Here is a 114,560-nt window from a genome sequence, read left to right as displayed (position 1 = left end):
GACTGCGAGAGCGGCGGGCGGTGGGCGGTCAACACGGGCAACGGCTTCTACGGCGGGCTGCAGTTCTGGCAGCCGACCTGGGAGGAGTACGGCGGCCTGGCCTTCGCGCCGCGCGCCGACCTGGCGGACCGCGTCCAACAGATCCGGGTGGCACAGGAGGTCCTCGCCGCGCAGGGGTGGAACGCGTGGCCGGTCTGCTCGAAGCGGTACGGGCTCGCGGGGCGGATGCACACCGTGCGGAGCGGGGACACGCTCACCACGATCGCCCGCGAGCGACGGGTGAAGGGCGGCTGGCAGGCGCTGTACGAGGCCAACCGGGAGACGGTCGGACCGAAGCCGGAGTCGATCGCCGTGGGCATGCTGCTGCACCTGCCGGATCCGAAGCCGGACCAGAAGCCGGACCAGAAGCCGGACCAGAGGCCGGATCCGAAGCCGGAGCCGGCAGTTCCGTCCTCGGCCGACGGCATCCCCGCTCCAGTGGGGCCGAGGCCTTCACCCACTCACGGCTGAGCGCCGCGGCACCCACTGGCAGACTCGGGGCATGCTCGAGACCTCCGCACGGCTGCTGCGTCTGCTCTCCCTGCTCCAGGCCCACCGCGCATGGACCGGCGCCGACCTCGCCGACCGCCTCGGCGTCACCGCCCGGACGGTCCGGCGCGACGTGGACCGGCTCAGGGAGCTCGGGTATCCGGTGAACGCGACTCCCGGGACCGGCGGCGGCTACCAGCTGGGGGCCGGCGCCGAACTGCCGCCGCTGCTGCTGGACGACGACGAAGCCGTGGCCGTCGCGGTCGGCCTGCGGACCGCTGCGGGCAACGGAGTCGAAGGCATCGGGGAGTCCTCGGTGCGAGCCCTGGCGAAGCTGGAGCAGGTCCTGCCGTCGCGGCTGCGCCGCAGGGTGTCCGCGCTCAACGAGTTCACCGTGCCGATGCTGCGCGGGGCCCAGCACTCGACCGTGGACGCCTCGGTGCTGACCGAACTGGCCTCGGTCTGCCGGGACGCCGAGCGCCTCCGCTTCGGCTACCGGGACCATGAGGGGAGCGTCAGCCGCCGCACCGTCGAACCGCACCGGCTCGTCTGCACCGAGCGTCGCTGGTACCTGGTCGCCTGGGACCTCGACCGCGAAGCGTGGCGGACCTTCCGCGCGGACCGGATCGAGCCCAGACCGCCCCACGGGCCGCGGTTCACCCCGCGCCCGCCACCGGCCGAGGACCTCGCCGCGTATGTCTCCCACGGCGTCTCGCAGCGGGTCTACCCGGCCCGCGCGGTGGTGCGGCTGAACGTATCGCAGCAGGAGGCGGCGCGGATCGTCACGCCGAGCGACGGCGTCCTGGAACCGATCGACGCGCATGCCTGTCTGCTGCGCACGGGGGCCGTGAACCTGGACGTTCTGGTGATTCACATCATGCTGCTCGGTTGTGAGTTCGAAGTGGTCGAGCCGCCCGCCCTCACGGACCGGATGAGGGAGCTCAGAGATCTCCTGGGCAGGGCCGTGGCGGCCGGAGAAGTGACGGGAATGCAGCGGAGCTGAGGGGGATTCAGTAGCTTCGGACCAAGGGGTGCGTGGAAATGTGGTAAGGGAATTCCGTGGTTCTCGGGGGGAATTCGAATACGTCTGCGGCCCGGGCGTGTCGCGGTGCGGTAAACAATGGGCGACTGTAGATATTCTGTGACACAAGCGTGACCCGGGATGGACGAACGTCCGGGCGCGGCGCTGACGAACGCCGAAGGCGGGCCGGGTCGATGACCCGGCCCGCCTTCGCGCCGTGGGGGCGGCCGGTGCGTACCATCCCCGTCCGGGGCGGTCAGCCGCCGGCCACCGGACGGGCCGCGGTGCCCCGCGATCCGGTCCGCTCGGTGTGTGCGGGATGCGCGGGGCGGCGGCTGCCGGCCGGGGTGGCCGGGGTCCGCTCGGAACGGATCAGGTGCGGTCGGTTGACCGGGTGTACGGCAGGACGGTGCGCCGGGGAGTGTCCCGCGGTCCCGGCCCCGCCGGACGCGGTGGTCGCCGCCGGCTCGACGACGGCCCCGGTGGCGGGCTTGAGCTGCCACTTGCCGCCCGCGGAGAGCAGCGGGGTGAGCGCGGAAACCACGGGTGCGGGCATCCGCCCGGTCTCGGCCCGGCGGCGCAGGAGCTCGCGCAGGTCGAAGACGTAGGCCTCGGTCCGCGCGATGAGCGGCTCGAACCAGGGCAGGGCCAGCAGGATCAGCAGACCTGCGGACCAGCCCAGCAGGACGTCGCTGACCCAGTGCGTGCCGAGGTACACGGTGGTGGCTCCCACGCTGAGCGAGACGACCGCGGACACCACGGACAGCACCCGCCGGGTGACCACGGTGGACGCCAGATAGGCCAGGATTCCCCAGGTCACGACGGCGTTGGCGGTGTGGCCGGAAGGGAATATATCGCCGCCCGCGAAGAGTTCGGCCGAGCCGATCTCCGTGGCGTAGTGCGGGCCGAGCCGCCCGAGGCCCAGCTTCACGGACCCGACGGTGACGTTGAGCAGCAGCAGCGCGACGCCGAGGGTGATCAGCGGGCGCAGGGTGTGCTGCCGCCAGGAGCGCCAGCCGAGCCAGGCGGCGACCATGACCGCGGTGGGTCCGCGCTGGCCCAGTACGACCAGGTAGTCGAGGAAGGCGTGCAGCTGCGGCCACTGCTCGTAGGGCCGGAAGAACATGATCTGCCAGTCCAGGCGGACCAGCCAGGACGTGGTCAGCACGGCCACGACGATGGCGAGGTAGAACGCGAGGGTCGATCCCAGGAGCACGACGCGGTGCCGGCTCATCTGCGGAGTCTGCAGATGAGCCGGTCGCTCTGGTTCCCGGTCCAGCCGGGCGAAGACCCGCTCCAGACGGGTCAGGATTTGATCGGTACGCACTCAATCGACGTTACCGCGCGGGGATGGTCGGCCCGGGCGAATCTCGGGCTTTGTGATGACCATGTGATGTGGAGTTGGTCTCACGCGGGCTCTAATTCCCGTTATTCCGCCAGGGGTTGGATGCATCTCGATCCGGCGTCGGGTAATTGTTTGGGCCGCTTATTCGGGCTTTATTGCCGCAGGTCGATTACCGTGCCCGCGGACCGCCGGAAGCGTCCGCTCCGGCGGTCGGCCGGGGGCCTACGGGGGGCCCGAGCCGTTCAGCCAGAACGCTCCGTACACCGCCGAGCCGAGGGCGGCCGCGCCGAGCACCAGCACGGCCCGCCGGGTCCGCCACCGGGCGAGTGCCACCGCAGGCACCAGCATCAGCGGGAAGGCCGGCAGCAGCAGCCGCGGCTTCGAACCGAAGTACCCCGACGCGCACAACGCCAGCGCCACGACGATCCCGCAGTACACCAGCAGCGGCACCGGCTGCCGCTGCCGCACGCACGCCGCGTACAGCCACAGCACCAGCACGACCCCGGCGATCAGCCCCAGCCCGGCCGGGAAGGCGGCGGAGGCCAGCTTCGCACCGACGAAGCGGGCGAACGCCCAGCCGCCGTCGAAGCCGTTGCCCCAGCCGGCCTGCACGTCCAGGTACCCGAGCGGGCCGTCCCCGGTGCGCGCGCCCACCCACAGGACGTACCCGGCCGCGCCGGCCGGAGCCGTCAGCGCCCCGAGTGCCATCCGCCACGACCGCTCCCCCCGCCGCCGGGCCAGTGCGACGGCCACCCAGATCGCCGCCACGACCGCCGCGCCGACCGGGCGGGTGAGACCGGCCCCGGCGGCGAGCAGGCCCGCCGTCAGCCACCGGCCGCGCAGGGACCCGTACAGCGCCCATGCGGCGAGCGCGGTGAACAGCGACTCGCTGTAGGCCATCGACTGCACGATGCCGACGGGCAGCGCCGCCCAGGCGGCGACCGCGAACACCCCGGTGCGGCGGCCGTGGAGCAGGTCGGCCACCGCAAAGATCCCCCACGCCGCGGCGAACCCCGCGACCACCGACACCACCAGGCCCGCCGAGCCGTGGGAGAGCCCCGTCGCCGCCGACACCGCCCGCTCCAGCCATGGCAGCAGCGGGAAGAACGCGAGGTTGGAGTGGACATCGCCGTTGGGCAGGGCGATCTCGTAGCCGTACCCCTCGGCGGCGATGCGGGCGTACCAGAGCGAGTCCCACCGGGCGGACAGCAGCGTGTGCGGGCTGCTGCCCGCCACCGCGCTCCACACCGTGAGCACGGCCAGTCCGAGCAGCCGGACCGCCGCGAAGACGGCGAGCGCGGGCGCGGCCCGGCGAAATCCAAGATCTTCCACGGGCATGATTATCGGTGGCGTCCGACCTGGGTCGACGCCGAGAACCACGGACCGTGAGCGGGCGTGTACGCGGGGGAGGGCTTCGGGTGGGGGAGTGGCGCACGCCACACGGGGGGCGCTGCCGCTATGAGAGCTTGGCCACGTATCGGGCACACGAACTCGCGTACGCTGACCGTTCACTCGCGTGTCGATGCCGGACCCCGTTGGATGCCGCACAGCGCACCGCCCCCCGCGGCTCCGCCAGACGCTGGTCCACCGAGCGCGGGGGATCACCTGGGAGGTACATGCATGGCGGGGACGAACGCGGCCACGGCCGGGACCCCTTCGCCCTGGCAGCGGCTGGGAGCGGCCTCCGGCGGTGCCAACCGCTGGGTCGTCCTGGCCGTTCTCTGCGTCAGCCTGGTCCTCGTCGCGCTCGACGCGACGATCCTGCACGTCGCGGTTCCGTCCGTCACGGAGGACCTGAGGCCCGGCCCGATCGAGCTGCTCTGGATCGTCGACGCCTACCCGCTGGTCTGCGCCTCGCTGCTGATCCTCTTCGGCACCCTCGGGGACCGGGTGGGCCGCCGCCGCATCCTCCTGCTCGGCTACGGGCTCTTCGGTGCGGCCTCCGCGACGGCGGCTCTATCCGACAACGCCCCGGTCCTCATCGCCGCGCGCGCCCTGCTCGGCATCGGCGGCGCGATGATCATGCCGGCCACCCTGTCGATCCTGCGCCAGGTCTTCCCCGACCGGCGTGAGCGGGCTCTGGCCATCGGCATCTGGACCGCTGTCGCCGCGGTCGGCGCGGCCAGTGGGCCGGTCCTGGGCGGCTTCCTCGTCGAGCACTTCTGGTGGGGCTCGGTCTTCCTCATCAACATCCCGCTGATGGCTCTGATCCTGCCCCTCGGCCGCTGGCTGCTGCCGGAATCGCGCGGCGGCGCGGACGGACCGTGGGACGTGCTCGGCGCGCTGATGGCCGCCGCCGGAGTGCTCGGCGCGGTGCTCGGGATCAAACGGCTCGGCGCGGAGCGGCACCTGCTCGACGCGGAGGCGCTGGTCCCGCTGCTGCTCGGCGCGGTGCTGCTCGTGCTGTTCGTACGGCGCCAGAAGCGGCGCGAGCACCCGCTGATCGACATGCGGATGTTCTCCCGGGCCGCCTTCTCCACCTCGGTGGCCTGCATCGTGCTCGCCATGCTCGCGCTGGTGGGCCTTGAGCTGATCGCCGTCCAGTACCTCCAGCTGGTGCTGCACCTCAGCCCGCTGGAGACCGGCCTGCGTCTGCTACCGCTGACCTTCGCGGCCATGGCCGCCGGCGCCACCGGCTCCTACACCCTGGCTCGGGTCGGGCCGCGCACCATGGTGTCGCTCGGCTTCGTGCTGACGGGCTGCGCCGTGCTGCTGCTGACGCTGATGGGCCAGCAGGACCGGCCGGTGCTGTTGACCGCCGGCTTCGTCCTGCTGGGCTTCGGACTGCAGACCACGCTCTTCGCCGCCTACGAATCGATGCTGAGCGAGGCCCCGGCCGAGACCGCGGGCGGGGCGGCCTCGATCGGCGAGACCTCCTACCAGTTGGGCGCGGGCATCGGCATCGCGCTGCTGGGCAGCGTGATGAACGCGGCGTACCGGCCCGGGCTGGCCTCGGTGCCGGGGGTCTCGGCCGCGGACTCGGCGGGCGCCGCGAACTCGCTGGGCGAGGCCTACCAGATCGCCTCGGGCCTCGGCGGTCCGGCGGGAGCCGCCCTGTACGCGGCGGCGCGGCACTCCTTCGTACACGGGCTGCACGTCACGCTGCTGGTGAGTGCGGCGCTGCTGTTCGCGGGGGCCGTGATGGCGCTGAAGCTGCCGAGGGCGATGGAGTGCGGAGCGGCCGAGGAGACCGGGGAGGGCGAGCCGGTGCGGCTGCCCGCCCAGGCGAAGGGCGAGGCGCAGGCGCGGCCGGCCCCGGTCGAGCAGGCGGGCTGACGGGACCGCCCCGCCCACCGGTGCGGCGCGGCCGCCGGGGTGTCGGCCCCGGGCGGCCCCCCCGCCCGAACTCCGACGGGGCTGCGAGGACGCGGGCCGGCCGGCGCCGGAAAGCGGGGCTGGATTTGCCCGCCGCAGCCCCATAGCGTCAGGTGGGCGCACACCCGTGCGCCGCTGGTTCCGCTCAGGCCGCCGGGAGGCCCCGTGTCCTTCGTACCCACCGATCCGCTCGGGCTCGACGAGCTCCTCGGGCCCGAGGACCTCGCCGTCCGGGACACCGTCCGCAGCTGGGCGGCCGACCGCGTGCTGCCGTACGTCGCCCAGTGGTACGAGAGCGGGGAGCTGCCCGCGATCCGCGAGCTGGCCCGCGAGCTCGGCGCCATCGGGGCGCTCGGGATGTCCCTGGAGGGGTACGGGTGCGCCGGTGCCAGCGCCGTGCAGTACGGCCTGGCCTGCCTGGAGCTGGAGGCGGCCGACTCCGGCATCCGCTCGCTGGTCTCCGTGCAGGGGTCGCTGGCCATGTACGCGATCTGGAAGTACGGCTCCGAGGAGCAGAAGCAGCGCTGGCTGCCCGGCATGGCGGCCGGCGAGCTGATCGGCTGCTTCGGGCTGACCGAGCCCGACGTGGGGTCGGACCCGGCCGCGATGCGCACCTACGCCAAGCGCGACGGAACGGACTGGGTGCTGAACGGCCGCAAGATGTGGATCACCAACGGCTCCGTCGCGGCGGTGGCCGTGGTGTGGGCGCAGACCGACGACGGGATCCGCGGCTTCGCGGTGCCCACCGACACTCCCGGCTTCTCCGCGCCGGAGATCAAGCACAAGTGGTCGCTGCGGGCCAGCGTCACCAGCGAGCTGGTCATGGACGACGTACGGCTGCCCGCCGACGCCGTGCTGCCGCTCGTCACCGGGCTCAAGGGGCCGCTGGGCTGTCTCAGCCACGCGCGGTACGGGATCGTCTGGGGGTCCATGGGTGCGGCGCGGGCCAGTTTCGAGGCCGCGCTCGACTACGCCAGGACGAGGGAGCAGTTCGGCAGGCCGATCGGCGGCTTCCAACTCACCCAGGCCAAGCTGGCGGACATGGCGCTCGAACTCCACAAGGGCATCCTGCTCGCCCACCACCTGGGTCGGCGGATGGACGCGGGCACCCTGCGGCCGGAGCAGATCAGCTTCGGCAAGCTCAACAACGTCCGCGAGGCCATCGAGATCTGCCGCACCGCGCGGACCATCCTCGGCGCCAACGGGATCTCGCTCGAATACCCCGTCATGCGGCACGCCACCAACCTCGAATCGGTCCTCACCTACGAGGGCACCGTCGAGATGCACCAGCTGGTGCTGGGCAAGGCGCTCACCGGTCTGGACGCCTTCCGGTGAGAGCCCCGCTCAGCTCTGGTTGAAGAAGTCGCGCGAGCGGCCGCCGGGCTCGCCGCTCACGATCTGGGTGTCGGCCGGGGTCAGCAGGAAGACCCTGGTCGCCACCCGCTCGATGGAACCGCGCAGACCGAAGGTCAGTCCGGCCGCGAAGTCGACGACGCGCTTCGCGTCGGTCGGGTCCATCGACGACAGGTTGACGATGACCGGGACCCCGTCGCGGAACAGCTCGCCGATGCCGCGCGCGTCCCGGAACCCGTCCGGGGTGACGGTCGCGATCCGGCGGCCGTGCTCCACGGCCGACTCGGAGGCCACCTTGACGCGGGGGTCGGTCACCCACTGGTCACCGGGGCCCGCGACGGAACCGTGGGCGGCCTCCGCGTAGTCGTCGTCGTAGTAGCGCTCGTCGTCGCTGTCCTCCACGAGACCCAGCCAGGCACTCGCCTTGCGCACCGAACCCATGGACTGCCTCCTTTCACCGCGGTCAGTCTGTCTTTCTCTCCGCTGCCCCTATGCTCGTCCATGATGCTGACAACGCGCCAAGTGGATAGTCGCCGCGCAGGGGTTTCGTGACGGTACTGGTGCAGAACACCCGTTGCACGGTCAAGGATCCTGGTGGCTACCGCTGCTGACTGAGTGAAAATAAGACCGCCGCCGCCGTACGGGTGGGCCGCGGGGGCGTACGGGTGAAACGCGGGTCGATACGATGCCCGCCAGGCACGCGTACGACACACGGGGGAAACAGCTTGTTCGGCATAGTCAGACCGTGCACGCACCGGCTGGGAGAGCGGTTCAGAGCGGAGTGGATGGCCCATCTGTGCGGGCTGTGCCTGGCACTTCGGGGAGATCACGGGCAGTTCGCCCGGATCGTCACGAACTATGACGGGTTGCTCATCTCTGTTTTGACGGAGGCTCAGTCCGGTCCGGCACCCGGCAACCGGCGCACCGCGGGCCCCTGCCCGCTGCGCGGGATGCGCACCGCCGCGGTGGCCAACGGCGAGGGCGCCCGGCTCGCGGCCGCCGTCTCGCTGGTCCTGGCCTCCGCCAAGGTGCGCGACCACGTGACCGACCGGGACGGGCTGTTGGCCCGCGCCCCGATCGCCGCCGCCGCGCGCAAGGTGGCCCGCGGCTGGGACCGGGCCGGTGCGCGCACCGGTGCCTCGCTCGGCTTCGACACCGCGGTGCTCGTGGACGCCGTCGACCGGCAGGCGGGCATCGAGACCCTGGCCGGCCCCGGCACTCCGGTGCTCGTCGTGACCGAGCCGACGGAGACCGCGACGGCCGCCGCCTTCGCGTACACCGCGCAGCTGGCCGGCCGGCCGGGCAACGCCCCGGCGCTGGCGGAAGCGGGCCGGTACTTCGGGCGGCTCGCCCACCTGCTGGACGCGGTGGAGGACCGGGTCTCCGACGCGCAGGCGGGCGCGTGGAACCCGCTGACCGCCACGGGGACCCCGCTCGCCGAGGCCCGCCGGCTCTGCGACGACGCCCTGCACGGCATCAGGCTGGCACTGGGCGAGGTCGAGTTCGCCGACGCGGGGCTCGCCCACCAGCTGCTGGTGCACGAGCTGCGCACCTCGGTGGACCGGGCCTTCGGAACCATGAGCTGCGGCCACACCGCCACCGCCTCGGCCGGGCAGGGCCCGAACCCGTACGGCGCGAACCCGTACGACGGCGGGAACGGCGGCAACCCCTACGGCGCGGGCTCCCGCGGGGTGAACACCCCACAGGCGCCGGGCGGCCCGCCGCCCGCGAGGTCCGGCGGCGAGTCGGGCGGCGGGTTCGGCGGCGACGGGTTCGGCGGCGGGGGTGACGGGTTCGGCGGTCTCGGCGGCGGGAGCCGGCAGCCGCAGCGCCCGCGCCGCGGCCTGCTGGCCGGCTGTGCGGTGGCCATCGGGCTCTTCTGCACCTGTCAGATCTGCTGCACCGAGCACGAGGGCCCCTGGTCGCGCAAGAAGCGGGACCCGTGGTGCGACTTCTGCGAGTGCTGTGACTGCTGCGGGCCGAACTCCTCGGGGGCCGGAGGTTCCGGAGGAGGCTCCGGTGGTGGCGACGGCGGCTGCTGCGACTGCAACTGCGGCTGCTGTTGCGACTGAGTCCGCCGAGTCCCTGAATTCGCGTCAGCTGCACGCGCCCGGACGGCGTATGCCGGGATTCCCGTCCGGGCGGGCGTGGAAGGGCTGAGCGGGATGAGCGGGATGAGCGATGACGCAGACGATCCGCACGCGGCCGGGCGGATGCGGCGCGGGCGCGGTGCCGTGACGGAGGGCACCGCACCCGTCCGGCGCGACCTCCTCGCGCCGGGCGGCCTCCGCCCCGCCAACGGATACCCGGAAGGTCGAATTCCGGCCGTTCCGGCCCCACGAGACCCCTCCTCGGGCCGCCGCCCGGGCCCCGGCCCCCGCGGCACCGGGCACCGTGCCCCGCCGTGTCTCCCGGCGTACCGCGTGGGCCCGGCGGGCGGGCGGCCCACCGCCTCGCCGACCCGGGGAGGCCGCACGACGTCCGACGCCGCGGGGCCCGCGCCCGGGATGGCCGGCGGCGCCGGGCGCAGGGGTTCCCGCAGTGTCCGCGCCGGCGCCGCGCCCCGGACCGCCAACCCCGCCGCGGACCGCGCGCCGCGCGGCGGTGCGCCCGCCGCGGACGGGTCCGTCCCGGCCGCCGGGTCCGTTCCGCCGGCACGGTTCCGGCTTCCGTCCGCGCCCCTCCGGGCGGCCGCCGGCCGGCACGAAAAGCGTTGGGCGGCGGGTGCCTTCGTCCTCGTCACCGGCGGTGCCGAGCCCTTCCGGAACGTACCCGCGACCCCGCGGCCGGGACGTTCCCCGTCGTCCGCGAGCGACCGCACCGTCCCGGCGGCGTACTCCGGGGGGTGCTCGCGCGGTTCCCGCGGAGAGCCGCTCGGCCGCCCGGCGGGCGCCGGGGTGGTGCTGCGGGCCGCCAGCGGCGTCCCGTGCCGGTGCGGCCGACACCCCGCGGGCCGCCCGCGGGCCGGCATACCCGGGGCGCGGGGCGCCGGTGCGGAGGCGGCCGGACCGGATCCCGCCGCGCCACCCGACCGCGCCGTCGCGCACTCTTTCCCCCGGCCCCTCGCACCGCCCACCGGAACACGCAGCCCCGCACGGTGAGAGGCGGCGCGGGGAGGCCGAAACCCGCTCTTGCGACCGGTATCCGACGACAGGACACTCCCGACAGCGCTTGTCAGGGGCACGGCCAGAGTCCATGCGCCCGCCGTGCCCCCGGCTGCGCCTCACGGGCTCCGGCACCCCCACGACCGTCGGGCCCCCGACCCTCTCCAGGAGGACGAAAAGTGAGGATCAAGCGCACCACCCGCAACAGGCTGCTCGCGGTGGCCACCGGCCTGGCCGCCGCCGCAGCGCTCGCCGCTCCCAACGCGGCGAACGCGGCCCCGCAAGACGGAGGATTCAGCGCCGACCGGCTCGCCACGGCCGGCGCCTCCGTCCTGCGGGCCGACGTAGCGGGCACCGCCTGGCACGCCGACCCCGCCACCGGCACCCTCGTGGTCTCCGCCGACTCCACCGTCTCCGCCGCCGCCCTCGCGAGAATCAAGCGTGAGGCCGGAACCGAGGCCGGAGCCCTGCGCATCGAGCGCATCCCGGGCAAACTCACCAAGCTCGCCTCGGGCGGGGACGCCATCTACGCCAACAGCTGGCGCTGCTCGCTCGGCTTCAACGTCCGCAGGGGAAGCACCTACTACGCCCTGACCGCCGGGCACTGCACCGACGGCGCGGGCACCTGGTGGACCAACTCCGCCCGCACGAACGTCCTCGGCTCCACGACCGGGTCGAGCTTCCCGAACAACGACTACGGCCTCATCAAGTACGCCAGCAACACGCCCACACCGCCCGGGACCGTCGGCAGCCAGGACATCACCAGCGCGGTCAACGCCACGGTCAACATGTCCGTGACCCGGCGCGGCTCCACCACCGGCATCCACAGCGGCCGGGTGACCGGCCTCAACGCCACCGTCAACTACGGCGGCGGCGACATCGTGTACGGCATGATCCGCACCAACGTGTGCGCCGAGCCCGGCGACAGCGGCGGCCCGCTCTACTCGGGCACCCGCGCCGTCGGCCTCACCTCCGGCGGCAGCGGCAACTGCTCCTCCGGCGGTACGACCTTCTTCCAGCCCGTGGTCGAAGCGCTCAACGCCTACGGGGTCAGCGTCTACTGACCGATGCCCCGCGCGCCCCTGTCGGCACCCTGGACGTCCTCCCGCCTTCTGAGAGGATGTCCAGGGCGGCCGTGTTCCCGGGGGAAGCAGGTTCCTGCATGAAACGCATTGGCGTGACCGGGCACCGGTCCATCCCGGACGCGGTGCTCGGCCATGTGGAGAGCGGCCTGCGGACCGTACTGGGCGGCCACGAAGGGCCGCTGGAGGCCCTCTCCAGCCTCGCCGACGGAGCGGACCAGCTCTTCGCGGCCATCGCGCTCGAATGCGGCGCCGACCTCACCGTGGTGATCCCCAGCGAGGACTACGAGGAGGGCTTCGACGGCGCCGAAGCGCTCGACCGCTACCGGCGGCTCAGGCTCCGGGCCACCCAGGAGATCCGGATGGACTTCGCCCGCTCCACGGACGAGGCCTACTACGCCGCGGGCACCTACATCGCCGACTCCTGCGACCGGCTCGTCGCCGTCTGGGACGGCCGGCCCGCCCGCGGCCACGGCGGCACCGCCGAGATCGTGGCCTACGCCCGGGCCCTCGGCAAGCCGGTCACCGTCCTGTGGTGCGAGGGCGTGACCCGGGACTGAGCCACCCCCTCCCACCACCGGTACCTCAACTGCTGTGCCGGGCGAGCCAGTCCGTGTGCTGCGGCGAGACGTACCGCTCGGTCTCGTACACCGACGAGGGCCACTGGGACTCGGTGATGGTCGTCTGCATCACCACCATCATCGCCGCGAGGTCCTGCTCGATCAGCGTGTGCGCCTCGATCAGCGGGTGGTGGCGGCGCACCTCGTTCCAGGCGATGCCGGCTGCCGCCGCCGTGCTCAGCAGCCCCGTCAGACCCGCCCCCGGACCCGAGCCGAACGCCCTCATCAGGGCGAACAGCAGCGCCAGACAGGTCAGGAGGACGATCGTCCACGACCACAAGGCCGTCGCCCGCCGGGACACCTCCGTGCGCCGCCGATACCAGTTGCGCTGCTCGATCAGCCGGTCCCGGACGTACGTCTCCCGCCGCACGTGGTAGTCCCTGCCGCGCAGCCGGTGCATCGCGCCGGTGATCTCCGCGCCCTCCGGCACCGCGCCGGCCGTGCGCGGATCCTCCCAGCCCATCTTCCGCAGCTCGGCCAGCCCGGCCTCCAGACGGGTCCGGTAGGTCTCGCCCGGATCGTCCACGTCACTGCCGAACGGCGCACCGTGGACCGCGTACCGCCAGGCGAGCGACTTGATGAACTCCGCCGCGCTGCGGTTGAGCTGCCACTGCGGGCGGGCCCGGCGCCTGGTCGCCCGCATGCCGACGACCAGCACCCCCGCGTAACAGAGCACGCTCAGCAGCGCGAACAGGTGCAGCGAGCCGAGCTCCGGCCCCGGCGGCAGCGCGGCGGCACCCGCAGCCGCGACGAGCAGCAGCAGTTGGCTCCTCGTGGCCTGCGTGGACTCCCGCTGCCGGGAGATCGCCGCCTGGTCCGTGTGGTGGAAGAGGGCCGGCAGGTCCTCGTTCCGAAAGGTCATGCTGTCGGTCACAACGCCCCCCTCGAATCGGGTGGCCGGCGACAGGGCCCCCGGCCCCGCCGCCCGCCGTCGGATCACACGGCGAGGGGCTCCAGGTCCCGGTGGACCCGCCGCTCGTCCCGTGCGTACCGGGTCAGGCTGTGGTCCTCGCCGAGCATCCTGGCCAGTTCGACCACCGCCTCGGTCCGCACCCGGGCCGCTTCCTCCGTGCGGCCCATCGAGTCCAGGCTCACCGCCATGTTGGAACTGCTCGCCAGGGTCTCCGGGTGGAGCGCACCGAGCGCCTCGCGCAGCCGCGGCACCGCGAGGCGCTCCAGCTCCAGGGCCCCCTCCGGGTCGCCCTGGTCGGCCCGGGCGTTGGCCAGGTTGATCGTGGCGAAGGCGGTGTGCGGGTGATCCGCGCCCAGCACCTCCCGCATCAGCCGGATCGTCTGCCGCAGCATCACCTCCGCCTGCTCCGCCGCCCCCGTGCCCCAGAGGAAGACCGCCAGGTTGTTCACGGCCGCGAGCGTGTACGGGTGCCGCTCGCCCGGGACCTTCATGTACTCGTCCACCGCCTCCTGCGCCAGGTCCCGCGCCCCGCCCGGGTCGCCGGTCGCGAACAGGTCCGAGGCCAGGTTCAGTTCGCAGGAGAGCAGGTCCGGGTTGACCGAGGTGTACTTGGCCCGGTAGCGGGCCCGGGTGGCCGTGGTGAGCCGCAGGGCGTCCTCCAGCTGGCCGGCCCGGCGCAGCGACACCGCCAGGTTCTTCGCCGCCGACAGGGTGCCGGGGAAGCCCCGCCCCAGCGTCCGCTTGTAGATCTCGTACGTCCGGCTGAGCAGCTGCACCGAGTCCTCGTACCGGCCCACCTCGCGCAGGTCGCGGGCGAGGTTCTGCGCGGACGACAGGGTGTAGGGGTGCTCCGGGCCCAGCACCTCCGTGCGCAGGTCGTACACCTCCTGGTCGATCTCGCGGGCCCTGCTGTACTGGCCCACCAGCCGCAGGTTCAGCGCCAGGTTGTTCGCGGCGGCCAGGGTGCGCGGATGCGCCTCGTGGAAGATCTGGCTGAACCCCTCGTGGGCCTCGGTCGCCAGCTCCATGGCCTGCGCGTACTGGCCCAGCGCGCCCAGCGTGTTGGCCAGACCGCTCGTCGTCATGTAGGTGTGCGGGTGCGAGGGGCCCAGGACCGCCTTCTGCCGCTCCAGGGTGATCTCGTCCAGCTCCTTCGCCTCCACGAACCGGCCCTGCGAGCGCAGGATGTTCGACAGGTGAAAACGCAGGTACAGGTACTGAAGGTCGTCGTTGCCCAGCATCTCCTTCCAGGCTTCGCGCAGCTCCTCGCCGAGCTGGTAGGCGGCCTTGAAGTCGCCGCGCTTCCAGAGGTAGCGGACCCGGTCGATCAGCAGCCTGCGCGTCTCCGGTTCCTTGCAGTACCGGGCCTCGGACGGGGTGAGGTGCGACCAGATGGTGTTGAACCGCGGCCACGTCTCCGGGTTGTCGATCGGCTCGTCGTCGTCCGGCCGGGCACCGGCCAGGATCCGGTGGACGGCGTGCCGGGCCTCCCGCTGCTCCTCCTCCGGCATCTGCGACCGGATCACGGCCTGCACCAGCCGGTGCACCTGGATGCTGTTGCTGACCTGGTCGACCTTGGCCAGCGCGAACCGGCCGATCTCCCGGATCACCCGGCCCAGCACCAGCTTCTCCTGGAGCGAGGCGTCGTACGGCTTGAGGGCGTCGATCATCTCCTTGCTGTAGAGCAGGTTCGCCGAGATCGGCTCGGGCGCCAGGAAGGCACACAGCTGCAGCAGCCGCACAGCGGCCGGCGAACGGGACTGGAGCCGCTCTATGGAGATGTTCCAGGTGGCGGCCACCGGCTCCGGGTAACCGGGCGGCTGGTTGAGGGCCAGCACGCTCGCCGCCTGCTGGGCCAGCTGCTCCAGGTACGCGGCCACCGGGGTTGCGGTCTCCGCGATCCAGGCACCCGCCTGCTCGACCGCCAGCGGCAGGTCGCCCACCGCGATCGCCACCTGCTCGGCGTCGTCCGTGGTGAGCCCGGGGGCCCGGCGCTGGAGGTGCTCGACGGACTCCTCGCGCAGGAACACGTCCACCGGGAGCGCGTCGCCGTACTGCGACCAGGACTGGTTGCGGGAGGTCACCAGCACGTGCCCCGGACCGCCCGTCGGGAAGAACCGCTTCAGGGACTCCGGATCGTCCGCGTTGTCGAAGACCAGCAGCCACCGGGAGGAGGGCACCCCGCGCCGCAGCAGGTCGATCGCCTCCTGTGAGGCGGCCGCCATGTCCTCGCCCGTCTGCACCCCCAGCCGTACGGCCAACTCCGCGAGCGCGGCGACCACGTCGTCGGTCTGCTCCGAGGAGATCCACCACACCAGGTCGTAGTCGGCCATGAACCGGTGCACGTACTCCAGGGCCACCTGGGTCTTGCCGACGCCGCCGAGGCCGAACAGGGTCTGCGGCTGCGGGAGCACCACGGCCATGCCGCCGCCGAGCTGGTCGCGCATCCGCTCCAGCACCATGCTGCGCCCGGTGAACCCGGGATTGCGGGGCGGAGCGTTCCAGATCTTCGGAACCGTCCCCGGGAAGCGGGGCCCGGCGTGCGAGGAGCCTGCCACGCTGTCCGGCAGGGCCATGGGCCGCTCCACCGCGCGCAGCAGGGCGGCGGTGGCGTGCACCTCGTCGAGCCGGAAGAGGTCCACCGGGTTGCGGTCGATGTACGGCGTGGACAGCCGCACGTCGCCCACCCTCAAGGGCACCAGCTGGCGCCGGCCCCCGGTCGGGTCCTCGGCGGCCGCCCGCTCCCACACGTCCACGGCCCGGGCGGACTTCAGGTAGGCCGTGGAGAGCAGCACCACCGTGCGCGCGGCGGTGTCGACGCTGATGCCCGTGCCGCCGCCCAGGGTGTCCCCCGCGGAGCCTGTGCCGCCCGACGGCGGCGGCCGCTCGGCCGAGACGTCCTTGGGCACCACCCGGAAGCCCGCCCGGGTGAGCACCGACTCGATCCAGTCGGCCCACATCCGGTTCTCGGCGACATAGGACAGGAACAGGTCGGCCGGCAGCGCCGGGCGGCGCCGGGTGAAGGCGTCCCTGATGCGCAGGCGGACCTCCTCGCCGATGGCGGGCATGGAGGTGATCTCGCCGTCGGTGACCACGGCGGTCAGCCGCTCGAACGCCGAGAGCAGGGAGTTGGTCAGCCCGGCCTCGTCGCCGAAGGTGGCCAGCGTCTCCTCGTAGGCGTAGTAAGGCCGGTAGGGGATTTCCACCGCGCCCCAGTAGGACGTCAGCTCGTCCCCGAGCAGGCCGCCCGGGAACCGGTCGAACTTGAGCCGGGCGAGCGCCCGGCCGGCGTCCGCCTTCTCCTTCTCGCCCTCGTCGATCCGCATCGGGACCGGGTAGATCTTGATGCCGCGGTCGTTGAAACGCTCGTCGATCTGGCGGGCCACGGCCGCGGCGCCGTCGATGGACTGGTCGGACAGGGTGAAGCAGTCGACCAGGACGTCCGGGAGGTGAACGGTGCAGATGTCCGCGATGTCGGACAGACCGGTACGGCTGTCGATCAGGACGTAGTCGTAGTTCCGCTTCATGTCGGCGCGTAAGGCGTCGAAGAACAGGCCGCCGCCGAGCCGGTCATAGAAGTTGTCCCAGTCGAAGGTGGACACCGTCGCCGAGTACTCGCGGTTCTGCCGTCCCGCCGAGACGAAGTCCAGGGTGCCGCCGTCCGGGAACTCCCAGCCCAGGATCTCCGGCGTGAGCGAGACCGCGTGCGGCTGGATACGCGCGTAGTCCTTGTGCCAGTCGTCGGCACGCGCCACCGGACTGGTCGCGGCCCACGCGTACTCGCTGATCAGGTCGATCACCCCGGTGGTGGCCCCGAGCGTGGAGGGGTCGAGGAAGGGGTGGAAGAAGCGGTGCAGGCCCGGGGCCTCCAGGTCCCAGTCCACGGCCAGCACCCGCTTGCCGTTGGCCGCCAGGATCCAGGCGGTGTTGGCCAGCGCCATGGTGCGGCCCGTGCCGCCCTTGTACGAGTAGAAGGTGACGATGCGCCCGTCACGGCCTTCGCTGCTGTCACGACTCGCTGTCATCCGCGTCCCCCCGGTCGGTGTCGTTGCTGTCGTTGCCGTCGTTGTGGCCGCCGAACGCGTCGGGCGGAAAGGGCGCCCTGGGCGGGGAGGACGCAGGTCCGTCCATCCCCATCGGCCCCAGTAGCCGCGGTCGTTCGATGCGGGTGTTCCCGGCCGGCAGGTAGACCTGGGCGTGTCTGAGGAACTGCTGCGCCGCGGCCTCGACCACCTGGGGCAGGATCTGTCCGAGGGTCTCCATGTTGGCCACCCCGTTGGCGGCGGCCCGGCAGGCGGCGCGGCCCTGTCCCATCTTGACGGGCAGGGTCTCCTCCAGCCGCCGTGCCAGTTCGAGCTCCTTCGCGCGGCTCTGGCGGTCGTAGCGGTTCCACGGCACGACCACGTTGACCCAGGGGCGGGACTCCTGGTCGAAGGCGGCCAGGCGCTGGCGGCGGTGCTCGTCCTCCACCACCCAGCGGTCGACGATCAGGATCTCCGGCCGGGTCGGCGGCTGCTTGCTGTCGTAGTGCCCCGCCTCGTCGTCGAAGGAGCCGATGCTGGTCTGGTAGTTGAGGTTCTTGACCAGGTCCTCCGCGACGTACGCGATGGGCCGCTGGGCCACCGGATGGTACGGATTCCACTCCAGTGCGCTGTCCCCGTAGTACTCGGGGCTGCGCCCGTCCGGCAGGTCGTGCCGGGAGGCCGCGGCCACGGTCACGTGGAGGGTGCGGGCGGGGCTGCTGCCGGTGGGGCCGAAGGCGCTCGGCACCCCGCGGTAGTCCAGCGGGCGGACGGGTTCGAGCCGGACCGTCTCGGCGACCCGGACGATGCGTTTGGCGAGCTCGTACACCGCCCGCTCGTACTGCTCGGCGTACCCGCGCAGTTTGATCAGCCCGTACAGCCCGTCGGTGACATAGCGCTCGCCGAAGGTGTTGTGGTTGAACTGCAACCGCTCAGCCGGGCCCGGCAGTTGCGAGGGGGGGACCGGCACCCACAGCGCGGGCACGATGGCCTCGGCCGGCTGGTTGCTCAGCGCCCCCTGGTGGATCGCCCGCTGCGCGAAGGCGTACCACTCCTTGCCGCACATCTCACTGGCGAAGTACCGCGGCGAGAACAGCGGGACGAAGACCCGGCAGGTGGCGAGCGCCGCCCCGAGCCGCTCCGACCAGCCCTCGCCGCTGCGTATCTCCCGGTCCATGAAGCCGGCCTCGGCCCCGGCGGGCAGGTCCGTCAGCGCCATGACATGGCTGCAGAGATCACGGAACAGGCGCTCCACCCACATGTCGGGGTCGGGCCCCCCGGCCCCGAACCTCGGTGTATGCGCGTAACTGAGAAAAAAATACGGCTGCACTGATGCGGGCACACGCCCCCCGTCCCGAAGATGCGAGCGAAGAAACATCATTCCGGAGCTGCTTCGCCACATCCCCTCATCGTTCAGTCAATCAGCATCGGTTTTCGGTCATCCAGTCAAGGGCGTGGTCAACGGCTTCCGGGACGGAGAAGAGCATGGCCGACGCCCCGCCGACCCGCCCCCTGCGCACCCGCGAATCCGGGAACGCCCTGCCGATCTCGGCGAAATCGCCGTCATCCAGTGCGACGTCCTCGTATGCGGTCCACTCCCCCTCCTGGCGGGACCCCTGATACCCCTCCGAAAGATTCACCTTCACCACACACTCGTACATGCGCAAGGGGGGCTTCGGAATTCGATACTCCGCGAGATGGAAAGCGGTGCAGACGGAAAACCCCACATTGATCATCAGTACCTGTCCGCCCTCCCAGCACAGCTTTCCCAGGGGTGACTCCTCACCCAGGTGGCTTTCCAGGCGGTGCCCGTCGCAGAGCCGCTCCGCGTCCGCGCCGAGCGCGGCGAAAGAGGTCTGCGGGTGGGAGCTGCGTGCGGCGCCCGGTGCGGTGCGGACGGCCTCGGCGAGCGAGCCCATGCCCTGGCTGGGGGTGCTCGCCGGGTCGAAGGCGGGCATCCGCTCGACGAAGGCCCGCACCTCGGCCTCGTCCATCCCGGCGATCCGCTCCAGGTGGGCGTCGGAGGTCCGGGAATTCTGCGGGGTGAACGCGGGCACGACCAGGGTCCCGCGCGGGCCCAGGACGCCCGTCAGGGCGTCGCGCAGCTGCTCCGCGCGCAGCCCGGTCCCGCGCAGCGAGGCGTGGACCAGGAGCTGCATCCCCGGCCGTACGCCGAGCAGCCGCAGCTGCACCGCGAGCTGGAGGGTGCCCGCGGCCCGGCGGCCCCGCCCCGGTCCGGACGGGGCGGGGGAGTGGCCGCTCATGCGTCGACCGCCTTCAGCTCGTAGCGCAGCTCGGCCACCAGCTGTTTGCCGGTGACCGTCAGCTCGGCCGCGGCCGAGAGCCGGTCCAGGGCCTCGTGGATGAGGTCCGAGCCGCCCGGCTCGGGCCCCGCGGTGGCCCGCCGGTACGCCTCCACCGCCACCCGCTCGTGCACGTCCGCCAGCAGCCGTGACACGGGTACCGGGCGCGACCGCCACGGCGACGGGTGCTGCCACTCCCCGTCCAGCGCGTACAGATCGGTCACCTCGGTCAGGGCGCGCAGCCGGGTCCGCCGCCGTCCGGTCAGCAGCGCGAGCGCGGTCTCCCGTACGCCCGCCGCGTACGGCACCCCGAGCGCCCCCGGCCCGTGCCGGCCGGCCTCGCCCCAGCCGCCGGCCCGCGGGCCGCCCGCGAGCGGGGTGAGCGTGGTCAGCCCGACCGCCGCCGCCCGGGCGAAACCGGGCACCGCCTTGTGCAGCAGCGCCCAGGCGCGGTCGAGCCGACCGCGCCACTCCTCGGTCTCGCCCGCGCCGAGCCGGAGCCGGGGCGGGCGGGGGAAGCAGTTGCGGTAGGGGTCGAGGTCCTCCAGCGCCACCGGCGCCGTGCCCGGGCCGGGAGACCAGGTGCGTACGGGCTGCCAGCGGGCGTCGCCCGCCGCCGGTCCGAAGCGGTGCTCGGAGCGGCCGTCCCGGGCGGCGTAGCCGTCGTCGGTGACGCGCAGGGAGGCCCGGCCCTCGGTGCCCGGCTCCCCGAGCCGCAGCAGGCCGAGCGTTGGCAGGTACACCTCGCCGTCCCGGTAGGCCACCTCGGCCGGCAGGTCCAGCCCGCCGCGCAGCACGGCTGCGGCGGCCAGCGCGGTGAGCCTGCGGGCCGCCTCCGCACCGCCGGGCCGGCCGTCGCGCGCGGCGTCCAGCGACGCTAGCACCCAGGTCCGGGTGTACGGGTGGTCCAGTACGGCGTCCAGCGCGTCGGCGCCCGTCTCTCCGGCCCGCTCCACGGCGCCCACGAGCTCCCAGGCGTGCGCCCATGCGGGGTCGCGGGCCAGGTCCGTGTTCAGCCGGGCCAGCAGGATCCGGGTCAGCTCCTCCTGGGAGCGGGTCAGTTCGGCCGGGTCGGACAGCTGCGGGGCGGTCTCCCGGTGCGCCGTGCGGCCCTCGACCCCGTCGACCAGTTCGCGCAGGTCGGTGCAGTACACGGAGGGGTTGTCGAAGCCGTTGGGGTCGCGGTAGCGGTGGGTGTAGAGGCCGCCGCCGCACGAACGTACGACGGGGCAGCCGCGGCACGACTCGCTGACGCCCGCCAGGCCCAGCTGCCGGGCGCGGACCCCGGGATGGGCCGCGACCTGGTCGAGAGCGTGGTCGAAGACGTTGAACCCGGTGGCCGCGGCCCCCTCGAAGGCGCTCTTGAGGGAGTCCACCTGTTCCAGGGTGCCGTCGGTCTCGACGACGACGAGGTCGGTGGGGGCGAGGCCGAGCGACTCGGTGAGGCTGGGCCCGCCGCGCAGCGTGGACAGGAGGGACTCGAAGAGGCGGACGGGGACCGGGCGGCCCAGCCGCTCCCAGTGGTCGAAGACCCGCAGGAGCCAGCGGGCGTAGGCGTCCGGGGCGTCGTCGGGCCGGGCGGGCGGCGTTTCCCAGGTGGCGTGCGGGAGGAGGAAGTCCACGCGTGGGGGTTCGAGTTCGACCAGCGCGTCGAGCACGGCGACGGGGTCGTTGGCCACGTCCACGGTGCAGAGCAGGCCTTGGTAGAGGTGGCGGTAGGGCGCGGAGCGCAGCAGACCCACGGCCGCGAGGACCAGCGGATGGCTCGTCCGGCCGTCCGCGAAGCGGCGGTGGCGGTCGTTGGCGGCGCGGTCGCCGTCGAGGGAGACTCCGACCCGGACGCCGTACTCGGCGAAGAGGTCGAGGTATCGGGTGCTGAGCTGGAGCCCGTTGGTGTGGATGCGCAGGTCGAGTGCGGCGATCCCGGTGAGCGCCCGGCTGAACTCCTCGCAGACGAGTCGGAGCCGGGCCGTGCCCGCCAACAGGGGTTCCCCTCCGTGGAGAATCACCGTGACGGAGGGGAGAGCATGGTCACGGGCATGTTCGGCGAGCCTCGACGCGGTCTGTGAAACAACCTCCGGCGAGATCACTTTCGGCCGGGCTCGCCAGCTCTGATCTGCGTGTTCGTAGACATAGCAATGATCACAAGCAAGATCGCATCTGCTGTGAACTTTCAGGACGATCTCGCGAAATGCGATCAGGCCGGTCATTTGGCCAGTCTAGAGCTCTCGCTCCGCCTCAGAGTGCGGAGTTGAAGATCGGTGCCTGAACCGGACGGCCGGATTCTGCCGGGAGCACGCGATCGAGCGTCGCGACCGCGGACGCGGTTCCGATGTCGATCTTGGCGAGCGGGACCCGGCGGGCCTTGACCGTGCTGGTCGGGGGGGTTGCGGAAGTGTTCACGACACCGTCCTCGGGGAAGCCATAGGGAATGGGCATGTGAATGACAAACAGCGGCATGCTGCCGTCAAGCGTGGACTTTACTAGGCCACACCCCATTGGCAACCGAGACATGACGCCTGGTCAACCGTTCTATAGCGAGTGAGGCGTATTTCCCGAGGTGGCTTGTTCGGCCGTTCGCCGGACGGCAAGATCCAATTCTTCCGGCGGTGGAACCGGCAGGGGTTCGCGCCGGGCCGGACAGGGCTTCCGGGCGGGCCCGGCGCCGGGCGGGAACCACCCGTGACCTGGGCATTTCAGGGGGCGGTCGAAGTCCTGGCCGGCCCGGAGGCCGTGGTCACCGGCCCCGACGCGGGGTCAGGAGCCGCCGCGATGCCCGTCGAGGCCGCGGAGACCGCCCGGCCCGAGGGCCGGGGTTCGGCTGCGGCCGGCTGCCTGCCGTCGCCGCCGAACAGCAGCATGAGGACCGTGACGACCGCGGTGCCCGCGCCGATCGCGCCCACGAGGTCGCCCTTGGGTGCGGTGCCGGACCGCGCGTGCTTGTGGACGGCGTACCCGACGAGGAGTCCGGCGCCGAGTACCGCCATGCCGATGTCGTCGATGTGCAGGATCATGGGAGTGGCCTTCCAGGCTGGTGAAGTTCGGCCATGTCGAGCCGCATGCCGGCTCGGGGTAGGCGGACTTTAGAGGCCTCACGCCACTTGCAACCTGATACATGGCGGCTGATCAACCGTTCGACGGCGAGCGCGGCCACGTGCCCCTCGGAGGGGCCTGTGAGGGTGAACTGCCCTCAGGCGGGCTGCTGTTCGCTCAGCTCCGGTGCGGGGAGGTCGCGCAGCAGCCAGTTGAGCACGTCGGGCAGTGCGCGCAGGGCCGCGAAGTGGGCGGCGGTCGGCTCGATCGTGGCGGTGGCCCCGGGGATCCGGCGCGCCAGCCAGCGGGAGTGACCCACGGGGGAGAACACGTCGAGCTCCCCGTGCCAGATCAGCACCGGACAGCGGATGTCGGCCGGGTCGAAGCCCCAGGAGCGGCTGGAGGCGAGGACGTCGTCGATCCAGCCGTACGCCGAACGGCGCAGCCCCTCACGGTAGTTCCGCAGCAGCATCGACCGCAGCCCGGCGTCCGAGACGATCATGCGATCGTTGGCGGTCAGTTCCCGGCGCAGTTCGTCCAGCAGCCGCCCCGGGTCCTTGCGGATGCCGGCGGCGCGCGGGATCAGCCGGGCGGCCAGTTCCTCGGGGTCGGCGAAGGCGGTGGTGTACTCCTTGACGTTCGACGCCGCCATCCCGGCGAACCAGTCCAGGTCCTCCGCGTCCCGGGGAGCCAGCCCGACCATGGCCGCGGTGCGGGTGACCCGCTCCGGCAGCAGGGCGGCGCAGGCGAGGGCGCCGGCGGCGCCCCCGGAGCGGCCCGCCACGGCGAACCTGTCCAGACCGAAGGCGTCGGCCACGGCGGCCACGTCGTGGGCCACGTCGGCGACGGTGCGGCCCGGATGACGGTCGGAGCCGCCGTAGCCGGGTCTGTCATAGGCGATGAGCTGCATCCGGCGCTGGTAGAGGACCATGCCCCGGGGGGCCGGTCCCAGGCGGCTGCCGGGCATGCCGTGGAGCAGGAAGACGGGTCTGCCGTCCGGATCGCCCCAGCGCTCCACGGTCAGAGCGCGCCCGTCCGCTGTGCGCACCTGATCGCGCACGCGCTCCCTCCCTCACGATCGGTGTGGGTCGTCATGCCGATTGTGCTCGCTGGGGGAGGAGTGCGGTAGGGCGCACTTCGGGGGTGGTTCTTGTGGAGGTTCCCGGGTGCGTGCGCCGTCGTCCGGTGGGGTTCGCGCTGCGGGAGCGCTCCGGCCGGAGGCGGCCGGAGGGGCGGGGTCGGCCCGGAGGGGCGGAGGCGGCCGGGGCGGCGGCCCGTGCCCGCGGGGCGGTTCGGTGCGGTCGGGGGCGTGGTGGAGGGGCGGTGCCCGGTCGGACGATCGATCCCCGCCCGGTGGCACCGCGCACCGGCTCGCCGGCGCCGGCGGCCTCACTGTCGGTCGAGGCCCACCGGGGAGCCCGGACGGCCTCGGCGGAGGGCCGCGCAGGCCAGGGTGACCGCCGAGCCGACCGCCGCCCAGGCGGCCAGCACCAGCATCGGCCCGCCGGCGCCGTTGCCGCGGAAGTACGTGATGGAGCGGGCGGCATACGTACCGGCGCCCGGTGGCAGGGCCGGCCCGATGGTGCTCCAGAACGGCGGCAGCAGCGGGTAGGGGTAGGCGCCGCCCGCGCTCGGGTTGCCGAGCACCACGACCAGCAGGATGGCCAGGCCGATGCCGACCACCCCCGCCAGCCCCTGGAGGGCGAGGGTGATCGCGCCGACCGCGAAGACGACCAGGGTGCCGAGCCCCCACAGGCCCCAGATGCTGCCGGGCAGTGCGTCCAGGACCGGGCCGGCGATGACCGTGCCGAGCAGTCCGGCGGCGATCGCGTACGCGAGCAGCGCGCCGAGCCGGATCACGGCGCGGTGCGTGTTGGCGGGCCGCGCACCGGCGCTGATCGCGAGGATCGCGGCGCACAGGTAGCCGCCCACGCACCAGCCGATGACGAGGTAGAAGGAGCTCAGGCCGCGACTGTCGCCCTTGGCGGCCGGGGCCACGTCGGTGACTCGCACGGTCCGCCCCTGGGCCCGTTCGGCGGCGCCCACGACCTCTTCCAGGGCCTGGGACAGCGAGGCTCCGGCGCCCGAGGCGACCAGCAGCCGGTCGGTCCGGCCGGCCGGGTCGATGATCAGCGCGCCGTCGACGTCCCGGTCCCGTACCCCGGCGAGCGCTGCTGCCTCGTCCTCGACGACCCGGGGGGCGAGCGGGTCTCCGGGCAGGGCGCCGAGCTGCTGCGCGGACCGCTCGGCCACCGGCGCGGCAGGCGCGGTCACCGCGATGGGGATCTCGCTGGGCCTGGGATGGTGGAAGGCCCCGATGTACGAGGTGATGAAGGCGAGCTGGAGCACCAGCACACCCAGGACGAGCAGCGCCGCCCGGGTGGTCACGGCGTCCTTGATCTCGGCGAGGAAACCTTGGGACGGGGTCATGTCTCACACGCTCGGCGTGCGGGGGACGGGCCGCAGCAGGGGCGGGCCGAACGGATGACACACCCCCACCCAGGTGCTCGAACAAGTGTTTCGCACGGATATTCGATTTGCTCTATGGTGGAGAGCGGGGGTGGTGTTCGACGAGCGAAGCAGGAGGCCGCGGGTGCCTGGTTTTACGCATCTGCACACCGTTTCGGGGTTCTCCGTGCGCTACGGAGGCTCGCACCCGGAAAGGCTGGCGGAGCGTGCCGCCGGGCGGGGTATGGACGCCCTCGCCCTGACCGACCGCGACACCCTCGCGGGCGCGGTCCGGTTCGCGAAGGCGTGTGCCGGCGTGGGCATCCGGCCGCTGTTCGGCGCGGACCTGGGGGTGGCCCCCGCCGCCCCCTCCGCGGCGGGCCCGGCCGGGCCGGGGGGCTCGACCGTGTCCGCCGCGGGCGGCGGTCCGGGTGAGGCCTCGTATCGGCGGCGCACCCCCGTCAAAGGTGGGGCCTTCCTGGGCGAGTCCGCAGCCCGGGCCGTCTTCCTGGCCCGGGACGGGGCCGCCGGCTGGGCCGAGCTGTGCCGGATGGTCACCGCCGCCCACGCCGGGGCCGCCGAGGTGCCGCTCGTCCCCTGGGACGCCCTGCGCGGGGAGGGCGTCTTCGTCCTGCTCGGGCCCGGCTCCGACGTGGGGAGGGCACTCGCGGCGGGCCGCCCCGACCGCGCCGCCCGGCTGCTCGCACCCTGGCGGGAGGTCTACGGCGACTCCCTGCGCCTGGAGGCCGTGCACCACGGCCGTACCGGCACCGGCCCCGGCTCGCTGCGGCTGGCCGCCCGTACCGTCGGCTTCGCCGCCGAGCAGGGCGTCCCGGCCGTGCTCACGAACGCCGTCCGCTACGCCGACCCCGGCCAGGGGCCGGTCGCCGACATCCTCGACGCGGCCCGCCGCCTGGTGCCCGTCGACCCCCGTGGCCCCCTCGACACCGGCGAGCGCTGGCTCAAGGCCCCCGCCGCCATGGCGGAGGCCGCGGACCTGATCGCCCGGGCCGCCGGTCTCGGCCCCGCCGACGCCCGACGCCTGCTCGCGCAGACCCGGCACACCGCGGAGGCCTGCTCCGTGGACCCCGAGGACGACCTCGGCATCGGCTCCGTGCACTTCCCCGAGGCCCGCCTCGTCGGCGCCGCCCACCGCAGCGCCCAGCGGGTCCTCACCTCCAGGGCCTCCGCCGGCATGGTGCTGCGCGGCTACGCGGGCGACCCCGCCTACTGGGAGCGGATGCACCACGAGCTCGACATCATCGCCCACCACGGCTTCGCCTCCTACTTCCTGACGGTCGCCCAGGTGGTGGACGACGTGCGGGAGATGGGCATCCGGGTGGCGGCCCGCGGCTCCGGCGCCGGCTCACTCGTCAACCACCTGCTCGGGATCGCGCACGCCGACCCCGTCGAGCACGGCCTGCTGATGGAGCGCTTCCTGTCCAAGCGGCGGCGCGTCCTGCCCGACATCGACATCGACGTGGAGTCCGCCCGCAGGCTGGAGGTCTACCGGCGGATCATCGACCGGTTCGGTGCCGAGCGCGTCGCCACCGTCTCCATGCCCGAGACCTACCGGGTCCGTCACGCCGTCCGCGACGTCGGCGCCGCCCTGTCCATGGACCCGGCCGTCGTCGACCGGCTCGCCAAGGCCTTCCCGCACATCCGGGCCCGCGACGCCCGCGCCGCGCTGGAGGAACTGCCCGAACTGCGCGACGTGCGCGGGCAGTCGTACGGGCGGCTGTGGGAGCTCGTCGAATCGCTGGACGCGCTGCCGCGCGGGATCGCCATGCACCCGTGCGGGGTGCTGCTCTCCGACGCCTCGCTGCTCGCCCGCACGCCGGTGGTCCCCACCAGCGGGGAGGGCTTTCCGATGTCCCAGTTCGACAAGGACGACGTGGAGGAGCTCGGGCTGCTCAAGCTGGACGTGCTGGGGGTGCGGATGCAGTCCGCGATGGCGCACGCGGTCGCGGAGATCCGGCGCGGCACGGGGGAGGAACTCGACCTGGACGACCCGGTGCAGGTGCCGCCGGGCGACCGGGCCGCGTACGAGCTGATCCGCTCGGCCGAGACGCTGGGCTGCTTCCAGATCGAATCACCGGGCCAGCGGGACCTGGTGGGGCGGCTCCAGCCGTCGACCTTCCACGACCTGGTCGTCGACATCTCCCTCTTCCGCCCGGGACCGGTGGCCGCCGACATGGTGCGGCCCTTCATCGAGGCCCGGCACGGACGGGCCCCGGTGCGCTTCCCGCACCCGGACCTGGCCGACGCGCTGCGCGAGACGTACGGGGTGGTGGTCTTCCACGAGCAGATCATCGAGATCGTGGACGTCATGACCGGCTGCGGCAGGGACGAGGCCGACCGGGTGCGGCGCGGTCTGTCCGACCCGCCGTCACAGGCGCGGATCAAGGTCTGGTTCGCGGCGAAGGCGACCGAACGCGGCTATCCGGTGGAGGTGATCGCCCGTACCTGGGAGATCGTGGAGGCCTTCGGGTCGTACGGCTTCTGCAAGGCGCACGCGGTGGCCTTCGCCGTGCCCACCTACCAGTCGGCGTGGTTGAAGGCGCACCACCCGGCCGCCTTCTACGCCGGGCTGCTGACGCACGATCCGGGGATGTACCCGAAGCGGCTGCTGCTGGCGGACGCGCGGCGGCGGGGCGTGCCGGTGCTGCCGCTGGACGTGAACCGGTCGGCGGCCGCCCACCGCATCGAACTGGTGTCCGAGGAGGGTGGTGTGTGGGGGCTGCGGCTCGGGCTCGCCGACGTCCACGGCATCAGCGGGGCCGAAGCGGCCCGGATCGAGTCCGGGCAGCCGTACGCCTCCCTGCGCGACTTCTGGGACCGGGCCCGTCCGGGGCGCCCGGTCGCCGAACGGCTGGCCCAGGTGGGCGCCCTGGACTCGTTCGGCGCCAACCGGCGCGATCTGCTGCTCCACGTGACGGAACTGCACGGCGCGCAGCGGGCCGCCGGCGCACGCGGCTCCCAGCTCCCGCTGGAGGGCGGCCGGTCCACGGCCTCCGTCGGGCTGCCCGACCTGACCGATGCGGAACGGCTCAGCGCCGAGCTCGGCGTCCTCGGCATGGACACCTCACGGCACCTGATGGGCGACCACCATGCCTTCCTGGCCGAGCTGGGAGTGATCCCGGCCCGCCGGCTGCGGGAGACCGAGCACGGGCGGACCGTACTGGTCGCGGGCGCCAAGGCGGCCACCCAGACCCCGCCGATTCGGTCCGGGAAGCGGGTCATCTTCACGACCCTCGACGACGGCACGGGCCTGGTCGACCTGGCCTTCTTCGACGACAGCCACGAACGGTGCGCGCACACCGTCTTCCACTCCTTCCTGCTACTGGTGCGAGGTGTCGTGCAGCGCAGGGGCCCGCACAGCCTGAGTGTGGTCGGGGCGGCCGCGTGGAACCTGGCGGAGCTGGTGGAACTGCGGTCGGCGGGCGGCCTGGACGCGGTCGCCGCCCGTCTCGCCGAGCCGGCCGGCGGTCCCTCTGGCGGCCCCACCGGCGAACCGGCCGCCGCGGGCCGGAATGCCGCCGACGGGGAGCCGGCCGCGAAGGAGCCCGGGCGCACGATCCGCATGTCCACGGGATACGAGATGAACCCCTGGGCCGATCTCCGGCCGCCGGGCACCGGCCCCGCGACCGGCCGCAGGCTGTGGCACTCCAGCCCGGGGAGCGCGGGATGAGCGCCACCGGGAAGACCGTGATGTGCCTGCGGCTGCGCCCCGCCGGCGGAGGACCGCTCGGGGCCGGGGAGTACGCCGGGGTGCTCGCGCTGCTCGGCGGGATCACCCCGGCCGTGCAGGCCCTGCCGCCCGACACCGCCCTCGCCGACGTTCGGGGCGCGCTGCGCTACTTCGGCTGCGACGCCCGCCGGTTGGCCGCCCTGATCCGGGTCCGGGCCCTCGCCCTGCACGGGGTAGACGCCGCCGTCGGCGTGGCCGGCAACCCCATGCTGGCCCGTGCGGCGGCCCGCGAGGCCCGGCCCGGCGGGACCCTGGTGCTCCCCGAAGACCCGGCCGCCGTGCGGGACTTCCTGGCGGACAAGCCCGTCACGGCACTCGACGGGGTCGGCGCCGGGGCTGCCCGCACCCTGTGTTCCTACGGCCTCGACTCCGTCGGCCGGGTCGCCGCGGCCCCGCCCGCAGCCCTGCGGCGGATCCTCGGCGCTCGGCTCGGCCGCGAGGTGCACGAGCGCGCCCTCGGGATCGACCGGACCCCCGTCCGGCCGGGCTCGGCCGCCCGGACCCTCGCCGCCGAGCGGCTCTTCGACCGGGACGAGCTGGATCCCGCACGGCATCGGCGGGCCCTCCTCTCGCTGACGGAGGAGCTCGGCGCGAAGCTTCGTACACAAGAGGGCGGGCGGGTGTGCCGCGTCCTGACGCTCGGCGTCCGCTGCGCCGACCGCACCACGCTCACCCGGACCCGCACCCTGGCCGAGCCCACCGCGCACTCGGCCGCCCTGACCGCCGCGGCCTACGCCCTCTACGGCGGCCTCGGCCTGCAACGGGCCCGGGTCCGCGCGCTGTCCCTGCGGGTCGAGGGCCTGATCCCGGCCGAACGGGCCGTGCGGCAGCTCAGTCTCGACCCCGAGGACGAGAAGGCCCGCCGCCTGGAGGCCGTCACGGACCGGGTCCGTACGCGGTTCGGACCACACGCCATTGCCCGCGGCACGCTGGCCGCCTGACGGATGGTCGGACGACACACCAGTTTTTACCGACGCGTAACTTCCCTGTTTTGCTACTGGCCCGTAATTTAGCGGCAGCAGCCCCCCTTGTGATCCGGATCACGGGACGAATCCCCACGCTCATCCCCTTGAGTCGACCGCAAGGAGATCACACGATGCTGCCCTGGAGACGCCTGCTCCGCCCGCTGGCCGTCCTCGTCCTCACCGCCGCCGCGCTCGTCGCCCCCACCGGCGCGGCGCAGGCCGCGTCCGCCCCCAGCAGTGGCTGGAACAACTGGTCCTGCAAGCCGTCCGCAGCCCACCCGCGCCCCGTCGTCCTCGTCCACGGAACCTTCGGCAACTCCTGGGACAACTGGCTCGGGCTCGCCCCCTACCTCGTGCACCGCGGGTACTGCGTCTACTCGCTCGACTACGGCCAGCTGCCCGGCGTGCCCCTCTTCAACGGGCTCGGCCCCATCGACAAGTCCGCCGAACAGCTCGACGTCTTCGTGGACAAGGTGCTCGCCGCGACCGGCGCCCCCAAGACCGACATCATCGGGCACTCGCAGGGCGGCATGATGCCGCGCTACTACCTGAAGTTCCTCGGGGGCGCGCAGAAGGTCAATGCCCTGGTCGGGCTCGCCCCCGACAACCACGGCACCACGCTGCTCGGTTTCACCAAGCTCCTCCCGTACTTCCCCGGGGCCGGCGACCTGATCAGCAGCGCGACCCCCGGCCTCGCCGACCAGATCGCCGGCTCCGCCTTCCTGCAGAAGCTCAACGAGGGCGGGGACACCGTGCCCGGGGTCAAGTACACGGTGATCGCCACCAAGTACGACGAGGTGGTGACGCCGTACCGGAGCGGCTTCTTGGAGGGGCCGAACGTACGCAACGTCGTGCTCCAGGACCTGTGCTTCCTGGACCTCTCGGAGCACGTCACCATCGGGCTCACCGACCGGATCGCCTGGCACGAGGCGCTCAACGCCCTCGACCCGGCCAACGCCGAACGGACCACCTGCGCCTCGGTGTTCGACTGACACCGGGTGCGGGCGGTCCGCTCCGGGGACCGGTCCGGTTCGGCTAGCGCCCGTGGCGGCCCGCCGTCGTCGCACGGCGGCGGGCCACCGCGAACAGCACGGCCGCACCGGCGACCAGGGCGCCGGCCCCGGCGATCGCGATGGACGGGGTGGCACTGTTGCCGCCGGTCTCGGCCAGGTTGCCACCCGCCGAGGAGCCCGAGCCCGCCGGGTCCACGGAGCTCGCGGAGGCGGGCGAGGACGTGGACGGGAGGAGCGCGCCGGCCGCGCCGTTCGTCTTCGGGCCGTTGTTGCCGTGGCCGTTGTGCTCCACCGAGGACTTGCCGGCGCCGTCGGAGATCTGCTGGTCGGTCGGGGCGGAGGGCTTGTCGGACGGCTTCGACCCGTTGCCGTTCCCGTTGCCGTTCCCGTCGCCGGACCCGTTGCCGGTGCTGGGCCGGGTGCTCGGCGCGGCCCCCGTACCGCCGTTGTCCTTGCCGAAGACCACGTCGGAGCAGGTGTAGAAGGCCTCCGGGCTGTCGGAGCGCTGCCAGATGCTGTAGATCAGGTGGCGGCCGGACTTGTTCGGGACGGTCCCGGAGAACACGTAGTCGCCGCTCTGCATGCCCGGGTCGGTGGCCTTCGCGAACGGCGCGGGCTCCAGGTCGGACCACTTCAGCGGCTTCGACGGGTCGTAGCCGTCCTTCGTCACGTACAGCTCGAAGGAGCCCTTGTGCGGAGCCGTGCCCTTGTAGCGGAAGGTGTGCGGACCGGCGGACATCGGGCTGGCCGGCCAGTCGCCGCGGGCGAGGTCCAGGCCCCGGTACTTGTCGTTGCCGGCCGAGCACAGCCGGCCGTTCGGGATCAGCGTCCGGTGGTTCCCGGCCGCGTTGGCGATGTTGACGGCGTTCCAGTCGTAGAACGCCTGGGTCCCGCTCGCGGCGACGGCCGCCTTGCACGCCGCCGACTTCGGTGACTCCGGTCCCTCCGCGTAGCATGCCGCGACCCGGCTGACCGGGTCGGTCATCGAGCCGTGGGCGGCCGCGGGAACGGCGGCGTACGCGGCCAGCGCGAGCGGGGCGAGACCGGCGGCGGCGATGCGGATCGGCGTCACGGTACGGCGGCGTGCGGGCATGAGCGGGTCTCCTTCGGGCAAGGCGGGGGCGCGCCTGCGGAAGCGGGCTCGGCGGCGCCGCCCCCCGGCGGCGCCACGACCGGCCCTTCCTGTCCTGGCCCCGCCAAGCTAGCCCCCGGACCACGCCTTTTCGCCGCACGGACCCCCCAGAGGAGGATCCTTAGGCTCCGCTTAAGGCAGGGACAAGCACCGCCTCAGGAACCGCCCCCGACCCGCGCGGGAAGGCCGCCGCAGCTAGGGAAGGAGCGCGGCCAGGCCGGGCTCCGAGCGGGCCAGTTCCTCCAGGGCGTCCAGGGCGCGGACGGCCTGGCTCGCCGCCTCCGGGTCGCTCGTCGCGAGCCCGCTCTCGGCGAACTCGTCCTCGTCCAGCCGCAGGACGGTTGTCCCGTCCGCCGAGACCCACAGGTCGAGGTCCAGGTCCTCCACGAGGATCTCCCCGCTCTGGATGTGGACCGGGCGCGTCACGTCGCAGTACCAGCCCTTCAGGACGCCGTCGCCCGTGCGCACCTCCTTGACCGCGTACCAGCGGGTCCGCCAGAAGTGCTCGGTGAACACGTCGCCCGGCTCGAAGCGGACGAAGCCGAAGTCCCGCACGCCCTCCGCAGCCCACGGGGCCCGCACGGAGATGCGGTCGCCGTCGTCGGCGACCCGCGTCGCCGGATAGCGGATCTTGGTCCGGCCCGCCTTGGTCAGGACGACGGTCAGCTGTTCGGTCACGGTGTCCCCGGCCTCCTCGTGCAGTGCGTCTCGGTCGCGTAGATCTCGTACCCGAACCACCGGCTCGGCGCCCGGAGACTGTCCGGACGGAGATCGCGGATCGACCCGGTCATGCGGCAGACGCTACGGGCGGCACCCTGGCCGGCGCCTCCCAATTGACCGGCGATGGTGGACAATCACCCCCGTGAGCTCGACGAACCTGAAGATCACCATCGACGGCTCGGCCGGGTCGGCCGCCCCGTACGAACAGCTGCGCGCGCAGATCGCCGCCCGGGCCCGGTCCGGGAAGCTGCCGGCCGGCTTCAAACTGCCGACGGTACGGGGGCTGGCGGAGGACCTGGGGCTGGCCGCCAACACCGTCGCCAAGGCCTACCGGGCACTGGAGGCCGACGGGGTGATCGAGACGCGGGGCCGCAACGGGACCTTCGTCGCGGCGGCGGGGGAGGGGGCGGCGCGCGAGGCCGCCTCCGCTGCGCAGGCGTTCGCGGAGCGGGTGCACCGGCTGGGGCTGACGGAGGCCGAGGCGGTCTCCGCCGCCACCGAAGCGCTCCGGGCCCGGTACGCCGCGAAGTAGGCCCGGCCGCGGCCCGGCCCGTGACCAGGCCCGCGGGGCTCCGCCCCGGACCCCCGCGCCTCTAACACCGGCGGGGCCGGATTCGGGCCGCCGGAGGCTTACAGGTACAGCCCCGCCTCCGAGTGGGGCTGCGGGGGCAGCACCGCGGCCGGGCCCGCGCCACGGCGCAGGGCGAACAGTTCGGCCAGGGTGGCGCCCTCGCGGGAGACTCCCTCGTCGGTGCCCAGCCAGTCCACCGCCTCACGGTGGGTCAGCCGCCCGACCTCGATGCGGGCCAGGCAGCGCCCGGGGCGGACCACCGCCGGGTGGAGACGTTCCAGGTCCTCGTTGGTCGTCACGCCGACGAGGACGTTGCGGCCCTGCCCGAGCAGTCCGTCCGTCAGGTTCAGCAGCCGCGACAGGGCCTGGCCTGCCGTGTGCCGGGCCTCGCCGCGGATCAGTTCGTCGCAGTCCTCCAGCAGCAGGAGCCGCCAGCGGCCCTTCGCCGTGCCCTCGTCCTCGCCGATCGCGATGTCCATCAGGTAGCCGACGTCGTTGAACAGCCGCTCCGGGTCCAGGACGCAGTCCACCTGGCACCAGTCCCGCCAGGACCGGGCCAGCGTGCGCAGGGCCGAGGTCTTGCCCGTGCCCGGCGGCCCGTGCAGCAGGAGCAGCCGCCCGGCGATGTCGTCCGGGGTCACCTTCATCAGCCGGTCCATGGCTCCGGCGACCGGCGCGGTGTAGTTGGGCCGCACCTCCGCCCAGGTCCCTGCGGCGATCTGGCGGGTCGTCCGGTACGGGCCGCGGCGCGGCGAGACGTACCAGAAGCCCATCGTGACGTTCTCCGGCTGGGGTTCCGGCTCGTCCTGTACGTTCTCGGTGGCCTCGCCGAGCACGCTGGAGGCGAGTTCGTCGCTGACCGCCGTCACGGTCACGTCCGCGCCCCGGCTCCACCGGGAGACGAGCATGGTCCAGCCCTTGCCCTCGGCGAGGGTGGCGCTGCGGTCGCTGTCGCGCGCCGAGCGCAGCACGGTGGCCTCCGGCGGCAGGAGGGTCGCCTCCGCCTTGACCCGTTCGATCGAGACGCTGTGCGAGTAGGGCTGCTCGCCCGAGGCGAACCGGCCGAGGAACAGCGCGTCGACGACGTCCGACGGTGAATCGCTGTCGTCGACGTTGAGCCGGATCGGCAGCGCGTCATGCGGGTTGGCTGGCATGGCGCCCATGATCCGGCACGAGGTGCCCGCGTGCACGCGTGTTTCGCCGGATCGGGTGCCAAGTTCCCTCTTCAAACGCGGGGCGGGTGAAGATTCCGGCCGCAACTCCACTCCGAACATTCTTGGCATGGACACTTCCGGCGACTCCCGGCTGCTTGTACCAACGACTCAGGAGCAACCCCCACAAGGAGCCGCACACATGAGCATGAGAATGTCGCGCTTCGCTGCCCTGACCTCCTCCCTCTTACTCGCCGCGGGCGCCGTGCTGTTCGGCGCCGGCCAGGCGGCCGCCGCCCAGGCCGACTTCGGCTACGTCGCCCTCGGCGACTCGTACTCCTCCGGACTCGGTGCCGGCAACTACGACGGTGCGAGCGGCAACTGCAAGCGCACCAACCGCGCCTACCCCGCCCTCTGGGCTGCGGCCCACTCCCCGCAGACCTTCGCCTTCACCGCCTGCTCGGGCGCCCGTACCGGTGATGTGCTCTCGGGTCAGCTCGGCCCGCTGAACTCCGGGACCGACCTGGTCAGCATCACCATCGGCGGCAATGACGCCGGATTCTCCGACGTCATGACGACCTGTGTGCTCCAGTCCGAATCCACGTGCGTCAACCGGGTGAACCAGGCCAAGGCCTACGTGGACTCCACCCTTCCCGGACTGCTCGACCGCGTCTACGACGCCATCGACAGCCGGGCTCCCTCCGCCCGCGTCGTCGTCCTCGGCTATCCCCGCTTCTACAAGCTGAACGGCACCTGCATCGCCGGTCTGACCGAGGGCGAGCGCACCGCCATCAACGGCGCGGCCGACCACCTCAACGCCGCCATCGCCAAGCGCGCCGCGAGCCACGGCTTCACCTTCGCCTCGGTCGTCGGCTCCTTCACGGGCCACGAGATCTGCTCCGGCAGCCCGTGGCTGCACAGCGTCAACTGGCTGAACATCCCCGAGTCCTACCACCCGACCGCCGCCGGACAGTCCGGCGGCTACCTGCCCGTCCTCACCAACGCCGCCTGATCCGGCAGACCGGCCTCCGGTGTCGCCGCGGCGCTCGGCGTCGGCGACACCGGAGACGGGCTCCCGCCGGGCGAGGAGGCCCCGCCCGACGGCGTCGCCTTCTCGCACGTCACGGAGGTCGCCACCCAGGAGGTGGCGACCTCCGCCGGGCCCCGCACCTCCAGCCGCACCGCGTCCTCGAAGACCCCGTCGGGCAGGTGGGTGAACTCGGTGTGCTCCAGCCGCCGGCTCTTCGGCCCGGCGGCCTCGTACGTGACGGACTGCCAGCCGGGCCCGGAGCTCCGCCCGCTCCGCGTGGCCCAGCGGTACTCCAGCACCACCGGGACCCGCTCCACCTCGACGGTCGCGCTGAAGGCGGGCGCCTGCCCCGGGGGCGGCGGGCAGTTCCCGGCGTACGCGGTGCGCACCGCGTCGACGTACACCGACACGTGCCCGTCCGCGCTCGGCGAAGCCGGAGCCGGAGCCGGGGACGATGCGGGCGCGGAGGCCGGCGCCGTCCCCGTGGAAGCCGTGGCGGGAGCCCCGGCGGTGGTGGCCGGGCCCGTCGGGGCACCCCCGTTCCCACCGCCGCCGCCCGTGTCCCCGAGGTCCTTCAGCAGGACCCAGCCCAGCGCGGCCAGGGCGAGCAGCAGCAGGGCGATCCCGGCGACGAGCACCGGTCCGGCCGCGCCCCCGCCTCCGCCCGCACCCCCGGCCGCGTCTCCGCCCGCACCCCCGGCCGCCGGAGTCCGGCCGGGTGCGGGGGGCGGTGCGGGCCGGGGCCCGTACGGCCCGCCGCCCTGTGGTTCGTGCCCGAGGCGGGCCGTCGGCATCGCCGGGGTGGGCCCCGACACCGGTCCGCCGGAGGCCCGTACGGTTCCGCCCGCGCCCACCACCCGCAGCATCCGGGCCGCCTCCGCCGCGTCCAGTCGCTGCGCCGGATCCTTGCGCAGCAGCCCCGCCAGTACGGGCTCCAGCGGACCGGCCCGGCGTGCCGGGGGCGGATCCCCGTCCACCACGGCCCGCAGCGTGTCCAGTGCGGTTGCCTGTCGGAACGGCGAGACCCCCTCGACGCAGGTGTAGAGCATGACGCCGAGCGACCACAGGTCCGACCCCGGGCCGGGTTCGCGTCCCAACGCCCTTTCCGGGGCGAGGAACTCGGGGGAGCCGACCACCTCGCCCGTCATGGTGATGGCGGAGGAGCCCTCCAGGCTCGCGATCCCGAAGTCGCCGAGCACCACCCGGCCGTCGTTGGCGACCAGTACGTTGGCCGGCTTCACGTCCCGGTGCAGCACCCCCGCGTCGTGCGCCGACCGCAGGGCGGCGAGGACCTGCTCGCCGATGTGGGCGGCGCGCTGCGGGGGCATCGGCCCCTCCGCCTCCAATACGTCGGCCAGCGAGAGCCCGCGCACCAGCTCCATCACGATCCAGGGGCGGCCGTCCTCGGAGGCGACGTCGTAGACCGTGACCACTCCGCGGTGCGAGACCCTGGCGGCGGCCCAGGCCTCCCGCTCCAGGCGCCGGTACATACGGGCGAGTTCGGCGGGGTCCAGCCCGGCCGGTGCGCGGACCTCCTTGACGGCCACGTCTCGGGCGAGCACCTCGTCCCGGGCCCGCCACACCACGCCCATGCCGCCGTGGCCGATCTGCTCCAGCAGTCGGTAGCGGCCCGCGACGACATGATCGGAGTTGGATTCCTCACTCACGCGAGCCCCCCGAATGCTTCCGTGCGCCCATGCGTCATCGTCCGGTCACTCCAAGTTAGCGCAGTGTGCATGAAGTGGCCCCTGTCGTGACGAGACTCGCGCCGGGCTCTTCCGGAGCGTGATGTCCGTACCGGATCCTGTGCGGAGAGTAACGGACAACTCCGCTGAGTAATCGTCAACTCCCCCTCGTGGCAGGGGTAATTCACACCACCGGGATACCCGGGGGCAATGCGGGGACGATAGGGTTAACCTGCCCGGGCCGGGTGCCCTCGTACGGGTGGGGAGAGATCATGGAACAGATAGCAATGCGCAGCAGGCCGCCACGCGTGCCTGCCATCACCTGCGGCAGCAGTGCGACCAGCTCGCGCCTCGACCGCCATCTCGCCGTGCTGGGCGGACCCGCCGTCCCGCACCGGGAGGCCGCGGAGGCGACCCTGCTGATGCGCGAACTCACCTCCCGCGACCATACGCACCGTCTGCGGAGCCGGAGCGCGCGCGTCTCGCTCTTCGCGCCGCTGCGCCGCCTGCGTCGCACGCTCTTCGGCAGCCGCCGCTCGTAACAGCCCTCGCACCCGCGGTCGTTCGCCCTTCCGGGCTCCGGCCGCCCCGGCCCTAAGCGATCACACCGTCCCGGCGCAGTTCCGAGATCCGTGCGCCCGCCATCCCCAGGGCGCGCAACAGGTCGTCGGTGTGCTCACCCAGCGCGGGCACCGCACCCATGTGCGGTGCCGCGCCGCCCGGCAGCCCGATCGGCGGCAGTAGCGCACGCAGCGGACCGACCGGCGATCCCACCTCCCGCCACCGGCCCCGGGCCGCGAGCTGCGGATGCCCGGCCAGCTGTGCCACCGAGTTCAGCCGCGCACAGGCGATTCCCGCCGCCTCCAGCCGGTCGATCGCCTCGTCCGCGCCCAGTCGGCCCAGTGCCTGCGCCACCACCGCGTCGGTCCTCTCCCGGTTCGCGGTGCGCGCCGTATTCGTCGCGTACGCCGGATCCTCGGCCAACTCGGCCCGGTCCAGCACCTGCCGCGCCAGACGCCGCCACTCGCGGTCGTTCTGCACGGACAGCAGCACCCGGTCCCCGTCCGCCGTCGGGTAGGCGTCGTACGGGGCGATCACCGCGTGTGCGAGCCCCGTGCGCACGGGCTGCTCCCCGCCGTGCATCGTGTGGTGCAACGGGTGCCCCATCCATTCGGCGAGCGCGTCCAGCATCGACACCTCCACCCGGCCGCCACGCCCGGTGGCGCCGCGGCGCAGCAGCGCGGCCAGCACCCCCGAGAAGGCGTACATGGCGGCCGCGATGTCGGCCGCCGGGATGCCCGCCTTGACCGGCTGCTCCGGAGTGCCGGTCACCGACACCAGCCCCGCCTCGCACTGCACGAGCATGTCGTAGGCGCGCTTGTGGGCGTACGGGCCTTCTGCGCCGTAGCCGGACACGTCCACGGCGACCAGCCGCGGATAGCGGTCGCACAGCGCGGCCGAGTCGAGTCCGAGGCGGGCGGCGGCCCCCTGGGCGAGGTTCTGCACGAAGACGTCCGCGTCGGCCAGCAGCCCGTGCAGCACCTCGCGGCCACGCGGGTCCTTCAGGTCGAGCGCGATCGACTCCTTGCCGCGGTTCGCCCACACGAAGTGCGAGGCGAGGCCGTGTGCGGTGGTGTCGTAGCCGCGGGCGAAGTCGCCGCCGTCGGGACGCTCGACCTTGATCACCCTGGCGCCGAGGTCGGCGAGTTGGCGGGTGGCGAAGGGGGCCGAGACGGCCTGCTCGACGGCGACGACGGTGATGCCGTCCAGGGGCAGCGGTTCGGTGCTCATGAAGCCCTGCCTACCTGGTCGGACGGGGGGCTGTCACCACCCGGCGGGCGATGTGTGCCGCTGAACGTCCGGGGTGGTCCTTCGTGAGGCCCGTGTCAGGCTCCGCCGCGGGCGAACCGGCGGGTGGCCGCGGGTACGGACACGGCGAGGAGCAGCGCCGACCACAGCAGTGCCGCGGCCACCGGATGCGCGGCCGGCCAGGCGGCGTCCGCCCCGGCCCGCCCCCCGGTGTTCCCGCACAGCTCGCGCACGGCGGTGGCGACGGCGCTGATGGGGTTCCATTCGGCGACCGTGCGCAGCCATCCGGGCAGGCCGGCGGTCGGCAGGTAGGCGCTGGAGAGCATCGGCAGGACGAAGGTGGCGCTGCCCAGCTGGCCCGCCGCCTCCTCGCTGCGGCTCAGCAAGCCCAGGTACGTGCCCGTCCAGGCGGCGGCGAAGCGGAACAGCAGGAGCACGCCCAGGGCCCCCAGTGCGCCGGGCAGGCCGTTCTCGGTTCGCCAGCCCATCGCCAGCCCCACCAACATCAGCGGCACCATCGACCCGGCCGTGGTGAGCAGGTCGGCCGCGGTCTGCCCGAGCGGCACGGCGCAGCGGCTCATCGGCAGGGTCCGAAAGCGGTCCGTCACCCCGCGGTGGGCGTCCTGGGCGGCCGTGAACATGCCGGTCATCAGGCCGTTCGCGGCCGTGGCGGCGAGCAGCCCCGGCACCAGGAACTCCCGGTACTCGGAGCCCGGCATGGCGAGCGCGCTGCCGAAGACGTAGCCGAAGAAGAGCAGCATCGTGAGCGGCATGGTCTGGGTGAGGACCAGGAGCGCCGGTGCGTGCCGGGCCTTCTGCAACTGGCGGACGAGGACGGCCCCGCCGTCGGACAGCAGCGTGCTCATGCGGCGGCCTCCTGCTCCCGGCGGGCGGTGCCGGTCACGGCGGGGGATCGGGTGAGGCGCAGGAACACCTCATCGAGGGTGGGCGGGCGCAGGCGCGCGTCGGTGACCGGGACGCCGGCGTCGTCGAGCGCGCGGATGATCCGCGGCAGGGTGATGCCGGCGTCGAGGACGGTCACGGCCACGGTCAGCCGTTCCTCGTCCAGCGCGGGCCGGCCGCCGGTGAGCCGGTCGAGTACCCCGGCCGCGCCGGCGAGTTCCTCCCGCGCGGTGACGGCGACCTCGGCGCGGGAGCCGATCCGCGCCTTGAGTCGGGCGGGAGTGCCGCCCGCGAGGGCCCGGCCCTCGGCGACCACCACGACGTCGTCGGCCAGCCGGTCGGCCTCCTCCAGGTACTGGGTGGTGAGCAGTACCGTCGTGCCCTCTTCGGTGAGTGCGCGCACCGCCGCCCAGATGTGCTCGCGGGCCGCCGGGTCCAGGCCAGTGGAGGGCTCGTCGAGGAAGAGCACCCGGGGCCGGGTGACGAGTCCGGCGGCCAGGTCCAGGCGCCGCCGCATGCCCCCGGACCAGGTGGAGACCACCCGGTCGGCGGCCTCGCCGAGCCCGAAGCGCTCCAGCAGCGCGTCGGCGCGGGAGCGGACCGTGGAGCCCCGCAGCCCGGCGAGCCGCGCGAACAGCCGGAGGTTCTCCCGGCCCGTCAGGTCCCCGTCCACGGAGGCGTACTGGCCGGTCACGCCGATGGCGCGGCGGACGGCCGCCGGGTCCCGGGCGACGTCGTGGCCGGCGACGCGGGCGCGGCCGCCGGTGGGTGCGGTGAGGGTGGTGAGGATCCGGACGGCGGTGGTCTTGCCGGCGCCGTTGGGTCCGAGGAGTCCGCAGACCGAGCCCTCGGGAACGGCGAGGTCGAGGCCGCGCAGGGCGTGGATCCGCCCGTAGCTCTTCTCCAGACCTTCACTAAGTACAGCGTACGTAGTCGTCATGTGCGTCACCGTACCGCATTACGTACGGCGTACGTAACTAAGATGGTGTCGAGACGACGAGGTGATCTGAGCGATGACAGCCGGCGGGCGACCCGCTGAACCCGAAGTGATCTGGTCCCGCCCGCAGCGGGCCGGCCGCGGCCCCAGGCCCGCGCACAGCCGCGAGTCGATCGCGGCCGAAGCCGTGCGGATCGCCGACGCCGAGGGGATCGACGCGGTCTCCATGCGGCGCGTCGCCGCGGGCATCGGCGCGGGGACCATGTCCCTCTACAACTACGTGCCGCGCAAGGAGGAGCTCTACGAGCTCATGGTCGACGCAGTCAGCGGGGAGTACGCGTTCACCGCGCCGACCGGCGACTGGCGGGCCGACCTGTTGGCCCTGGCCCGCCAGACGCGGGCGCTGATGCACCGCCATCCGTGGCTGCCGCGCCTGCTGACCCCCCTGTACGGCTTCAGTCCCAACGCCCTGCGCTACCTGGAACACAGCCTGGAGTGCCTGGCTCCGCTGGCGGCGCCCGACGGGGAGAAGCTGGAACTCGTCGCCGCCGTCAACGGCAGCGTCGCGACCTACGTGGCGGGCGAGCTGGCACTGGCCGAGCGGGCCCGCGCGTTGCCCTGGAGCGAGGCCGAGGAACAGGCCGTACGGACGGCCTGGCTCGGCTCCCGGCTCGCCACGGGGGAGTATCCGAGGCTGGCGGCGGCCGTCTCGGGCAGCGGTCCGGTCCCGGGAGCGGGCCTGGACATGGACGCGGTCTTCGACCGTTCGGTGACCCGGCTGCTGGGCGCCTGGGCGGCGTAGGCCGCGTCCCGCGGATCAGCGCACCGTCCGCCGTCCGGGCTTCCGGCGGCCCGGCGGCCCGGCGAGCCCGCGGTCCGGCGCCGGCCCGCCGTACGTGGCGCCCGGCCGGTCACAGCAGGGCGAACTGGCCGCCCGGGCCCTCCTCCTGGTGGTCCAGTACCGAGGCGGGGCGCCGGCTCCAGGCCGGCGGCGGCAGCACCCCGGCCGCGTGCAGTTCCGCGGCCGACAGGCCCGGACCGGGCTCGAAAGCCGCCCGCTCCGGCGCCAGCTCGGCCAACAGCGCCAGCGTCGTCACCAGCGCGAGCAGCTCGGAGGTCCAGTTCTGCGGCCACTCGGCGGGGCCCAGCGCCGCCAGCCCGTCGGCCTCCGGTCCGCGGTGCGCCGTGCGTGCGGCGAACCAGCTCTCCAGCACCCGCACGCCCTGCACCTCGTACTCCCACGCCCCGGCCGGAACGGGCGAGACCGCCCCACCGCCCAGCCCGAGCGTCTCGCTCGCCGCGTCGTACGAGAGCTCGCGCGGCCACCCCCCGACCGCCGACCGCACGTACGGGCGGCGCCCACCGGGCAGTCGGGGCGCCTCCGCGCCGCGCGCCCCGCGCAGCTGGACGGTGAGCAGCCGGTGACCCAGCTCCAGCCCGGCCCGCCAGCGCCCGGGGTCGGCCGCGAGCGGGACCTCGTACCCCCGCGGACCGGGACGGCCGGCCGCCAGGATCCAGCACAGGACGTCCTCGGGGGTCACCCAGCCGCCGTGGCGCTCGCCCAGCAGCGGCAGCAGGCCGGGGGCGAGGTTGGGTTCGGCACCGCCTGGGCGCCGGTGCAGCGGACGGATCGGGCCGACCCGGCCGACCGGAAGGTGCGCGGTGACCAGCAGGTCGGAGATGCCGATGAGGAACAGCTGGTGCTCGTCGCGGACCCGCCAGAGCTCCGGCCGGGCGGTGTCGATGAGCCGCTGGTCGGGCAGGAGCCACTGCTCGTCGAAGGGCTCGCGCAGCACCCGTACGGGGTCGGGGCAGGGCCCGGGCGCATCGGCGAAGCGTGCAGTGGCCGCCGATCGCTGCCCCGGCAGCGCGGCCGCCGAGGTGGCGGGGGTGCGGCTGCGACTCGGCCGGAACAACCGGTCCCGCTCGGCCCCTTCGGAGTCCGCCAGGAGGGCCCAGCGGGTGCGCAGGGCCGCCGGATCGGGTGCGGCCACCCAGTCGCGGCCCAGGCGCAGGCTGCCCACGGCCCAGGGCATCAGATCGTCCAGCAGCGGGTCCGGCTGCGGTGTGTCAGCGCTCACGCCGCCGATGGTAGCGACGGGCTCCGATGGCCGGGCCGCGTCGAGGCCGAAGAGCTACGCTCCTTATGTGTGGGTACGTGCGGTAGGTACCGTCCGTACGGTGTCGACCGAGTCAACCGAGTCGACCGAGGAGACGGCCATGAGCCAGTACGACGAATACTCGACCCCGTCCCAGGCCGAGGGCGAACGCCTCGACGAGGACATGGACGAGGCGCAGCGCAGGCAGCGCCACCCCCAGACGATGCGCACCACGCCGTCCCAGGCGGAGGGCGAGCGCACCGCCGACGACGAGAAGAAGTGACGGCACGGCGGCCGGGAGCGGCGCGGGTGCGCGCCGCCGCCGTTCAGTGCGCGTCGACCGTCACCGTGAAGGAGAACCGGTCGCCCCGGTAACGGATCCGCGCCACGTCCACCACCCGCCCGTCCTCGCCGTAGGTGACGCCCGTGTAGTGCAGGATCGGACTGAGCAGCGGGACCTGGAGCAGTTCGGCCGTCTCCGGGTCCGCGAGCCGGGCCTCCACGGTGTCCGTGATCCGGCTGATGCGCACCCCCACGACGTCCCGCAGCACCTTCGTCATCGGCCAGCGCTCCAGATCGGTGACGTCGACCGCCTCGGCGAACTCCGGCAGGACCGCGTTCTCCGCCCAGTTGGTCGGCTCGCCGCTCTCGCGGTCGCGTCGCAGACGCCGGAACGTCACCACCTCGGAGGTGTCGGGAAAGTGGTCCAGCAGCTCCCCGGCCACAGGCGTGCGCCCGTGGCCGAGGACGGTGGTGCGCTCGCCCGACTGCTGGGCCACGATCGCGTCGACCGAGCCCAGCAGCCGGACCGGTGTGCTGCGCAGCGCGCCCGCCTCGATGAAGGTGCCCCGCCTCCGGTGCCGGCTGATCAGGCCCTCGCCCTCCAGTTCCTTGAGGGCCTGCCGCATGGTCAGCACGCTCACCCCGTAGTGCTCGGCCAGCTGCTCCTCGGTGGGCAGGCGCAGGGAGGCGTCCGGGGTGCGCCCCAGTATCGAGGCGCGCAGTGACTGCGAGACCTGGTACCAGAGGGGGAGCTTCCGGTTCAGGACCAGCGAGTCGGGGGCGAAGGCGGTCACGGGTGGATCTCCGAACGGCTGGACGGTGGCGACGTGCGGCGCATTGCAGGGTAGGCGGCGCAGGTCAGGCGCGGAAGTGGCGTTGCAGACCCTGCCACACGTCGTCGTACCCGCGCTGGAGGTGGTCGGCGGCGGCGGCCTGGGCGGTGGCGGTGATCGGCCAGCGGGTCTCGAACATGAAGGCCAGGCCGTCGTCGATCTTCTGCGGCTTCAGCTCGGCGGCGCTGGCCTTGTCGAAGGTCTCGTGGTCGGGGCCGTGCGCGGACATCATGTTGTGCAGCGAGCCTCCGCCGGGGACGAAGCCTTCCGCCTTGGCGTCGTAGGCACCCTCGATCAGGCCCATGTACTCGCTCATCACGTTGCGGTGGAAGTAGGGCGGGCGGAAGGTGTCCTCGCCGACCAGCCAGCGTGGAGCGAAGACCACGAAGTCCACGCCCGCCAGGCCCGGGGTGTCCGAGGGCGAGGTCAGGACGGTGAAGATCGACGGGTCCGGGTGGTCGTAGCTGATCGTGCCCAGGACGTTGAAACGGCGCAGGTCGTAGACGTACGGGACGTGCGTGCCGTACCAGGCGACCACGTCGAGCGGGGAGTGGCCGTAGACGGCCGACCAGAGGTTGCCGCAGAACTTGTTGACCACCTCCGTGGGCCGCTCGACGTCCTCGTACGCGGCCACCGGGGCCCGGAAGTCGCGCGCGGCGGCGAGGCCGTTGGCGCCGATCGGGCCGAGGTCGGGCAGGACGAAGGGCTGGCCGTAGTTCTCGCAGACGTATCCGCGGGCGTCGCCGTCCAGCAGCTCGACGCGGAAGCGGACGCCGCGCGGGATGAGCGCGACCTCACCGGGGCCCGCGGAGAGCAGGCCCAGTTCGGTGCGCAGGAGCAGGCCGCCGCGCTCGGGAACGATCAGCAGCTCTCCGTCGGAGTCGCTGAACACCCGGTCCGTCATCGACGCGTTGGCGGCGTAGAGGTGGACGGCCATGCCGGTGCGCTGGGCCGCGTCGCCGTTGCCGCCGAGGGTCCACAGGCCGGCCAGGAAGTCGGTGCCGGGGGCCGGGTCGGGCAGCGGGTTCCAGCGCAGCCGGTTCGGGTCCGCGGGCGCCTCGGTGAAGGGGGCCGTGCGCAGGGTGCCGTTGTCGATCCGGGTGAAGGGCGGGTGCGCGGCCGAGGGGCGGATCCGGTAGAGCCAGGAGCGGCGGTTGTGGCTGCGGGGCTCGGTGAAGGCGCTGCCGCTGAGCTGCTCGGCGTACAGGCCCAGGGGTGCGCGCTGGGGCGAGTTGCGGCCGAGCGGCAGTGCGCCGGGGACGGCTTCGGAGCTGTGTTCGTTGCCGAAGCCGGTGAGGTACTCCAGTGCCCCGGCCGTCTTCCGGGCCTGCTCGCTGCCGGCCTGCTCGCTCATGTGCTGCTCCCGCTCCGTCGAAGTAATCCTATGGTCGACAGTAGGATTCAGCGGCCCGCGCGTCAACGGCGCCCCGTTGGCATCCGCCGAGAGCCCGGGGATCGGGGCGGGAGGAAACGGCAGGATCCGGGAGGAAGGGCTGCGAGGCGGCCGGCCCGGGGTGCGGATTCAGTCCCGGGGGGATCACAAAAGATGAACATTGCTCTACTCTCACGCGCATGTCGTGGACCCGCAGGTTTCCTGCCGTGCCGGCGGCGCTCCTCGCCGCCCTCCTCGCCCTCCTGTCCCTCTTCGCCGCCGCGCCCGCCGCCCGTGCGCACGAAGAGCGCCCGGTCACCTTCCCGGACGGCTCCGGATCCGTTCCGGAATACCGCGAGACCGACCCCGACCTCATCGTCTGCAAGACCGACCGGCCGGCCTTCGAACGCCGGATATCCGCCTTCCCCGAGGCGCTCAGACAGCGCAACCTCGCCCTGTACGAGCGCTGCGAGGCGAGCGGGTACCGGCACCTCCAGGAGGCCGTCGACGCCGTGGACCGGCCCGGGATGAACATCGCGATCCTCCCCGGCCTGTACGAGGAGGAGCCCTCACTGCCCCAGCCGACGGGGGAGTGCGCCGCGCTTGAAGCGCCGGACTCCGCGCTCGGCTACCAGATCCTGTCGTACGAGCAACAGGTGCGGTGCCGGCACAACCAGAACCTCGTCGCCGTCCTCGGCAAGAGGAACCTGCAGATCGAGGGCACCGGCGCGACCCGCCTGGACGTGGTGATCGACGCCAAGTACCAGAAGCTGAACGCCATCCGCGCCGACAGGTCCGACGGCGTCTACTTCCGCAACTTCACCGCCCAGCGCACCACCTTCAACTCGCTGTACGTCCTGGCCGCCGACGGCTTCGTCATCGACGACGTGCTCACCCGCTGGAACGACGAGTACGGCTTCCTGACCTTCGCCAGCGACCACGGGCTGTACAAGAACTGCGAGTCCTACGGGAACGGCGACTCGGGCATCTACCCCGGCAGCGCCTCCAACATCAACGACGGCCGCGGCTACGAGGTCCCCCGCTACTCCATCGAGATCACGGGCTGCCGCAGCCACCACAACATGGTCGGCTACTCGGGCACCGCGGGCGACTCGGTGTGGGTGCACGACAACGAATTCGACCAGAACATGGGCGGCGCCTCGATGGACAGCGCCTTCCCCGGCCACCCCGGACTCCCGCAGAACCACGCCAAGTTCGAGCGGAACCTGATCCACGACAACAACCAGGACTACTACCGCCACGTCGCCGACGGCACCTGCGCCAAACCGCCCATCGAGCGCGGCTACGAGCGCGGCGTCGTCTGCCCCCAGATCTCCATGCCGCCGGGCACCGGCATCATCACCGCCGGCGGCAACTGGAACCTCTACGAGGGCAACTGGGTGTACGGGCACGAGCGCGCCGGCTTCTTCCTCAGCGCCGTCCCCGCCTTCATCCGCGGCGAGGAGGCCTGGTCGAAGCAGACGGACACCTCCCACCACAACCGGTACGCAGGCAACGTCCTCGGCAAGGACCGGTCCGGCGCCTCGCGCCCCAACGGCATGGACGTCTGGTGGGACGGCCAGGGCAGCGGCAACTGCTGGCAGGACGGACCCGACGGCTCCACCCCCGGCACGGTCCCGCGGTGCGGCGAGCGACGGGGCGACGTCACGGGGGCGTCGGCCCGCCTGGTCGGCGAGCCGGTCAAACTGATCCAGCTCCTCGTCTGCGCGGACTACAACGTCCAGGCGCGCAAACTGCCGGCCGGCTGCGACTGGTACGGGGCGCGCGGACTGGAGCGGGTGGAGACCCAGCTCGCCCTGGGTGTGGCGGCGGTACTGCTGCTCGTCGGCGGGGTCCTGTGGTGGCGCCGCCTGCGCGGCTCCCGCCTGGGCGCCGCGGCCACGCTGCTCGGCCTGGCCGGACTGGCCCTCGACGTGGCCGGCTCGACCATGACCCTGACCTCCACCTTCGTCCCGGCCCTCGCCCTCCTGCTGCTCGGCCTCTGGTGGACGGGGGCCGGCCTGGTGCTGCGGTCCGGCCGCCCCTGGCTGGCGCGCCTGACCCTGCTGCTGGCTGGACTGACGCTGCTGGACGCCTTCGACAAGGCGGTCCTGATGATTCCGTGGACCCCGCTGAGCCCCGCCTGGGTGAGGTCCCTGGTCGCCGTGGTCTGGGTCCTGTGGGCGGTCGCGGCCTCGGCCCGGCCGGGTGCCGCCCCGGCCCACCCCGCCGGTCCGGGCGACGCCCCCGACGGCGACCGCGCCCCGGTCCCGCCCGGCCCTGCCCCGGACCGGCGCGAGGGCGCGGCGGCCGAGGCGGTTCCGGGAGCCCCCGGAGCCGGGGAGGCCCGGACGCCTCGGGCCGCAGGAGGCCGGCCGTGACCGACCGGACCGACGAGGGGCTCGACGGCCGCGCCCGGTGCGACGCGTGCCGTGCGCCGCGCCGCCCGGCCCGCGGGGCGCGCCGCACCGCCCGCACCGCGGCCCTGCTCGCCCTCGCCCTGCTCCTCGCGGGCGGCGCGGCGACGGGCTGCGGCGGGCGGGCCACCACCCACCACAAGCCCGGCACCAGCCACGAGCAGGCCTCCGGCAGCGTCGGTACCCTGCTCGCCGCCGCCGACGCGGCCGGCCACACGCTCCGCGAGGTCCCGGCCGAGGGGGCCCCGGACGTCCGACTGGCCCTCCGCCCCGATTCCGAGGACGGCTGGAACCTCCAGCTGACCGTGAACAACTTCCGCTTCACCCCCGACAGCACCGGCGGCGCCGCCCTCCCGGGCGCCGGCCACGCCCACCTGGAGCTCGACGGACGCAAGATCGCCAGGTTGTACGGCCCCTGGTTCCACCTGCCCGCGGCCCAGGTCCCCGAGGGCGCGCACACCCTGACCGTCCGCCTGTACGCGGACGACCACACGGCCTGGGCGGTCGCCGGCAAACCCGTCGAGGTCGCGGCCCGGCTCACCGCCCCGCCGCCGGGCGCGTCCGGCGGCCACCACCACGGTCAACCCCCCGGGCCGCCACCCCAGCAGCCGCCGTCACCGCAGCCGCCGACACCGGGCCCGGAGCAGCCGGACCGCACGGTCACCATCACCGTCCGCGGCGGCAAGGTCAGCCCCGCCCCGGCCCGCACCGAGCTGCGGCGCGGCGAACGCGTCGCCCTGCGCGTCACCAGCGACCGCGCGGACACCCTCCACGTCCACGGCTACGACAAGGAACTCGCCCTGCCGGCAGGCCAGGAGGCCACCCTGATCCTGACGGCCGACCGCACGGGCCTCTTCGAGGTCGAGACCCACGAGACCGGCCTCGTCCTGACCCAACTCCTCGTCCGATGACGGCCCGCCACGCCCCGCCCGCGGCCCGCGCCCTACTCGCCGCCCGTTCCGTATCCGCCGTCGACGTCCCGGCCCTGCCGACCGCGCCCGCACCGGCACCCGCACCGGCACCCGCGCCCGCACCCGGGCCCGTGCCCGCATCCGGGTGCGGTCGAGGTCCTGGTCGCGGGCCGCAAGGCCGAACCGTCGGCGGTACGCGGTGCCCGGCGGTCCGACGGTGAGCCCGGCTCCCTTCGGCCACGGCCGGGACGTGATCCTTCACCCGGCCGAGCCGTTCACCGTGCTTGCGCACGGCATCGGATCCCGGCACGATCTGCCGATCTCTCCCTTCTACGCGTTCGCCGGGGCCTTCGCCGCGCTATTCGTCTCCTTCCTCGCGCTCGGCCTGCTCTGGTCCACCTCCCGCTTCCGCGGCGAGCGTTCGGGCCTCGCCCTGCCCGCCGCCCTCCAGCGGGCGGCCGCCGCACCGGCCACCCGGACCGCCCTGCGCGGGCTCGGACTCGCCGCCGCGCTCCTCGTCCTGCTGCACCTCCTCCTCGGTCCCGACGACCCCGCGCGCAACCCCGCTCCTGGTGCCGTCTACGTCCTCCTCTGGGTCGGACTCGTACCCGCCTCCCTCCTCCTCGGCCCCGTATGGCGCCTGCTCAACCCGCTGCGCACCGTGCACCGCCTGCTCTCCCTGGCCCTGCACCGCCCCCGTACCGGCCGCCACCCCCTTCCCACCCGGCTGGGGCTGTGGCCCGCCGCCGCCGGACTGTTCGGCTTCACCTGGCTCGAACTCGTCTCGCCCGATCCCGCATCCACCACCACCCTCCTGATCGCGCTCACCGTCTACACCACCGCCCAACTGCTGCTCGCCGCCCGGTACGGCGAGAGCTGGTTCGCCGAGGGAGACGCCTTCGAGGCGTACTCCACCCTCCTCGCCCGCCTCTCCCCCCTCGGCCGCCGAAACGACGGCCGTCTCGTCCTCCGCAACCCCTTTCACGGACTCGACGCGACGCCGGAGCGGCCGGGACTCCTCGCCACCGTCTGTGTCCTCCTCGGATCCACCGCCTACGACGGCTTCTCCGACAGCCCCTCGTGGATCAACACCCTCCAGACCTCCCCCCTCGGCCACACCCCCGCGGCCACACTCGGACTGCTCGGCTCCATCGCCCTCGTCGCCACCCTCTACTGCCTGTGCGCGATGGCCACCCGTCTCGTCAGCGGTCCGCACCCCGGCCCGCTGACGGCCTTCGCCCACTCACTCGTCCCGATCGCCCTCGGCTATCTCATCGCCCATTACTTCTCCCTTCTGGTAGTCGAAGGATCACGCACGGTAAGCATGACACTCGGCACTGACAACGTCCCGGAACCCGTCCCGCCCTTGGGCCCCGGGGGTCTCGCCGTCCTCCAGGTCGTCGCCGTCGTCGCCGGCCACGTCCTCGGCGTCATCGCCGCCCACGACCGTTCGGTGCGCCTCTTCCCGCCGGCGAAAGCCGTGGCTGGACAGCTGCCGCTGCTCGCCTTGATGATCGTTTACACGATCGGGGGCCTCGGCCTCCTGTTGAACTGAGGCCCCCGCCGGGCCCGGAAGCGAGGAGCGGCATGATGGACCACGTGCCTCCCGCCCACTCCCTGCGCCGTACGCCGATCCAGCAGCGCAGCGCCGACCGGCTCGCCCGGATCCTCGACGCCTGCGCCGAGCTGCTGGACGAGACCGGGTACGAGAACCTCAGTACCCGAGCCGTCGCCCTGCGCGCCGGCGTGCCGATCGGATCCGTCTACCGCTTCTTCGGCAACAAACGGGCCATGGCCATCGCCCTCGCCCACCGCAATCTGGACCGTTACGCCGACGGCATAGCGAACCGCCTCGGCAGCCTCCCCGCCACCGACTGGCGACCGGTCGTGGACGCCGTACTGGACGAGTACCTGGCGATGAAGCGCAGTGTGCCCGGCTTCGCGCTCGTCGACTTCGGTGTGCCGGCGCCGCCGGTCGGGGAGCCCGAACCGGATCCCAACCACCAGGTCGCCGACCGCCTGACCGAACTGCTCTGCGGACACCTGGGCCTCACCCCCGACGCCGCGCTGGAGCGGGCCGTCCTCGTCGCCGTCGAAGCCACCGACGCCCTCATCCAACTGGCCTTCCGGGCCGATCCGGCGGGGGACCCGGGGATCGTCGACGAGACCCGCGCGATGATGCACGCCTACCTGGCCCGAGTGCTGGGCTGAGCCCGCCCGGGCGTCCCACCTCCCCGGCCCCGGCGTCCTGCCTTCCCGGCCCGGCGCCTCCACCCGCCTCCGCGTGCCGTCCCGGTTTCCGGGGTGCCGCCCCGCCCCCCAGGGGGCCGTTCACTGCCCCGCCCGCATGGGCGCCGGCCGGCCGCGTGGCACGCGAACCAGGTCCGTTCCCTCGCCACCGTGCCTACCGGTCGGTATGCTCGGTGTTCCCCGCATGCCCGTGCCGCAGCCTGCCGCCCTGGAGGGCCCATGCCCCGCACCGCCCTGCGCATCTGCCCCCTCTGTGAAGCTACCTGCGGCCTCACCCTCACCATCGAGGGCACCGCGGTCACTGGTGCCCGCGGCGACCGCGAGGACGTCTTCAGCCGCGGCTTCATCTGTCCCAAGGGCGCCGCCTTCGGCCAGATCGACGCCGACCCCGACCGCCTGCGCACCCCTCTCGTCCGCCGCGACGGGCAGCTCCGGGAGGCCACCTGGGAGGAGGCCTACGATGCCGTCGCCGCCGCCGTACCCCGCCTCGCCGGGGAGTACGGGCCCCAGTCCGTCGGCGTGGTCCTCGGCAACCCGAACGTGCACACCATGGCCGGCGCCCTCTACCCGCCGCTGCTCCTGAAGGCCCTCGGCACCCGCAACCTGTTCACCGCCAGCACGCTCGACCAGATGCCCAAGCACGTCTCCAGCGGCTTCCTCTTCGGCGACCCCCTGGCCATCCCGGTCCCCGACCTCGACCGGACGGACTTCCTGCTCCTCCTGGGTGCCAATCCGGTCGAGTCCAACGGCTCGCTCTGTACGGCCCCCGACTTCCCCGGCCGCCTCAAGGCCCTGCGTGCCCGGGGCGGCACCCTGGTCGTCGTCGACCCGCGCCGCACCCGGACCGCCGCACTCGCCGACCGCCATCTCGCGCCGCGCCCCGGCACCGACGCACTCCTGCTCGCCGCCCTCGCGCGCACCCTGCTCGTCGAGACGTCCGCCACCCCCGGGCCGCTCGGGGAACACCTCGAAGGACTCGGGGAACTCGGCGCAGCTCTCGGGAGTTTCACCCCTGAGGCCGTCGCACCCGCCTGCGACCTCACGGCCGACGAGATCCGCGGCCTCGCCCGCGAGCTCGCCGCCGCACCCACCGCCGCCGTCTACGGACGGATCGGCAGCTGCACCGTCGAACACGGCACGCTCGCCAGCTGGCTGGTCGACGTACTGAACATCCTCACCGGCAACCTCGACCGGCCCGGCGGGGTCCTCTTCCCGCTCTCCGCCACCGACCGCGCCCCCGGGCCGGCCGGCCCCGGAAAGGGGTTCGCGGTCGGCCGCTGGCACAGCCGGGTCAGCGGACATCCCGAGGCCAAGAGCGAACTGCCCATCGCCGCTCTGGCCGAGGAGATCGAGACACCGGGGGAGGGACGGATCCGCACCCTGATCGCCATCGCCGCCAATCCCGTCCTCTCCGCACCCGACGGCGACCGCCTCGACCGGGCGCTGGCCGGCCTCGACTTCATGCTCTCGGTCGACCCGTACCTGAACGAGACCTCCCGCCATGCCCACGTCGTGCTCCCGCCACCACCGCCTGCGCAGAGCGCGCACTTCGACTTCGCCTTCAACGCCTTCGCCGTACGCAACCAGGCCCGCTACTCACCGCCCGCGGTCCCGCTGGAGGAGGGGCGGATGGACGAGTGCGAGATCCACGCGCGCCTGATCCTCGCGGTGTCGGGGCTGCACGGAGCCCCGCCGGCAGCCGTCGACGAGCGCGTCATCTCCGACGCGCTCGCCCGCGCCGCCGCGGACGCCCGCTCGCCACTGCACGGCACCGACCCGTCCGCGCAGGCGGGCAGGCTGACCGGACGTACGGGCCCGGAGCGGCGGCTGGACATGATGCTGCGCCTCGGGCCGTACGGGCTCGGCCTCGACGACCTGCTCAAGGCGCCGCACGGCATCGACCTGGGCCCGCTGCGGCCCCGGCTCCGGGAGGTGCTGAAGACGCGCAGCGGCAAGGTCGAGCTGCTCCCGGAGCCGATCGCGGCCGAGCTCCCCACGCTGCGCGCGGCGCTCGCCGACCGCCCCGCCGCCCTGGTCCTCGTGGGCCGCCGCCACTTGCGGTCCAACAACAGTTGGCTGCACAACGTCCCGGCCCTCACCGGAGGTTCCAACCGGTGCACCCTCCAGGTCCACCCGCAGGACGCGGCGCGGCTGGGTCTCACCCACGGAGGCCGGGCCAGGGTCGCCGGCGACGGCGGGAGCCTGGAGGTCCCCGTCGAGGTCACCGACGCCGTCCGCACGGGAGTGGTGAGCCTCCCGCACGGGTGGGGCCACGACCGCTCGGGCGCCCGGCTCGGCGTCGCCTCCGCCGTCCCGGGCGCCAACGTCAACCAGCTGCTCGACGGGACCCGGATCGACCGCCTCTCCGGCACGGCCGTACTCAACGCCTTCCCCGTAGAGCTGACACCTCTGCCCTGAGCTGGGGTTTTGCTCATACTGCTCACGCGCTGACGTCTTGTTGGCCACAGGGGGCGGCTCCTACCGTCCCCCCATGCTGACCTTCCTCGGCTTCGCCATGATCGCGACCTTCCTGGTCCTGATCATGATGAAGAAAATGTCGCCCATTGCGGCGCTCGTCCTCATCCCGGCACTGTTCTGCGTGTTCGCGGGGAAGGGCGGACACCTCGGTGACTACGTCATCGAAGGCGTCGGCAAGCTCGCACCGACCGCCGCCATGCTGATGTTCGCCATCGTCTACTTCGGCCTGATGATCGACGTCGGACTCTTCGACCCGATCGTCAGAGGCATCCTGCGCTTCTGTGGGGCCGATCCGTTGCGCGTCGTGGTCGGCACGGCCGTCCTCGCCGCGATCGTCTCCCTCGACGGCGACGGATCGACCACCTTCATGATCACCGTCTCGGCCCTGTATCCGCTCTACAAGCGGCTGGGTCTCAGCCTGGTCGTCATGACGGGCGTCGCGGCCACGGCCAACGGCGTCATGAACACCCTGCCCTGGGGCGGCCCCACGGCCCGCGCCGCCACAGCCCTCCAGCTCGATGCCGCCGACATCTTCGTCCCGATGATCCCGGCCCTCGCGGTGGGCCTGCTCTTCGTGTTCGCCCTGGCGTACGTCCTCGGGCTGAAGGAACGCCGCCGCGTCGGAGTGCTCGCGCTTCCCGGCCGGGAGGCTCCCGGGGGCGCCGGGGGCGCCGGGGGCCCCGCGGACGCCCGCGAGGACCTGGTCGGTGCCGCGGCCGGAAGCGCCGCCGGGCCGGTCCCCGTCGGACCCGCGGTGCCGGGCGCGGCCACCCGGCCTGCGTCCGCCGCCGACCCCGTGTCCGCCGGCGGAAACGCCGACTCAGCGCAAGCTCCCGCCCCCGACACGGGCCCCGGGACCGCCCTCGGTTCCCTTCCCGGTTCCGTTCCCGCCTCCCTGCCCGGCGCCACGCCCGGGGACGAGGACGGCTTCCGGGGCCTCGACCCCGACCGGCCCACCCTGCGCCCCCGCCTCTACTGGTTCAATGCCGGCCTGACCCTTGCCCTCCTCACCGCGATGATCATGGAGTGGCTGCCCATCCCGGTGCTGTTCCTGCTCGGCGCCGCCCTCGCTCTCACGGCCAACTTCCCGCACATGCCCGACCAGAAGGCCCGGATCGCCGCCCACGCCGACAACGTCCTCAACGTCGCCGGCATGGTCTTCGCAGCCGCCGTCTTCACCGGGGTCCTCAGCGGCACCGGCATGGTCGAGCACATGGCCGACTGGCTCGTCGGCGCCGTCCCCGAGGGCATGGGCCCGCACATGGCGCTGGTCACCGGCCTGCTCAGCCTGCCGCTCACCTACTTCATGTCCAATGACGGCTTCTACTTCGGGGTCCTGCCCGTCCTGGCCGAGGCCGGCGCCGCCCACGGGGTCTCCGCGGTCGAGATCGCCCGTGCGTCCCTCGTCGGCCAGGCACTGCACATGTCGAGCCCACTGGTTCCCGCCGTCTACGTCCTGGTCGGCATGGCCAAGGTCGAATTCGGCGACCACACCCGCTTCACCGTGAAGTGGGCGGCCCTCACCTCGCTCGCCGTCCTCACGGCGGCGATGCTTTTCGGCATCATCTGACCCTTGCCGCCTCCGCCCGGCGAAACCGCCGCCGCCCGTTTGTAGGGTGGCGGGGAGGTCGGATCCACGCGCACGCGCGCACTCGGGAGGAATGCCATGAAGGCCCAGGACGGGATGTACATCGACGGCGCATGGCGGCCTGCCGTCGGGACCGGCCGGATCGACGTCGTCAACCCGGCCGACGGCCAGGTCATCGCCCAGGTCCCGGCCGGCACCGAAGAGGACGTGGACGCGGCCGTGCGCGCCGCCCGCGCGGCCTTGCCCCTCTGGTCGGCCACGCCTCCCGCCGAGCGGGCCGCCCTGATCGGCGCGCTCCGTGACGCGCTCCAGGCCCGCAAGGCCGAGCTGACCGAGACCGTCACCTCCGAACTCGGCGCCCCGCTGCCCTTCGCCAAGGCCGTCCACGTCGGTTCGTCGATCGCCGTGGTCTCCACCTACGTCGAGCTCGCCGCCTCGTACTCCTTCGAGGAGCGCATCGGGAACTCCACCGTCCTCATGGAGCCGGTCGGTGTGGTTGGGGCCATCACGCCCTGGAACTATCCGCTGTACCAGGTCGTTGCAAAGGTGGCGCCCGCTCTCGCCGCCGGCTGCACCCTCGTCCTGAAGCCGGCGGAGGACACCCCGCTGACCGCGCAGCTCTTCGCCGAAGCCGTGCACGAGGCGGGGATCCCGGCCGGAGTCTTCAACCTGGTCACCGGCACCGGCCCCGTCGCCGGCCAGGCCCTGGCCGCCCACGAGGGAGTCGACTTCGTCTCGTTCACCGGCTCGACCGCCGTCGGCAAGCAGGTCGGCGCCACGGCCGGCGCCGCCGTCAAGCGCGTCGCCCTCGAACTGGGCGGCAAGTCGGCGAACGTCATCCTGCCTGGGGCCGACCTGCCCAGGGCCGTCGCGGCGGGCGTCGGCCACGTCATGAACAACACCGGCCAGAGCTGCAACGCGCTCACCCGGATGCTCGTCCACCGGGACCAGTACGAGGAGGCCGTCTCGCTCGCGGTCGCCGCCGTGGCCGACCACCCCACCGGCGACCCGCGCGCGGCGGGCACCCGCGTCGGCCCCGTCGTCAACGCCAAGCAGTACGAGCGCGTCCGCGGTTTCATCGCCAAGGGCGTGGAGGAGGGCGCGCGCCTGGTCGCGGGCGGACCGGAAGCGCCGCACGAGCAGGGCTACTTCATCTCCCCGACCGTGTTCGCCGACGTCACCCCCGACATGGCCATCGCCCAGGAGGAGATCTTCGGCCCCGTGCTGTCGATTCTGGCCTACGAGGACGAGGAGGAGGCCCTGCGCATCGCCAACGGCACCGTCTACGGCCTGGGCGGCGCCGTCTGGGCAGCGGACGAGGAGACCGCCGCCGCCTTCGCTCGCCGCATGGACACCGGGCAGGTGGATATCAACGGCGGGCGCTACAACATCCTCGCGCCCTTCGGCGGTCACAAGCAGTCGGGTGTCGGCCGCGAGCTGGGCCCGCACGGCCTGGCCGAGTACCTCCAGACCAAGTCCCTGCAGTTCTGAGCCGCAGCACCCGCGCCACCCGCGCCGGCCGCAGCACCCGCCCCGCCTGCGCCGTGCGCAGTCCCGCATCCGCCCCAGCACCGAAAGTCGAGACGACGCCCATGGTCCGCGCCGCCATCCTGCCCGCCGTCGGAGCACCGCTGGAGACCAGGGAGATCGTGCTGCCCGATCCCGGTCCCGGGCAGGTCCGCGTCAGATTGGCCGCGGCCGGCGTCTGCCACTCCGACCTGTCGCTCTCCGACGGCACCATGCGGGTCCCGGTGCCCGCCGTCCTCGGCCACGAGGGCGCGGGCACGGTCCTCGCCGTCGGGGAGGGCGTCACCCACGTCGCTCCCGGCGACAGCGTCGTGCTCAACTGGGCTCCGTCGTGCGGGAAGTGCCACCACTGCGGCATCGGCGAGGTCTGGCTCTGCGCGACCGCACTCGCCGGGGTCGGGGACGTCTACGCGCACGACGCCGCGGGCGTCGCACTGCATCCCGGGCTGAACGTGGCCGCGTTCGCCGAGGAGACCGTCGTCGCGGCCAACTGCGTGCTGCCCGCACCCGCGGGCATCCCGCTCGCCGAGGCCGCCCTGCTCGGTTGCGCCGTCCTCACCGGCTACGGGGCCGTCCACCACAGCGCCCAGGTCCGTCCGGGCGAGTCGGTCGCCGTCTTCGGCGTCGGCGGAGTCGGCCTGGCCGCGCTCCAGGCCGCGCGGATCGCGCAGGCGGGCCGGGTCGTCGCCGTCGACGTGTCACCGGCCAAGGAGGAGCTGGCACGCGCGGCCGGAGCCACCGAGTTCGTGCTCGCCTCGGACGCCACGGCCCAGCAGATCCGTGCGCTCACGGGCGGGCACGGTGCGGACGTCGCCGTCGAGTGCGTCGGCCGGGCCGAGACCATCCGCGGGGCCTGGGAGTCGACCCGCCGCGGCGGCCGCACCACGGTCGTCGGCATCGGCGGCAAGGAACAGCGGGTCACCTTCCACGCGCTGGAGATCTTCCACTTCGCCCGCACCCTCACCGGTTGCGTCTACGGCAACAGCGACCCGGCGCGCGACCTCCCGGTGATCGCCGAGCACGTCCGCGCGGGCCGCTTCGACCTGGGCGCCATGGTGACCGACCGGATCACCCTCGACGACATTCCGGCCGCGTTCGATGCCATGCTCGCGGGCACGGGCGGCCGCTCGCTCGTCGTCTTCTAGGCGCGGACCAGCCAGAGCGCGGACGCGCGACCCTCCGCGCCGGGCCCTGCCGTCTGTCGCCGGCCCTGCCGTCTGCCGCCGGGCCCTGCTGGCCGCCGCGCCCGAGCGGGAGTCAGCCGCCGCGGCTCGCCTGCGTCAGCGCCTCGTACTGCAGGGCCAGTCCGTCCAGCAGCGCCTGCAGGCCCGTCTCGAACGCGCCCTCGTCCACCTCGCGCTGCCGCTCGGCCAGCAGGTGCGCCTGGCCCAGGTGCGGGTAGTCGGCCGGGTCGTAGGCCGCGCGGTCGTCCACGAAGCCCCGGGCGAAGGACCCCACCGCCGAGCCCAGGATGAAGTACCGCATGAGCGCGCCGATCCGGGTGGCCTGCGCAGCCGGCCACCCCGCTTCCGTCATGGCGCCGAATACGGCGTCCGCGACCCGCAGCCCGGCCGGACGGCGCCCGGGCCCGCGTGCCAGCACCGGCACGATGTGGGGATGGTCCGCGAGGGCGTCCCGGTACGAATGCGCCCACGCCTGCAGGGACGCCCGCCAGTCGGTCCCCCCGTCGAACATCGACAGGTCGACCCGCGAGCTCACCGCGTCGGCCACCGCGTCCAGGATCTCGTCCTTGGTGCGGAAGTGGTTGTAGAGGGAGGGGCCGCTGACCCCGAGGGCGGCCGCCAGCCGCCGGGTCGACACCGCCTCCAGCCCCTCCGCGTCGACCAGCGCCCCGGCCGCCTCGACGATCCGGTCCCGGCTGAGAAGGGGCTTGCGCGGTCTGGCCATGCGCCACATAGTAAAGCCTGCCCACCGAAAACTACCGGTGCTAGTTAAAGCACCGGCCGCCACCCGCCCGGAGGAGGTCCCGGTGAACCTGGAGCTCAGCGAGGAGCAGAGCGCCGTACGGCGTCTCGCCCGCGAGTTCACCGAGCGCGAGATCGTCCCCCACGCCGCCGAGTGGGACCGTGCCGAGAGCGTGGACCGGGCCATCGTGAAGAAGCTGGGCGCGCTCGGGTTCCTCGGCCTGACCGTCCCCGAGGAGTACGGAGGCTCGGGCGGCGACCACCTCTCCTACGCCCTCGTCACCGAGGAACTGGGCCGCGGTGACTCCGCGGTGCGCGGGATCGTCTCCGTCTCCCTCGGCCTGGTCGCCAAGACCGTCGCTGCCTGGGGCACCGAGGAACAGAAGCGGACCTGGCTGCCCGGCCTGTGCTCCGGCGACGCACTCGGCTGCTTCGGGCTGACCGAGCCCGGTACCGGTTCCGACGCCGCGAACCTCACCACCCGGGCCGTGCGCGAGGGCGACTCGTACGTCCTGCACGGGACCAAGACGTTCATCAGCAACGGCACCTGGGCCGACGTCGTGATCCTCTTCGCCCGCACCGGCGAGGAGCCGGGCCACCGCGGCGTCTGCGCCTTTCTCGTCCCCACCGGCACGCCCGGGCTGACGCGCCGCGAGATCCGCGGCAAGCTCGGCCTGCGCGGCCAGGCCACCTCCGAACTGGTTCTCGACGGCGTCCGCGTGCCCGCCTCCGCGATGCTCGGCCCGGCGGGCAAGGGCTTCTCGGTGGCCATGTCGGCACTTGCCAAGGGCCGCATGTCGGTCGCCGCGGGCTGCGTCGGTATCGCGCAGGCCGCACTGGACGCGGCCGTCTCGTACGCCGCTCACCGCGAGCAGTTCGGCAAACCCATCGCCCACCACCAGCTGGTCCAGGAGCTCATCGCCGACATCTCGGTCGATGTGGACGCGGCTCGGCTGCTGACCTGGCGTGTCGCCGACCTCATCGACCGAGGGCTGCCCTTCGCCACCGAGTCCTCCACCGCGAAGCTCTTCGCCTCCGAGGCTGCCGTGCGTGCCGCGGGCAACGCCCTCCAGGTGCACGGCGGTTACGGCTACATCGACGAGTACCCGACCGGCAAGCTGCTCCGTGACGCCCGTGTGGCGACCCTGTACGAGGGCACCAGCCAGATCCAGAAACTCCTCATCGGACGTGCCCGCACCGGGGTTTCCGCCTTCTGAGCCGCCCGCGGGCCCGGCTGAGTATCCGCATGAGTATGTGCGCGGATGTGCTCTCCAGCGGCCGGCCCGATGCTCGACGCATGAACGAGACACCGGTCAAGCAGCAGAGCACGGGGGCGTACTACGGACAGGCCGTCGCCTCCTTCGCCGTCGCCCTCGTGGCCGTGGCCGTGGGGATCTACCGCCTGGAGGCGGACGGCTGGGTCCGCGCCTTCCTCGGGATCGCGGTCCTCTACCTCACCACCTCGGCCTTCACGCTCGCCAAGGTGATCCGCGACCGCCAGGAGGTGACACAGATCGTCAGCCGCGTGGACCAGGCAAGAATGGAGAAGATGATGGCCGAGTACGACCCCTTCGCTCCAAAGTAACCGAAATTACCGAAATTACCGAAATGACCGAAGCGGCCGAGGTGGCCGAGGTGGTCGAGATGGCTGCATGGGCCGGACCGGCGGGCGCGAACGACCTAAGCGCTTGCTCACCTTCCGTGTAGGGTGTTCACTTCCGAACGGTGAAGAGGTGAGTGGGCGATGGACAGCGCGGAGGACATGGCCGACGGCTACCGACCGTGGTCCGAGGTCACCCCGGACGCCGCACGGCGGCTGCTCGTCGCCGCCGTCGCCGCCTTCGCCGAGCGCGGTTACCACGCCACCACCACGCGTGACATCGCGGGCCGCGCCGGCATGAGCCCGGCCGCGCTCTACATCCACTACAAGACCAAAGAGGAACTGCTCCACCGGATCAGCCGCATCGGGCACGACAAGGCGCTGGAGATCCTCACCACCGCCGCCGACGGCCCGGGCTGCGCCGCCGAGCGCCTCGACGCCGCCGTGCGGTCCTTCGTGCGGTGGCACGCCGCGCACCACACCACCGCCCGCGTGGTCCAGTACGAGCTCGACGCCCTGGCTCCCGAGCACCGCTCCGAGATCGTGGCGCTGCGGCGGCAGAGCGACGCCGCCGTGCGCCGCATCCTGGCCGACGGTGTCGCGGCGGGGGAGTTCGCCGTCCCCGACGTGCCGGGCACGACCCTCGCCGTGCTGTCGCTGTGCATCGACGTGGCCCGCTGGTTCAGCACGGAGGGACGCCGGACGCCCGACGAGGTCGGCGCACTCTACGCCGACCTCGTCCTGCGCATGGTCGGCGCGCGGCCGGACCCCCGGGCGCGGTAGACCCGCCGAGCCGTGGACCCGCCAGGGGTGAACCCTGCAAGCGGCAGCCCCGACGGGCGCGGTCCTCAGAAGTAGTAGCGTGACACCGACTCCGCGACGCACACCGGCTTCTCGCCGCCCTCGCGTTCCACGGTCACCGTGGCGGTGACCTGTACGCCGCCGCCGGCCTCGGTGACCTCCGTGATCACGGCGGTGGCGCGCAGCCGTGAGCCGACCGGCACCGTCGCCGGGAAACGCACCTTGTTCGTACCGTAGTTGAGGCCCATCCGCATGCCGTCGACCCGCATCAGCTGGGGAACCAGGCTGGGCAGCAGGGACAGCGTCAGATAGCCGTGCGCGATCGTGGAACCGAAGGGTCCGGTCGCCGCGCGCTCCGGGTCCACGTGGATCCACTGGTGGTCGCCGGTCGCGTCCGCGAAAAGGTCGATCCGCTTCTGGTCCACCTCCAGCCACCCGCTCGGGCCGAGCCGTTCGCCGATCCCGGCGCGCAGCTCGTCGGCGGACGTGAAGACCCTCGGCTCGGCCATGCCTGTTCCTGTCTCTCGCGGACCACTGACGGACGAATAAGCGCTTGCTCAGCATGCTGGGACCGCATGTGTATGTCAACGGACCTCCGACTACCCTCGGCCGGGTGCCGCAGATTCCCGAGAAAATCCACGAACTCACCGTCGGCCAGCTGTCCGCCCGGAGCGGCGCCGCCGTCTCCGCGCTCCGCTTCTACGAGGCCAAGGGGCTGATCAGCAGCCGTCGCACCGCCGGCAACCAGCGCCGCTACACCCGTGACGCGCTGCGCCGGGTGGCCTTCGTCCGTGCGGCCCAGCGGGTGGGCATCCCGCTCGCCAGCATCCGCGAGGCGCTCGCGCAGCTCCCCGAGGAGCGCACCCCCAACCGTGAGGACTGGGCCCGCCTGTCCGAGGCCTGGCGCGCCGAGCTCGACGGAAGGATCGGTCGACTCACCCGCCTGCGCGACCACCTGACGGACTGCATCGGCTGCGGCTGCCTCTCGATGGAGACCTGCGCCCTGTCCAACCCCGACGACGTCTTCGGCGAACGGCTCACCGGCTCGCGGCTCTGAGGTGCCCGCCGCCGGCCCGGCCCCCTCAAGGAGCGTGGTCCGGCGCTGTGAGCCCGGCCTGGTCGGCAGGGTGCCCGCCAGGGGCATGTGGTTGCGAGCAGTGGTTTCTTGGCAGCAACTCCCTGGCCGCCGACACCAGTTCGGCGTTCGACCGGGCCGGCCGCCCGTCCGGCAGGTGGAGGACGTCCCCTACGCCGGTACGTGCAGCCGTACCGCACCGGGCAGCCAGCCGCAGCGCCGGCCACGAGGCGCCGTCCCGGCCGAACAGCAGGAGCGTCTCCGGGGGCAGTCCGCGCAGACCGGCCGGCAGGGCGGGCCCGGTCGCCGGCCCGTCCTGATGCCCCGAGGTGATCTCGGCCACCACCCGGACCCCGCCCCCGCGGCCGCCCGGGCTCCGTGCCAGCCAGGCCCGCAGCCGCTCCAGCGGCTCCGGACCGGCCCGCAGGCCCAGCGGGGCCACCGCGTCCACCCCGACGCCCCGCGCCAGCAGCGCCTCGGCGAGCCCGGCGGCCCCCGGGTCCGCGAAGTGGACCACCGCCCGGTCCGGCAGCACCGTCCAGGCGCCGACCCGCGCCAGCCGCTCCGCCGGATCCGGCTCGGCCGCGATCCCCGCCGGCACCGCCAGCGGTACGCCCACCCCCGCGCCCCGCAGTGCCTCCAGCACCGGCCCGACCACCCGAGGCGAGAGACTCTCCCGCCCGCACGGCGTCCGCGGGTGCACGAGCACCTCGCCCGCCCCGGCGGCGACCGCCCGCACCGCCGACTCCGTCAGATCCTGCGGCGACATGGGCACGGCAGGGCCGTCACCGGCGCAGCGCGAGCCGTTCAGTGCCACCACGGCAGGCCGACCTCCACCCCTCACGCGGCGTCCGTCGCAGGGAGGTCCGCCAGGGCCGGTCTGGGCACCACGATCCCGCAGCCCGCGCACACCGGCCCGTCCCAGGCCAGAGCCCCCTCCCAGGGGCCCACCGGGCGCATCTCGGGCCACCGCAGTTCGGTGTCCCCGCAGACCGGACACGCCGTTCCCGGCTCCGACTCCAGCGCCCGGACCAGCCGCCGCAGCACCTCGCCCAGCGCCCCCTCCGGCCGCACCCCCGGGTCCGCGCAGCGCACCACCGCGTCCCCGCTTCCGCCCCACGCCCACTCCGGCCGGCGCAACCCGTGGTGCTTCTCCCGCCGCCGCCGCTCCGCGAACTGGCGCTCGTACTCCAGCCAGACCGTCCGCGCGTCCTCCAACTCCTCCAGCGCGGCCACCAGCCGCAGCGGATCCGCCCCGCGGTCCTCGGGGGCGATGCCGTGCCGGTCGCACAGGTGCCACCACGTGGCCCGGTGCCCGTAGGGTGCGAACCGCTCCAGACAGCGACGCAGCGAGTGGCGCCGCAGGGCCCGGTCATTGCGCGCGTCGCGCACCTGATAGGCCAGACTCCGGAATCCCGCCATCACACCATCACCTCCGCCGATGTGCCCAACATGCCCGGTCGGCGGTGGGCGCATGCGGGGGCGGACGAGGCGTGCGGGTGGCACATGGCCGGATCTCAGCGCCCCATGCGCCCCGCCGACACCACCACCCGGGCCAGTTCCTCGTGGCAGATGTCGCTGTGCGCCCCCGAGGGCGCGCCGCCGCGCCGAACCACGGAGCCCGCGTCCACGCTGACGCAACCGTCCGCGGGCAGCCCCTCGCGCAGGACGGTGGCGAGGCTCAGCCGGGGCGCTCCCGGCACCGCCCGGACCCCGTCGTGCCCGATCGCGCCCCACCGCTCGTCGAAACCGAGCAGACCGGCCGAATCGCCTGCCATCCGGGACGCTAGCGGATAGAAGACCCGGAGCGCCGAGTCGTGCGGGGAATGGCAGGCGACCACCGGCCCGTCGACCTTGCGGTGGAGGCCGCGCAGGGCTCCGCCGCGCCTTCTGTCGTGCGGCAGCCGATCGGCGAACGCGTAGTGGGAGAAGGCCCCCTGGAGCAGGGTCACGGACCTGACGTACCGGGCCCCGTCCGGCACCGCGCGCAGCGAGAAGGACACCACGCGAGCCCCGAAGCTGTGTCCGACCAGATGGAACCGCAGGGCCGGGCGGGCCGCGGCCAGTTCGGCCAGGACCGGGCCCAGCCCCCGCTCGCCGACCACACCGGCCCTCTTCTTCATCGTGTAGTAGGTGGCCTGTCGCAGCAGTTCCTTGGCGCCGCCCCACAGCCCGCGCAGGCCGCCGCCGATGGTCATGCCCGGCCCGCCGGTGCCGGCGGCCGCGGCGCCGGCCCGGGCCAGGGCCTGCGAGAGGGCCCGGCAGACCTCCAGCACGTCGTCCGCGAAGATCGCCGGTACTGCAGGAGCCGTCACCGCGTGCACCCCGTCGAGGCCGGCCAGCTCCCTGACCAGCGCGCCGAACTCGATGAGCGCCACCGCCGATTCCGGCTGCTCCGCCAGCAGTTCCGCCAACCGGTCCAGCTCCGTGCGCCGTCCGGGCCAGAACTCCCCGAGCGCCTGCCGGGTGAGAGGGTCCAGCGCGCAGCCGTAGGTCGGCTCCGCGAGGGCGCCGGCCGCCTCGAAGTCGGGTATCGGCTCGTCGGAGAACCGCATCGAGGGCCACACGACACCCACGTACCCCAGCCGTACTCCCTGCCCCACCAGGGCGGGGAAGGGTGCGAAGAACCGGTCGTAGAGCCGGGTGGCCGTGGACCGGTCGCTGTTCCAGCCGTGTGCGAAGACCAGAACGTCCGTCGCCTCCATCCGGGACACCGTCCCCTGCGCGGCGCGGTCCACGTCACCCTCGGAGTCGAAGGTCAGCTCCGCGTACGGCCCCACTCCGATCCCGGTTCCCGCTCCGAAGCCGAATCCGCCACCGATGTCCGTCATGACGTCCCCCTTCACGCCGTGCCTCCGGTGCGGTCAGCATCCCGCTGCGGTGCCCGTCCGGCCAGCCCTCCGGCGCGGCCGGTTCAGGAGTAGAGCAGGTACTGCGCGCGCACCGCCTCGAAGCGGGCCAGCCCGGCCGTCCAGTCGCCCGCGACCTCCGCCACCCCGGCGCCCGCGTCCACCAGCCTGCGCACCCGGTCCGAGCCGGTCAGCCGGTCGATCCAGTGGTCCGCGCGCCAGCCGAAACCGCTCCACACCCGGCGGGCGGTCACCAGCAGCCCGATACCGGACCGTACCGGGTCGAAGGCCTCCCGGTCGTGCACGATCAGCCGGACCCCGCCGCACAGCTTCCCCGCGTGCTTGGAGAACGCCGGGGTGAAGTACGCCTCCCGGAACCACACGCCGGGCAGCCCCAGCCCGTTCGCCGCCTCCGCCCACCTCCGGTCGATGCCCTCCGCCCCCAGGACCTCGAAGGGCGTGGTCGTCCCTCGCCCCTCCGAGAGGTTCGTCCCCTCGAACAGGCAGGTGCCGGCGTACGCGAGGGCCGTGTCCGGTGTCGGCATGTTCGGGCTCGGCGGCACCCAGGGCAGTCCGGTCTCCCCGAAGAAGGATCCGCGCCGCCACCCGGACATCGCCACCGTCTTCAGCCGCACCGGTCCGGCGGGGGCCGGACCGGCGGCCAGGAACTCGCCGTTGAAGAGCCGGGCCAGCTCCGCCGCCGTCATCCCGTGGGCGAGGGCGATCGGCTCCCGGCCCACGAAGCTCGCGTACGGCCGCTCCAGCACCGGGCCCGCGGCCCGCAGGCCGCCCACCGGGTTCGGCCGGTCCAGGACCACCACCGTCCGGTCCGCGAGGGCGGCCGCCCGCATGCAGTCGTAGAGGGTCCAGATGTAGGTGTAGAAGCGGGCCCCGACGTCCTGGATGTCGAAGACGACGGTGTCGACCCCGGCCGCCGCGAACACGTCGGCGAGTTGCTGCCCGCTCTTGCCGTACGTGTCGTACACGGGCAGCCCGGTCGCCGGGTCCCGCGAGGCTCCCTCGGAGTTCCCGGCCTGCGCCGTCCCGCGGAAGCCGTGTTCGGGCCCGAACACCGCAACGAGGTCGACCCGGTCGTCCGCGTGCAGCACGTCCACCAGGTGGCGTGCGTCGGGGGTGATCCCGGTCGGGTTCGTGACCACCCCGACCTTCTGCCCGGCCAGGAGGGCGTACCCGCCTGCCGCGAGCCGCTCGAAGCCGGTGCGCACCCGTCCCGCCGCCCGCGGCGCGGCGGACCCGCCGGTCCCCGCCGTGCCCAGGGCGCCCGCAGCACCCGCCGATCCCGCGGCCCCGGCCAGCCCCAGCACCCCGCGTCGCGACAGCGTCATCCGGCCACGCTAGGCACCGAGCCCCTTCCGCCTCGACATACCGACTGGTTAGTCTGCCCGGATCCGCAAACCCGCCGCATGAGAGGTGTGATCCCGTGAGCGCGTACCAGGACCAGCGAGTCGTCGTCACCGGCGCGGGCGGCGGCATCGGCGCCGCGCTCGCCCACCGCTTCGCGGCCGAAGGCGCCACGGTGGTCGTCAACGACCTCGACCCCGCCAAGGCCGCGGCCGTCGCGGGCGCCATCGGCGCCCGGGCGATCCCGGTGCCCGGCGACGCCTCGCAGGTCGCGGCCGAGGCCCGCGAAGCGCTCGGCGGGACGGTCGACGTCTACTGCGCCAACGCCGGACTCGCCGCGGGCGGCGGTGCGGACGCCGACGATGCCGTCTGGGAAGCCGCCTGGAACGTCAACGTGATGGCCCACGTCCGCGCCGCCCGGCTGCTACTGCCCGATTGGCTGGAGCGGGGGAGCGGCCGCTTCGTCTCCACCGTCTCGGCCGCGGGACTGCTCAGCATGATCGGAGCCGCCCCGTACAGTGTCACCAAGCACGGTGCGCTCGCCTTCGCGGAATGGCTCTCGCTGACCTACCGGCACCGCGGTGTCCAGGTCCATGCCGTCTGTCCGCAAGGAGTGCGCACCGACATGCTGACCGCCGCGGGCTCGGCGGGCGAACTCGTCCTCGCGCCGACCGCGATCGAGCCGGAAGCGGTCGCGGACGCGCTGTTCGACGGCATGGAGAAGGGCCGTTTCTTGATCCTCCCGCACCCCGAGGTCGCCGACCACCACGCTGCCCGCGCCACCGACCCGGACCGCTGGCTGAGCCGCATGAACCACCTCCAGCAGACATGGGAGACCAGGTGACCCCCGCCGCCGGCCCGACTCCGATCCCGACCCCCGCCTCCGCCTCCCGGCCCTGGCGCGGACTGCTCTCCCCGGCCCAGCTGGCGCCCGTCGCACCACCGCCCACCGTCCTGCACGCCTTCCGGGAGGCCGTGGCCCGCGCTCCCGAACGCACCGCGCTCGCCTACTTCGACGGCCGGGTCGGCTACGCCGAGGCCGATGCGCTCTCCGACTCGATCGCGGGCCACCTCGCGGCGCGGGGCGTCCGCCGCGGTGACCGGGTCGCGGTCATGCTCCAGAACACCCCGCACTTCGTGCTCGCCGTCCTCGGCGCCTGGAAGGCCGGGGCGGTCGTGGTGCCCCTCAACCCCATGTACAAGGCCGGCGAGGTCGGCCACGCCCTGCACGACTCCGGGGCCGCCGCGCTGGTGTGCGACGACCGTGCCTGGACGGCGTACCTTCGCCGGGCGGTGCGGGGCAGCGCCGTGCGGTGCGTGCTGACCACCTCGGCCCGGGACTTCCAGACCAGGAACGACCCGCGCGTCTTCGGCCCCGCACCGGTCACCGGCACCGCCGCGACCCCGGGCCCCGACCGTCCGCTCCTGCCCGCACAAGCGGTCGCGCCGGACCCGGTGTCCGGTGGTGAGCTGCCCGCCGCTGCGGACACCGCGGATCCCCTCGCGGACGCCGCCGGTCCCGTCGCCGCGGACCTCGCCACCGTGGCCCGTGGCGGCCGGCCCGCTCCGCACGGCCCGGACCTCACCGCCGCGGACACCGCCCTCATCAGCTACACCTCCGGCACCAGCGGCACCCCCAAGGGCGCCATGAACCCGCACGGCGCCCTCACCTACAACGCCGTACGGCAGGTCACCTCCCACCCCGTCGCCGAGGGCGCCGGCTACTTCGCCCTCGCACCCCTCTTCCACATCACCGGCATGGTCTGCGAGCTCGCCGCCTGCTTCGTCAACGCCGGCACCCTCGTCCTGGCCCACCGCTTCGACGCCGGCGCCGTCCTCGACGCCTTCCTGGAACACCGGCCCGCCTACACCGTCGGCCCGGCCACCGCCTTCATGGCCCTCGCCGCCCACCCCGCCGCCACCCCGGACCACTTCGCCTCCTTCCAGGTGGTCTCCTCCGGTGGCGCGCCGCTCCCGCCCGCACTCGTCGAACGCCTCCGCGCCGCCTTCGGGTTCTACCTCCGCAACGGCTACGGCCTCACCGAGTGCACCGCCCCCTGCGCCAGCGTGCCCGTGCACCTCGAAGCGCCGGTCGATCCAGCCTCCGGCACCCTCTCCGTGGGCCTGCCCGGCACCGACACGCTCGTACGGATCCTCGGAGAGCACGGGGACGAGCTGCCCCTCGGCGAGACCGGCGAGATCGCCGTCCGCGGCCCCCAGGTCGTACCCGGCTACTGGGGCCTGCCCGCGGAATCCGCCGAGGCCTTCCCGGACGGCGAACTGCGCACCGGGGACGTCGGCTTCATGGACCCGGACGGCTGGCTCTACGTGGTCGACCGCAAGAAGGACATGATCAACGCGTCCGGCTTCAAGGTCTGGCCCCGCGAGGTCGAGGACGTGCTCTACACCCACCCCGCCGTGCGCGAGGCCGCCGTGGTCGGCGTTCCCGACCCCTACCGCGGGGAGAGCGTCAAGGCCTACGTGAGCCTGCGCCCGGGGGCCTCGACCGAGCCCGACGAGCTGTCCGCGTACTGTGCCGCACGCATCGCCGCGTACAAATACCCGCGCCAGGTCGAGATCCTGCCTGTCCTTCCGAAGACGACCAGTGGCAAGATCCTGCGACGGGAACTGCGCGATCGCGGCTGAAAACAGTCGGACGGTCGTACAGCTGGTCGCAGCGACCAGGCAGGAACGAGAAAAGGAAGGTCAGCAGCATGGCGGCCAGGACCACGGAACCCGCAGGCACCCACGAAGCCCCGGTACCGCAGCGGCTGCTGGCCGTCGCCACCCGGCTGTTCGCCGAGCGCGGCTACGACCGCACCTCCGTCCAGGAGATCGTGGAGGCTGCCGGGGTCACCAAGGGCGCGCTCTACCACTACTTCGGGTCCAAGGACGACCTGCTGCACGAGGTGTACGCGCGGATGCTGCGCCTCCAGCAGCAGCGCCTCGACGCGGTGGCCTCGTCCGACGCCCCCGTCGAGGAAAGGCTGCGGGCCGCGGCAGCCGACGTCGTCGTCACCACCATCGAGAACCTCGACGACGCCATGATCTTCTTCCGGTCGATGCACCAGCTCAGCCCGGAGAAGTTCAAGCAGGTACGGGCGGAGCGCCGGCGCTACCACGAGCGCTTCCGGGCACTCATCGAGGAGGGGCAACGGACCGGCGTGTTCTCCACCGCCACCCCCGCCGACCTGGTGGTGGACTACCACTTCGGCTCCGTGCACCACCTGTCCACCTGGTACCGGGCCGACGGTCCGCTCACACCGCAGCAGGTCGCCGACCACCTCGCTGACCTGCTGCTGAGGGCGCTGCGGCCGTGATCCCCGAGGCGTCCAGCGCGGGATAGTCGGTGTACCCTTCGGCGCCCTGGACGTACATGAAGAACTCCGGCCGGAGCGCGTTGAGCGGAGCACCCCCGCGCAGCCGTTCCACGAGGTCGGGGTTGGCGAGGAAGCCCCGGCCCAGCGCGATCAGGTCGGCGCCCGCGGCCAGCAGCCGCTCGCCCCTGCGCATTCCGGCGTCGGTCGCCACCTCCTCGCGGGTCAGTGCCGGGTTGGCGATCAGCGTGCCCGGCCAGGCGCGACGGATCCCGCCGAAGAGGGGAGCGGCCGGGTCGGCGTACACCTGGTGCAGATAGACCGGGCCGAGCTGCGCCAGTGCCTCGACCAGCGCCGGGTAGAGGGCCTCGGTGTCGCCCTCCTCGATGCCGTTGACGCCGAGTCCCGGCGAGATGCGGACGCCGACCCGGTCCGCCCCGACGGCCCCGATCACCGCCCGCACCACCTCGACGGTGAAGCGGATGCGGCCTTCGGCGGACCCGCCCCACCGGTCGGTGCGCCGGTTGGTGTTCCGTGCGAGGAACTGGTGGAGCAGGTGGCCGTTGGCGGAGTGCACCTCCACCCCGGCGAACCCGGCGTCGACGGCGTTGCGCGCCGCCTGCGCGAAGTCGGCCACGGTGGCCCGGATGTCCTCGTCCGTCATCTCCCGGGGCGTCAGTGCGTCCCGGAGCCCGCCGGGGGTGTGCAGCTGCTCGGGGAAGCGTACGGCCGACGGGGCCAGCGGGACGTGCCCGCTGGTGTCCGGGTGGCCGACCCGGCCGCCGTGCTGGAGCTGGAGGAACATCCGCCCGCCTGCCGTGTGCACCGCGCCGGTGACCCGGCGCCAGCCGGCGATCTGCGCCGGGGTGTGGATGCCGGGGATGTGCGGATAGGTCTGGCCGACGGCGTTCGGTGCGGCGGCCTCGGCGATGATCAGGCCGGCCGAGGCGCGCTGCGCGTAGTACGTGGCCATGAGGGCGCCCGGGACCCCGTCGGCGCCGGCGCGATTGCGCGTCAGCGGGGCCATCACGAGGCGGTTGGGGAGCTCCAGCCCGCCGAGTCGGGCGGGGGCGAAAAGTGTCTTCTGCGTCATGCCGGGTACCGTAAAACCTGACACTGGTGTCAGGTTCAAGGCCTGGGGGGACCGTGCGGATCGGAGAACTGGCGGCGCGCACCGGCGTGGGCGAGCGCTCGCTGCGCTACTACGAGGCACAGGGCCTGCTGGCCGCCGACCGCACGCCCGGCGGGCACCGGGACTTCCCCGAGCGGGCGGTGGACCGGGTCATCCGCATCCAGGAGCTCTACGCGGCCGGCCTCAACAGCACGAAGATCGGGCAGATCCTCCCCTGCATGCGGGACGAGGACGGCGGCCCGTCGGTGCGTGCGACCCCTGCGCTGGTGGCCGAGCTCGCTGCCGAACGGGAGCGGATCGACCGGATGATCGGCGAGCTGATCCGCTCCCGCGACGTGCTGGACGAGGTGATCTCCGCGGCGGCGGGCCGCGTCACGGCCCGCTGAGGCCGGTGCGCGGGCCGCGGCGCGGGCCGGTGCGCACGCCGCGCCCGGCCCGGCCACGATCCGGCCGGCCCGGGGCCCGGGCGGGTGGCGGGCCGGCGCGTGGAGGCCCTGCTGCGCCCGGGGCCGGCCCGAGGCTAGAGGTACCGCTTCAGTTCGCGGCGGGCCAGGGAGCGCTGGTGCACCTCGTCCGGACCGTCGGCCAGGCGCAGGGTGCGGGCCGCGGCCCACAGCTCGGCCAGGGGGAAGTCCTGGCTCACCCCGCCCGCGCCGTGCAGCTGCACCGCGTCGTCCAGGATCCGTACCACCGCCCGCGGGGTCGCGATCTTGATGGCCTGGATCTCGGTGTGGGCGCCCCGGTTCCCGACCGTGTCCATCAGCCAGGCCGTCTTGAGCACCAGCAGCCGCAACTGCTCCACCGCGACCCGCGCGTCGGCGATCCAGTTCTGCACGACGCCCTGCGCGGCCAGCGGTTTGCCGAAGGCCGTCCGCTCCACCGCCCGCCGGCACATCAGCTCGATGGCCCGCTCCGCCATCCCGATCAGCCGCATGCAGTGGTGGATGCGTCCCGGGCCGAGCCGCGCCTGGGCAATGGCGAAGCCGCCGCCCTCCTCCCCGATCAGGTTCGCCGCGGGGATCCGTACCCCGTCGAACACCACTTCGGCGTGGCCGCCGTGGTCGTGGTCCTCGTACCCGTACACCGTCATGGCCCGCCGCACTTCGACCCCCGGGGTGTCCCGGGGGACCAGGACCATCGACTGCTGACGGCGCGGATCGGCGCCGTCCGGGTCGGTCTTGCCCATCACGATGAAGATCTTGCAGTCCGGGTTCATGGCGCCGGAGATGAACCACTTGCGGCCCGTGACCACATACGCGTCACCGTCCCGTTCGATCCGGGTCTCGATGTTCGTCGCGTCCGAGGAGGCCACCTCGGGCTCCGTCATCGCGAAGGCGGAGCGGATCGCGCCTTCCAGCAGGGGCTCCAGCCACTGCTTCTTCTGCTCCTCGCTCCCGAACTGCGCCAGCAGCTCCATGTTCCCGGTGTCGGGGGCCGCGCAGTTGGTCGCAGTGGGCGCCAGGTGCGGGCTGCGGCCGGTGATCTCCGCCAGCGGTGCGTACTGGAGGTTGGTCAGCCCCGCACCGTACTCCGGGTCCGGGAGGAAGAGATTCCACAGGCCCTGGCGGCGCGCCTCGGCCTTCAGCTCACCGAGGACGGCCGGGGTGTCCCAGGGCGAGGCCAACCGTGCGCGCTGCTCGGCGGCGACGGCTTCCGCCGGGTGGACGTACTCCTCCATGAACGCGAGCAGCCGCTCGCGGAGTTCCTCGGTCCGGTCGTCGAATGCGAAATCCATGCGGGGTGCCTCAGCCTTCCTGCAGTTCCTGGAGGGTGGTCAGTCCGTGCTCGATGAAGACCGGAACCAGCTCGCCGATCCGGTCGAAGCCCGCGCCGACGGTCTGCCCGAGCGTGTAGCGGTAGTGGATGCCCTCGAGGATCACCGCGAGCTTGAACCAGGCGAAGGCCGTGTACCAGGCGATGGCCCCGGTGTCCCGCCCGGAGCGCGCGGCGTACCGCTCGACCAGTTCCGCGGGAGCCGGGTGGCCGGGGGCTCCGCTCGTCGTGCTGACGGGGGATCCGGCCAGTCCCAGATCGGAGCTGTACATCACCAGCAGCCCGAGGTCGGTCAGCGGATCGCCGAGCGTGGACATCTCCCAGTCCAGCACCGCCCGGATCGTGTCGGTGCCGGACGGGGTCCCGTCGATCAGCACGTTGTCCAGGCGGTAGTCGCCGTGCACCACGGTCGGGGCGGGGGAGCCGGGCAGCCTGCGGCCCAGCGCGCCGTGCAGCTCGTCGATCCCGGCGAGCTCACGCCCCCGCGAGGCCGCGAGCTGCTTGCCCCAGCGGCGCAGCTGCCGGTCGAGGAAACCCTCCGGCCGGCCGAAGTCGCCCAGGCCCACCGCCTCCGGATCCACCGCGTGCAGGTCGACCAGCGTGTCCACCAGTCCGAGCACCGCCCGCCGGGTCCGCTCCGGGCCGATGGCGGCGAGTTCGCCGGCCGTGCGGTACGGCACCCCGTCCACGTACTCCATGACGTAGAACGGCGCCCCGAGCACCTCCTCGTCCTCGCACAGCAGCACCGGCTCCGGGACCGGCACGGCCGTTCCGTGCAGCGCCGCGATGACCCGGTGCTCGCGGCGCATGTCGTGGGCGGTGGCCAGCACATGGCCGAGCGGCGGCCGGCGCACCACCCAGCGCCCGGTCCCGTCGGTGATCTCGTACGTGAGATTCGACCGGCCTCCCTCGATCAGCCGGCCGCGCAGCGCAGCGGCCGCGAGTCCCGGTCGGACCCGGTCGAGATGACCGCGCAGCCGCTCCAGATCCAGGCCTGGCGGGTCGGCCGGGGCTGAGGTCATGTGCGCACCTCCGTGCGGAGAGTCGGTGGGGACGTGCGGTGGTGCGTCGGCACACCATCGCAGGCAATCATGCCGACCAGTCGGTATGCCGTCCAGTGGGCGGGCCGGAGGATCGACTCCGGCCCGCCGGACTCGCCGGACTCACGCGTGGCACAGGATCGGCGTACCGCCGTTCATCACCGTCATGTCCGCGAGCACCGCCGGTATGTCCAGCGGCGCACCCTCCGGCTCCCCGGCCAGCTCCGCGTAGGCCCGGTGCACGTTGGCCACCAGCCGCTCGCTCTCCCGCCAGGCCGCGAACTCGCCGAGGTCGGCCTGCCGGGCCACCTCCAGCGGGGTCAGCCCCCTGGCCCGCCCCTCCCGGGAGACTTCGGCCACGTACCGCAGGTAGCGCTCGGTGGAGTCGTAGGCCGACGGGTCCGTCAGCGGTCCGTGGCCCGGTACGACGGTCTCCGCGTCCAGTGACCGCAGCAGCTCCAGGGCCCCCAGGGAGCCGGCGAGCGAGCCCATCGCAAGGAACGGCGTGCCCCCGGCGAAGACCAGGTCCCCGGTGAAGACCACCCGGTGCTCGGGCACCCACACGACCGAGTCCCCGGTGGTGTGCGCGACCCCCGGGTGGACGACCCGCACCTCGGTCGAGCCCACGTGCACGGTCGCCCGGTCGCTGTAGGTCAGGTCGGGGGCGGTGATGTCTATCGCCCCGAAGTCCGTCGCCGGCCAGATCATCTCCAGCTGGTGGCCCGCGGCGAGCTGCTCGGCCCGAGCGGCGTCGTGCCCGAGGATCAGCGCCCCGGGGGTGAAGACGCAGTTGCCGTAGGTGTGGTCGCCGTGGTGGTGGGTGTTCACCACCGTCCGCGGGAGCGGCACCCCGGCCGCCGCGATCGCGTCACGCAGCGCCAGTGCGCGCCGCTCGGTGGCGGCGGTGTCGATGAGCAGGGTCCGGCCGCCGTCGCTGACGAAGCCGGCGTTGTTCAGGCACCATCCTCCGTCGGGCTGGACGTAGGCGTACACCCCCGGTGCGGGCTGGACGAGGTACGGGTCGTCGACGGGCATCTGCGCTCTCCCCGGGTCGCTTTGACGGACGGTCGGCATCCTGTCAGTCGTCGCCGCACGGGGGGAGGGCGGGTGCCGCCACCGGTCACCCCTGGTGGGCCGGGAGAGCGGGTCGGTGACGGCCTCGCAGATCAGTGGTCGTCGTAGTGCCCGTCGTGTGCGGCGTGGCGGTGTCCGTCGTGCAGGTAGTCGACGTGGTCGCCGTGCTGGACCGTGTCGTGCCCGCAGCCCGTGCCGTGGGTGTGGGCGTGGCCCTCGTGCGCGGTGTGCCCGGTCGGCTCGCACTCGTCCCAGTGCCCCGAGTGCTCCCGGTGCAGGTGGCCGTCGTGCGCGTAGTCGACGTGGTCGCCGTGCGGGACCGCCCGGTGGCCGCAGTCCGCGCCGTGGGCGTGCTGGTGCGTGGGGTGTTCGTGGTGGAGGGTCGTCATGGCGCCGAGACTAGTGCGAATGGTCGGCTATCACCTGTTGTGTCCCGCTTGATCGGGGGAAGTGTGATGATGGGGCCGACGGCTCAGAGGATGACCGCCACCGCAAACGCCGCCAGCGCCACCGTGCACGCCACCACGGACAGCGCCGACCCGGGGTCCAGCACCCGCGGCCGGCCGGTGGCCAAGGCCCGGATCCTGCGGTGCGCCACCCACAGGAACGCCAGCCAGACCAACACGATCAACGCGGCCCCGGCCAGTTCCGACGGCGACCCCGGCCCGCGCAGCGCCTGCCGCAGGGCCAGCACCGCCACCACCGAGGACGCCAGCGTCGTGCGCCGCCACGCCAGCCGGGTCCGCTCGGGCTGGAGCCCGGCGTCGCGATCCACCCCCGGGACGCTCACCGCCCGGACGTCCAGCCCAGCAGCACGACCACCACCATCGCCACCGCGACCAGCCCCACGCCCAGGCTCAGCACCACCGGGAACCGCGACAGCGGCAGGTCCTCGTGCCGCCGCATCGCCCGCTCGCAGCGCACCCAGTGGTTCACCGCCCGCAGCGCGCAGGCCGCGCCGACCGCGAGGAGCGCGAAGGCCATGCCCACCCGCACCCCCCAGCGCAGGTCGGGCAGGAACTGGTCGACGGCGAAACCGCCGCCGACCAGCGCCAGGGCGGTCCGGATCCAGGCGAGGAACGTGCGCTCGTTGGCCAGCGAGAAGCGGTAGTCGGGGGTGTCGCCCTCATCCTTCAGCCGCGACGGTGCGAACCACAGGCGTACGTCCTTGACGAAGTCGATCACCGGATCAATCTACTGGCGGGAGCCGCGATACGCCCGCAGCCGCCGGTAGGCCTCCAACCCGTCCGGCACCCAGGGCCACTGCCCGCTCCCGATCCGCCGGTCCAGCTCCTCCCGCGTCAGGAAGGAGTGCCAGGCCACCTCCGAGCCCTGCGGGGCCACCGGCAGCTCGCACCGCACCTCGTGCACGGACGACCACCAAGCCCCGCCCGGGCCCTCGTACAGGAACCTGAACAGCGGTTCCGGCTGTGCCAGCCCCCGCACCCCGAGCTCCTCCTCGGCCTCCCGCAGCGCGGCCTCGGCGTAGCTCTCGCCGGCGCCCACCACCCCGCCCACGAACATGTCGTAGTGCGAGGGGAAGACGAGCTTCGACGCGGTCCGCCGGTGCACGAAGATCCGCTCCTCCGCGTCCCTGGCCAGCACGAACACACAGCGGTGGATCAGGCCGCGGGCGTACACCTCGCCCCGCGGGGCCTGCCCGAGGACCCGGTCGTCCCGGTCCACCACGTCCAGTACTTCATCAGCGGCACTCACGGGCCCATCCAACCACCGCTGTTGACTGGTTACCGCTCCGTAGCAAAGGATCTGCCCCACCATCGACGGAGGACGGGTGTCCGCATGACGTACGACGCAGACGTGATCGTGATCGGAGCCGGGCTCGCGGGCCTGGTGGCCACCGCCGAGCTCGTCGACGCGGGCCGCAAGGTGGTCCTGCTCGACCAGGAGCCGGAACAGTCCATCGGGGGCCAGGCGCACTGGTCCTTCGGCGGGATGTTCCTCGTGGACTCGCCCGAGCAGCGCCGGATGCGGATCAGGGACAGTCGGGACCTCGCCCTCCAGGACTGGCTCGGCACCGCCGGGTTCGACCGCGAGGAGGACGCCTGGCCGCGCCGCTGGGCCGAGGCCTACGTCGACTTCGCGGCCGGGGAGAAGCGCCGCTGGCTGCACGCGCGCGGAGTCCGCTTCTTCCCCGTCGTCGGCTGGGCCGAGCGCGGCGGCTACGACGCGGACGGCCACGGCAACTCCGTCCCGCGCTTCCACATCACCTGGGGCACCGGGCCCGGGCTGGTGGAGCCGTTCGAGCGGCGGGTCCGGGAGGGTGTGGCCCGCGGCCTGGTCCGGCTGGCGTTCCGCCACCGGGTGACCGGTCTGGCCGCCACCGCCGGCGCCCTGGACACCGTGACCGGGGAGATCCTCGAACCCTCCGACGCCGCGCGAGGCACCGCCAGCAGCCGCGAGGCCGCCGGAACCTTCTCCCTGCGGGCCCAGGCCGTGATCGTCACCAGCGGCGGCATCGGCGGCAACCACGACCTCGTGCGCGCGCAGTGGCCTGCCCGGCTCGGCACTCCGCCCGCACGGATGCTCTCCGGCGTACCCGCGCACGTCGACGGCCTCATGCTGGGGATCGCGGAGGCGGCGGGCGCCAGCCACATCAACAAGGACCGGATGTGGCACTACACCGAGGGCATCCGGAACTGGGACCCGATCTGGGCCCGGCACGGGATCCGCATCCTCCCCGGCCCGTCCCCTCTCTGGCTGGACGCCACGGGCAGACGGCTGCCCGTACCGCTCTTCCCGGGCTTCGACACCCTCGGCACGCTCGACCACATCATGCGGACGGGCCACGACCACACCTGGTTCGTGCTCAACGAGCGCATCATCGGGAAGGAGTTCGCCCTCTCCGGCTCCGAGCAGAACCCCGACCTCACCGGCCGGTCGGTGCGCGGCGTCATCACCCGCGCGCGCCAGGCCGTACCCGGCCCGGTCAGGGCCTTCATGGAGCACGGCGCCGACTTCGTCGTCGAACGCGACCTGTCCGCCCTGGTGCGCGGCATGAACGCGGTCACCGGGGAGGACCTCCTCGACGAGGCCGCCGTGCGGCGCGCGATCACGGCCCGCGACCGGGAGGTCGCCAACCCCTTCACCAAGGACCTCCAGGTGACGGCGATCCGCGGGGCCCGCCGGTACCTCGGCGACAAACTGATCCGCACCGCCGCCCCGCACCGGATCCTCGACCCGAAGGCCGGCCCGCTGATCGCGGTACGGCTCTCCATCCTGACCCGCAAGTCCCTGGGCGGCCTGGAGACCGACCTCTCCTCGCGGGTCCTGACCGGGACGGGCGAGCCGCTCCCCGGCCTCTACGCCGCGGGCGAGGCGGCCGGCTTCGGCGGCGGCGGGGTGCACGGCTACCGGGCCCTGGAGGGCACCTTCCTCGGCGGGTGCGTCTTCTCGGGCCGTGCCGCGGGCCGGGCCGCGGCACGGGCGGTGGGCTGAGGGCGGCTCCCGCGCGGGAGGGCTGCCGAGGCCGACTCCCACCGCCGTGCTCGGCAGCCGCGCCAGACAACTCGTGTGCCGGGAGCGTCAGGGCAGCCGTTCGGCGACCCGGAACCGTTCCGCGACCACGAGGGTGTCGTCGTCGACCGTGAACCCCGGGTCGCCGATCACCGTGCGCACCGGCTCGCTGTGCCAGAACTCCTCGTGCGCCGTACGCCATTCGGCCACCGACGTATACCCCTCTCCCTCGTCGAGAGCGTGCCCCATCCCCACATCGGCGAGCCGCAGCACCTCCACGGCCGTCACCTCCACCACCGCCACCCCGCGCCCGCCGGAGTCGACCAGCAGCGACCGCGCGCCGGGCCGCGGTAGCGGCTCCCGTTCCGCCTCGTACTCCGCCAGCAGGCCGGTGGTGCTGGTCTTCGCCCCGCTCAGCACGGCCGCGACCAACTGGTCGCGCAACGGGCCGGGGAACCCGAGCAGGTACGGGGGAAGATCGTCATATGCCGTCATACGGCCACCCTAGGGTGCCTGCCGTCGCCGGCCGGAACGAATATCGTCCGCCCAACTGGCACGATCACCACAGCAGTTGAAACCCGCCACGCACTGGACCGGACCTTGACTCGGAGCTGCGCGTAACGGTTTGCTGTGCGTGATCACCGGAGTGCTCAACGGAGTTCCGACGAAATTCCGCCCGCGCGCCGGAGACTCCGAGCAACACCACCGCAGTCCTCCGGAGCCCCACGCGGCTCCACCGGCACGACCCCCCGACCTCACCGGTCGGCCGCCCCGACCGTGCGTGCCCCCTGCGCGCGGGGGAGGCCCCGCCGCCCCGACCCCCGTCCGCCCGCGTCCTGGAGGGAAATCCCGCGGATGTCCCCGCCTCCGCCGCCCCTCGGCCGCACCCGCAAGCGGGACGCGCAGCTCTTCGACCCGGCCCTCTGCGATGCCGAACTCATCGACGTACGTTCCCAGTTCACTCAGGGGCGGTGGGCCAGGGTCCGTTCCCTCCTCGTCGGCACCGGCGACGACTGGGACCGCAGGGGCCACCGCGTCGTCGTCCTCGCCCAGACCCCGGCGGCCACCGCATGGGCCCGCGAGTGGCTGCTCGCCGAACCGGACAGCGCCGACGCCGCCACCCTCCTCGCCTGCGCCGCCGTCTTCACCGCCCTGCGCCACAAGGGCACCCCGGCCGAGGCCGAGGAAGCCTGCCGCCGTGCCGCCGCGCTGCTTCCCGACGACCCCACCCCCTGGCTCGGGCTGCTCCTGCTCTCCCGGGCCTTCGGCAGCGAGGAGGAGTTCAGCCGCCACTTCGACCAGGTCCGGGCCCGTCACCCCGAGCACCACCACGCCCACCACCTGATGGTGGCGAAGCTGGCCGAACGCACCCTCGCGCCCGGCCAGGACCCGCTCCACGAGGTCTACGACTTCGCCGCCTGGGCCGCCGAGGAGTCCCCGGCGGACTCCCCGCTGGCCGTGCTCCCCGTCGTCGCGCACGCCGAGCGCTACCGGGTGCTCGCCGCCGGCCGCGGCCACACGGCCGAATCGGCCGCCGCACACTGGGAGGGCCGCCGCGCCCGCCAGGTGCTGCGCTCGGCCTTCGACTGGTGGCTGGAGTGGGAGCGCGATGACCACCCCCGCAACCGGGTCGACCTCAACTTCCTCGCCCACGCCAAACTCTGCGAAGGCCGCCCGGCCGAGGCCGCCGCGCTCTTCCACCGCATCGGCAGCCATGCCACCCGAGCCCCCTGGTCCTATCCCGACCGCGACCCCCACAAGGCCTTCCTCGCAGCGCGCAACGTGGCGCTCGGCACCGCCTGACCCGTCACGGTCCCCCGCGGCCCCGGCCCGGCCCGGCCGTCCGCCTCCCCCCACCCGCCCCCGAAAGAACCGCGCCCCCGAAAGGACGCCGCCATGCCGACGGGCAGATCCACCACGCTCCAGGAACCGGCCGAGATACGCACGTACAAGGGCCAGGACCGCGCACTGCGCGCCGACCGCCTCGGCACGGCCGGCCTGCTGCTCTCCGTACTCGCCGCGAGTGCCCCCCTGATGGTCGTCGCGGGTGTCATGCCCACGACTTTCGGTCTGATGGGCGTGGTCGGCCAGCCCCTGCTCTTCGTGATCCTGGGCCTCGTCCTTGCGCTGTTCAGCGTCGGTTACGCCGAGATGAGCCGCCACGTCCACAACGCCGGCGCCTTCTACGCCTACATCGCCCGCGGCCTGGGCCCCACCGCCGGTGCCGCCGCCTCGCTCGTCGCCCTCGTCGCGTACAGCGCCATGCAGGTCGGCGTCTACGGCATCCTCGGCTTCGAGATCTCCGGCCTCTTCGCGACCTACCTGGACATCGAGCTCGCGTGGTGGATCCCGGCCCTGCTCGCGGTCGCCGTCACCGGCGCCCTCGGCTGGCTCAAGATCGACCTCAATGCCAAGGTCCTCGGCGTCCTCCTCCTGATCGAGTGCGCCCTCGTCGTCATCTTCGACGCCGCCGCCCTCGCCGAGCCGGGGCCCGAAGGGCTCTCGCTCCACGCGTTCAATCCCGAGACCCTCAGCGGGCCCGGCCTCGGCACCGCCCTGTGCTTCTGCATCGCCGCCTTCGTCGGGTTCGAGCAGTCCCCGGTGTACGCCGAGGAGACCAGCCGGCCGCACATCGTCGTCTCCCGCGTGATGTTCCTCGCGGTCGGCTTCGTCGCCCTCTTCTTCGCCTTCAGCGCCTGGGCCCTCACCGTCGCCACCGGCCCCCGCGAGGTCGTCGGGACCGCGGCCGAAGCCGGCCCCGGCCTGCTCTTCCAGCTCACCGAGGCGCGGCTCGGCACCGCCTTCACCGACGTCCTGCACGTCCTCTTCGTGACCGGCATGTTCGCCGCCATGCTCAGCTTCCACAACGTCGTCGCCCGCTACGCCTTCGCCATGGGCCGCGAGGGCCTCCTCCCCGCAGCCTTCGGCCGTACCAACGCGGGCACCGGTGCGCCCGCCACCGGCTCGCTCCTGCAGACCGGCATCGCGACCCTGGTCGTCCTCGCCTTCGCGGTCACCGACGACCTCCCGGCCGGCGACCCCACCGCACCCGTCCTGCACCTGTTCACCTGGATGGGCAGTGTCGGGGCCCTCGGTGTGACGCTCCTCATGGCCGCCGCCTCCGTCGCCGTGATCGCCTTCTTCGTCCGCCGCGGCACCGCGGGCGCCCAGGTCTGGCGGCTCGTCGCGGCCGCCGGCGCCGGCCTCGCCCTGCTCGCCATCGCCGTCTACACCGTCAAGGACTTCGGCGTCCTGGTCGGCGCCGAGGAGGGCTCGGCGCTCAGCTGGGTCCTGCCGGGCATCATCGGGGCCGCCGTCGTGGTCGGCCTGCTGTACGGGGTCCTCCTGCGCCGCAGCCGCCCCGAGGTCCACGCCCGGATCGGCCTCGGCAACGAAGCCTTCCGCCTCGACCAGGCGGCTGAGGGCACACCCGGCGACTGACCTCTCTTTCCAACCTCCACGAAGCCCCTGGCGCCCGTTTCCAAGGTCGTCGGGGGCTTCCGCATGCAGGGGGTGATTTTGGCGGCGGGCCCGGCCTCGTGGTCTCCTATGGCGATCAAATCACCCGGAAGCCACCACAGGGGACACCACCCAGCTCCCCTGCGAGGCCGTCCGGGCTGCCTGTCCCACCCACGAAGGCGACGTCATACATGACCGACCGCACCATGACCGAGGCACCCGCCCCGGCGTCCTCCCGCCATGTCGACGCCGGTGACGAGGGGTACAGCAAGGACCTCAAGTCCCGCCACATCAACATGATCGCGATCGGCGGAGCGATAGGCACCGGCCTGTTCCTCGGCGCCGGCGGCCGCCTCGCCGGTGCCGGCCCCTCCCTCGCGATCGCTTACGCGGTGTGCGGCGTCTTCGCCTTCTTCGTGGTCCGCGCCCTCGGCGAGCTCGTCCTCTACCGGCCCTCCTCGGGCGCCTTCGTCTCCTACGCCCGTGAGTTCATGGGCGAGAAGGGCGCCTACACCGCCGGCTGGCTGTACTTCCTGAACTGGTCCACCACCACCGTGGCCGACATCACGGCCGCCGCCGTGTTCGCCCACTACTGGTCCGCGTTCACCGACGTCCCCCAGTGGGTCCTCGCATTCATCGCGCTCGCCATCGTCCTCACCGCCAACCTGATCTCGGTGAAGTACTTCGGCGAGATGGAGTTCTGGTTCTCCATCGTCAAGGTCAGCGCCCTGGTGATCTTCATGCTGGTGGCCATCTACCTGGTCGCCACCAGCCACCCGATCGACGGCCACACCCCCGGCCTCACGACGATCACCGACAGCGGGGGCCTCTTCCCCTCCGGCGTGCTGCCGATGCTCCTGGTGGTCCAGGGCGTCGTCTTCGCGTACGCCTCCGTCGAGCTGTGCGGCGTCGCCGCGGGCGAGACCGAGAACCCGGAGAAGATCATGCCGAAGGCGATCAACTCCATCATGTGGCGCGTCGGCGTCTTCTACGTCGGCTCGGTCGTGCTGCTGGCCCTGCTGCTCCCGTACACCGCCTACTCCGCCGACCAGTCCCCGTTCGTCACCGTCTTCGACAAGCTCGGCATCCCGGGCACCGCCGGCATCATGAACCTGGTTGTCCTCACCGCGGCCCTCTCCTCGCTGAACTCGGGCCTGTACTCCACCGGCCGCATCCTGCGCTCGATGGCCCTGTCCGGCTCGGCCCCGAAGTTCACCGGCGTCATGAACAAGGGCAAGGTCCCCTACGGCGGTGTCCTGTTCACCGCCGCCTTCGGCGTCGCGGGCGTCGGCCTGAACTACTGGATGCCAGGCGAGGCCTTCGAAATCGTCCTCAACCTCGCCTCCATCGGCATCCTGGGCACCTGGGGCATGGTCATGCTCTGTTCGCTCTTCTTCTGGCGGCGCTCGCAGAACGGTCTGGTCTCCCGCCCGTCGTACCGCCTGCCCTGGGCCCCCTACACCCAGGTCGTGACCCTGCTCTTCCTCGCCACGGTCCTGGTGCTGATGTGGAGCGACGGCGGCGTCGGCCGCACCACGGTCATGCTCGTCCCGGCCATCGCTGCTGCTCTGGTGGGCGGCTGGTTCCTGGTCCGCGGCCGAGTGGCCGCACTGGCCGCCGGCCGGGACTGACCCCTCCTGAGGCACCCGGGGCCCTCGTGCCGGCCACCGCCGGTACGAGGGCCCGTTGCGCTCCGCACGCCCCCGGGCGGCGGCCGGCCGGGGCGGCGCCACCGGACCGGCCCGTCCGGCGCGGGGTCCAGGACGCACGAGAGGCCGGCCGGGATTTCTCCCGACCGGCCTCTCGCTGTTGTGTCCGAGGGGGGACTTGAACCCCCACGCCCGATAAAGGGCACTAGCACCTCAAGCTAGCGCGTCTGCCATTCCGCCACCCGGACCGGGTGTGTGCCGTCCGCCTTCACGGGGCGTTGCGACGAGCGAAACACTACCAAACATTCCGGGCCCGCCGCCGCGCACCCGGTGCGGCCGTCGGCCGTGCCCGTGAACGAAGAAGGACCCCGCTGAAGCGGGGTCCTTCCGTCGGTGTCCGAGGGGCGGCTCGAACTCTCCACTCGGGCACCAGCCCCTTTGCCTTCTGACCTGGGGAAACGTGCCCCCCCCGAGGTCACTTCATCGTGGCTGCGGTCGGGCACGGTTACCTGGCACTTCTGCCTGTTCCCGCCTGGTGGTGGTCATGCGTCGGTCACGTGGCCAACCCTCGGGCCCGAGCCCTCCAGGCGGCCGAGAACCGCCCCACAAGGGCCCTGTGAACGATCATTGGCCCTGACGCTCAGACGCCGCCGCAACGAAGCTCGTGCACGTTGGCGTGAGCCGCGACGCCGGAGGCAGTCGTGGGGCTACGGTTCATCGGGATTGACCCAAACGCGGGGCAGCGGGTTCCCCCACCGTATGAATGGACGAGGACAAGGGGGAGCTGGTGTTTCAGCGCTGCGGCGGAGCTGAACGCGGCGAGCCTCGACCCCGCGCTTCGACCTCTGCGCCTGACCTTTCAGCACCACCTGACTGACGGCGCCGCCCAACGGGCGCGCCGAGGTCCGCCGGCAGCTCCACCGCCCGGCCCGGCACTGCTGGGCGGGTGCTGGTGCCTCAGTTGTTGCACCCAGCGACGGTGTTGGCCGGGGCGCAGTTGTTCGGCGTGTTGTTGGAGAAGCGGCTTCCGACTGCGGTGACCGTGGACGTCGTGTAGATGCCACCGCCGTCGGTGGCGGAATTGCCTCTGACGGTGACGCCGACGAGCGTGGCGGTGTCCCCACCGTCGTAGTGGAGGCCTCCGCCGGTCCCTGCGGAGGTGTTGTCGCGAAGCGACCCGCCGGACATCCTGAGCGGCCCCGTGGTGTACATGCCTGCGCCGAGGCTGGTCGCCTCGTTGCGGGCGATGGTCACACCCGAGAGCCGGACCTGGGAGCCCGGGGCCCCGACGGCCAATCCCCCACCGATGCGTCCGGTGTTGTCGGTGATGGAGCCTCCGATGGCGTCGATCGTGTTACCGGGCGCACCGATGGCGAGCCCCCCGCCCAAACCTGGCGAGGTGTTGCCCTTGATCGTGACGGAGCGCAGGACGATCTCCTGATCGGGGCCACCGGTACCGACCCCACCGGCGTAGTTGCTTGCACTGTTGTCCCGCACGGTGCCGGAGTTCGCGACCAACTTGCTGCCGAGGCCGCCGAGGAGCACGCCGCCGCCGAAGCCGGCGGAGTTGTTCCGCACCGCGCTGGAGTTGAGGGTGAGGAGAGGGCCGATGCTTGCGATACCGCCACCGTAGGTGCCAAAACTGTCGCGCACGGTACTGGAGTTGAGGGTGAGCGTGCCGTTGTTCAGCACGCCGCCCCCGAGCTCGCCGGGGAGATGGCCATTGGCCAGGGTGACGCCGGTGAGACTGAGGCTGGCCCCGGTCCCGACCTCCATGACGCGGAAGTTCGTCGCCGCGCTGCTGCTGCGGGCGATGGTCGAGCGGGAGCCCGCGACCTTGATGTTCCCCGTGACCGGGGTGAGCCCGGTGTTACCGCCGAAGGCACTGTCCAGGGTGTAGGTGCAGCCCGGCGCCAGGGCGATGGTGAAGGCGCTGGATACGGCGTTGCCCTGGACGATGGCGGCATTCAGTGCGGAAACGTTCCCGCAAGGGACGTACGCTGCGGCCTGGGCAGGGCTCGCCAGGGCTACGGGCAGGGCCATGACGCCCATGGCGGCCAGTACGGCCACGCAGCCCCGCAGCGCTCGGCGCGGGGGATGCGCCCCGGAGCCCGGCTCGCCCAGGGTGGCGGGCGGCCTCGACAGCATGGATGGGGACACAACGACTCCTGGATGACCGGGCTGCCCCCGTGGCATGGTCATCGCTCGGCGCGTGACCGCGAGGACAGCGGACGTACATCCGGCGGGATAGCCGGTGCCGACGCCCCCGTAACGTTTCGATGTGCGGTCTGCGCTCCGATGCCCCGGGGATTCCCCATATCGGCGTATCGGCGTATCGGTGGCAGCGAGGTCGGCGAGGCAGGGCCGTCATGGGCAGACGTGGACGGGGCTCACGGCCCGTTCCCGCCCGCACGGCGCACGACGCCCACGCGCGGAGCACTACACCATGGCCCACTACGGGCATCCGCGTAGGGGCGGAGCAAGGACGGAGCGCGGAAGCTCGCGCCCTCCGGTGTGGACCGACACACGGCCCGTCTTGCATGGTCTGACCAGGGGCTCGCTGGGCCATGGGGCACGTGGTCGGTCACGCCGCCGCCCGGAAAGCAGAAAACCCCACGTGAAGTGGGGTCTCAGCTGGTGTCCGAGGGGGGACTTGAACCCCCACGCCCGATAAAGGGCACTAGCACCTCAAGCTAGCGCGTCTGCCATTCCGCCACCCGGACCGGGTGTGTGCCGTCCGGCCCTCGCGGGCCGTTCCGACAGGGGAAACAGTACCAAACGGCGGGGGGTCCTCGACCGCACCCCCCGACGGCCGGGGAGCGCCCTTGGGGAGAGCGGCCCGGGGCGGGAGGATGGGAATGTTCGGTACTGCGTGGATCAGTGGGAGGAAGCAGCGTGAGCCAGGCGAGCGCGGGCAAGACCGTCTCCGGCGAGGACGAGGTCGTCGACCTCTGTCGGGACCTCATCCGGATCGACACCAGCAACTACGGAGACCACTCGGGCCCCGGGGAGCGCAAGGCGGCGGAGTGGGTCGCCGAAAAGCTCGCTGAGGTCGGGCTGGAGCCGCAGATCTTCGAATCGCACAAGGGGCGCGCCTCGACGGTGGCGCGGATCGAGGGGGAGGACCCCTCGCGACCCGCGCTGCTGATCCACGGGCACACCGACGTGGTTCCGGCGAACGCCGCGGACTGGACGTACGACCCGTTCTCGGGCGAGATCGCCGACGGCTGCGTGTGGGGCCGCGGCGCAGTCGACATGAAGGACATGGATGCGATGACGCTGGCCGTCGTCCGCGACCGGATGCGCAGCGGCCGTAAGCCCCCGCGGGACATCGTGCTGGCCTTCCTCGCCGACGAGGAGGCGGGCGGCATCTACGGGGCGCGGCACCTCGTCGACCAGCATCCGGGCCTCTTCGAGGGCGTCACGGAGGCGATCGGCGAGGTCGGGGGCTTCTCCTTCACGGTGAACGAGAACCTCCGGCTCTACCTCGTGGAGACCGCCCAGAAGGGCATGCACTGGATGCGCCTGACGGTGGAGGGCACCGCGGGCCACGGCTCCATGACCAACAACGACAACGCCATCACGGAACTGTGCGAGGCCGTGGGCCGGCTCGGCCGCCACCAGTGGCCGGTGCGCGTGACCAAGACCGTACGGTCCTTCCTGGACGAGCTCTCCGACGCGCTCGGCACCCCCCTGGACCCGGACGACATGGACGCCACGCTCGCCAAGCTCGGCGGCATCGCCAAGATGGTGGGCGCGACCCTGCGCAATTCGGCGGCACCGACGATGCTCGGCGCCGGCTACAAGGTCAACGTCATCCCCGGCCAGGCCACGGCCCACGTCGACGGCCGCTTCCTGCCGGGCTACGAGGAGGAGTTCTTCGCCGACCTGGACCGCATCCTCGGCCCCCGCGTGAAGCGGGAGGACGTGCACGGCGACAGGGCGCTGGAGACGGACTTCGACGGCCGGCTGGTGGACGCGATGCAGGGCGCCCTGAAGGCGGAGGACCCGATCGCCCGGGCGGTGCCGTACATGCTCTCGGGCGGCACGGACGCCAAGTCCTTCGACGACCTCGGCATCCGCTGCTTCGGCTTCGCGCCGCTGCAGCTGCCCCCGGAGCTGGACTTCGCCGGCATGTTCCACGGTGTGGACGAGCGGGTTCCGGTGGAAGGTCTGAAGTTCGGGGTGCGCGTGCTCGACCGGTTCATCGACAACGCCTGAGATTCGAGAAGGTGTGCGCATTCCACTGGGAAGAGTGAATGCACTCATACGCTCGTAGCCCTGGTGATCCCTCCTCGTTACAGGTGGTGCGGTCCGCGGCTGGGACCGCACTTTGCCTACTAGGAGGAACAATGCTCAAGAAGGTTGTCGCCGCTGCGGCTGCCACCGGTGGTCTGGTTCTCGCGGGTGCGGGTATGGCCGTCGCCGACGCGGGTGCCCAGGGTGCGGCCATCGGCTCCCCGGGTGTCCTGTCCGGCAACGTCGTCCAGGTCCCGGTTCACGTCCCGGTCAACGTCTGCGGCAACACCGTGTCCGTCATCGGCCTGCTGAACCCGGCCTTCGGCAACACCTGCGTCAACGCCTGACGCGTCTGAAGTCTTCGGCCCCGGAACGCAATCCAGCGCTCCGGGGCCACCGGGCTTTTACGGTCCGGAACCAGAACCACTCATCGGCGTACCAGGCGGGGGAGCCTGGACGGTCGGGCCCTGCGGGCCCCGACCGACACGTACACACCAGGGGACGAGTACAGATGCGACGACCGGCACAGGTCACCAGGAAGACCCTGATCACCATCGCTGCCGCGGGGGGTGTCCTCGCACTGGGCGGGGGTTACGCACACGCGGACTCCGGGGCTGCGGGGCATGCGAAGAACTCTCCGGGCCTGCTGTCCGGGAACGCTGTCCAGGCGCCCGTTGACGCACCGGTGAACGCCTGCGGGAACACGGTGACCGTGGTGGGAGGCCTCAACCCGGCCTTCGGGAACCACTGCGCCAACGGCTCGGGCCACGGCAGGCCGGGCCACCCCGGTCACCCGGGCCACCCCGGTCACCCCGGGAATCCCGGCCACCCCGGTCACCCGGGTGATGGCGACGAACCGTGCGACGACCACCCGGGAACCCCCGGCAACCCCGGTACCCCGGAGAACCCCGGTACCCCGGAGAACCCCGGTACCCCGGAGAACCCGGGAACCCCCGGCACCCCGGAGAACCCCGGTACCCCGGGCAACCCCGGAACTCCTGAGAACCCGGGAACCCCCGGTATCCCGGAGAACCCGGGCAACCCCGGTACCCCGGAGAACCCGGGCAACCCCGGAACCGGTTCCGTCACCCCCGTCACGCACCCCGGCACGGGTACCGGCACCGGGGTGACCCCCGGCCTCGCCGCCACCGGATCCGGTGACGTGCTGACCGCGGGCCTCCCGATCGCGGGTGGCCTGCTGCTGGCCGGCACCGTGCTCTACCGGCGTTCCCGGAACGCCGCCTGACGGTCGCTCACCACGCGGGCCCCGCCCCCGGGGCCCGCGTTCACCAGGTGGCGCGGACCTGACGGATGATCCGGCGGCGCAGTCGCACGCGGCGGCTGCCGTCCCGGTGCAGGCTCAGCCGGTCGATCTCCCAGTTCCCGTACTCGGCATGGTCGGTCAGCAGGCGGGTGGCTTCCTTGCGAGGAACCCCGCGGGGCACGTACACGTCGACAAATTCGTATTCCGGCATCGCATCTATTGTGCGGGCAGAGCCCCGCTACGGATAGCGTCTGCTCTATGTCTGATGCCGCTCTGCCCACTGTTGCCGAGGTCCGCGCCGCCGCCGAGGCGGTCAAGGCCGCGCTCGACCGCCACCTCGCCGCGGTCGAGCGCAGGATCGGGGACGAGGATCCGGACGTCTACGCCGCCTTCAACGAACTCGCCGCCGCCGCCGAGGAGTACGACGAACTCCTCTACGACCGCTACGACGAGGTCACGCCCTTCGAGATCCCGACGCCCGAGGACGGCGTCCCGTACACCGGCCCCGCCGAACCCGCCGCCTTCAGCGTGCTCATCCGCCGCGACTACGCCGTCGTCGAACCGGCGCGCATGATCGCCCAGGCCGAGCGCGTCGCCGCGCACGACCGGGACGCCGACTTCGTCCGCGACGGCGGCACCGCCGACGCCCTCGGTGTGATCTTCGGGGAGTACGAACCGGACGAGATCGCCTCCCGCTCCAAGGACTTCGGGTTGGAGGAGGGCGACTCCACGCTCTGGATCGCCGCCTCGGAGGACATGGCGGAACCGGGGGAGTGGCTGGGCTCGCCCTTCGGGCACATCGACCCGCAGGACGTCCTGCACCGGTTCGACGTCAGCTCCGTCTTCGACGAGGAGGCGGACGGGTTCGACGACGCCGAAGGCGAGGGCGAGACCGCCCGGCCCGGCCTGGCTCCCGCCTGACCTCCGGGACCGCGCTCCGGGCGCGGGCCGACACCGTGTCCTCCCGCCCCGGGGCGGGAGGACACGGCCGACTACTGCTCCGCGTGCTCGCCCGCCGCTGCGAGGGCCTTCAGCAGACCCGCCAGCCGCGTCGTGCGCGGCTTGGGCAGCACCTCGGCGACCGCGCGCGGCAGTGCCTGGTCGACGCCGTGCACCACCGACAGGTGCCGCTCGGCCCGACCGAACGCCGTGTAGACCCAGTCCCGCGACAGCGCCTGCGCCGCGTCACCCGGCAGCACCACGACCACGGCGGGCCAGCGCGCGCCGACCGCCTGATGTGCCGTCACCGCCCAGCCGTGCCGCACCTGGGACTCGACGAGCTCCTTGGGTACCACGATCGGCGCGCCCGCACGGTCCAGGTGCAGCCCCTGGGCGTCGGCCGACACCACACGGGCCGGGAGGGCCCGGCCGGCGGACGGCACGTGGACCACGCGGTCGCCGGGGTCGAAGCCGCCGAACCGGCCCGGGCCGGGATTGAGGCGCTCCTTGAGCGCGGCGTTCAACGCCCGGGTCCCGGCGGAGCCGCCGTGCCCGGGAACGATCACCTGGACGCCGTCCGCCGGGATCCCGAAGGCCCGCGGCACCGACTCGGCCACGAGCTGCACCGCGCGGTGCACTGCCTCCCCGGCGTCCCGCACCGGGACGATGACGACCTCCTTGCCAGGCGTCTCCACCTGGTTCAGCTCCCCGATCCCCACCCCGGAGACGAGCTCTCCGAGGGGACCCGGATCCGGCGTGCGGGAGACCAGCTGCGGGCAGGTACGTGCAGCCAGCAGATCGGCGAACACCCGCCCCGCCCCCGCGGAGCCGAGCACTCCGGGGTCTCCGGACAGGACCAGCCGGGCTCCGTCCGGAACGCCCTCGACCAGCGCGGCCGCCGCCTCCACGTCCAGCTGCGGCGCGTCCAGCACGACCAGCAGGTCCACCGGGAACTGCCCGTCCGCGTCCCGTCCGGGCCCCTCCAGGCCGGACAGCAGGCCGGCCACGGTCACCGAGTCCGGGCCGCCGGGCGCGTGCGCGGCCACGCAGACCCGCAGACCCAGCCCGCGGGCCGCCGCGGCCAGCGCGAGGGGCTCGGCCCGGGCCGCCTCACCACCCGTGTGGGTGACCAGGGCGTGGCCCGCGACCGCGCGGATCAGCTCGCCGGAAGACCGGTCCGGCGCCGCCGCGGCGGCCTGCTCCCAGTCCGCCGGGCCGCCGAAGGTGCCGGACAGCCGGGCCAGGCCGTCGGCCAGGCTCTCCTCGGCCATCGCGGCACCCTCCAGGCCCACGAGGATCCGTACCGGCTGCTCCTCGCCCTCCTCCGCCGGCGGGCCGAGGGGCTCGTGGAAAACCAGCACCGAGGCCTCCGCGACGGCCCGCTCCAGCGCCTCGGCCGGGTCCGGCACGCCGTACTGGGCCAGAGCCTTCTCCAGGACCGGGGCCTCCAGCGCGGTGTGCCCCTTCAGGCCCGCCTGCTCCAGCAGCCAGCCCACCAGGACCCCCGTGCGGCGCTCGTCCCCGGGACCGGCCCCGTCGCCCAGCAGCGTGCGGGCGAAGCCGTCGGCCTGCGCCGGCCGTACGGCGGGGACCGCCAGCAGCCGCCACGGGTTCTCCGCGAGCTCCTGCGCCGCCGCGTCGCCCAGGGCTGCCGCCACGGGGGCGGCCAGCGACTCGGGAGCGCCACCGCGGGCCAGGACCGCGCGCACCGCCTCGACTACGTCGGCGGCGGGTACGGAGGCCGGCGCCGGCGCCGGAGCGGCCGGGCGCGGGGACGGGGGCACCGGGGCCGCCTTGCGGGGTGCGCTCGGCGCCTCGTCGAAGTACGCGGGGGCGGGCTTCTCGCCGCTCTCCACGGCCCGTACGGCGGCCAGCAGGTCGGCGGCCTTCCCGCTGAGCTTCGCGCCGGCCTCTACGGGGCGCTCCCGCTCGGCCTTGCGCCGGGCGATGCGCTCCCGCTCGATCTTCTGCGCGGCCAGTTCCGCCTGGGCCTCGCTGAGCCCGCCGCCCGCGGCGGGCTCAGCGGTGTCGTCGGCCGTCGCGGGCGCCTCCGGCCCGGGGGACGAGGTGGGCCCCGCGGGGCTTTCCCCCACCCCGTCGCTGCCCGCCCCCGGGGGCTCCGCCGCCGGGCCACCGCCACCGGCCGGGCCGTCCGCCGGCGGCTTCGCCCCCTTGCCGTCCTCGCCGTGCGGTGCGGCAGTCCCGGCCGGTTCGTCCGAGCCGGCGCGGGCTTCGTCCGTACCGGCCTCGTCCGTACCGGCCTCGTCCGTACCGGCCTCGTCCGTACCGGCCTCGTCCGTACCGGCTTCGTCCGTTCCGGTCTCGCCCTGCGGTGCGGCGGGGCCGGCCGGGTCGTCCGCGGCAGCGGTGGCGGGATCGGCCTGACGGTCCGTACTCACAGCGTGCTCCAGTCCTGATCGGGATAGCGGTGCTCCGGCGCCGACACGTCGTCCAGCGCCCGGCGGATCTCCTCCGGAAGACTAAGCGCCTCCACCGACAGAGCCGCCGCGAGCTGCGCCGACGTGCGCGCGCCGATGATCGGCGCGACCACCCCCGGCCGGTCCCGGACCCATGCCAGGGCCACCTGGAGCGGGGTCACGGCCAGACCCTGCGCCGCCGTCACCACCGCGTCCACGATCCGGCCCGCCGCATCGTCCAGGTACGGCTCCACCAGCGCGGCCAGGGACGGCGAGGCGCCCCGGGAGTCGGCCGGCGTACCGTCCCGGTACTTGCCCGTCAGCACTCCGCGGCCCAGCGGGGAGGAGGGCAGCAGGCCGACCCCCAGGTCCAGGGCCGCGGGCAGTACCTCCCGCTCGATCCCGCGCTGCAGCAGGGAGTACTCCATCTGCGTCGCGGCGATCCGGGTGCGCACCCCGGGCGCCGCGAGCTGCCAGGTCGCCGCCTTCGCCAACTGCCAGCCGCAGAAGCCGGCCACTCCCGCGTACCGGGCCCGGCCGCTGCTCACCGCCAGGTCCAGGGCTTGCAGGGTCTCCTCCAGCGGTGTCGCCGGATCGAAGGCGTGCACCTGCCACAGGTCGACGTAGTCGGTGCCCAGCCGGTCCAGCGAATCGTCCAAGGCGGCGAGCAGACGGCCCCGCGAGCCGTCGAAGCGCCGGTCCGGGTCCGGCACGCTGCCCGCCTTGGTCGCGATCACCAGGTCCCGGCGCGGGACGAGCCCGCCCACCAGCCGCCCGAGGAGGTACTCGGCCTCCCCGCCGCCGTACACGTCGGCGGTGTCGACCAGGGTGCCGCCCGCCTCCCAGAAGGTCTTCACCTGTTCGGCGGCGGCTTCCTCGCCGGTGTCGCGGCCCCAGGTGAGGGTGCCGAGGCCGATCCGGGAGACGCGCAGTCCGGTGCGGCCGAGATGCCTCTGCTCCATGAGCGCTGAGACTACTGGGGCGCTGACGTGGAGCACTCGGGCGCGCTACAGTCCCCGCACATCAACGTTACTGATCGGTACACCGGTAAGGGGACGACAACATGCGGCTCGGCATCAATCTCGGTTACTGGGGCGCCGGCATGGACGCCGACAACCTCGCCGTCGCCCAGGAGGCCGACCGCCTCGGCTACGACGTCTGCTGGGCGGCGGAGGCCTACGGCTCGGACGCCCCGACCGTCCTCGCCTGGGTCGCCGCCCAGACCGAGCGCATCGACGTCGGCTCGGCGATCCTGCAGATCCCCGCCCGGCAGCCGGCCATGACCGCGATGACCGCGGCCACCCTCGACTCGCTCACCAAGGGCCGCTTCCGGCTCGGCCTCGGCGTCTCCGGCCCCCAGGTTTCGGAGGGCTGGTACGGCGTCAAGTTCGACAAGCCGCTCGCCCGCACCCGCGAGTACGTGGAGATCGTGCGCAAGGCCATGTCGCGCGAGCGGCTGAGCTACGAGGGCGAGCACTGGACCCTGCCGCTGCCGGGCGGCCCGGGCAAGCCGATCAAGCTGACCGTGCACCCCGAGCGCGAGCACATCCCGCTCTACATCGCCGCCATCGGGCCGAAGAACCTGCAGCAGACCGGCGAGATCGCCGACGGCGCCCTGCTGATCTTCCCGGCCGCCGAGCACCTGGAGGCCACCGCGCTCACCCACATCCGGGCGGGCCGCGAGAAGGCCGGGCTGACGATGGACGGCTTCGACGTCTGCCCGACCGTGCCGCTGGCGCTCGGCGACGACGTGACCGCCCTCGCCGACATGTTCCGGCCGTACACCGCCCTGTACGTGGGCGGTATGGGCAGTCGGAAGCAGAACTTCTACAACCAGCTGGCCCAGCGCATGGGCTACGAGAAGGAGGCCGCCGAGATCCAGGACAAGTACCTGGCCGGCGACAAGAACGGCGCGGCCGAGGCCGTCCCCCACTCGCTGATCGACTCCACCACGCTGCTCGGCCCGGTCGAGCGGATCGCCGACGGGATGCGGGCCTACGCCGAGGCCGGGGTCACCACCCTCACGCTGGCACCGGCCGGCTTCACCCTGGACGAGCGGATCGCCGCCCTGCGCGCCGGTACCGAGGCCATGGAGCGCGCAGGCCTGGCCTGAGCCGGCTGCCGCCGGAAAGTCCTGCGGCCGTGGTGGGGGCTCGGGGGGTCTTCCCCGCCACGGCCGACACACCCCACAACGGGCCGGACGCCCGCGGGGTTACGCACACCGGCCCGGGCGGGAGGTTCGTTCATTCGGGCGAGTCGTGCCACCTCTCGGTTGCCCGGCCCGTGGACCGGCGTTTGACTCGTTGCATGCTCTCTGCCCGCAGCCTGTTCCAGGAGATCGTCGACAACGACGACTCCTTCCAGCTGTTCTGCTCCATCGCCGCCAGCGGGGAAGCCCAGGGCGGCTGGGAGAACGCCCGCATCGCGGCCCTGGTGCCGGACTCCATGCGCGACCTCGCCCCCAAGATCACCCGGCACGGCGCCGACGAGGACAAGCACGGCCGGATCTTCCACGCCCTGCTCCGCAAACGGGGCCTGGAAGCCGTCCCCGTCCCGCCGGAGACCGACTACACGATGCTGCTGGAGCGCCGCGGGATCGGCCTGGCCCACGACAAACTGCGTCGCCAGCAGGCGCTGAGCGACGAGGACATCGTCGTCTACCTCGCGCACAGCCGGGTCACCGAACAGCGCGCCGCCGACCAGATGGACATGCTGGTCAAGTACTTCGGCGACCACCCCGTCGTGGGCAAGGCCATCCACATGATCAGCAACGACGAGGACAACCACCTCGCCTACTGCCACGAGGAACTGCTGCGGCTGGCCCGCGCCGGCCACGGCCGGACCATCCAGCGGGTGCTGCGCGAGAGCGCGCTCGCCGAGATCTCCGTCTACCGCGACGTGAGCCTCGCGGTGATGGACCACATGGGACGGCTGCTGCACTGGCCCGCGCCGAAGGCGGCCCTGCTGGCCGCCGGCATCCGCGCGATGTACGCATACGAGCGCTTCAGCGGCTGGCACCGGATGGTCGACCTGCGGATGCCCGAGCGTCGTGACGCCCTCGGGGGCGGGCCCGTCACCAGCCCCGAGTACGCCTAGCTCGATCTTTGACCTGTGCGGCCACGACGGGTGCCGTCCGTCCGGCCTACAGCCAGCCCCGGCGCCGGAACATCCGGTGCAAGCCGAGGCAGGCGCCCGCCATGAGGGCCAGCACCGCCGGATAGCCCCACCACTGGCGCAGCTCGGGCATGTGGGCGAAGTTCATCCCGTAGATCCCGGCGACCATCGTCGGGACGGCCGCGATCGCCGCCCAGGCCGAGATCTTCCGCACGTCGTCGTTCTGCCGCAGACCCGTCTGGGCGAGGTGCGCGGCCAGCGCGTCCGACAGCAGCCGGTCCAGGCCCTCGATGTACTCGCTCGCCTTGGTGAGGTGGTCGGCGACGTCGCGGAAGAACGGCCGGGCGCGTTCGTGGACGAAGGGCACCTCGCCGAAGGCCAGCCGTTCCATCGGCGCCAGCAGCGGGTTCGTCGCCCGCCGGAACTCCAGCACCTGCCGCTTGAAACCGTAGATCCGGGCGGCCGTGTTCCTGGTGTCCGGGGCGTTCGGGGTGAAGACCTCAGCCTCCAGCTCCTCCAGGTCCGACTGGAGTTCGGCCGCCACCTCGATGTAGTGGTCCACCACCGCGTCGGCGACCGCGTACAGCACGGCCGTCGGGCCGTGCCGCAGTACGTCCGGCTCATGCTCCAGCCGGTGGCGCACGGCGGTCAGCGGGGCCCCCTCGCCGTGCCGGACCGTGACGACGAAGCAGTCGCCGATGAACAGCATCAGTTCGCCCGCGGACACGGTGTCGGTCGCCTCGTCGTACAGCACCGGCTTCAGCACCACGAACAGCGAGTCGTCGTACACCTCCAGCTTGGGGCGCTGGTGGGCCTTGAGGGCGTCCTCCACCGCCAGCGGGTGCAGGCCGAACTCCCGGCGGACGTGATCGAACTCCGCTTCCGTCGGCTCGTACGTGCCGATCCACAGGAAGGCGTCACCGCTCGTCCGGGCTTGGTCCAGAGCGTCCGAGAAGTCCTGGGGACCCTCGGCGCGGCGACCGTCCCGGTAGATCGCGCAGTCGACAATCACGCCGAACATTCTCCCCCGCCGCCGACGGGCCCGCACCCGTCCGGCAGCGCCTACGCTGGCCCCCATGGCCACGCTGATCCTCGTACGACACGGGCGGTCCACCGCCAACACCGCAGGGCTGCTCGCCGGGTGGACTCCCGGCGTGGCCCTCGACGAGCGGGGCGCCGAGCAGGCAGCCGCGCTCCCCGGACGGTTGGCGGGCGTGCCCCTCGCCGCCGCCGTCACCAGCCCGCTGCAGCGCTGCCGGGAGACCCTGGCACCCCTGCTGGCCGCCCGGCCAGAGCTGGAACTCCACACCGACGAGCGGATCGGCGAGTGCCACTACGGCGACTGGTCCGGACGCAAACTCTCGGAACTCTCCGAGGAACCGCTGATGAAGATCGTGCAACAGCACCCTTCGGCGGCCGCCTTCCCCGGCGGGGAGTCCATGCGGGCCATGCAGGCGCGCGCCGTGGACGCCGTACGGGAGTGGAACGCCCGGATCGAGGAGCGGGAGGGCGGTGACGCCGTCTTCCTGATGTGCTCGCACGGCGACATCATCAAGTCCCTCGTCGCGGACGCCCTGGGCATGCACCTGGACCTCTTCCAGCGCATCCACGTCGATCCCTGCTCGGTGACGGCGATCCGCTACACGCCGACCCGCCCGTTCGTGTTCCGGCTCGGCGACACCGGGGACCTCGGCTCCCTCGTGCGGCGCCCGGCCGCACCGGAACCGGTCGCCTCCGACAAGGACGCCGAAGACTCCGGGAACGCCGTCGTGGGGGGCGGCGCGGGCGCGGCGTGATCGCCCGGCGCAGTAGGGTGGACGGGCTCACACAAGGGCGCATACCCGCCCCCGCCGCCGAGACTTGGAGACTGGACGTGCCCCGTCAGGTGTTCCTCTACGACCCGCCGGACCGCTTCGTGGCCGGCACGGTCGGCTTGCCGGGACGCCGTACGTTCTTCCTGCAGGCCTCCTCCGGCCCCCGCGTCACCAGTGTCTCCCTGGAGAAGACCCAGGTCGCCGCACTGGCCGAGCGGATGGACGAGCTGCTGGACGAGGTCGTGCGGCGCACCGGCGGAAACGCCCCGGTCCCGGCCATGGCCCCCGCGGAGGCCGCCGACACCGCCCCGCTGGACGTCCCCGTCGAGGAGGAGTTCCGCGTCGGCACCATGGCCCTGGCCTGGGACGGCGAGGAGCAGCGGATGATCGTCGAGGCCCAGGCCCTGGTGGAGCTCGACGCCGAGTCCGACGAGGACCTCGCCGAGGCGGAGGAGCGGCTGCTCCAGGACGAGGAGAACGGCCCGCCGATGCTGCGGGTCCGCCTCACCGGCGCCCAGGCCCGCGCCTTCGCCAAACGCGCCCTGGACGTGGTCAACGCCGGCCGCCCGCCGTGTCCGCTGTGCAGTCTGCCGCTGGACCCGGAGGGGCACGTGTGCCCGCGCCAGAACGGCTACCGGCGCCAGGCGTGACGGGTCAGGGGGACATGCGGGAGCACGGGCGGGGGCACATGGAGGAACTGCTCGCCAGGGGCGAGCTGACCGTCGTCGGCCGGATCCGCGAGGCGTCCAACGCCGTCCTGCTGTGCACCGTCACGTACGACGGGGTGAGCGCCGACTGCGTCTACAAGCCGGTCAAGGGGGAGCGCCCGCTGTGGGACTTCCCCGACGGGAACCTCGCCCAGCGGGAGGTCGCGGCCTATCTGGTCTCCGAAGCCACCGGATGGGGGCTGGTGCCCGCCACCGTGCTGCGGGACGGCCCCTACGGCGAGGGCATGGTCCAGCAGTGGATCGAGTCCCGGCGGCCGCAGGAGGCCTCCCCGCAGGAAGAGCTCCTCGCGCTCGTCGAGGGCGAGGAGGCCGGCGAGGGGTGGAAGCCCGTGGCCTTCGCCGACGTCGGCGAAGGCCGTACCGCCCTGCTCGTCCACGCCGACGACCCGCGGCTGCGCCGGCTCGCCGTCCTCGACGCCGTGATCAACAACGGCGACCGCAAGGGCGGGCACCTGCTGCCGGCCCCCGACGGACGGATCTACGCCATCGACCACGGCGTGACCTTCCACACCGAGGACAAGCTGCGCACCCTGCTGTGGGGCTGGGCGGGGGAGCCGCTGACGGACGAGGCCCGCCAGGCCCTCGCCGTGCTGACCGCGGAACTGGCCGAGGGAGCGCCGCTCGCCACCCGGCTGGCCGAACTGATCACGGAGCCCGAGCTGGCCGCCGTACGGGCCCGGGTGGCGCACCTGCTGCGCACCGGGAAGCACCCGCAGCCGTCCGGGCAGTGGCCGGCGATCCCGTGGCCACCGGTCTGAACCGGCCATGGCGACACGCACAGAACCGGCCGCACCGCAAGAGTGCTGATCAAGACAACAGTGCAGGTCCAGTTCGTTTCCGGAACATCCGTCCGGTTAGGCTCGACACATGCATGCCTGGCCCGCTTCTGAGGTCCCCGCCCTTCCCGGCAAGGGCCGCGACCTCCAGATCCACGACACCGCGACCCAGGGGACGATCACCCTCGCCCCCGGTCCCGTCGCCCGCATCTACGTCTGCGGCATCACCCCGTACGACGCGACCCACATCGGTCACGCGGCGACCTACAACGCGTTCGACCTCGTGCAGCGCGTGTGGCTCGACACCAAGCGGCAGGTCCACTACGTCCAGAACGTCACGGACGTGGACGACCCGCTCTTGGAGCGGGCGCTGCGCGACGGCCACGACTGGACCGAGCTGGCCGAGCGTGAGACCGCGCTCTTCCGCGAGGACATGACGGCCCTCAGGATGCTGCCGCCGCAGCACTACATCGGAGCCGTCGAGGCCATACCCGGCATCGTGCCGCTGGTCGAGCGGCTGCGGGACGCGGGAGCCGCGTACGAGCTGGAGGGCGACATCTACTTCTCGGTGGAGGCCGACCCGCACTTCGGCGGTGTCTCCCACCTCGACGCCGAGGCGATGCGGCTCCTTTCGGCGGAGCGGGGCGGCGACCCCGACCGCGCGGGCAAGAAGAACCCGCTGGACCCGATGCTGTGGATGGCGGCGCGTCCGGGCGAGCCGAGCTGGGACGGCGGCTCGCTGGGCCGCGGCCGGCCCGGCTGGCACATCGAGTGCGTCGCGATCGCCCTGGAACACCTGGGCATGGGCTTCGACATCCAGGGCGGCGGCTCCGACCTGGCCTTCCCGCACCACGAGATGGGTGCCTCGCACGCCCAGGCGCTGACGGGCGAGTTCCCGATGGCCAAGGCGTACGTCCACGCCGGCATGGTCGCCCTGCACGGCCAGAAGATGTCGAAGTCGAAGGGCAACCTCGTCTTCGTCTCGGCGCTGCGCCGGGCCGGGGTGGACCCGGCGGCGATCCGCCTGGCCCTGCTCTCGCACCACTACCGGGCGGACTGGGAGTGGACCGACGCAGTCCTCGACGAGGCCGTGGCCCGGCTGGAGCGGTGGCGCGCGGCGGTGTCCCGGCCGGACGGCATCCCCGCGGACGCGGTCCTCGAAGAGGTCCGCGAGGCCCTTGCGAACGACCTGGACGCCCCCGCGGCCCTGGCCGCCGTAGACCGCTGGGTGGAGCTGCAGAACGCCACCGACGGCGACGATGCGTCGGCCCCCGGCCTGGTCTCCCGGACCGTAGACGCCCTCCTGGGCGTGGCCCTGTAGCCTTCGCGGCCAAGCCCGCCGATGCCCCCGGTCCCGGCCGGGGGCATCGCGCTGTCCGCGGGTCCCGGCGCCGCCGGGACCCGGTGGAGGGCGGGGAGGGGGCGGCTCCGCACGGCGGCGGCCCCGCACCCCGCCCCGCCGATCACGCGTCCGGCGTCTCGTCCCCGCCGGCGGACGGGCCGGCCGGCGGCTCCGGATCCTCCCCGGAGGTGTCCGGCCTGCGCTTCGGGGGACGGGGCGGACCCCCGCTCGTGTCCCGCAGGTACGAGCCGTCGCCAGGCTCCGTGGCCGGGCCCGCCGCGGGGTCCCGTCGCCGCAGGTACCTCTCGAACTCCCGTGCGATCGCGTCGCCCGAGGCCTCCGGCAGGTCGGCGGTGTCCCGCGCCTCCTCCAGGCTCTGCACGTACTCCGCCACCTCGCTGTCCTCGGCGGCCAGTTGGTCCACGCCCAGCTGCCACGCGCGGGCGTCCTCCGGGAGCTCGCCCAGCGGGATCCTGATGTCGATCAGGTCCTCCAGCCGGTTCAGGAGGGCCAGCGTCGCCTTCGGGTTCGGCGGCTGCGACACGTAGTGCGGCACCGCGGCCCACAGCGACACCGCCGGCACCCCCGCGTGCGTACAGGCCTCCTGGAGGATGCCCACGATGCCCGTGGGGCCCTCGTACTTGGTCTCCTCCAGGTCCATGGTCCGCGCCAGGTCCGCGTCCGAGGTGACCCCGCTCACCGGCACCGGCCGGGTGTGCGGGGTGTCCCCGAGGAGCGCCCCGAGGATGACCACCATCTCGACGCCCAGCTCGTGCGCGAAGCCGAGGATCTCGTTGCAGAACGACCGCCACCGCATGGACGGTTCGATGCCGCGCACCAGCACCAGGTCGCGCGGCTTGGCCCCGCCGATCCGCACCACCGAGAGCCGGGTCGTCGGCCACGTGATCTTCCGTACCCCGTTGTCCAGCCACACCGTCGGCCGGTTGACCTGGAAGTCGTAGTAGTCCTCGGCGTCCAGAGCCGCGAAGACCTCGCCCTTCCACTCCCGGTCCAGGTGTGCGACCGCACCGGAGGCCGCGTCTCCCGCGTCGTTCCAGCCCTCGAACGCGGCCACCATGACCGGGTCGATCAGCTCGGGCACGCCCTCAAGCTCGATCACCCAGGTCTCCTTCCCAAGTTCCTTGCGTACGTGGGTCAGCCTAAGCCTTGACGGGACACCCGCCACAGCCCACGACAGAGGGGCGGTTCCCCTCGGAACCGCCCCTCTTCCCCACCTGCGGGAGAGCTATGCCTTGCGGGCCAGCATCTCCTCGACCCGGGCCTTGACGGAGTCGTCGTCCAGGCCGCGGATGGTCACCGTCGTACGGCGGCGCAGCACGTCGTCGACCGTCTCGGCCCACTCGTGGTCGCGGGCGTAGGCGACCTGCGCCCAGATCTCCGGACCGTCCGGGTGGATCCGCTCGGCCAGCGCCGGGTCATCGTTCGCGAGGCGTGCGATGTCGAAGGCCAGGGAGCCGTAGTGCGAGGCCAGGTGGCGCGCGGTCAGCGGGTCCATCCGGGTGCCGGGCTCACGGTCCACCAGCAGCCGGTGCGCGACCGCGTTCGGGTTGGCGACACCCGGCAGCGCGATCCGGCGCACCAGGGACTTCACGGGCTCCATGTCCTCGGTCAGCGGGCTGCCCGGGAGCTTTGCGAGCTTGTCCATGACGACCCGGCCGATGTGGCGGTACGTGGTCCACTTGCCGCCGGCGACCGACAGCATGCCGCCCGCGCCCTCGGAGACGACGGTCTCGCGCTTGGCCTTCTCGACGCCGCCGGGGCCGCCGGGCAGCACGCGCAGGCCCGCGAAGGCGTAGGTCATCAGCGAGCGGTCGAGGTCGGCGTCCTTCACCGAGAAGGCCGCCTCGTCCAGGATCTGCTGGATGTCGGACTCGGTGGCGCGCACGTCCGCCGGGTCGCCCTCGTACACCTCGTCGGTGGTGCCGAGCAGCAGCTGGTCCTCCCAGGGGAGGGCGAAGGTGATGCGGTACTTGTCGATCGGGGTGGCCATGGCGGCCTTCCACGGCGACTTGCGCTTCATGACGATGTGCGCGCCCTTGGAGAGGCGGATCGACGGCATCGAGTGCTTGTCCTCCATGCGCCGCAGGTGATCCACCCACGGGCCGGTGGCGTTCAGCACCACGCGCGCGTCGATCCCGAACTCGGTGCCGTCCAGGCGGTCCTTGAGCTCGGCGCCGGTGACCCGGCCCTGCGTCTTGCGCAGGCCGGTGACCTCGGCGTGGTTGAGGACGACCGCGCCCGACTCGACGGCCGCGCGCACCGTCATGACGGCGACGCGGGAGTCGTTCATCTGGTGGTCGTAGTAGACCGCGACGGCCTTGAGGTTGTCGGTCTTCAGGCCGGGGTTGTCGGCGACGGCACGGGCCGGGGATATGACCTTGCCCATGCCGTCGCCGAAGGCCGAGAGGGCGGAGTAGGCGAAGACGCCCGCGCCCAGCTTGGCCGCACCCACCGGGCCGCCCTTGTAGACCGGCAGGTAGAAGGTGAGCGGGTTGACCAGGTGCGGGGCCACGTCCTTGGCCAGCACCCGCCGCTCGTGGTGGTTCTCCGCGACCAGCTTGACCGCGCCGGTCTGCAGGTAGCGCAGGCCGCCGTGGACCAGCTTGGAGGAGGCCGAGGAGGTGGCGCCGGCGAAGTCGCCGGCGTCCACCATGGCAACCCGCAGCCCCGACTGCGCGGCGTGCCAGGCCACCGAGGTGCCCAGGATTCCACCGCCGATGACCAGCAGGTCGTACGTGGCCTTCGCCAGCTGCTCGCGGGTCTCGGCACGGCTCGCGTTCGCGCCGGCGGTCGGGTGCGTACCCAGTGCGGGGACGCTCTGCAGGGTGCTCATGTCTCTTATCGCTCCTCGTCGATTGACTCAGCTGGTGCGGATCAGCTGGCGTCTTCGTCGTCGACCCAGCCCATGGACCGCTCGACGGCCTTGAGCCAGCTCTTGTACTCGCGCTCCCGCTGCTCGGCGGGCATCCGCGGGGTCCACTCCGCCGCCCGGCGCCAGTTGGCGCGCAGGGCGTCGGTGTCGGGCCAGAAGCCGACGGCCAGGCCGGCGGCGTAGGCGGCGCCGAGGCAGGTCGTCTCGGCGACCATCGGGCGCACCACCGGGGCGTCCAGGAAGTCCGAGAGCGTCTGCATCAGCAAGTTGTTGGAGGTCATGCCGCCGTCGACCTTCAGGGCCGCGAGCTCGACGCCCGAGTCCTTGGTCATGGCGTCGGTGATCTCACGGGTCTGCCAGGCGGTGGCCTCCAGGACGGCACGGGCGATGTGCGCCTTGGTGACGTACCGGGTGAGGCCGGCGATCACACCACGGGCGTCGGAGCGCCAGTACGGGGCGAACAGGCCGGAGAAGGCCGGCACGAAGTAGGCGCCGCCGTTGTCCTCCACGGAGAGGGCCAGGGTCTCGATCTCGGCCGCGGACTTGATCAGGCCCATCTGGTCGCGCATCCACTGGACGAGCGAGCCGGTGACGGCGATGGAGCCCTCCAGGGCGTAGACCGGCTTCTGGTCGCCGATCTGGTAGCCGACCGTGGTCAGCAGGCCGCTGTAGGAGTTGATGATCTTGTCGCCGGTGTTCATGAGCATGAACGTGCCGGTGCCGTAGGTGGACTTGGCCTCGCCCTCGGCGAAGCAGGTCTGGCCGAACAGCGCGGCCTGCTGGTCGCCGAGCGCCGAGGCGACCGGGACACCGGCGAGGACGCCCTCCTTGACGTGGCCGTAGACCTCGGCGGAGGACTTGATCTCGGGGAGCACGTTGAGCGGGACGCCCATCGACTCCGCGATCTTCTCGTCCCAGGCCAGGGTGTGCAGGTTCATCAGCATGGTGCGCGAGGCGTTGGTGACGTCCGTGACGTGCGCACCGCCCTGGGCGCCACCGGTGAGGTTCCAGATGACCCAGGAGTCCATGGTGCCGAAGAGGATGTCGCCTGCCTCGGCGCGCTCGCGCAGGCCCTCGACGTTGTCGAGCAGCCAGCGGACCTTCGGACCCGCGAAGTAGCTCGCCAGCGGCAGGCCGGTCTCGCGGCGGAAGCGGTCCTGGCCGACGTTGCGGCCGAGCTCCTTGCACAGGGCGTCGGTGCGGGTGTCCTGCCACACGAGCGCGTTGTGGACCGGCTCACCGGTGTTCTTGTCCCACAGGACGGTGGTCTCGCGCTGGTTGGTGATGCCGATCGCCTTGACGTCGGCGGAGGTGATCTCGGCCTTGGCGATGGCGCCGGCGACGACCTCCTGGACGTTGGTCCAGATCTCGGTGGCGTCGTGCTCCACCCAGCCCGGCTTCGGGAAGATCTGCTCGTGCTCCTTCTGGTCGACGGCGACGATCCGGCCGTCGCGGTCGAAGACGATGCAGCGAGAGGAGGTGGTGCCCTGGTCGATCGCGGCGATGAAGGGGCCGGTGCTGCTGGTCATGATGGCTGCTCCTGGCAGGTCTGGTGAGTAGGCGGAATCAGGAGTGCGGTGCGGATCTTACGAGCGCGGCATGTGCTGATCAGGCGAACGCGATGTTGTAGAGACCGCCGGCGAGTGCGGCACCGGCGAGCGGGCCGACCACCGGGATCCAGGAGTATCCCCAGTCGGAGCCGCCCTTGTTGGGGAGCGGCAGCAGGGCGTGGACGATGCGGGGGCCGAGGTCGCGGACCGGGTTGATGGCGTAGCCGGTCGGGCCGCCCAGGGAGAGGCCGATGCCGACGACCACGAAGGACGTGATCAGGACGCCTATGACGCCGAGGCCCTTGCCGTCGTCCTGGAGGCCCTGGGTCAGGATCGCCAGGACCAGGACGGCGGTGCCGATGATCTCGGTCGTGAGGTTCTGCACGACGTTGCGGATCTCGGGGCCCGTGGAGAAGATGCCGAGCACGGGGCCGGCCACGTCGTGCGGGTGCGGGTCCTCCGGGCCGAGCTTGGCGTCGCGGATGTGCTCGGGGTCGGCGAGGTGCACGCGGAACTGGCCGTAGTAGGTGATCCACATCAGGACCGCGCCGAGCATGGCGCCCAGCAGCTGGCCGGCGAAGTAGACGGGGGTGTCGCCCCACTCGCCGGTCTTGACGGCGAGGCCGACGGTGACCGCCGGGTTGAGGTGCGCACCGGAGAGCGGTGCGGACACGTAGGCCGCGATGAGGACGGCGAAGCCCCAGCCGAAGGTGATCGCGAGCCAGCCCGCATTGCGGGCCTTGGAGCTCTTGAGCGTCACGGCGGCGCAGACGCCGCCACCGAGCAGGGTGAGCAGGGCGGTACCGATGGTCTCGCCGATGAAGATGTCGGAGCTGGACACCCGCGACTCCTTACGTACGTCCAGGGGTGGGCGGACACCGGGTCCCTCCGGTGGTTCCGCGCACTCGGTGAGTGCTGCACCGGTCCTTGGCCTTGTCGCATCCTAGCGCGTATTGCCGGTAGGTGTTCGACAATGCCGACCGATGAACGGCAGTTTTCCGCCCAGGTGAAGAACGCGTCAAGGGTCGGTCGGGCCAATGTGTCGGATCGTTACCCGTAGGTGCGATCAGCCAAATCCAGCCATTCGAAGGTCGGGATGTGGCGAAAAATGGGCATAAGAGGGCCAGGTGGTGGCCGAAGCCTGCTAAAGGGAGGTCAGAACCGGCCTGCGCCGAGATCGCGTGAAACCGCGCGCGCACAGTCGCGCACCGAGGCCACCAGGGCCGCGCGGGGCTCGCCGCCCTCGCCGCAGACCCGCTCCACGGCGCCCGCCACCGCCACCGCGCCCACGGGCATGCGGCGCCGGTCATGGATCGGCGCCGCTACCGAGGCGACCCCCTCCCACGTCTCCTCGACGTCCGCGGCCCATCCGCGCGCCCGGGTCAGGCCCAGGACCTCCTCGAAGCCGATGGCGTCGGTGACGGTGCGGGGGGTGAACGCGTCGCGCTCCACCTCCAGCGCCTGGGTGTGCGCGACCGGGTCGTACGCCGACAGCACCTTGCCCAGGGCGGTGGAGTGCAGCGGCTGCATGGCCCCGACCTCCAGCACCTGGCGGCTGTCGTCGGGCCGGAACACGTGGTGCATGATCAGCACCCCGCTCTGGTGGAGCACGCCGACGTACACGCTCTCGCCGCTCGCCCGGGCCAGGTCGTCCGTCCACACCAGGGCGCGGGCGCGCAGCTCGTGGACGTCGAGGTAGCTGTTGCCCAGGCGCAGCAGCTCCGCGCCCAGCTGGTAGCGGCCGGAGGCCGGGTCCTGCTCCACGAAGCCCTCCGCCTGGAGGGTGCGCAGGATGCCGTGGGCCGTTCCCTTGGCCAGGCCCAGCGATGAGGCCACGTCGGAGAGGCCCAGCCGGCGTTCGCCGCCCGCCAGGAGTCGCAGCATCGCAGCGGCTCGTTCGAGCGACTGGATGTTCCGTGCCATCGCGCAGCCTCCTGCTGACCTTCGTTACTACTGACCATCTTGACGTGGTTCGACAATGCTGAACAGTATCGGTCGATGTCGACCTTGCGCACCGTCGGAGATCTGTTCGCCGTACGGTCACCGGGACATCCGCGCCACGTTCCCGCCACAGAATGCAGTCCGCCACGTGGGACACCCGCACCGGGGCCGGTGCCTCGCGGTTACCCTGGCCGCGTGCGCCCCTGACACAGCGGGGGCGCAAAGCCGACAGCCGTCGCATCCCAGGGAGCACTCCATGGCCTCGTTGCCGAACCCGCCCGCCGCCACCCAGACCAGGGCCGACGCCCTCCGGGAGGCGCTCGCGACCCGCGTGGTCGTCGCCGACGGAGCCATGGGGACGATGCTCCAGGCGCAGGACCCCACCCTGGAGGACTTCCAGCAGCTCGAAGGCTGCAACGAGGTCCTCAACATCACCCGTCCCGACATCGTCCGCACGGTGCACGAGGCGTACTTCTCGGTGGGCGTGGACTGCGTCGAGACCAACACCTTCGGTGCGAACTACGCGGCCCTCGCCGAGTACGACATCGCCGAACGCAACTTCGAGCTCTCGGAGGCCGGCGCACGCATCGCCCGCGAGGCCGCCGACTCCTTCACCGCCTCCACCGGACAGCAGCGCTGGGTGCTCGGTTCCATGGGCCCCGGCACCAAGCTGCCCACGCTCGGCCACATCACCTACGCGCAGATCCGCGACGCCTACCAGACCAACGCCGAGGGCCTGCTCGCCGGCGGTGCCGACGCACTGCTCGTCGAGACCACCCAGGACCTCCTGCAGACCAAGTCCTCCATCATCGGCGCCCGCCGGGCCATGGAGGCGCTCGGCGTCACGGTCCCGCTGATCTGCTCCGTCACCGTCGAGACCACCGGCACCATGCTGCTGGGCTCCGAGATCGGCGCGGCCCTGACCGCGCTGGAGCCGCTCGGCATCGACATGATCGGCCTGAACTGCGCCACCGGCCCCGCCGAGATGAGCGAGCACCTGCGCTACCTCGCGCGCAACGCCCGCATCCCGCTCTCCTGCATGCCCAACGCCGGTCTGCCCGTCCTGACCAAGGAGGGCGCGCACTACCCGCTGACCGCTCCCGAGCTCGCCGACGCCCAGGAGACCTTCGTCCGCGAGTACGGCCTGTCCCTGGTCGGCGGCTGCTGCGGCACCACCCCCGAGCACCTGCGCCAGGTCGTGCAGCGGGTCCGCGGCACGGCGGTCGTCCCGCGCGATCCGCGGCCCGAGCCCGGTGCCGCCTCGCTCTACCAGACCGTGTCCTTCCGTCAGGACACCTCGTACATGGCGATCGGCGAGCGCACCAACGCCAACGGCTCCAAGAAGTTCCGCGAGGCCATGCTGGAGGCCCGCTGGGACGACTGCGTCGAGATGGCCCGCGACCAGATCCGCGAGGGCGCGCACATGCTCGACCTCTGCGTGGACTACGTCGGCCGCGACGGCGTCGCCGACATGGAGGAGCTCGCCGGCCGCTTCGCCACCGCCTCCACCCTGCCGGTCGTCCTGGACTCCACCGAGGTGCCGGTGATCAAGGCGGGCCTGGAGAAGCTCGGCGGCCGCGCGGTCATCAACTCGGTGAACTACGAGGACGGCGACGGCCCCGAGTCCCGCTTCGCCAAGGTCACCCGGCTGGCCCAGGAGCACGGCGCCGCGCTCATCGCGCTGACCATCGACGAGGAGGGCCAGGCCCGCACCGTCGAGCACAAGGTGGCCATCGCCGAACGCCTCATCGAGGATCTGACGGCGAACTGGGGCATCCGCGAGTCGGACATCCTCATCGACACGCTGACCTTCACCATCTGCACCGGCCAGGAGGAGTCCCGCCGCGACGGCATCGCCACGATCGAGTCGATCCGCGAGCTCAAGCGCCGCCACCCCGACGTCCAGACCACCCTGGGCCTGTCGAACATCTCCTTCGGCCTGAACCCGGCCGCCCGCGTCCTGCTGAACTCCGTCTTCCTCGACGAGTGCGTCAAGGCCGGCCTCGACTCCGCCATCGTCCACGCGTCGAAGATCCTGCCGATCGCCCGGTTCGACGAGGAGCAGGTCTCCACCGCCCTCGACCTGATCTACGACCGTCGCACCGAGGGCTACGACCCGCTGCAGAAGCTGATGGCCCTCTTCGAGGGCGTCAACACCAAGTCCCTCAAGGCGGGCCGCGCCGAGGAACTCCTCGCGCTGCCCCTGGAGGAGCGCCTGCAGCGGCGGATCATCGACGGCGAGAAGAACGGCCTGGAGGCCGACCTGGACGAGGCCCTCCGAACCCGCCCCGCGCTCGACATCGTCAACGACACCCTCCTGGAGGGCATGAAGGTCGTCGGCGAGCTCTTCGGCTCCGGCCAGATGCAGCTCCCCTTCGTCCTGCAGTCCGCCGAGGTGATGAAGTCGGCGGTGGCCTACCTGGAACCGCACATGGAGAAGACGGACGACGAGGGCAAGGGCACGATCGTCCTCGCCACCGTCCGCGGCGACGTCCACGACATCGGCAAGAACCTCGTCGACATCATCCTGACCAACAATGGCTACAACGTCGTCAACATCGGCATCAAGCAGCCCGTCTCCGCGATCCTGGAAGCCGCCCAGGAGCACAAGGCCGACGTCATCGGCATGTCCGGCCTGCTCGTGAAGTCCACCGTGATCATGAAGGAGAACCTGGAGGAGCTGAACCAGCGCAAGCTGGCCGCCGACTACCCGGTGATCCTCGGCGGCGCCGCCCTCACCCGCGCCTACGTCGAGCAGGACCTCCACGAGATCTACGAGGGCGAGGTCCGCTACGCCCGCGACGCCTTCGAGGGCCTGCGCCTCATGGACGCCCTCATCGCCGTCAAGCGCGGCGTGCCCGGCGCCACCCTGCCCGAGCTGAAGCAGCGCCGCGTCGCCAAGCGGGACACCCCCGCGCTCCAGGTCGAGGAGCCGGAGGAGCCCGGCGGCCGTTCCGACGTGGCCGTCGACAACCCGGTGCCCGCCCCGCCCTTCTGGGGCACCCGAGTGGTCAAGGGCATCCCGCTCAAGGACTACGCCTCCTGGCTGGACGAGGGCGCCCTCTTCAAGGGCCAGTGGGGCCTCAAGCAGGCCCGCGCCGGCGGCGCCACGTACGAGGAGCTCGTCGAGAACGAGGGCCGCCCGCGGCTGCGCGGCCTGCTGGAGAAGCTGCACACCGAGAACCTGCTGGAGGCGGCCGTCGTCTACGGTTACTTCCCCTGCGTCTCCAAGGGCGAGGACCTGATCATCCTCGACGACGCCGGCAACGAGCGGACCCGCTTCACCTTCCCGCGCCAGCGCCGCGGCCGCCGCCTGTGCCTCGCGGACTTCTTCCGCCCGGAGGAGTCCGGCGAGACCGACGTCGTCGGCCTCCAGGTGGTCACGGTCGGCTCGAAGATCGGCGAGGCAACGGCCCGGCTGTTCGAGTCCGACTCCTACCGCGAGTACCTGGAGCTGCACGGCCTGTCCGTCCAGCTCGCCGAGGCCATGGCCGAGTACTGGCACGCCCGCGTGCGCGCCGAGCTCGGATTCGGCGGGGAGGACCCGGCGAAGGTCGAGGACATGTTCGACCTCAAATACCGGGGTGCCCGCTTCTCCCTCGGCTACGGCGCCTGCCCCGACCTGGAGGACCGCGCGAAGATCGCCGAGCTCCTCCAGCCGGAGCGGATCGGCGTCCACCTCTCGGAGGAGTTCCAGCTCCACCCGGAGCAGTCGACGGACGCCATCGTGATTCACCACCCCGAAGCCAAGTATTTCAACGCACGCTGAGCTCCGGCGACGTACACTTGTCGGTCCCATACAGGCCGGTCGCCTGTTCCCCGGGGGGTGCCCCCGCGGGAAGAGGCGACCGGCTTTCTCGTCCCTTCCGAGAGGCACGCGCATGACGAGCACCGTTCCCGCCCCGGTCACCCGCACGGCCGACGGTTCGGCCCTGCAGGCGGTGCTGCTCGACATGGACGGCACCCTGGTCGACACCGAGGGCTTCTGGTGGGAGGTCGAGGCGGAGGTCTTCCGGGAGCTCGGGCACCGGCTTGAGGATGCCTGGCGGGACGAGGTCGTCGGCGGGCCGATGACGCGGAGTGCCGGCTTCCTGATCGAGGCCACCGGCGCCGCCATCACCGTCGCCGAGCTGAGCGTCCTGCTCAACGAGCGCTTCGAGGCCCGCATCGCCGACCGGGTCCCGCTCATGCCGGGCGCCGAGCGGCTGCTGGCCGAACTGGCCCGGCACAACGTGCCCACCGCCCTCGTCTCCGCCTCCCACCGCCGGGTCATCGACCAGGTCCTGCTCACCCTCGGCCGCGACCGCTTCACCATGACGGTCGCCGGCGACGAAGTCGCCCGCACCAAGCCGCACCCCGACCCGTACCTGCTCGCGGCCCGCACGCTGGGTGCCCACCCCTCACGCTGCGCGGTCATCGAGGACACCCGCACCGGTGTGGCGGCCGCGGAGGCCGCCGGCTGCCAGGTCGTGGCCGTCCCGTCGGTCGGCGTGATCGAACCGGCTCCGGGGCGTACGGTCGTCCGCTCGCTGGAGGACGTCGACCTGGCATTCCTGCGCTCCCTCGTCGCCCCCATGAACTGAGAGTGACGACCGGAGCCGGTCCGGCCGCCCGGACCGGCTCCGGTCCGGTGCCCGCCACCCAACGGGACACATCGGCATGCAGTGACCTACATCGGCATGCGTCACCACGCACCGGAATCCTCTGAGTACGCTCCGTGCCGAATGGAATGGCGTTGGGTTGCGTCTCGACGGAAGGATCTTCCGTCGGGGGGCCTGGAGGCTGAAATTCCATCCCCTATGAGGCCGTTGCGCAGGGTGACCTTGGTCACGCGCCACACCCTCGACGGGCCTGTCAGGGGGCCCTTTGGGCTTCCCATGTGTCCGCATTGATCAGCCCCTGACCGAATCTGCGGAGCCCTGCCTGTGAACAGGCAGTTCGCTCCGATCACGGTGCGATTACGCATCAAGTCCGGCCAGTTCCAGCCATCCCGCCCTGGACCACTAGTGTCGATCCGGGCACTGCGCCGCACCCAGCCGCGTCCCGGACACACACCCCTGTGCCGGACCGCGTGGACCGATCGTCACAACCACCGGCCCGATCGTTCCGCCCAGAACGGGCGACCGCCGCGAAGTGCCCTTCACGCCGCTTTGAGCAAGTGCCGGTTACAGGGAGTACTTCCAGCATGAACCGCAAGACCATGGTGCTGACGGCCGCGGCCGGACTGCTCACCCCCGCGCTGGCCGCATGCGGCACCGCGAGCGGCGGAGGAGCAGGATCCGCGGCGATCGTCGTCGGGACCACCGACCGGTTCGAGGCCGCAGAGTTCGCCCCCGCCCCCTTCGACCCCGCCTACGCCTACGACGCCGGCGCCTGGAACATCCTGCGCCAGACCGTCCAGACGCTCATGCACACCCCGCGCGGTGGAGGTCAGCCCGTCCCCGAGGCGGCCTCCGCCTGCCGCTTCACCGACTCCCGCAACGAGAGCTACCGCTGCACGCTGCGCCCCGGGCTCACGTTCGCCAGCGGGGACCCGCTCACCGCCCGGGACGTCAAGTTCTCCATCGACCGCGTGCTCGCCATCAAGGACGAGAACGGCCCCTCCTCGCTGCTCTCCACCCTCGACAACGTCGAGGTCAAGGGCGAGGACACCGTCGTGTTCCACCTGAAGACCCCGGACGCGACCTTCCCCTTCAAGCTCTCCACCCCCGCCGCCGGCATCGTCAGCGAGAAGGACTACGACGCCAAGAAGCTCCGCGAGGGCTTCGTGGTGGACGGCTCCGGCCCCTACACCATGAAGGCCGAGGTCAAGGAGAACCGCCTCGTCCGTGCCGTCTTCAGCAAGAACCCCCGCTACAAGGGCGACATCAAGCTGCAGAACGACAAGGTCGAGCTGCGCACCTATCCCGACTCCCAGGCCATGGGCAAGGCCCTCACGGACGGGAAGATCCACATGGTCTCCCGCACCCTGTCGCCCGCCCAGATCACCGAGCTCAGCGTCAAGCCGCCCAAGGGCGTCAAGCTGGTCCCGATGCCCGGCCTGGAGATCCGCTACCTCGGCTTCAACACCGACGCGCCCGTCGTCAAGGACAAGGCCGTGCGCCAGGCGCTCGCCGCCGCCGTCGATCGCAGCGCGCTGATCTCCAAGGTCTACGGCAAGTCCGCCCAGCCGCTCTACTCGCTGGTCCCCACCAGCGTGACCGGCCACGTCAACTCCTTCTACAACAAGTACGGCGACGCCAACACGCCCAAGGCCGCCGCGCTGCTGAAGGAGGCCGGGATCAAGACCCCGGTCAAGCTGACCCTGCACTACACCAACGACCACTACGGCGACGGCACCGCGGCCGAGTTCGAGGCCCTCAAGGCCCAGCTCAACTCCACCCAGCTGTTCGACATCACCGTCCAGGGCAGCGAGTGGGCGGACTTCCGCCCCGCGCAGAAGAAGGGCGACCACGCCGCCTACGGGCTCGGCTGGTTCCCCGACTACCCCGACGCCGACAACTTCCTCGCCCCGTTCCTGGAGCAGGACAACTTCCTGGGCACGCCGTACGCCAACAGCGCGGTGCGCACCAGGCTCCTCCCCGAATCCCGGCGCGCGGTCGACCGTAACGTCGCCGCCCCCGCGATCACGGAGATGCAGGACATCGTCGCCGAGGACGTACCCGTCCTGCCCCTGTGGCAGGGCAAGCAGTACGTCGCCGCGCGCGACGGGATCACCGGAGTGGAGTGGTCGGTCAACGCCATCTCCGACCTCCAGTTGTGGGAGCTCGGCCGCGGCGTAAGCGGCTGAGCAAGGCAGAGACCGGCAGCGGATGTCGCGGGCCGGCGCAACGAAACAGTTCGACTGTGAAGGACGTTCGCGTGAATCGACGTAACCAGTGGCTGGTGGCCCCGCTCGGCGCGGCCACCGCTGCCGCGCTGCTCAGCGGTTGCGGTTCGACCGATGGCTCCAATGCCGGCAGCGGCAAGGGCGTGGTCATGGGCATATCCGACAAGGTGAAGTCCACCGACCCGGCGTCCGGCTACGACCCGGGCTCCTGGCTGCTCTTCAACAACGTCTTCCAGTCGCTGCTCAGCTTCCCCAAGGGCGGCACCACCCCCGAGCCCGACGCGGCGCAGAGCTGCGGCTTCGAGGGCGGCGACAGCAAGCTCTTCAAGTGCACCCTCAAGCCCGACCTGAAGTTCAGCAACGGCAACGAGCTCACCTCGAAGGACGTCAAGTACTCCTTCGAGCGCACGCTGAAGATCAACGACGAGAACGGCCCCGCCGTCATGCTCGCCTCGATCGCCGGCATCGACGCCCCCGACGACCAGACCGTCGTCTTCCGCCTGAAGAACTCCGACGCCACCTTCCCGAGCAAGATCGCCTCGGGTGCGGGCTCCATCGTCGACCACCGCGAGTACCCGGCCGACAAGCTCCGCACCGACAACAAGGCCGTCGGCTCCGGCGTCTACAAGCTCGACTCCTTCAGCGACAAGAGCGCCACCTTCTCGGTCAACGGCTCCTACACCGGCAAGGCCAAGGCCAAGAACACCGGCGTCACGCTGAAGTTCTTCAACGGCGACCAGGCCGGTCTCAAGACCGTCCTGGAGAACGGGGACGTCGACTTCGCCTTCCGCGGCCTCGCCGCCAAGGACATCGCCGCCCTCGCCTCCACCAAGACCGGCGACGACAGGGTCGACGTCGTCCAGGGCACCGGCGCCGAAGTCGAGCACATGGTCTTCAACGTGAACGACCCGGTCGTCGGCAAGCTCCCCGTCCGCAAGGCCATCGCCTACCTCGTGGACCGCGAAGCCCTCGTCAAGGACGTCTACGCCGGCACCGCCACCGCGCTCTACTCCATCGTGCCGACCGGCATCGCCGGCCACACGACGCCGTTCTTCGACCGCTACGGCGGCACCCCGCAGCCCGAGAAGGCCAAGGCCGTCCTCAAGGCCGCGAACATCAACGGCAAGGTCAAGGTCACCCTGTACTCGACCCCGTCCCGCTACGGCCCCTCCACCGACCAGCAGTTCGAGGTCATCGCCAAGCAGCTCAACGACAGCGGCCTCTTCGAGGCCGACGTCAAGTCCGTCGAGTACGAGCAGTACGAGAAGGACATCCAGGCGGGCAAGTACGGGATCTACGTCAAGGGCTGGGTCCCCGACTACCCGGACGCGGACAACTTCACCCAGCCGTTCTTCGGCCCGGGCAACGTCCTCAACAACAACTACGACAACAAGGAGATCACCGGGACGATCATCCCGTCGACCTCCGCGAAGTCCGACCGCACCGCGGCCAACACCGACTACGACCGGCTCCAGGACATCGTCGCCGACGAGCTCCCGATCCTCCCGCTCTGGCAGGGCAAGCAGTACGCCGTCACCCGCCAGAACGTGAACGGCCTGCAGTGGTCCCTGGACGCCTCCACCGTCTTCCGCTTCTGGGAGATCAGCAAGGGCTGATCCGGGCCGCCCCCGGACACAGCACGGGGCCGCACGCGCAGGGTTCCCCGCCCGTGC

Annotated in this window: 96 protein-coding genes and 2 tRNA genes (1 of these 98 running past the window's edge); 49 read left to right on the top strand and 49 right to left on the bottom strand. The window is 72.7% G+C overall.

Translation table 11 applies throughout. From position 1 onward, the window contains the following. Together ACFW2G_RS07395 and ACFW2G_RS07390 are read left to right on the top strand one after the other, a co-directional pair. Nucleotides 1-510 carry the 3' portion of a transglycosylase family protein gene (locus tag ACFW2G_RS07395; RefSeq protein WP_384580556.1) on the top strand. It extends 210 nt beyond the left edge of the window, so the window shows 510 of its 720 coding nt (coding positions 211-720); its start codon lies off the left edge, out of view; the stop codon is at nt 508-510. Nucleotides 511-541: 31 nt separating this feature from the next. After that, entirely contained in the window at nt 542-1,531 is a 990-nt protein-coding gene (locus ACFW2G_RS07390; protein WP_037925653.1) for a YafY family protein, read from the top strand. A gap of 274 nt (nt 1,532-1,805) precedes the next feature. On the opposite strand, the gene ACFW2G_RS07385 is transcribed toward ACFW2G_RS07390, so the two are convergent. Together ACFW2G_RS07385 and ACFW2G_RS07380 are read right to left on the bottom strand one after the other, a co-directional pair. Further along, the gene (locus tag ACFW2G_RS07385) at nt 1,806-2,876 is read right to left on the bottom strand and encodes a phosphatase PAP2 family protein (protein ID WP_037925654.1); all 1,071 of its coding nucleotides are present in this window, start codon (nt 2,874-2,876) and stop codon (nt 1,806-1,808) included. Between the two features lie 240 nt (nt 2,877-3,116). After that, nucleotides 3,117-4,232: a glycosyltransferase family 39 protein gene (locus ACFW2G_RS07380; protein WP_052031144.1), complete on the bottom strand. Its 1,116-nt coding sequence runs from the start codon at nt 4,230-4,232 to the stop codon at nt 3,117-3,119. A 282-nt stretch (nt 4,233-4,514) separates the two neighbouring features. Between ACFW2G_RS07380 and ACFW2G_RS07375 the strand changes: the two genes are divergently transcribed. Then, nucleotides 4,515-6,170 (top strand): MFS transporter, encoded by a 1,656-nt coding sequence (locus ACFW2G_RS07375; protein ID WP_384580554.1) that lies wholly within the window; start codon nt 4,515-4,517, stop codon nt 6,168-6,170. 204 nt (nt 6,171-6,374) lie between these two features. Further along, nucleotides 6,375-7,544 carry an acyl-CoA dehydrogenase family protein gene (locus ACFW2G_RS07370; protein WP_384446904.1) on the top strand — a complete coding sequence of 390 codons (1,170 nt, stop codon included), beginning with the start codon at nt 6,375-6,377 and terminating at the stop codon, nt 7,542-7,544. Nucleotides 7,545-7,553: 9 nt separating this feature from the next. Here ACFW2G_RS07370 and ACFW2G_RS07365 read toward each other — a convergent pair whose 3' ends face one another. After that, the gene (locus ACFW2G_RS07365) at nt 7,554-8,003 is read right to left on the bottom strand and encodes a cell division protein SepF (protein WP_030030440.1); all 450 of its coding nucleotides are present in this window, start codon (nt 8,001-8,003) and stop codon (nt 7,554-7,556) included. A gap of 284 nt (nt 8,004-8,287) precedes the next feature. On the opposite strand from ACFW2G_RS07365, the gene ACFW2G_RS07360 reads away from it, so the two are divergent. The 3 genes from ACFW2G_RS07360 to ACFW2G_RS07350 all read left to right on the top strand — a co-directional run bounded on the left by ACFW2G_RS07360 (nt 8,288) and on the right by ACFW2G_RS07350 (nt 12,308). Beyond that, entirely contained in the window at nt 8,288-9,634 is a 1,347-nt protein-coding gene (locus tag ACFW2G_RS07360; RefSeq protein WP_384580552.1) for a DUF5685 family protein, read from the top strand. Nucleotides 9,635-10,845: 1,211 nt separating this feature from the next. Then, nucleotides 10,846-11,730, top strand: coding sequence for a S1 family peptidase (locus ACFW2G_RS07355; protein WP_384446908.1), 885 nt, complete (start codon nt 10,846-10,848; stop codon nt 11,728-11,730). A 98-nt stretch (nt 11,731-11,828) separates the two neighbouring features. Beyond that, nucleotides 11,829-12,308 carry a hypothetical protein gene (locus ACFW2G_RS07350; protein ID WP_037925660.1) on the top strand — a complete coding sequence of 160 codons (480 nt, stop codon included), beginning with the start codon at nt 11,829-11,831 and terminating at the stop codon, nt 12,306-12,308. A 25-nt stretch (nt 12,309-12,333) separates the two neighbouring features. Here ACFW2G_RS07350 and ACFW2G_RS07345 read toward each other — a convergent pair whose 3' ends face one another. From ACFW2G_RS07345 to ACFW2G_RS07305, 9 genes are all read right to left on the bottom strand, one after another. Then, complete coding sequence (locus ACFW2G_RS07345) at nt 12,334-13,230, bottom strand: DUF4231 domain-containing protein (RefSeq protein WP_384580578.1); 897 nt, start codon at nt 13,228-13,230, stop codon at nt 12,334-12,336. A 74-nt stretch (nt 13,231-13,304) separates the two neighbouring features. Next, nucleotides 13,305-17,306, bottom strand: a complete 4,002-nt coding sequence (fxsT, locus tag ACFW2G_RS07340) for an FxSxx-COOH system tetratricopeptide repeat protein (protein WP_384446911.1) — start codon at nt 17,304-17,306, stop codon at nt 13,305-13,307. After that, a complete protein-coding gene (locus ACFW2G_RS07335; protein WP_157840305.1) occupies nt 17,290-18,681 on the bottom strand; it encodes a TIR-like protein FxsC in 1,392 nt (463 codons plus the stop codon). Before ACFW2G_RS07335 ends, fxsT begins: the two co-directional genes overlap by 17 nt. 43 nt (nt 18,682-18,724) lie before the next feature. Then, the gene (locus tag ACFW2G_RS07330; RefSeq protein WP_037925663.1) at nt 18,725-19,567 is read right to left on the bottom strand and encodes an AAC(3) family N-acetyltransferase; all 843 of its coding nucleotides are present in this window, start codon (nt 19,565-19,567) and stop codon (nt 18,725-18,727) included. Then, a complete protein-coding gene (gene fxsBH, locus ACFW2G_RS07325; RefSeq protein WP_384580550.1) occupies nt 19,564-21,816 on the bottom strand; it encodes a radical SAM/SPASM protein FxsBH, inactivated beta-hydroxylase extension form in 2,253 nt (750 codons plus the stop codon). The genes ACFW2G_RS07330 and fxsBH overlap by 4 nt, the downstream gene beginning before the upstream one ends. 28 nt (nt 21,817-21,844) lie before the next feature. Further along, a complete protein-coding gene (locus tag ACFW2G_RS07320; RefSeq protein WP_384446916.1) occupies nt 21,845-22,066 on the bottom strand; it encodes an FXSXX-COOH protein in 222 nt (73 codons plus the stop codon). A gap of 236 nt (nt 22,067-22,302) precedes the next feature. Then, nucleotides 22,303-22,620, bottom strand: a complete 318-nt coding sequence (locus ACFW2G_RS07315; protein ID WP_384580548.1) for a hypothetical protein — start codon at nt 22,618-22,620, stop codon at nt 22,303-22,305. A gap of 176 nt (nt 22,621-22,796) precedes the next feature. Further along, on the bottom strand, nt 22,797-23,699 hold the full coding sequence (locus ACFW2G_RS07310) for an alpha/beta fold hydrolase (RefSeq protein ID WP_037925666.1): 903 nt from the start codon (nt 23,697-23,699) through the stop codon (nt 22,797-22,799). A 329-nt stretch (nt 23,700-24,028) separates the two neighbouring features. After that, nucleotides 24,029-25,069 (bottom strand): membrane protein, encoded by a 1,041-nt coding sequence (locus ACFW2G_RS07305; protein WP_037925668.1) that lies wholly within the window; start codon nt 25,067-25,069, stop codon nt 24,029-24,031. A gap of 163 nt (nt 25,070-25,232) precedes the next feature. Between ACFW2G_RS07305 and ACFW2G_RS07300 the strand changes: the two genes are divergently transcribed. The 3 genes from ACFW2G_RS07300 (at nt 25,233) to ACFW2G_RS07290 (ending at nt 30,795) form a co-directional block, all read left to right on the top strand. Continuing rightward, nucleotides 25,233-28,778: a DNA polymerase III subunit alpha gene (locus ACFW2G_RS07300; RefSeq protein ID WP_384580546.1), complete on the top strand. Its 3,546-nt coding sequence runs from the start codon at nt 25,233-25,235 to the stop codon at nt 28,776-28,778. Next, complete coding sequence (locus tag ACFW2G_RS07295; RefSeq protein ID WP_384580543.1) at nt 28,775-29,779, top strand: hypothetical protein; 1,005 nt, start codon at nt 28,775-28,777, stop codon at nt 29,777-29,779. The genes ACFW2G_RS07300 and ACFW2G_RS07295 overlap by 4 nt, the downstream gene beginning before the upstream one ends. Before the next feature lie 155 nt (nt 29,780-29,934). Continuing rightward, nucleotides 29,935-30,795 (top strand): esterase/lipase family protein, encoded by an 861-nt coding sequence (locus ACFW2G_RS07290; RefSeq protein ID WP_384446928.1) that lies wholly within the window; start codon nt 29,935-29,937, stop codon nt 30,793-30,795. A 43-nt stretch (nt 30,796-30,838) separates the two neighbouring features. Here the strand turns inward: ACFW2G_RS07290 and ACFW2G_RS07285 are convergent, their stop codons facing one another. Beyond that, the gene (locus ACFW2G_RS07285) at nt 30,839-31,909 is read right to left on the bottom strand and encodes a lytic polysaccharide monooxygenase (protein WP_384580541.1); all 1,071 of its coding nucleotides are present in this window, start codon (nt 31,907-31,909) and stop codon (nt 30,839-30,841) included. A gap of 234 nt (nt 31,910-32,143) precedes the next feature. Continuing rightward, nucleotides 32,144-32,626, bottom strand: coding sequence for a DUF402 domain-containing protein (locus ACFW2G_RS07280; RefSeq protein WP_384446932.1), 483 nt, complete (start codon nt 32,624-32,626; stop codon nt 32,144-32,146). Between the two features lie 184 nt (nt 32,627-32,810). Here ACFW2G_RS07280 and ACFW2G_RS07275 point away from each other — a divergent pair, with 184 nt between their 5' ends. Further along, nucleotides 32,811-33,200, top strand: a complete 390-nt coding sequence (locus tag ACFW2G_RS07275; RefSeq protein WP_031154007.1) for a GntR family transcriptional regulator — start codon at nt 32,811-32,813, stop codon at nt 33,198-33,200. 98 nt (nt 33,201-33,298) lie between these two features. On the opposite strand, the gene ACFW2G_RS07270 is transcribed toward ACFW2G_RS07275, so the two are convergent. After that, entirely contained in the window at nt 33,299-34,429 is a 1,131-nt protein-coding gene (locus ACFW2G_RS07270; RefSeq protein ID WP_370466586.1) for a DUF5925 domain-containing protein, read from the bottom strand. 169 nt (nt 34,430-34,598) lie between these two features. Between ACFW2G_RS07270 and ACFW2G_RS07265 the strand changes: the two genes are divergently transcribed. Then, the gene (locus ACFW2G_RS07265; protein WP_037926423.1) at nt 34,599-35,402 is read left to right on the top strand and encodes an SGNH/GDSL hydrolase family protein; all 804 of its coding nucleotides are present in this window, start codon (nt 34,599-34,601) and stop codon (nt 35,400-35,402) included. Here the strand turns inward: ACFW2G_RS07265 and ACFW2G_RS07260 are convergent. Further along, complete coding sequence (locus ACFW2G_RS07260) at nt 35,372-37,087, bottom strand: serine/threonine-protein kinase (RefSeq protein WP_384580538.1); 1,716 nt, start codon at nt 37,085-37,087, stop codon at nt 35,372-35,374. The genes ACFW2G_RS07265 and ACFW2G_RS07260 overlap by 31 nt on opposite strands. 290 nt (nt 37,088-37,377) lie before the next feature. Between ACFW2G_RS07260 and ACFW2G_RS07255 the strand changes: the two genes are divergently transcribed. Beyond that, on the top strand, nt 37,378-37,647 hold the full coding sequence (locus ACFW2G_RS07255; protein ID WP_172671376.1) for a hypothetical protein: 270 nt from the start codon (nt 37,378-37,380) through the stop codon (nt 37,645-37,647). Between the two features lie 52 nt (nt 37,648-37,699). Here ACFW2G_RS07255 and ACFW2G_RS07250 read toward each other — a convergent pair whose 3' ends face one another. The 3 genes from ACFW2G_RS07250 to ACFW2G_RS07240 form a co-directional block, all read right to left on the bottom strand. Then, nucleotides 37,700-38,896 (bottom strand): CaiB/BaiF CoA-transferase family protein, encoded by a 1,197-nt coding sequence (locus tag ACFW2G_RS07250; protein WP_037925680.1) that lies wholly within the window; start codon nt 38,894-38,896, stop codon nt 37,700-37,702. Between the two features lie 95 nt (nt 38,897-38,991). Next, the gene (locus ACFW2G_RS07245; protein WP_037925682.1) at nt 38,992-39,780 is read right to left on the bottom strand and encodes an ABC transporter permease; all 789 of its coding nucleotides are present in this window, start codon (nt 39,778-39,780) and stop codon (nt 38,992-38,994) included. Next, the gene (locus ACFW2G_RS07240) at nt 39,777-40,757 is read right to left on the bottom strand and encodes an ATP-binding cassette domain-containing protein (RefSeq protein ID WP_384580536.1); all 981 of its coding nucleotides are present in this window, start codon (nt 40,755-40,757) and stop codon (nt 39,777-39,779) included. The genes ACFW2G_RS07245 and ACFW2G_RS07240 overlap by 4 nt, the downstream gene beginning before the upstream one ends. Before the next feature lie 73 nt (nt 40,758-40,830). On the opposite strand from ACFW2G_RS07240, the gene ACFW2G_RS07235 reads away from it, so the two are divergent. Further along, nucleotides 40,831-41,556 carry a TetR/AcrR family transcriptional regulator gene (locus tag ACFW2G_RS07235; RefSeq protein WP_037925686.1) on the top strand — a complete coding sequence of 242 codons (726 nt, stop codon included), beginning with the start codon at nt 40,831-40,833 and terminating at the stop codon, nt 41,554-41,556. A gap of 109 nt (nt 41,557-41,665) precedes the next feature. Here ACFW2G_RS07235 and ACFW2G_RS07230 read toward each other — a convergent pair whose 3' ends face one another. Beyond that, nucleotides 41,666-42,790, bottom strand: coding sequence for a type ISP restriction/modification enzyme (locus ACFW2G_RS07230; RefSeq protein WP_384447016.1), 1,125 nt, complete (start codon nt 42,788-42,790; stop codon nt 41,666-41,668). Between the two features lie 145 nt (nt 42,791-42,935). On the opposite strand from ACFW2G_RS07230, the gene ACFW2G_RS07225 reads away from it, so the two are divergent. Then, nucleotides 42,936-43,136 (top strand): hypothetical protein, encoded by a 201-nt coding sequence (locus ACFW2G_RS07225; RefSeq protein WP_037925690.1) that lies wholly within the window; start codon nt 42,936-42,938, stop codon nt 43,134-43,136. A 43-nt stretch (nt 43,137-43,179) separates the two neighbouring features. Here the strand turns inward: ACFW2G_RS07225 and ACFW2G_RS07220 are convergent, their stop codons facing one another. Then, nucleotides 43,180-43,929, bottom strand: a complete 750-nt coding sequence (locus ACFW2G_RS07220) for a GntR family transcriptional regulator (protein WP_037925693.1) — start codon at nt 43,927-43,929, stop codon at nt 43,180-43,182. A gap of 64 nt (nt 43,930-43,993) precedes the next feature. Then, nucleotides 43,994-45,322 carry a homogentisate 1,2-dioxygenase gene (hmgA, locus tag ACFW2G_RS07215; protein WP_384580534.1) on the bottom strand — a complete coding sequence of 443 codons (1,329 nt, stop codon included), beginning with the start codon at nt 45,320-45,322 and terminating at the stop codon, nt 43,994-43,996. Between the two features lie 218 nt (nt 45,323-45,540). Here hmgA and ACFW2G_RS07210 point away from each other — a divergent pair, with 218 nt between their 5' ends. The 8 genes from ACFW2G_RS07210 (at nt 45,541) to ACFW2G_RS07175 (ending at nt 57,656) form a co-directional block, all read left to right on the top strand. Then, entirely contained in the window at nt 45,541-47,721 is a 2,181-nt protein-coding gene (locus ACFW2G_RS07210; protein ID WP_384446944.1) for a right-handed parallel beta-helix repeat-containing protein, read from the top strand. A 104-nt stretch (nt 47,722-47,825) separates the two neighbouring features. Beyond that, nucleotides 47,826-48,668, top strand: a complete 843-nt coding sequence (locus ACFW2G_RS07205) for a hypothetical protein (protein WP_384447018.1) — start codon at nt 47,826-47,828, stop codon at nt 48,666-48,668. Between the two features lie 250 nt (nt 48,669-48,918). Beyond that, nucleotides 48,919-50,223 carry a hypothetical protein gene (locus tag ACFW2G_RS07200; RefSeq protein WP_384580532.1) on the top strand — a complete coding sequence of 435 codons (1,305 nt, stop codon included), beginning with the start codon at nt 48,919-48,921 and terminating at the stop codon, nt 50,221-50,223. 35 nt (nt 50,224-50,258) lie between these two features. Further along, nucleotides 50,259-50,879 carry a TetR family transcriptional regulator gene (locus ACFW2G_RS07195; RefSeq protein WP_384447020.1) on the top strand — a complete coding sequence of 207 codons (621 nt, stop codon included), beginning with the start codon at nt 50,259-50,261 and terminating at the stop codon, nt 50,877-50,879. A gap of 258 nt (nt 50,880-51,137) precedes the next feature. After that, nucleotides 51,138-53,336: a molybdopterin-dependent oxidoreductase gene (locus ACFW2G_RS07190; protein ID WP_384580529.1), complete on the top strand. Its 2,199-nt coding sequence runs from the start codon at nt 51,138-51,140 to the stop codon at nt 53,334-53,336. Nucleotides 53,337-53,409: 73 nt separating this feature from the next. Further along, complete coding sequence (locus ACFW2G_RS07185) at nt 53,410-54,966, top strand: CitMHS family transporter (RefSeq protein WP_384580527.1); 1,557 nt, start codon at nt 53,410-53,412, stop codon at nt 54,964-54,966. Between the two features lie 96 nt (nt 54,967-55,062). Beyond that, on the top strand, nt 55,063-56,475 hold the full coding sequence (locus ACFW2G_RS07180) for an aldehyde dehydrogenase family protein (RefSeq protein ID WP_037925701.1): 1,413 nt from the start codon (nt 55,063-55,065) through the stop codon (nt 56,473-56,475). Between the two features lie 101 nt (nt 56,476-56,576). Then, nucleotides 56,577-57,656, top strand: coding sequence for a zinc-binding dehydrogenase (locus tag ACFW2G_RS07175; RefSeq protein ID WP_384580525.1), 1,080 nt, complete (start codon nt 56,577-56,579; stop codon nt 57,654-57,656). 112 nt (nt 57,657-57,768) lie between these two features. Here ACFW2G_RS07175 and ACFW2G_RS07170 read toward each other — a convergent pair whose 3' ends face one another. Then, the gene (locus ACFW2G_RS07170; protein ID WP_037926439.1) at nt 57,769-58,419 is read right to left on the bottom strand and encodes a TetR/AcrR family transcriptional regulator; all 651 of its coding nucleotides are present in this window, start codon (nt 58,417-58,419) and stop codon (nt 57,769-57,771) included. Between the two features lie 82 nt (nt 58,420-58,501). On the opposite strand from ACFW2G_RS07170, the gene ACFW2G_RS07165 reads away from it, so the two are divergent. The 3 genes from ACFW2G_RS07165 to ACFW2G_RS07155 all read left to right on the top strand — a co-directional run bounded on the left by ACFW2G_RS07165 (nt 58,502) and on the right by ACFW2G_RS07155 (nt 60,819). Further along, nucleotides 58,502-59,653 (top strand): acyl-CoA dehydrogenase family protein, encoded by a 1,152-nt coding sequence (locus ACFW2G_RS07165; protein ID WP_384580523.1) that lies wholly within the window; start codon nt 58,502-58,504, stop codon nt 59,651-59,653. An 80-nt stretch (nt 59,654-59,733) separates the two neighbouring features. Next, entirely contained in the window at nt 59,734-60,021 is a 288-nt protein-coding gene (locus ACFW2G_RS07160; protein ID WP_037925707.1) for a YiaA/YiaB family inner membrane protein, read from the top strand. Between the two features lie 159 nt (nt 60,022-60,180). Further along, nucleotides 60,181-60,819: a TetR/AcrR family transcriptional regulator gene (locus ACFW2G_RS07155; RefSeq protein WP_384580521.1), complete on the top strand. Its 639-nt coding sequence runs from the start codon at nt 60,181-60,183 to the stop codon at nt 60,817-60,819. Nucleotides 60,820-60,884: 65 nt separating this feature from the next. Here the strand turns inward: ACFW2G_RS07155 and ACFW2G_RS07150 are convergent, their stop codons facing one another. After that, nucleotides 60,885-61,346, bottom strand: a complete 462-nt coding sequence (locus ACFW2G_RS07150; protein ID WP_384446961.1) for a MaoC family dehydratase — start codon at nt 61,344-61,346, stop codon at nt 60,885-60,887. Between the two features lie 104 nt (nt 61,347-61,450). On the opposite strand from ACFW2G_RS07150, the gene soxR reads away from it, so the two are divergent. Beyond that, a complete protein-coding gene (gene soxR / locus ACFW2G_RS07145) occupies nt 61,451-61,894 on the top strand; it encodes a redox-sensitive transcriptional activator SoxR (protein ID WP_037925711.1) in 444 nt (147 codons plus the stop codon). 25 nt (nt 61,895-61,919) lie between these two features. On the opposite strand, the gene ACFW2G_RS07140 is transcribed toward soxR, so the two are convergent. The 4 genes from ACFW2G_RS07140 to ACFW2G_RS07125 form a co-directional block, all read right to left on the bottom strand. Next, nucleotides 61,920-62,732 (bottom strand): 3-keto-5-aminohexanoate cleavage protein, encoded by an 813-nt coding sequence (locus tag ACFW2G_RS07140; RefSeq protein ID WP_384446964.1) that lies wholly within the window; start codon nt 62,730-62,732, stop codon nt 61,920-61,922. A gap of 20 nt (nt 62,733-62,752) precedes the next feature. Then, nucleotides 62,753-63,334, bottom strand: a complete 582-nt coding sequence (locus ACFW2G_RS07135; RefSeq protein ID WP_384446966.1) for a hypothetical protein — start codon at nt 63,332-63,334, stop codon at nt 62,753-62,755. 95 nt (nt 63,335-63,429) lie between these two features. Further along, nucleotides 63,430-64,743 (bottom strand): serine-threonine protein kinase, encoded by a 1,314-nt coding sequence (locus ACFW2G_RS07130; protein ID WP_384446968.1) that lies wholly within the window; start codon nt 64,741-64,743, stop codon nt 63,430-63,432. Between the two features lie 83 nt (nt 64,744-64,826). After that, nucleotides 64,827-66,107, bottom strand: a complete 1,281-nt coding sequence (locus tag ACFW2G_RS07125) for an exo-beta-N-acetylmuramidase NamZ domain-containing protein (RefSeq protein ID WP_384580519.1) — start codon at nt 66,105-66,107, stop codon at nt 64,827-64,829. A 95-nt stretch (nt 66,108-66,202) separates the two neighbouring features. Between ACFW2G_RS07125 and ACFW2G_RS07120 the strand changes: the two genes are divergently transcribed. From ACFW2G_RS07120 to ACFW2G_RS07110, 3 genes are all read left to right on the top strand, one after another. Further along, entirely contained in the window at nt 66,203-66,967 is a 765-nt protein-coding gene (locus ACFW2G_RS07120; protein ID WP_384446970.1) for an SDR family NAD(P)-dependent oxidoreductase, read from the top strand. Further along, complete coding sequence (locus tag ACFW2G_RS07115) at nt 66,952-68,769, top strand: AMP-binding protein (RefSeq protein WP_384446972.1); 1,818 nt, start codon at nt 66,952-66,954, stop codon at nt 68,767-68,769. Before ACFW2G_RS07120 ends, ACFW2G_RS07115 begins: the two co-directional genes overlap by 16 nt. Before the next feature lie 68 nt (nt 68,770-68,837). Then, nucleotides 68,838-69,443, top strand: a complete 606-nt coding sequence (locus ACFW2G_RS07110) for a TetR/AcrR family transcriptional regulator (protein WP_037925716.1) — start codon at nt 68,838-68,840, stop codon at nt 69,441-69,443. Here ACFW2G_RS07110 and ACFW2G_RS07105 read toward each other — a convergent pair. Continuing rightward, nucleotides 69,382-70,533: an alkene reductase gene (locus ACFW2G_RS07105; RefSeq protein ID WP_384580517.1), complete on the bottom strand. Its 1,152-nt coding sequence runs from the start codon at nt 70,531-70,533 to the stop codon at nt 69,382-69,384. The genes ACFW2G_RS07110 and ACFW2G_RS07105 overlap by 62 nt on opposite strands. A gap of 53 nt (nt 70,534-70,586) precedes the next feature. Here ACFW2G_RS07105 and ACFW2G_RS07100 point away from each other — a divergent pair, with 53 nt between their 5' ends. Next, nucleotides 70,587-70,958: a MerR family transcriptional regulator gene (locus ACFW2G_RS07100; RefSeq protein WP_037925719.1), complete on the top strand. Its 372-nt coding sequence runs from the start codon at nt 70,587-70,589 to the stop codon at nt 70,956-70,958. 134 nt (nt 70,959-71,092) lie between these two features. Here the strand turns inward: ACFW2G_RS07100 and ACFW2G_RS07095 are convergent, their stop codons facing one another. The 7 genes from ACFW2G_RS07095 to ACFW2G_RS07065 form a co-directional block, all read right to left on the bottom strand. Beyond that, on the bottom strand, nt 71,093-72,307 hold the full coding sequence (locus ACFW2G_RS07095) for an acyl-CoA dehydrogenase family protein (protein ID WP_037925721.1): 1,215 nt from the start codon (nt 72,305-72,307) through the stop codon (nt 71,093-71,095). 10 nt (nt 72,308-72,317) lie between these two features. Next, complete coding sequence (locus ACFW2G_RS07090; protein ID WP_037925723.1) at nt 72,318-73,367, bottom strand: phosphotransferase family protein; 1,050 nt, start codon at nt 73,365-73,367, stop codon at nt 72,318-72,320. A 141-nt stretch (nt 73,368-73,508) separates the two neighbouring features. After that, entirely contained in the window at nt 73,509-74,420 is a 912-nt protein-coding gene (locus ACFW2G_RS07085) for an MBL fold metallo-hydrolase (RefSeq protein WP_384580515.1), read from the bottom strand. Between the two features lie 131 nt (nt 74,421-74,551). Further along, complete coding sequence (locus tag ACFW2G_RS07080) at nt 74,552-74,848, bottom strand: hypothetical protein (protein ID WP_037925727.1); 297 nt, start codon at nt 74,846-74,848, stop codon at nt 74,552-74,554. Between the two features lie 83 nt (nt 74,849-74,931). After that, the gene (locus tag ACFW2G_RS07075; protein WP_236647776.1) at nt 74,932-75,234 is read right to left on the bottom strand and encodes a DUF202 domain-containing protein; all 303 of its coding nucleotides are present in this window, start codon (nt 75,232-75,234) and stop codon (nt 74,932-74,934) included. 11 nt (nt 75,235-75,245) lie between these two features. Next, nucleotides 75,246-75,644, bottom strand: a complete 399-nt coding sequence (locus ACFW2G_RS07070) for a YidH family protein (protein WP_030963723.1) — start codon at nt 75,642-75,644, stop codon at nt 75,246-75,248. Between the two features lie 9 nt (nt 75,645-75,653). Further along, a complete protein-coding gene (locus ACFW2G_RS07065) occupies nt 75,654-76,175 on the bottom strand; it encodes an NUDIX domain-containing protein (protein ID WP_037926448.1) in 522 nt (173 codons plus the stop codon). Between the two features lie 84 nt (nt 76,176-76,259). Between ACFW2G_RS07065 and ACFW2G_RS07060 the strand changes: the two genes are divergently transcribed. After that, entirely contained in the window at nt 76,260-77,915 is a 1,656-nt protein-coding gene (locus ACFW2G_RS07060; RefSeq protein ID WP_384446984.1) for an FAD-binding dehydrogenase, read from the top strand. 87 nt (nt 77,916-78,002) lie between these two features. On the opposite strand, the gene ACFW2G_RS07055 is transcribed toward ACFW2G_RS07060, so the two are convergent. Beyond that, entirely contained in the window at nt 78,003-78,428 is a 426-nt protein-coding gene (locus ACFW2G_RS07055; RefSeq protein ID WP_037925736.1) for an ASCH domain-containing protein, read from the bottom strand. A 360-nt stretch (nt 78,429-78,788) separates the two neighbouring features. Here ACFW2G_RS07055 and ACFW2G_RS07050 point away from each other — a divergent pair, with 360 nt between their 5' ends. From ACFW2G_RS07050 to ACFW2G_RS07040, 3 genes are all read left to right on the top strand, one after another. After that, entirely contained in the window at nt 78,789-79,736 is a 948-nt protein-coding gene (locus tag ACFW2G_RS07050) for a hypothetical protein (RefSeq protein ID WP_384446986.1), read from the top strand. Nucleotides 79,737-79,829: 93 nt separating this feature from the next. Beyond that, nucleotides 79,830-81,374 (top strand): APC family permease, encoded by a 1,545-nt coding sequence (locus tag ACFW2G_RS07045; RefSeq protein ID WP_037925738.1) that lies wholly within the window; start codon nt 79,830-79,832, stop codon nt 81,372-81,374. A gap of 209 nt (nt 81,375-81,583) precedes the next feature. After that, nucleotides 81,584-83,023: an amino acid permease gene (locus ACFW2G_RS07040; protein WP_037925740.1), complete on the top strand. Its 1,440-nt coding sequence runs from the start codon at nt 81,584-81,586 to the stop codon at nt 83,021-83,023. A gap of 181 nt (nt 83,024-83,204) precedes the next feature. Here the strand turns inward: ACFW2G_RS07040 and ACFW2G_RS07035 are convergent. From ACFW2G_RS07035 to ACFW2G_RS07025, 3 genes are all read right to left on the bottom strand, one after another. Then, a tRNA-Leu gene (locus ACFW2G_RS07035) sits at nt 83,205-83,289 on the bottom strand. Nucleotides 83,290-83,998: 709 nt separating this feature from the next. Then, the gene (locus ACFW2G_RS07030; protein WP_384580512.1) at nt 83,999-85,201 is read right to left on the bottom strand and encodes a hypothetical protein; all 1,203 of its coding nucleotides are present in this window, start codon (nt 85,199-85,201) and stop codon (nt 83,999-84,001) included. Nucleotides 85,202-85,676: 475 nt separating this feature from the next. After that, nucleotides 85,677-85,764, bottom strand: a tRNA-Leu gene (locus ACFW2G_RS07025). A gap of 172 nt (nt 85,765-85,936) precedes the next feature. Here ACFW2G_RS07025 and ACFW2G_RS07020 point away from each other — a divergent pair. The 3 genes from ACFW2G_RS07020 to ACFW2G_RS07010 all read left to right on the top strand — a co-directional run bounded on the left by ACFW2G_RS07020 (nt 85,937) and on the right by ACFW2G_RS07010 (nt 88,526). Further along, the gene (locus tag ACFW2G_RS07020) at nt 85,937-87,262 is read left to right on the top strand and encodes a M20/M25/M40 family metallo-hydrolase (protein WP_037925745.1); all 1,326 of its coding nucleotides are present in this window, start codon (nt 85,937-85,939) and stop codon (nt 87,260-87,262) included. A gap of 131 nt (nt 87,263-87,393) precedes the next feature. Continuing rightward, a complete protein-coding gene (gene chpH / locus ACFW2G_RS07015; RefSeq protein WP_037925746.1) occupies nt 87,394-87,627 on the top strand; it encodes a chaplin ChpH in 234 nt (77 codons plus the stop codon). Nucleotides 87,628-87,791: 164 nt separating this feature from the next. Beyond that, on the top strand, nt 87,792-88,526 hold the full coding sequence (locus ACFW2G_RS07010; protein WP_384580510.1) for a chaplin family protein: 735 nt from the start codon (nt 87,792-87,794) through the stop codon (nt 88,524-88,526). 40 nt (nt 88,527-88,566) lie between these two features. Here ACFW2G_RS07010 and ACFW2G_RS07005 read toward each other — a convergent pair whose 3' ends face one another. Beyond that, complete coding sequence (locus tag ACFW2G_RS07005; RefSeq protein WP_030037337.1) at nt 88,567-88,755, bottom strand: DUF5703 family protein; 189 nt, start codon at nt 88,753-88,755, stop codon at nt 88,567-88,569. A 47-nt stretch (nt 88,756-88,802) separates the two neighbouring features. On the opposite strand from ACFW2G_RS07005, the gene ACFW2G_RS07000 reads away from it, so the two are divergent. Beyond that, nucleotides 88,803-89,465, top strand: a complete 663-nt coding sequence (locus ACFW2G_RS07000) for a hypothetical protein (protein WP_384446994.1) — start codon at nt 88,803-88,805, stop codon at nt 89,463-89,465. Between the two features lie 71 nt (nt 89,466-89,536). Here the strand turns inward: ACFW2G_RS07000 and ACFW2G_RS06995 are convergent, their stop codons facing one another. Together ACFW2G_RS06995 and ACFW2G_RS06990 are read right to left on the bottom strand one after the other, a co-directional pair. Then, entirely contained in the window at nt 89,537-91,882 is a 2,346-nt protein-coding gene (locus ACFW2G_RS06995) for an ATP-binding domain-containing protein (protein WP_384580508.1), read from the bottom strand. Beyond that, nucleotides 91,879-92,862, bottom strand: a complete 984-nt coding sequence (locus ACFW2G_RS06990; protein ID WP_384446998.1) for an aldo/keto reductase — start codon at nt 92,860-92,862, stop codon at nt 91,879-91,881. Before ACFW2G_RS06990 ends, ACFW2G_RS06995 begins: the two co-directional genes overlap by 4 nt. Before the next feature lie 101 nt (nt 92,863-92,963). Between ACFW2G_RS06990 and ACFW2G_RS06985 the strand changes: the two genes are divergently transcribed. Further along, nucleotides 92,964-94,013 (top strand): LLM class F420-dependent oxidoreductase, encoded by a 1,050-nt coding sequence (locus tag ACFW2G_RS06985; protein ID WP_037925756.1) that lies wholly within the window; start codon nt 92,964-92,966, stop codon nt 94,011-94,013. Between the two features lie 194 nt (nt 94,014-94,207). After that, complete coding sequence (locus ACFW2G_RS06980; RefSeq protein WP_384447001.1) at nt 94,208-94,996, top strand: ferritin-like domain-containing protein; 789 nt, start codon at nt 94,208-94,210, stop codon at nt 94,994-94,996. A gap of 46 nt (nt 94,997-95,042) precedes the next feature. On the opposite strand, the gene ACFW2G_RS06975 is transcribed toward ACFW2G_RS06980, so the two are convergent. Then, nucleotides 95,043-96,035 carry a magnesium and cobalt transport protein CorA gene (locus ACFW2G_RS06975; protein WP_384580506.1) on the bottom strand — a complete coding sequence of 331 codons (993 nt, stop codon included), beginning with the start codon at nt 96,033-96,035 and terminating at the stop codon, nt 95,043-95,045. A 55-nt stretch (nt 96,036-96,090) separates the two neighbouring features. Here ACFW2G_RS06975 and ACFW2G_RS06970 point away from each other — a divergent pair, with 55 nt between their 5' ends. The 4 genes from ACFW2G_RS06970 to mshC all read left to right on the top strand — a co-directional run bounded on the left by ACFW2G_RS06970 (nt 96,091) and on the right by mshC (nt 99,653). Beyond that, entirely contained in the window at nt 96,091-96,810 is a 720-nt protein-coding gene (locus ACFW2G_RS06970) for a histidine phosphatase family protein (RefSeq protein ID WP_037925762.1), read from the top strand. 77 nt (nt 96,811-96,887) lie between these two features. After that, entirely contained in the window at nt 96,888-97,478 is a 591-nt protein-coding gene (locus ACFW2G_RS06965) for a DUF3090 domain-containing protein (protein WP_037925764.1), read from the top strand. A gap of 14 nt (nt 97,479-97,492) precedes the next feature. Next, nucleotides 97,493-98,314, top strand: coding sequence for an SCO1664 family protein (locus tag ACFW2G_RS06960; protein ID WP_384580576.1), 822 nt, complete (start codon nt 97,493-97,495; stop codon nt 98,312-98,314). Between the two features lie 109 nt (nt 98,315-98,423). After that, on the top strand, nt 98,424-99,653 hold the full coding sequence (mshC, locus tag ACFW2G_RS06955) for a cysteine--1-D-myo-inosityl 2-amino-2-deoxy-alpha-D-glucopyranoside ligase (protein ID WP_037925768.1): 1,230 nt from the start codon (nt 98,424-98,426) through the stop codon (nt 99,651-99,653). A gap of 142 nt (nt 99,654-99,795) precedes the next feature. Here the strand turns inward: mshC and ACFW2G_RS06950 are convergent, their stop codons facing one another. The 5 genes from ACFW2G_RS06950 to ACFW2G_RS06930 all read right to left on the bottom strand — a co-directional run bounded on the left by ACFW2G_RS06950 (nt 99,796) and on the right by ACFW2G_RS06930 (nt 106,040). After that, complete coding sequence (locus ACFW2G_RS06950; RefSeq protein WP_384580504.1) at nt 99,796-100,794, bottom strand: PAC2 family protein; 999 nt, start codon at nt 100,792-100,794, stop codon at nt 99,796-99,798. A gap of 126 nt (nt 100,795-100,920) precedes the next feature. Next, on the bottom strand, nt 100,921-102,528 hold the full coding sequence (locus ACFW2G_RS06945) for an FAD-dependent oxidoreductase (RefSeq protein WP_384447005.1): 1,608 nt from the start codon (nt 102,526-102,528) through the stop codon (nt 100,921-100,923). Nucleotides 102,529-102,569: 41 nt separating this feature from the next. Further along, nucleotides 102,570-104,096 (bottom strand): glycerol kinase GlpK, encoded by a 1,527-nt coding sequence (gene glpK, locus ACFW2G_RS06940; protein WP_037925773.1) that lies wholly within the window; start codon nt 104,094-104,096, stop codon nt 102,570-102,572. A 79-nt stretch (nt 104,097-104,175) separates the two neighbouring features. Beyond that, nucleotides 104,176-104,958: an MIP/aquaporin family protein gene (locus ACFW2G_RS06935; RefSeq protein WP_384447007.1), complete on the bottom strand. Its 783-nt coding sequence runs from the start codon at nt 104,956-104,958 to the stop codon at nt 104,176-104,178. Nucleotides 104,959-105,272: 314 nt separating this feature from the next. Then, on the bottom strand, nt 105,273-106,040 hold the full coding sequence (locus tag ACFW2G_RS06930) for an IclR family transcriptional regulator (RefSeq protein ID WP_384447009.1): 768 nt from the start codon (nt 106,038-106,040) through the stop codon (nt 105,273-105,275). Between the two features lie 274 nt (nt 106,041-106,314). Between ACFW2G_RS06930 and metH the strand changes: the two genes are divergently transcribed. The 4 genes from metH to ACFW2G_RS06910 all read left to right on the top strand — a co-directional run bounded on the left by metH (nt 106,315) and on the right by ACFW2G_RS06910 (nt 114,503). Further along, entirely contained in the window at nt 106,315-109,827 is a 3,513-nt protein-coding gene (metH, locus tag ACFW2G_RS06925) for a methionine synthase (RefSeq protein ID WP_037925779.1), read from the top strand. Between the two features lie 112 nt (nt 109,828-109,939). Next, nucleotides 109,940-110,641 carry an HAD family phosphatase gene (locus ACFW2G_RS06920; RefSeq protein ID WP_037925781.1) on the top strand — a complete coding sequence of 234 codons (702 nt, stop codon included), beginning with the start codon at nt 109,940-109,942 and terminating at the stop codon, nt 110,639-110,641. A gap of 602 nt (nt 110,642-111,243) precedes the next feature. Further along, entirely contained in the window at nt 111,244-112,848 is a 1,605-nt protein-coding gene (locus ACFW2G_RS06915) for an ABC transporter substrate-binding protein (protein WP_037925783.1), read from the top strand. A gap of 71 nt (nt 112,849-112,919) precedes the next feature. Then, a complete protein-coding gene (locus ACFW2G_RS06910) occupies nt 112,920-114,503 on the top strand; it encodes an ABC transporter substrate-binding protein (RefSeq protein WP_037925786.1) in 1,584 nt (527 codons plus the stop codon). Nucleotides 114,504-114,560: the final 57 nt, after the last annotated feature.

It is taken from the genome of Streptomyces sp. NPDC058880, assembly GCF_042742535.1.
In the GTDB taxonomy this organism is placed as follows: Bacteria; Actinomycetota; Actinomycetes; order Streptomycetales; family Streptomycetaceae; genus Streptomyces.
The sequence above is the reverse complement of the archived record's forward strand: the minus strand, read 5'-3'. Positions and strand labels throughout refer to the sequence as shown.

Bases quoted from the DNA above. Each gene is read 5' to 3' on its own strand.
- ACFW2G_RS07045 (WP_037925738.1), top strand. From the start codon at position 79,830: ATGCCGACGGGCAGATCCACCACGCTCCAGGAACCGGCCGAGATACGC.
- ACFW2G_RS07135 (WP_384446966.1), bottom strand. From the start codon at position 63,334: ATGGCGGGATTCCGGAGTCTGGCCTATCAGGTGCGCGACGCGCGCAAT.
- ACFW2G_RS07210 (WP_384446944.1), top strand. From the start codon at position 45,541: ATGTCGTGGACCCGCAGGTTTCCTGCCGTGCCGGCGGCGCTCCTCGCC.
- ACFW2G_RS07185 (WP_384580527.1), top strand. From the start codon at position 53,410: ATGCTGACCTTCCTCGGCTTCGCCATGATCGCGACCTTCCTGGTCCTG.
- ACFW2G_RS06980 (WP_384447001.1), top strand. From the start codon at position 94,208: ATGCTCTCTGCCCGCAGCCTGTTCCAGGAGATCGTCGACAACGACGAC.
- ACFW2G_RS07375 (WP_384580554.1), top strand. From the start codon at position 4,515: ATGGCGGGGACGAACGCGGCCACGGCCGGGACCCCTTCGCCCTGGCAG.
- fxsT (WP_384446911.1), bottom strand. From the start codon at position 17,306: ATGACAGCGAGTCGTGACAGCAGCGAAGGCCGTGACGGGCGCATCGTC.
- ACFW2G_RS07050 (WP_384446986.1), top strand. From the start codon at position 78,789: ATGTCCCCGCCTCCGCCGCCCCTCGGCCGCACCCGCAAGCGGGACGCG.
- ACFW2G_RS07195 (WP_384447020.1), top strand. From the start codon at position 50,259: ATGGACCACGTGCCTCCCGCCCACTCCCTGCGCCGTACGCCGATCCAG.
- ACFW2G_RS07115 (WP_384446972.1), top strand. From the start codon at position 66,952: ATGGGAGACCAGGTGACCCCCGCCGCCGGCCCGACTCCGATCCCGACC.
- ACFW2G_RS07055 (WP_037925736.1), bottom strand. From the start codon at position 78,428: ATGACGGCATATGACGATCTTCCCCCGTACCTGCTCGGGTTCCCCGGC.
- ACFW2G_RS06930 (WP_384447009.1), bottom strand. From the start codon at position 106,040: ATGGCACGGAACATCCAGTCGCTCGAACGAGCCGCTGCGATGCTGCGA.
- ACFW2G_RS06915 (WP_037925783.1), top strand. From the start codon at position 111,244: ATGAACCGCAAGACCATGGTGCTGACGGCCGCGGCCGGACTGCTCACC.
- ACFW2G_RS07240 (WP_384580536.1), bottom strand. From the start codon at position 40,757: ATGACGACTACGTACGCTGTACTTAGTGAAGGTCTGGAGAAGAGCTAC.
- ACFW2G_RS07155 (WP_384580521.1), top strand. From the start codon at position 60,181: ATGGACAGCGCGGAGGACATGGCCGACGGCTACCGACCGTGGTCCGAG.
- ACFW2G_RS07390 (WP_037925653.1), top strand. From the start codon at position 542: ATGCTCGAGACCTCCGCACGGCTGCTGCGTCTGCTCTCCCTGCTCCAG.
- ACFW2G_RS07295 (WP_384580543.1), top strand. From the start codon at position 28,775: ATGAGCGCCACCGGGAAGACCGTGATGTGCCTGCGGCTGCGCCCCGCC.
- mshC (WP_037925768.1), top strand. From the start codon at position 98,424: ATGCATGCCTGGCCCGCTTCTGAGGTCCCCGCCCTTCCCGGCAAGGGC.
- ACFW2G_RS07085 (WP_384580515.1), bottom strand. From the start codon at position 74,420: ATGCCCGTCGACGACCCGTACCTCGTCCAGCCCGCACCGGGGGTGTAC.
- fxsBH (WP_384580550.1), bottom strand. From the start codon at position 21,816: ATGACCGGCCTGATCGCATTTCGCGAGATCGTCCTGAAAGTTCACAGC.
- ACFW2G_RS06945 (WP_384447005.1), bottom strand. From the start codon at position 102,528: ATGAGCACCCTGCAGAGCGTCCCCGCACTGGGTACGCACCCGACCGCC.
- ACFW2G_RS07265 (WP_037926423.1), top strand. From the start codon at position 34,599: ATGAGAATGTCGCGCTTCGCTGCCCTGACCTCCTCCCTCTTACTCGCC.
- ACFW2G_RS07010 (WP_384580510.1), top strand. From the start codon at position 87,792: ATGCGACGACCGGCACAGGTCACCAGGAAGACCCTGATCACCATCGCT.
- ACFW2G_RS07000 (WP_384446994.1), top strand. From the start codon at position 88,803: ATGTCTGATGCCGCTCTGCCCACTGTTGCCGAGGTCCGCGCCGCCGCC.
- ACFW2G_RS07175 (WP_384580525.1), top strand. From the start codon at position 56,577: ATGGTCCGCGCCGCCATCCTGCCCGCCGTCGGAGCACCGCTGGAGACC.
- ACFW2G_RS07095 (WP_037925721.1), bottom strand. From the start codon at position 72,307: ATGGATTTCGCATTCGACGACCGGACCGAGGAACTCCGCGAGCGGCTG.
- metH (WP_037925779.1), top strand. From the start codon at position 106,315: ATGGCCTCGTTGCCGAACCCGCCCGCCGCCACCCAGACCAGGGCCGAC.
- ACFW2G_RS07130 (WP_384446968.1), bottom strand. From the start codon at position 64,743: ATGACGGACATCGGTGGCGGATTCGGCTTCGGAGCGGGAACCGGGATC.
- ACFW2G_RS07160 (WP_037925707.1), top strand. From the start codon at position 59,734: ATGAACGAGACACCGGTCAAGCAGCAGAGCACGGGGGCGTACTACGGA.
- ACFW2G_RS07330 (WP_037925663.1), bottom strand. From the start codon at position 19,567: ATGAGCGGCCACTCCCCCGCCCCGTCCGGACCGGGGCGGGGCCGCCGG.
- ACFW2G_RS07190 (WP_384580529.1), top strand. From the start codon at position 51,138: ATGCCCCGCACCGCCCTGCGCATCTGCCCCCTCTGTGAAGCTACCTGC.
- ACFW2G_RS07380 (WP_052031144.1), bottom strand. From the start codon at position 4,232: ATGCCCGTGGAAGATCTTGGATTTCGCCGGGCCGCGCCCGCGCTCGCC.
- chpH (WP_037925746.1), top strand. From the start codon at position 87,394: ATGCTCAAGAAGGTTGTCGCCGCTGCGGCTGCCACCGGTGGTCTGGTT.
- ACFW2G_RS07320 (WP_384446916.1), bottom strand. From the start codon at position 22,066: ATGCCGCTGTTTGTCATTCACATGCCCATTCCCTATGGCTTCCCCGAG.
- ACFW2G_RS07345 (WP_384580578.1), bottom strand. From the start codon at position 13,230: ATGACCTTTCGGAACGAGGACCTGCCGGCCCTCTTCCACCACACGGAC.
- ACFW2G_RS07335 (WP_157840305.1), bottom strand. From the start codon at position 18,681: ATGTTTCTTCGCTCGCATCTTCGGGACGGGGGGCGTGTGCCCGCATCA.
- ACFW2G_RS07365 (WP_030030440.1), bottom strand. From the start codon at position 8,003: ATGGGTTCGGTGCGCAAGGCGAGTGCCTGGCTGGGTCTCGTGGAGGAC.
- ACFW2G_RS06975 (WP_384580506.1), bottom strand. From the start codon at position 96,035: ATGTTCGGCGTGATTGTCGACTGCGCGATCTACCGGGACGGTCGCCGC.
- ACFW2G_RS07105 (WP_384580517.1), bottom strand. From the start codon at position 70,533: ATGACGCAGAAGACACTTTTCGCCCCCGCCCGACTCGGCGGGCTGGAG.
- ACFW2G_RS07305 (WP_037925668.1), bottom strand. From the start codon at position 25,069: ATGACCCCGTCCCAAGGTTTCCTCGCCGAGATCAAGGACGCCGTGACC.
- ACFW2G_RS06920 (WP_037925781.1), top strand. From the start codon at position 109,940: ATGACGAGCACCGTTCCCGCCCCGGTCACCCGCACGGCCGACGGTTCG.
- ACFW2G_RS07040 (WP_037925740.1), top strand. From the start codon at position 81,584: ATGACCGACCGCACCATGACCGAGGCACCCGCCCCGGCGTCCTCCCGC.
- ACFW2G_RS07230 (WP_384447016.1), bottom strand. From the start codon at position 42,790: ATGCCCTGGGCCGTGGGCAGCCTGCGCCTGGGCCGCGACTGGGTGGCC.
- ACFW2G_RS07235 (WP_037925686.1), top strand. From the start codon at position 40,831: ATGACAGCCGGCGGGCGACCCGCTGAACCCGAAGTGATCTGGTCCCGC.
- ACFW2G_RS06990 (WP_384446998.1), bottom strand. From the start codon at position 92,862: ATGGAGCAGAGGCATCTCGGCCGCACCGGACTGCGCGTCTCCCGGATC.
- ACFW2G_RS07150 (WP_384446961.1), bottom strand. From the start codon at position 61,346: ATGGCCGAGCCGAGGGTCTTCACGTCCGCCGACGAGCTGCGCGCCGGG.
- ACFW2G_RS06970 (WP_037925762.1), top strand. From the start codon at position 96,091: ATGGCCACGCTGATCCTCGTACGACACGGGCGGTCCACCGCCAACACC.
- ACFW2G_RS07250 (WP_037925680.1), bottom strand. From the start codon at position 38,896: ATGAGCACCGAACCGCTGCCCCTGGACGGCATCACCGTCGTCGCCGTC.
- hmgA (WP_384580534.1), bottom strand. From the start codon at position 45,322: ATGAGCGAGCAGGCCGGCAGCGAGCAGGCCCGGAAGACGGCCGGGGCA.
- ACFW2G_RS07285 (WP_384580541.1), bottom strand. From the start codon at position 31,909: ATGCCCGCACGCCGCCGTACCGTGACGCCGATCCGCATCGCCGCCGCC.
- ACFW2G_RS07080 (WP_037925727.1), bottom strand. From the start codon at position 74,848: ATGACGACCCTCCACCACGAACACCCCACGCACCAGCACGCCCACGGC.
- ACFW2G_RS07315 (WP_384580548.1), bottom strand. From the start codon at position 22,620: ATGATCCTGCACATCGACGACATCGGCATGGCGGTACTCGGCGCCGGA.
- ACFW2G_RS07125 (WP_384580519.1), bottom strand. From the start codon at position 66,107: ATGACGCTGTCGCGACGCGGGGTGCTGGGGCTGGCCGGGGCCGCGGGA.
- ACFW2G_RS07090 (WP_037925723.1), bottom strand. From the start codon at position 73,367: ATGACCTCAGCCCCGGCCGACCCGCCAGGCCTGGATCTGGAGCGGCTG.
- ACFW2G_RS07005 (WP_030037337.1), bottom strand. From the start codon at position 88,755: ATGCCGGAATACGAATTTGTCGACGTGTACGTGCCCCGCGGGGTTCCT.
- ACFW2G_RS06985 (WP_037925756.1), top strand. From the start codon at position 92,964: ATGCGGCTCGGCATCAATCTCGGTTACTGGGGCGCCGGCATGGACGCC.
- ACFW2G_RS07290 (WP_384446928.1), top strand. From the start codon at position 29,935: ATGCTGCCCTGGAGACGCCTGCTCCGCCCGCTGGCCGTCCTCGTCCTC.
- ACFW2G_RS06960 (WP_384580576.1), top strand. From the start codon at position 97,493: ATGCGGGAGCACGGGCGGGGGCACATGGAGGAACTGCTCGCCAGGGGC.
- ACFW2G_RS07170 (WP_037926439.1), bottom strand. From the start codon at position 58,419: ATGGCCAGACCGCGCAAGCCCCTTCTCAGCCGGGACCGGATCGTCGAG.
- ACFW2G_RS07060 (WP_384446984.1), top strand. From the start codon at position 76,260: ATGACGTACGACGCAGACGTGATCGTGATCGGAGCCGGGCTCGCGGGC.
- ACFW2G_RS07255 (WP_172671376.1), top strand. From the start codon at position 37,378: ATGGAACAGATAGCAATGCGCAGCAGGCCGCCACGCGTGCCTGCCATC.
- ACFW2G_RS07245 (WP_037925682.1), bottom strand. From the start codon at position 39,780: ATGAGCACGCTGCTGTCCGACGGCGGGGCCGTCCTCGTCCGCCAGTTG.
- ACFW2G_RS07110 (WP_037925716.1), top strand. From the start codon at position 68,838: ATGGCGGCCAGGACCACGGAACCCGCAGGCACCCACGAAGCCCCGGTA.
- ACFW2G_RS07180 (WP_037925701.1), top strand. From the start codon at position 55,063: ATGAAGGCCCAGGACGGGATGTACATCGACGGCGCATGGCGGCCTGCC.
- glpK (WP_037925773.1), bottom strand. From the start codon at position 104,096: ATGACCAGCAGCACCGGCCCCTTCATCGCCGCGATCGACCAGGGCACC.
- ACFW2G_RS07350 (WP_037925660.1), top strand. From the start codon at position 11,829: ATGAAACGCATTGGCGTGACCGGGCACCGGTCCATCCCGGACGCGGTG.